Consider the following 108,870-nt stretch of genomic DNA (forward strand, 5'->3'; position numbering starts at 1 on the left):
TGCTCCCGGGAGGACCGCGCTGCAGGCCCCATCCTGGGGCCCAGCGCTTGACGGGCATCCATGCCCGTCACCTCCCTGCGCAAGCCCTGCGCTCGGCCTCCTGAAGTCGCAATCTGCGTCGCTTGAACTATCGCGCGCTTAGAAGCAGAAGCAGAAGCAGAAGCAGAAACAAGAGCGTGAGCGCGCGCGAGCGCTGGGCATCGTGGCAATGCCCGGGCGAACGCTGCGCGCGCTGCGCGGTCTGCATGTGCTGAGCGTAGCTTCATACCTTCGCAGGTGGGTTTGCCCCCGCGCTTGTGTCATCATGCTCCGACCGCCGGTGAGTCCTCCTAAAGCCTTCTATGAACAAACCATACGCATTGCTGCTTGCCTTCGCCCTGCTCCAGGGCTGCCAGAACCTGGCCCCGCAAAAGGCCGAGCCTCCCATCGCCGAAGCCGGCAAGGGCGAGGCGGAAAAGCCCGTGGTGTATGGCTCGTTCAAGCAGGACACGCTGTACAGCCTGCTGGTCGCGGAACTGGCTGGCCAGCGCAACCGCTTCGATATCGCCTTGGCCAACTACACCGACCAGGCAGCAAAAACCCAGGACCCCGGGGTTTCCGAGCGTGCCTACCGCATTGCCGAATACCTCGGCGCCGACGAGCCGGCGCTGGATAACGCGCTGGTCTGGGCCCGCAATGACCCGCAGAACCTCGACGCCCAGCGCGCCGCCGCCATCCAGCTAGCCCGCGCCGGCCGTTATGACGACGCCATGGCCTACATGGAAAAAGTGCTGCAGGGCCAAGGCGACACTCACTTCGACTTCCTCGCCTTGTCAGCCGCCGAAACCGACCAGAGCACCCGCGACGGCTTGCTGCAAAGCTTCGAGCGCCTGCTGGTGAAATACCCCGACAACGGCCAGCTGATATTCGGCAAGGCACTGCTGCTGAACCAGGACGGCAAGGCTGAAGAGGCGCTGGAGCTACTCGAATCGCACCCGACGCAAAACGGCGAAATTGCCCCGATCCTGCTGCGCGCCCGCCTGCTTCAGGCCCTGGACCGTGGCCCCGAGGCCCTGCCGCTGCTGCGCGGCGCGATCCGCGACAACCCGGATGACAAGCGCCTGCGCCTGACCTATGCCCGCACCCTGGTCGAACAGGACCGCATCGGCGATGCCAAGGGCGAGTTCCTCAGCCTGGTCCAGCAATACCCCGACGATGACGAGCTGCGTTACTCACTGGCCCTGGTGTGCCTGGAAAACAAAGACTGGGATGAAGCCGAAGGCTACCTGCAGGAGCTGGTCGAGCGCGACAGCAACGTCGACGCCGCACACCTGAACCTGGGCCGCATCCGCGAAGAACGCCACGACCCCGCTGGCGCCCTGCGCGAGTACGCCCTGGTCGGCCCTGGCCCCGATTACCTGCCGGCGCAGCTGCGCCAGGCCGACATCCTGATTGCCAACGGCCGCGGCACCGAGGCTTCACGCCTGCTCGCCGAGGCCCGCGAAGCCCAGCCGGACTACGCCATCCAGCTGTTCCTGATCGAATCGGAAAGTTACAGCAACAACAACAAGGACGCCCAGGCCAGCCAGGTGCTGCAGCAAGCCATCCAGCGCTACCCGGACGACCTCAACCTGCTGTACACGCGCGCCATGCTGGCCGAAAAGCGCGACGACCTTGGCCAACTGGAAAAGGACCTGCGCGCCATCATCGCCCGCGAGCCGGAAAATGCCATGGCCTTGAACGCCCTGGGCTACACCCTGGCCGACCGTACCACCCGCTACACCGAAGCCAAGGCGCTGATTGACAAGGCCCACCAGCTGACCCCGGACGACCCGGCGGTACTCGACAGCCTGGGCTGGGTCAATTACCGTCTGGGCAACCTCGACGAGGCTGAAACCTACCTGCGCCAAGCCTTTGCCAACTTCCCCGACCACGAAGTGGCCGCCCACCTGGGCGAAGTGCTGTGGGCTAATGGCAAGCGCCGCGAAGCCCGCCAGGTATGGGCCAAGGGCTTCGAAGCCCAGGCCGACAGCCCCATCCTGCGCAAAACCCTTTTGCGCCTGACCGGATCCGAGACCCTTTAACGCCATGTTCCTGCGCCATTGCATCACCTTCACCCTGATCGCCCTGCTGGCTGGCTGTGCCGGCTTCGGTAGCCGCGAGGCCCTGCAAGGGCACGGCGACCCGCAGCAGTGGCGCGCCCATAAAGCGCAGTTGAGCAGCCTTGATGGCTGGCAGATCAACGGCAAAGTCGGCATCCGCGCGCCGCGCGATTCAGGTAGCGGCACGCTCTTCTGGCTGCAGCGCCAGGACTATTACGACATTCGCCTGGCTGGCCCACTCGGCCGTGGTGCCGCACGACTGACCGGCCGCCCCGGTGGCGTTGTGCTCGAAGTGGCCAACCAGGGCCGCTTCGAGGCCACCAGCCCGGAAGCCCTGCTGGAAGAGCAGCTCGGCTGGCAGCTGCCAGTATCGCACCTGGTGTGGTGGGTCCGCGGCCTGCCCGCCCCCGACAGCAAGAGCAAGCTGACTCTGGACGGCGACAGCCGCCTGGCCAGCCTTGACCAGGATGGCTGGCAGGTGCAGTACCTGAGCTACACCGAACAGAATGGCTATTGGTTGCCCGAGCGCCTGAAACTGCACGGCAAGAATCTGGACGTGACCCTGGTGGTCAAGGACTGGCAGCCACGCCAGCTGGGGCACTGATTTCATGCACACGCTGACCCTGCCCGCCCCGGCCAAGCTCAACCTGTGGCTGCACATCATCGGGCGTCGCGCGGATGGCTATCACGAGCTGGAAACCGTATTCCAGTTTCTCGACCATGGCGACGAACTGAGTTTCGCCGTACGTGACGATGGCGTGATCCGCCTGCACACCGAGATCGAGGCAGTACCGCACGACAGCAACCTGATCGTGCGTGCTGCGCGCAAGCTGCAGGAACAGTCCGGCAGCCCATTGGGTGCCGATATCTGGCTGACCAAAGTGCTGCCCATGGGTGGCGGCATCGGCGGCGGCAGCTCGGACGCCGCAACCACCCTGCTGGCCCTCGCCCACCTGTGGCAACTGGACTGGGACGAAGACCGCCTGGCCGCACTGGGCCTGAGCCTGGGTGCCGACGTACCGGTATTCGTGCGCGGCCATGCGGCGTTCGCCCAGGGTGTGGGCGAACAGTTGACCCCGGTTGACCCTGTAGAGCCTTGGTATGTCGTGCTGGTGCCGCAAGTGTCTGTCAGCACAGTAGAAATTTTTTCACATCCGCAGTTGACACGTGATTCCCTCCCCCTTAATATGCGCCCCGTTCCCGAGGGAAACAGTCGAAATGACTGCCAACCGGTGGTAGAGCAGAGTTACCCAGAAGTTCGCAATGCGTTGAATTCACTGGGTAAATTCACTGAGGCTCGACTAACCGGCACTGGAAGTTGTGTGTTTGGGGCCTTCCCAAGCAAAGCCGAAGCTGATAAAGTTCTGGCCCTTCTTTCAGCGACCCAAACAGGGTTTGTGGCGAAAGGAAGCAATATTTCGATGTTGCATCGCAAGCTGCAAAGTCTGGTCAAGAAGTCGAGCGCATAAGCGTTCGCAGCAACAGATACAGGGGCGTCGCCAAGCGGTAAGGCAGCAGGTTTTGATCCTGCCATGCGTTGGTTCGAATCCAGCCGCCCCTGCCATTTTCCTTATACTCATCCAGGTATACCCTCAGCCTTCAGGTACTGCGCGTGTCCAAGATGATGGTCTTTACGGGGAACGCTAACCCCGATCTGGCTCGGCGTGTCGTACGTCAGCTGCATATCCCTCTCGGTGACGTCTCTGTCGGTAAGTTCTCCGACGGCGAAATCAGCACTGAGATCAATGAAAATGTTCGCGGTAAAGACGTTTTCATTATTCAGCCGACTTGTGCCCCGACCAACGATAACCTGATGGAACTGGTAGTGATGGCCGACGCCTTCCGCCGCTCCTCAGCATCCCGAATCACCGCCGTGATTCCTTACTTCGGATATGCCCGCCAGGACCGCCGTCCGCGTTCGGCACGTGTAGCCATCAGCGCCAAAGTTGTCGCTGACATGCTCACTGTCGTGGGTATCGACCGTGTTCTCACCGTCGACCTGCACGCTGACCAGATCCAAGGCTTCTTCGATATCCCCGTCGACAACATCTACGGCTCGCCCGTACTGGTAGACGATATCGAAGACCAGCGTTTCGAGAACCTGATGATCGTCTCCCCGGACATTGGTGGTGTCGTGCGTGCACGTGCAGTCGCCAAGTCCCTGGGTGTCGACCTGGGTATCATCGACAAACGCCGCGAAAAGGCTAACCACTCCGAGGTTATGCACATCATCGGCGACGTCGAAGGGCGCACCTGCATCCTGGTAGACGACATGGTCGACACCGCCGGCACCCTGTGCCACGCGGCCAAAGCCCTGAAAGAACACGGCGCTGCCAAGGTTTACGCCTACTGCACGCACCCTGTCCTGTCGGGCCGCGCGATCGAGAACATCGAGAAGTCGGTACTGGACGAGCTGGTGGTGACCAACACCGTTCCGCTGTCCGCCGCTGCTCAAGCCTGTGACCGTATCCGCCAGCTGGATATCGCACCGGTTGTCGCTGAAGCGGTACGCCGCATCAGCAATGAAGAATCGATCAGCGCGATGTTCCGCTAAGCGGAACGCGTGTTGATGTGAAGCGCCCCGCCCCAACATGTGTTGGGGCGGGGCTTTTTTGCCATCCCCGTTGGCGCTGGTCGCAAACGCTCTCGGGGGGCTATTTTGGAGAAACAAAATGACTGATTTTATCCTGAACGCCCAAGCGCGTACTGACCTGGGGAAAGGTGCGAGCCGCCGCCTGCGTCATGCGCTGAGCATCCCTGCCGTTGTCTACGGTGGTGACAAAGAAGCTCAATCCCTGACCATCCTGGCCAAGGAAATCACCAAGCTGTTCGAAGACGAAGCTGCCTTCAGCCACGTGATCGAGCTGAACGTTGACGGCGTCAAGCAAAACGTCATCGTCAAGGCCATGCAGCGTCACCCGGCCAAGCAGTTCATCATGCACGCTGACTTCATCCGCGTCGTTGCTGGCCAGAAGCTGACCGCTGTTGTTCCAGTGCACTTCATCAACGAAGAAGCACCGGTCAAGAAAGGCGGCGAGATCTCGCACGTTGAATCGCAGATCGAAGTTTCCTGCGAAGCCAAAGACCTGCCTGAGTTCATCGAAGTTGACCTGGCCAACGCTGAAATCGGCACCATCATCCACCTGTCGGACCTGAAAGCTCCGAAAGGCGTAGAGTTCGTAGCTCTGGCCCACGGTGATGACAAAGCTGTTGCCAACGTTCACGCTCCACGCGTTGCTCCAGAAGCAGAAGGCGCTGCCGAGTAATCCACTCGCACGCCGGCGTTGATCGGGTTACAGTGCCGCGCGCACTGTGACCCACCAACTCCAAGGAAGAGCCCCTGACGTGACCGCCATCCAGTTGATCGTTGGCCTGGGTAACCCCGGCCCCGAATACGAACAGACCCGGCATAACGCAGGGGCTCTTTTCGTTGAACGCATTGCCAGCGCCCAGCGTGTATCGCTGACTGCTGACAAAAAATATTTCGGCCTGACGGCTAAGTTCAGCCATCAGGGCAACGACGTTCGTTTGTTGATCCCCACCACCTACATGAACCGCAGCGGCCAGGCCGTGGCGGCCTTGGCCAATTTCTTCCGCATCAAGCCGGAAGCAATCCTGGTGGCGCACGACGAACTCGACCTGCCTCCGGGCGTTGCCAAGCTCAAGCGCGGCGGCGGCCATGGTGGGCATAACGGCCTGCGCGACATCATCGCGCAGCTCGGCAACCAGAACGACTTCCACCGCCTGCGGCTTGGCATTGGCCACCCGGGTGACGCCAAACTGGTATCCAACTTCGTCCTGGGCCGCGCGCCGCGCGCCGAGCAGGAGAAGCTCGACGCCAGCATCGATTTTGCCCTCGGCGTGCTGCCGGACGTGCTTGCCGGCGACTTTGCCAAGGCGATGCGCGAGCTGCACAGCCAGAAGGCCTGATTCCTTTAGAGAGGGGAATACCCATGGGTTTCAATTGCGGCATCGTCGGCCTGCCCAACGTCGGCAAGTCCACCCTGTTCAACGCCCTGACCAAGTCTGGCATCGCGGCGGAGAACTTCCCTTTCTGCACCATCGAGCCAAACAGCGGCATCGTGCCGATGCCTGATGCTCGTCTGGCTGCGCTGGCTGAAATCGTCAAGCCAAACCGCATCCTGCCGACCACCATGGAATTCGTCGATATCGCCGGCCTGGTTGCCGGTGCCTCGAAAGGCGAAGGCCTGGGCAACAAGTTCCTCGCCAACATCCGCGAGACCGACGCCATTGCCCACGTGGTGCGCTGCTTCGAAGACGAAAACGTGATCCACGTTTCCAACAGCGTCGACCCCAAGCGTGACATCGAGATCATCGACCTCGAACTGATCTTCGCCGACCTCGACAGCTGCGAAAAGCAACTGCAGAAAGTAGCCCGCAACGCCAAGGGCGGCGACAAGGAAGCCTTGGCGCAAAAGGCCATTCTGGAAAAGCTGATCCCGCACTTCACCGAAGGCAAGCCTGCACGCAGCCTGATGAAGAACATGGCTGACGACGAAAAAGCCGTCATCCGTGGCTTCCACCTGCTGACCAGCAAGCCGGTGATGTACATCGCCAACGTCGCCGAAGACGGCTTCGACAACAACCCGCACCTGGACGTGGTCAAGGCCATTGCCGAGGAAGAGGGCGCGGTCGTTGTACCGGTGTGCAACAAGATCGAAGCAGAAATCGCCGAGCTGGACGACGGCGAAGAGAAGGACATGTTCCTCGAGGCCCTGGGCCTGGAAGAGCCTGGCCTGAACCGCGTGATCCGCGCCGGTTACGAGCTGCTGAACCTGCAGACCTACTTCACTGCCGGCGTGCAGGAAGTACGTGCCTGGACCGTACGCGTCGGCGCCACTGCACCACAGGCTGCTGGTGTTATCCACACCGACTTCGAAAAAGGTTTCATCCGCGCTGAGGTGGTGGCCTATGACGACTTCATCCAGTTCAAGGGTGAAGGCGGTGCGAAGGAAGCCGGCAAGTGGCGCCTGGAAGGCAAGGATTACATCGTCAAGGATGGCGACGTGATGCACTTCCGCTTCAACGTCTGATTCAGCAGACGTTCACAGCGTCTCAAGAGACGACCCAGCCCTGAAACAGGCGAAATGTCTGTTCAGGACGGGTCACTCAACACGAAGAAGCCGCGCACCTGCGCGGCTTCTTCGTTTCTAGGGGCATAGCATCTAAGCTGAAACTCAGCACCCTCCTCCCCTGAGCCCGCACCATGCCCGAACCAACGCGCTTCGACTGGCAACGCTGGCTACCCGGCCTGGTGACCCTGCTCCACTATCAACGCGCCTGGTTAGCCAAGGACATCGCCGCCGGCCTGGTGCTGACCACCATGCTGGTACCGGTGGGCATTGCCTACGCCGAAGCGTCCGGCGTACCCGGAATCTACGGCCTGTACGCCACCATCATCCCGTTGCTGGTCTACGCCCTGTTCGGCCCCAGCCGAATCCTGGTGCTGGGCCCGGATTCGGCGCTGGCCGCGCCGATCCTGGCGGTGGTGGTGCAGCACGCCGCCAGCGACCCACAGCGGGCAATCGCCATCGCCAGCATGATGGCGCTGATCGCCGGGGCGTTCTGCGTGATTGCCGGGCTGCTGCGCCTGGGCTTCATCACCGAGTTGCTGTCCAAGCCGATCCGCTATGGCTACATGAACCGCATGCAACAGTGGGAGTTCTGGCTGTCGTTCACCTGCTTCGTCGGTGTGGCGGTGTTTGGGGCCATTCCCGGTATCTGCATTGCGGTGGCAATCGCGGTGATCGAGTTTCTGTGGGACGGCTGGCGGCCACACCATGCAGTGCTGGGCCGGGTGGATGGCACCCGGGGCTACCACGATGTGCAGCGTTATCCACAGGCTCGACGTATTCCGGGGCTGGTGCTGCTGCGTTGGGATGCGCCGCTGTTCTTTGCCAATGCCGAGCAGTTCCAAAGTACCGTGATGGCGGCCGTGGACGAGTCGCCGACGCCGGTGCAGCGGCTGATAATAGCGGTGGAACCAGTGACCAGTATCGACATCACCTCGGCAGACATGCTGGCCGAACTGGACCGGGCACTGGAGGCTCGAGGGGTGGAATTGCAGTTTGCCGAGATGAAGGACCCGGTGAAGGACAAGATGCGGCGGTTCGAGTTGTTTCAGCATATAGGGGAGACGGCCTTTCACCCCACGGTGGGTGCCGCTGTGGATGCTTATCTGGAAGAAAGTGGGGTTGATTGGCAGCCCTAGGTTCCTTGTACTGGCTGCTTCGCGGATTCCCCCCCTCCGAAAAACTCACGCCGACTCCGAAGGCGGTCCCACCACCGTCGCCTGCAGCAGGCTGCCGTCCTGTGGCATGAGCGCTAACCCTCGCAGCGCCCCACAGGGAGGGGTTCAAAAGCGTTCTTCGACGACCTTGAACGGGTAGGCCACGGCCTTGTACTTGCCGACCTTGCCGCGTTTGGGCAGCTTCACCACCCGGTCACGGGTGATGTCCTTGTACGGAATACGGCTGAGCAAATGGCTGATGATGTTCAGGCGGGCACGACGTTTGTCGTCCGAGTGCGCCATGAACCACGGCGCCCAGGCTGTATCCGAGGCCTGGAACATGTCGTCCCGTGCTTGGGTGTAGTCATCCCAACGGGTATACGATTTAAGGTCCATGGGCGAAAGCTTCCACAGCTTGCGACCATCGTTGATGCGATCCTCCAGGCGGCGGGTCTGCTCCTCGGCGCTGACCTCGAGCCAGTACTTGATGAGGATGATGCCCGACTCGACCATGACCTTTTCGAACACGGGCACCCCGGCGAGAAACTTGTCGACAAGGTTGCCGGAGCAAAAGCCCATGACCCGCTCAACCCCCGCACGGTTGTACCAGCTGCGATCGAAGATCACCACCTCGCCCGCGGCGGGCAAATGCCCCACGTAGCGCTGCAGGAACATCTGGGTTTTTTCCCGATCGGTCGGTGCCGGCAGCGCCACCACGCGAAACACCCGCGGGCTGACCCGCTCGGTAATGGCCTTGATGGTGCCGCCCTTGCCGGCGCCATCACGGCCTTCGAAGACAATGCATACCTTCAGCCCCTTGGCCACCACCCACTCCTGCAGCTTTACCAGCTCTACATGCAGATGCTTGAGCGCTTTTTCGTAGGCCTTGCCGCCCAGTTTTTCTGGCTGTTGCTGGGTGGATTTCTTCCTGGACGGCTTCGACATGACACTCTCCTGAGGGCGAATGAAGAGTCAGTATGGTCGATTCATACCGGTTTGCCGCTTCGCTTGCAGGTTGAGGCGGAGCTGCGGTGCAGCCCCGAGGAGGCGCTACTTGGCCAGCTTGTTGTAACTGGTCATCAGGTTGCGGTAGTCCGGTATATGGTTGGAGAACAGGGTACCCAAGCCCTCGACGTCGTTGCGCCAGTCGCGGTGCAGCTCGCAAGCCACGCCGAACCAGATCATCAGCTGCGCCCCGGCAGCCTCCATGCGCCGCCACGCCGAGTCACGGGTCAGCTCGTTGAAGGTGCCAGAGGCGTCGGTGACGACGAACACCTCAAAGCCCTCCTCCAGCGCCGACAGGGCCGGGAAGGCCACGCACACTTCAGTGACCACACCGGCAATCAGCAGCTGCTTCTTGCCGGTGGCTTTTACGGCTTTGACAAAGTCTTCGTTGTCCCAGGCATTGATGTTGCCGGGGCGCGCAATGTAGGGGGCGTCGGGGAACTGCTCTTTCAGTTCCGGCACCAGCGGGCCATTGGGGCCGGTCTCGAAGCTGGTGGTAAGGATGGTCGGCAGCTTGAAGTACTTGGCCAGGTCGGCCAGGGCCAGTACGTTGTTCTTGAAGCGGTCGGGGTCGATGTCCCTTACCAGCGAGAGCAGGCCGGCCTGGTGGTCGACCAGCAGTACGGCGGCGTTGTTCTTGTCCAGACGCTTGTATTGGAAGGTCACGGTGAACTCCTTGCTTCAGCGGGTTGGGAGTATCAGCGTAGGCAAGGATGAACGGTGGGACAGACCGTCAGTCGGTTCGCCTGTTGTTGCCTGTACTGGCCTCATCGCCGGCAAGCCAGCGCCCACAGAGTGGCGCACGGACAGAACCTGCGCCCCGCCATCACTTCACAAATTCCTGAACTGATTATTTGCCTTCAGCGATTTGTCCCCTCGCCAACCGCCACCAGAATCGCTTCACCATAATCACAAAAACCGTGAGGCCACTCCCGTGGACCAGACACTTCAGGTGCGCCAAGCCGCCGCCGACCTCGTTGCCGCGTTCGCCAGCAACGACACCGCCCGCTATTTCGCCTGTTTCAGCGAAGACGCGACGTTCCTTTTCCACACCTTGCCGCAACCGCTGCTGGCGCGCCGTGCCTACGAAGACCTCTGGGCCCAGTGGCAGGCCGAAGGGTTTGCAGTGCTCGCCTGCGAATCGGCCAATGCCCACGTGAGCCTGCAAGGCGATGTGGCGATCTTCATGCACGATGTGGCCACGCATATCCGCATCGCCGGTGAAGAACACCGCATGAGCGAGCGCGAGACTATCGTCTTCCGCCGCCAGGGTGACCAGTGGCTGGCCTGCCACGAGCACCTGTCGGTCGTCTCGCCGGCCTGATCACTTTTTTACGCGGCCCTGCCGCTCTGCCATCGCACCCACAAGAAGGCCCGCGCACTGCGCCGGCTACAACAACCGCGCTGGAGCATCACCATGAGCCACTCGACCGGTATCGAGACCAACGGCGTCGAACAGATCCCTGATGATCAACGCGACGCCTCCCCGCTGGACCTCTTCCGCCTGATCTTCGGCGGCGCCAATACCTTCGCCACCGCAGTGCTGGGCAGCTTCCCCGTGCTGTTCGGCCTGTCGTTCCAGGCAGGCGTTTGGGCCATTCTGCTCGGCGTTGGCGTGGGCGCCCTGATTCTTGCGCCGATGGGTTTGTTCGGCGCACTCAACGGTACCAACAACGCCGTGTCGTCGGGCGCGCACTTTGGTGTGCACGGGCGTATCGTCGGCTCGTTCCTGTCGCTGCTCACGGCCGTGGCGTTCTTCTCGCTGTCGGTGTGGAGCTCGGGCGACGCCCTGGTCGGCGGTGCCAAGCGCCTGGCCGGCCTGCCGGAAACCGACCTCACCCTGGGCCTGGCCTACGGCCTGTTCGCGGTGCTGGTGCTGGTGGTGTGCATCTTTGGCTTCCGCTTCATGCTGTGGGTGAACAAGATTGCCGTGTGGGCTTCAAGCCTGCTGTTCCTGCTGGGCATCGTGGCCTTTGCCGGGCCGTTCGATGCCGGCTACGCAGGCAGCGTCAACCTTGGCCAGGCAGGCTTCTGGGCGGCGTTCGTCGGTGCGGCGATCCTGGCCATGAGCAACCCGGTGTCGTTCGGCGCTTTCCTGGGCGACTGGTCGCGCTATATCCCGCGTGAAACACCCAAGGCGCGCATCATGCTGGCGGTGATAGCAGCCCAGGGCGCAACGCTGATTCCTTTCCTGTTCGGCCTTTGCACCGCCACCTTGGTAGCGACCCAGGCACCGGACTACATCGCCGCCAATAATTATGTGGGTGGCCTGTTGGCAGTGGCGCCAAGCTGGTTCTTCCTGCCGGTGTGCCTGATTGCGGTGATCGGCGGCATGTCCACCGGCACCACTGCGCTGTATGGCACCGGCCTGGACATGTCCAGCGTGTTCCCGCGCCTGCTCAGCCGCGCCGGCGCCACGCTGCTGATCGGTGTGCTGGCAATCGGCTTCATCTTTGTCGGCCGTTTCACTTTCAACCTGGTGCAAAGCGTGTCGACCTTCGCGGTACTCATCATCACCTGCACAAGCCCATGGATGGTGATCATGATCCTCGGCCTGATCACTCGCCGCGGTTTCTACCACGCCGATGACCTGCAGGTATTCACCCGCGGCCAGCGTGGTGGCCACTACTGGTTCCAGCATGGCTGGAACTGGCGCGGCATGGGGGCGTGGCTCCCCAGCGCGGCGGTCGGCCTGTGCTTCGTCAACCTGCCCGGGCAGTTCGTCGGCCCGCTGGGCGACCTGGCCGGCGGCATCGACCTGAGCCTGCCGGTCACCCTGGGGCTGGCTGGCGTGCTGTACCTGCTGCTGCTCAACCTGTTCCCTGAACCTGCGGGCGTGTATGGCCCCCAGGGCCCGCGCTGGGTGCGGTGCAAAAGCACCGCGCACACGCCTGTGACCACTGCCGAAATGGCCTGACTGGAAACCGACCATGACCAACTCCCACTACATCGCCGGCCGCTGGGTCGAAGGCCAAGGCAACGACTGCATCAGCGTCAATGACCCTGCGCTGGGGCAACCGTTCGCCGAGTTCATGGCTGCCAGCGTGGCCCAGGTCGACCAGGCCGTAGCCGCTGCCCGCAACGCCCTGCCCGCCTGGAAAAGCACCAGCGCCAGCGAACGTGCAGCTTTCCTGCGCGGCTTTGCCGAGCAGCTCGGGCAGCGCCGTGAAGCGCTGATCGCCTTGCAGATGCGCAACAACGGCAAGCCCCGTCACGAGGCGGAAATCGACCTGGATGACGCCATCGCCACCTTCTGCTACTACGCCGAGCTCGCAGAGCAGTTGCCTGCGAAGCATCGCGACGTCCCGCTGGCCGCCCCAGGCTTCACTGCGCGCACCCGCCTGGAGCCGGTGGGTGTGGTCGGCCTGATCGTACCGTGGAACTTCCCGCTGGTGACCAGCGCCTGGAAGCTCGCGCCGGCCTTGGCTGCCGGGTGCACCGTGGTGCTCAAGCCATCGGAGGTCACCCCGCTGATCGAGCAGGCCTACGGCCAGATTGCCGACGCTCTGGGCCTGCCGGCGGGGGTGCTGAACATTGTCAACGGCAAGGCCGAGACCGGTGCCGCGCTGAGCAATCACAATGGCCTGGACAAACTGTCGTTCACCGGCAGCAACAGCGTCGGCAGCCAGGTGATGCGCAGTGCGTCGGCACAGTGCCGGCCGGTGACGCTGGAGCTGGGCGGCAAGTCGGCGATCGTGGTGTTTGACGATTGCGATGTCGACCAGGCAGTGGAGTGGATTGTCGCCGGTATCAGCTGGAACGCGGGGCAGATGTGTTCGGCCACCTCGCGGCTGCTGGTGCAGGACGGTATTGCCGATGCACTGCTGCCACGCTTGCAGGCGGCACTGGAAAACCTGCGGATTGGCAACCCGCTGACCGAGGAGGTCGACATGGGCCCGCTGACCAGCCAGGCCCAGTGGCTGGAGGTGGCCAGCTACTTTGCCACGGCGCGCGAAGAAGGCTTGCAGTGCCTGGCCGGTGGCAAGGCGTTGGACCGCGACGGCTGGTTCGTCAGCCCTACGCTGTATACCGATGTGCCGAAACACAGCCGCCTGTGGACCGAAGAAATCTTTGGCCCGGTGCTGTGCGCACGCCGGTTTGCCAGTGAAGAGCAGGCGATTACCGAGGCCAATGACAGCCGCTTCGGGCTGGTGGCGACCGTGTGCTCTGCCGATTTGGACCGCGCCGAGCGTGTGGCCGATGCGCTGGAGGTTGGCCATGTGTGGATCAACTCGGTGCAGGCGGTGTTCGTCGAAACCTCGTGGGGCGGTACCAAGGGTAGCGGCATCGGCCGTGAGCTGGGGCCTTGGGGGTTGTCGGCCTACCAATCGGTCAAGCATGTGACGCGTTGCCTCGGCTGATATCGCAAGGGGCCGCGTTGCCGCCCATTCGCGGGTAAACCCGCTCCCACAAGTACGGTGCTGTCCTTGAAAATTGCACTGAACCTGTGGGAGCGGGTTCACCCGCGAAGAGGCCGGTACAGGTAGAACAAAACTCCGCCCTGCGTGACTTTCTCCGCCCGCTGCAAAGTCCCACTTCCTGGTACCCCAACAATCACAACACCAGGCCGGACCACCCATGCACCCTCAACGCACCGCCTTGCACAACGAACTGCACGCCCGCCCGTCGCTGTACTTCGACGGCCCGGCGCATGTCTTCCACCTGGCCTTTGCTCGGCGGTGATGCTGCCTGTGCAGCGCTGCTGCAACGCTGCTGCCCGGAGGCCCTGGACACCGCTGCCGCGCAAGGCATCACCTGCCTGGATGGCCACCCGTTCAAGTGGGAACGCCACACCGAGTTCTTCACCCTGACACTGATGGTGCCGTGCGCTGCCACCGACACCGAATGGCGGCCCCTGCCTCCCGTGCTGGCCGAAGCCATCGCCCCGCAGGTGGCGCAGGTGATCAACGCCGTGCAGGTGCTGGTGCGTGACGAACAGGGGCTTGACCTGCCTCGCTATGGTTTCAAAGATCCGTGCGGCTCGTGCGTTGGCGGGGGCGATGCGGTGGTGTGGAGCGATTTCCGCCTGACCGAAGATGGTACCAACCGTTTCCTGTTCATCAACCGCCGCCTCAGTGCCTACCGCCAGGGCCGCATGATCCGCCGTCTGCTGGAAATCGAGACGTACCGCATGATGGCCTCGCTGACCCTGGCCACGGCCAAGGCTCTGAGCCAAGAACTGGATACTTTCGACAAGACGTTGGTCAGCCTCTCGGAGCGCAGTGCCGGGGGGGACGGCCATGACTCCAAAGGGTTACTGGACGCCATTGCCCACTTGTCACGCCAGGTGGTCAGCCACACGGTAAAAACCCGCCACCGCTTCGGCGCCACCCAGGCCTATGCGCAACTGGTGTTCGAACGCCTGGGCGAGCTGCGGGAAAGCCATGTAGGCGACTGCCAGCGCCTGGGGGTGTTCATCGAGCGTCGGTTCAAGCCGACTGTGCGCTATTGCGCGGCGACCGAGCAGCGGCTGGAGCAATTGGCGAAAAACGTGGCAAACCTGGGCGACCTGTTGCAGGCGCGTGTTCAGGTAGAAATGGAAGAACAGAACGCCGAGATCCTGCGCAGCCTCAATGCCCGGGCCGATGCCCAGGTGAAGATCCAGCGGGCGGTAGAGGGGCTGTCGATCATTGCCATCACCTACTACCTGCTGAATTTGTTCAAGCTGCTGTATGGCGGGCTGAATGTGCTGGGGTTGGGGCTGACGGCGCGGGATGGACTGCTGGCCATGGCGCCTCCGGTGCTGCTGGTATTGTTGGTGATTCTGCTGAGGATCAAGCAGGCCAAGCAGCATTGAATTCGGGGGCGCTATGCGCCACTTTCGCGGCACAAGGCCGCTCCTACAAGGGATCGCGTGCCCTGATAGCGTTCGCATTCCCTGTAGGAGCGGCCTTGTGCCGCGAAAGGGCTGCGCAGCAGCCCCCGCTCTTTACACCGACTCGTCAGCGGGGCGCGTACCCTCCTGCACCAGCACCATGCTCTGCGGCGAAGACAGCGGAATGCCTTCATCACGCAGCCGCCCAAGAATGGTGAACAGCAAGTCGCTACGGGTGCCTGACACCTGCCGCGGCCCCGCCACGTAACCACTGACGCCAATCACCATGCCACTGGCAGTCAGGTCCTTGAACGACACCGAAGTGGCGGGCGCATCCAGAATCGCCTCATGCTCGTGGTACGCCGTCAACAACAGCTCGCGTACCCGGTTGGCGTCGGTCTCCAATGGCAGGGTCAAGGTAATGCCGACCACGCCCAGCGCATTGCCCATGGTCACGTTGCGCACGTTCTGCGAAATGAACTGGGAATTAGGCACGATCACCGTCGAGCGGTCGGACATCTGAATTTCGGTGGCGCGCACATTGATGCGGCGGATATCCCCCTCGACGCCCGCCAGGCTGACCCAGTCGCCCACCTTGACGGGGCGCTCGGTGAGCAGGATCAGGCCGGAGATGAAGTTCTGCACGATTTGCTGCAAGCCAAAACCGATACCCACCGACAGGGCACTGACCACCCAAGTCAGGCTGGTGAGGTTGATGCGCAGGGTCGACATTACCAGCATGGCCAGGAACAGGAAGCCCAGGTAGCCCACCAGGGTCACCAGCGAGGCACGCATGCCGGCGTCCATGTCGGTTTCCGGCAGCAGGCGGTCACTCAGCCAGCGCTTGACCACGCGAATGGCGAACAGGCCGCCGAAGAAGATCGCCAGGGCCAGCAGGATATCCTGCGGCACGATGTTGAGGTTGCCAAGCAGCTTGCCGCCGGTGCCGTCCCAGTCGCCCAGGCTCATCAGCAGCTCGCTGGGGCTGGTGCCCGACGGCATCAGCACCAGCAACAGCGCCAGGAACAGGATGACGGTACGGCCGATGCCGGCCAGGACAGTGCTGGCCTGTGCCTGGTGGCGAGGCGCCAGGCCCAGGGTCGAGGCCAGCGCCAGACCACCTGGCTGACGTGGCGACAGCAAGGTTTCGCACAGGTCACCGAAGAAGGTGGTCAGCAAGTAGGCACAGGTGACCACCAGGCTGACCCACAGCAATTTGGCGGTGAGGAAATAGGCGAGTGTCAGATAGCCGGTGAGCAGGGCCAGCAAGATCAGCGTCAGCCAGATCACCATCACGAACGGGATCAGCCCGGTCAGGCCGGTGGGGCGCTCCAGATCATGCTTGCGCAGGGTTCGGCGATAACCTAGCAATGCGCCGGCAAAGATAAGCGCCACCACCAGCGCGGTGAGGCCATTGACCGCCACAGTCAGTGCCAGGCTGGCGCCGATGACGCTGTTGATGCGCTCCATGGTCATCATGACCATCAGCGCCAACGCCAGTACCTTCGGGAACCAACCGAGCGCACTGGCCACTTCGTCATGGATCGGCGGCAGGCGCCAGGACGGGCGCTGCAGCATCAGCATGGCGCGGCCCAGGCCGGTGATGAAGGCGCTGAACACCACCAGGGTAAGGATGTGGTTGACCAGGCTTGCGATATCGGAGCCCAGCTGTGCGCTGCTCTCCAGGCCCCAGCGCAGCAGCGATACAGAGCCGGCAATGGTACCCAGGGTTGCCAGGCTGACGCCAAGCGCCAAGGCGCTGCGGCGCAAGCGGCCCTCGGGCAACCAGCCGACCATGGCACTGGCCAGCAGACGCTCGAGCACACGGCGCACCAAGGTCCAGACCAGAATCGCCGCCACCAGGCTGGTAATGAACAGCCAGCGGTTTTCGGCGCTGAGGGCACTGCCAATGGCATCGGCCGCCTCGCCGCGCAGGTCACGCACACGCGCCACGTCGTCCTGGGTAGGGCGGATGATGCTTTGCCAGAACGCCGGGCTTAGTGGCGAAGCCGCACGGCTGGTGATTTGCGAATTGAACTGGCTACGGCGCAGGTTGACGATTTGCGTGGAAAGGTCGCGAGCCGACTGATTCAGCTTGGTGGCCTGATCCTGCTGGGCTACCAGCGCCTTTTTTTCGGCCTCCAGCGCTTTGCGCTGCTGCGTGAGGGTGGCGGCCTCGTCCGGCTGGGCCGGGCCGATGACCTTCAGCTTGTCCTCGAGTTTTTCCAGGTCGGCGGTGCGCTGGGTACTCAATGCATCAGCCTGGCGCTGAACCTGCATCGCCGCCAGGCGCAATTGCGACAGCAGGTCGTCGTTGGCCTCGCTGGTGACGCCCTGGCGGATCAGGTCCAGCCGGTCGCTCAGCTGTTCGATGCTGGCGTTTTCATCCAGCGCTGGCGCATCGGCAGCCACCAGATTGGACAATGGCGTGGCCGGGGCCGACCAGGCCGGGCTGGCAATGGCCAGCATCAGGGCCAACAGGACCATCAGGCCTGGGCAAAAACGGGCAAGGCTGACACGCCTCATCGAAGTATCCTCTTTACAACTCGATTTGGCGGGGGATTCTACGCGGCTTCAGGCTATCAGGAGAGTGCCGTCTCTCGCGTGAGCAGTTGCTGTTTGCGCTCGACACCCCAACGGTAGCCACTGATATCGCCGTCCCGACGCACCACCCGATGGCAAGGGATGGCCACGGCGATGTGGTTGGCCGCACAGGCCATGGCCACCGCGCGCACCGCTTTGGGCGCACCGATTCGTTCGGCAATGTCGGTGTAGCTGACCCGGCTGCCGGCCGGCACCTCGCGCAGGGCCTGCCACACCCGCTCCTGAAACGCCGTACCTTGCACATCCAGTGGCAACGCCAGGCCCAGTGCCGGGGCTTCGACAAAGCCCACCACTTCGGCGACCAACTGTTCGTAGGCACTGTCGCCGCCGATCAGGCGGGCCTTGGGGAACTGGTCCTGCAGGTCGTACAACAGGGACTCGGGGTCGTCGCCCAGCAGAATCGCGCAAATGCCCTTCTCGCTCTGGGCCACCAGGATCGCCCCCAGCGAACACTGGCCGAGGGCGAAGTGGATGGTGGCCCCTGCGCCACCGGCACGGTACTGGCGGGGGAGCATGCCCAGGCGCTGATCGGCGCTTTCGTAGAAGCGGCTGTTGGAGTTGAAGCCGGCATCGTAGATGGCGTCGGTGACTGAACGCTGGCCATCTTCCAGGTGCTCACGCAGGCGCCGGGCACGAAAGGCAGTGGCATAGGCCTTGGGGGTAACGCCGGTTTCGGCCTTGAACAAGCGGTGCAGGTGGAAGGGGCTTACGGCCAGTTGCGCACTGAGCTGGTCGAGGCTGGGCGCAGGGTCGATGGTTTCGATCAGGCGGCAGGCGCGGGTGATCAGTTGGCTGTGGCGGGCGGCGCTGGCCTTGCTGATACAACGTTTGCAGGCACGATAGCCCGCGGCTTCGGCAGCAGCCGGGGAGTCGTAGAATTCGACATTGGTGCGCTTGGCCATGCGAGATTTGCAGCCGGGGTGGCAGTACACGCCCGTGGTACGTACGGCGTAGACGAAGTGGCCTGTGGCGGTGGAGTCGCGGGACGCCACGGCTTGCCAGCGTTGGTCGGGGGTGATGTAGAGATTCATGGGTTAGCATCCAGATAAGTTGTCGCCTGTACGGGCCTCTTCGCGGGCACGCCCGCTCCCACAGATCCTCTGCAGGGTTCGAGCCTGTGGGAGCGGGCATGCCCGCGAAGGGGCCCGTACAGGCGATGCAAAACTTCAGGCCCGCCACAGGTACCAGGCCGCCACGGTCCGAAACGGCCGCCAGCCGCCGCCCAGGGAGCGCATCTGCGCCGGTGTCGGCGCTTTGTCCAGGCCCTTTAGCCGTCGGTATCCCTCGCGAACGCCAAAATCGTCCACCGGCAGAATGTCCGAACGCTCCAGGCTATAAATCAGCAGCATCTCCACCGTCCATCGCCCTACCCCACGCAAGGCTACCAGGCGTTCGATCAGTGCTTCGTCGGCCATGGTCAATGCCTCTTCACGCGTCGGTACCAGGCCTTCCAGCCGCGCCTGGGCAATGCCCTGAATCGTCGCCAGCTTGCTCGCCGAAAAGCCGCAGGCACGCAGGATTTGCGGGCTGACCGTCAGCAATTGCTCTGCCGTCGGGAACGCACTCTCCGGGAACAACGCCAGCAACCGGCCAAGGATTGCTTCGGCAGCACGGGCATGCAGTTGCTGGTAGGCAATGGCCCGCACCAACGCCTCGTAAGGCTCCCGCCCCGGCGTGGCCTGGTGCAGGCAAGGCCCGGTCGCAGCAATGTGCCGCGACCAGTCCGGGTCGAGTGCTGCCAGGTATTCAGTGGCCTTGCGGTAGGCCTCGGGTGAAAGGTCGGCCAGTATCATGGCGCCTCCAACAGGTTGAATGCAGGGCCAGCTTAGCCCAACCATTCATCGGTTAAACGCCGGTTCTTGCGCGGCGAATTCCTGGCATACCATTGCCCTGTGCCGTTATCCCCGCATAGAATTGAGAACTATTCACAATCGCACAGTTCACAGGACCGGGCCCTCGTTACGATGCAGATCAACGACACGTTCAAGCCGACCGAGGTCGCTCTGCTCTATCAGGCCCACCATAGCTGGCTTCGCGGCTGGTTGCGCAACCGGGTGGGGTGCAGCGAGCATGCGGCCGACCTGGCCCAGGACACCTTCGTGCGGCTATTGCGGGCCCGCCAGGTTTCGCCGCTTAAAGAGCCACGCGCCTATCTCAGCAGCATCGCCCGTGGCCTGATGATCGACCAGTTCCGCCGTCGCGCACTGGAACACGCCTACCAGCAAAGTCTGGCCCACCTGCCCGAAGCCGAGGCACCCAGCGAAGAGCACCGGCTGGTCATTCTCGATGCCCTGGACCGCCTCGACCGTGCCCTGAACCAGCTGAAGCCGCGTGTTCGCCAGGCGTTTCTGCTGGCTCAACTGGACGGCTTGAGCATCGTGCAGATCGCCCAGCAGCTGGAAGTGTCGCGGGCCACCGTCGAGCGCGACCTGGCCAAAGCCTTGGGTGTCTGCTACCGGTTGCGTTACGCCGATGCATGAGCACGCCCCGGCACAGGCACAGGTCGACCAAGCCATCGACTGGCTGGTGAAGCTGCGCTTCGACCGCCCCACCCCCCGTACTGAGCAGCAATTCCAGCACTGGCTGGCCAGCCACCCGCACAACCCGCTGGCCTGGCAACGGGTCAGCCAACTGGGCGACGAACTGGCCGGGCTGCCCAAGGACCTGAGCCGGCGCACCCTGGACGGCAGCCAGCGCCAGCGCAGCAGCCGACGAGACCACCTCAAGCTACTGGCGCTGCTGGCCGTGGGCGGCAGCCTGGGCTGGGCCATGCGCGAACCTATGGGCCTGCCGCAACTGCTGGCCGACAGCAGCACCGCCACAGGTGAGCGGCGCCAGTGGCAAGCCAGCGATGGCAGCCACATACAGCTCAACACAGCCAGCGCTATCGACCTGCATTACAGCGCCGGGCAACGCCAGCTGGAACTGGTACGTGGCGAGGTCAGCCTGGACAGCAACCCCAACGACACTCGCCCGTTCCACATCGACACCCGCGTCGGGCCGCTGACCACCCTCAACGGCCAGGTGCTGCTGCGCGAAAACAGCCAGGGCCTGCTGCTGGCGGTGCGCCGTGGTGCAGTCACGCTGTTCCCCACATCGCCCTCGCCGCGGCAGGTGCATTCGGGCGAAACCGTGCAGGTGGGGGCCAATGGCAGTATTCACGCGGTGACGCTGCACAGCGACCCGTGGGGCTGGACCGACGGGGTGCTCAGTGTGCAGCAAATGCCACTGGCCGAGTTTGCCGCAGAGCTCGCCCGCTACCGTCCCGGCCTGTTGCGTTGCGCCCCTGAGGTGGCGAATTTGAAGGTGTCAGGTACCTATCAGTTGGGCGACACCCGTCAGATTTTGCAGCTGCTCACCCGCAGCCTGCCGGTGCGTATCGACTACCGCACGCGTTATTGGGTAAGCATCGGCGCGGCGTGAACGTCTGTCTGACCGGCTACCTCCTGCAGTTATCGGTCCGCCACTGGCCGCATCCGCCCATGCCGCCGGTATGACTGCCTGGCAAAGCACACGAACAGCCCGGCCATCAGCGCCAGCGCCATGGGCAGGCCATGCGGGGCCACATCCATCGCAGCGCCACTGACCAGCGGTCCGATCAGGCTACCCACCCCCCACAGCAAACCCACGCTGGCATTGGCAGTGACCAGGTCCTGGCCCTTGAAACGTTGCCCGATCAGCACCAGCGCCAGGGTATAGATGCCCCCCGCAACCGCTCCAAGCACCACCAGCAGCGGCCACAGCAGCCAGGTCATGTTCAGCAGCCACGGCAGGCCGATGCCAATCGACATCGCCACCAGCCCGCACGCCAGGTGCAGCCCGGTGCGCTCCACCCTGTCGGCCAACCAGCCCAGCGGCAGCTGGAACAGCATGTCGCCGGCAAACACCACTGTCACCATCAGCGCCGCCACGCCCACGGCAAAGCCATGGCTGGAGGCGTACACCGGCAACAGCGACAGCACCACCGCATCGAAGAACGAGAAGAACAGCACCGCCACACACAACGCCGGTGCCACGCGGAAGAACCCCGCCAGGCCGAAGCTCTTGTCGCCCTCTTCATGCTCGACATGGTCATTGGGTACGGTCAGCACGATGCACAGCAACGCCAGGCCATAGCAGGCGGTGACCACACCGGTGATCCACGGGCTGTTGGCGCCCAGCACCGCGAGCATGGCCGGGCCGAGTACCTGGAAGCCGGTAAAGCTGGTGGCATAAAGGGCCATGATCTTGCCGCGATTGTGATCAGGGCACAGTTCGTTGACCCACGACTCGCCGAGGATGATGGCGATGCCCATCCCCAGCCCCAGCCCCAGCCCCAGGCGCAGCAGCCCCAGCAGCCACAGCGAGGCGAAAGCCGACTCGAGCAAGGCGATGCTGACGGTGCACAGGCTGAAACTCAGCAGGTAGATGGTGCGCCGGGTGAGGTGGCGGCAGCAGGCGTCGACCAGGAACGCCGAGAGCATCATGCCCGCAGCGGGAATGGCCGAGATGATGCCGATTTCCAGGGTACTGGCCCCGGCCTCATGCAGGCGCAACGACACCAGTGGCAGGCTGGCCCCCAGGCTGAAGCCCACGACAGAAACGGCGAACAACAGGCCCGCCAGCAAACGCATGTTCATGTACCACTCCTTGCAAACCGAAAAGACGTGCAGACACAGGCGCGCACGCCGGGGCGGCGAGCGACGCAAAAGCGCAGATCAGTTCAGGCGAGGTGTGGCGAGAAGGTGAAGGCAAACAGCACGCTGCGGCGACGCTTGAGCACCGTGTCGCTCGGCCAGGCACGACGCAGGGCCTGGAGGGCAGGCTGGCGGGCATGTGGGAGGGACGGGTTACGGCGCATTGCTTTGGCTACTACGCAGGTGGTGGGTAAAAAGAGGCGGCACTCTAGCTACCTCAAGGGGGGGTAGTCAATCGGCCAGGGGCCTCTACGAGGCCCATTCGCAGCACAAGGCTGCTCCTACAACGAGCGCGTGCTGCCTGTAGGAGCAGCCTTGTGCTGCGAATGGGCTGCAAAGCAGCCCCCAGCAATTTCAGCGTTTACCTGTAGACGGCAAGAACACCGCCAGCAACCCGAACAACGGCAGGAACGAGCACAGCCCGTACACATACTCGATACCGCGCAGGTCCGCCACATACCCCAGCAGCGCCGCCCCAATGCCGCCAAAGCCGAACATCAGCCCGAAGAAAATGCCGGCGATCATGCCCACACTACCCGGCACCAGTTCCTGCGCATACACCACGATCGCGGAAAACGCCGAGGCCAGGATAAAGCCGATCACCACGCTCAGCACGGTGGTCCAGAACAGGTCCGCATACGGCAGCGCCAAGGTGAACGGCGTCACCCCCAGGATCGAGAACCAGATCACGGCCTTGCGCCCGATGCGGTCCCCGATCGGGCCGCCAAAGAACGTGCCCGCCGCCACTGCCCCCAGGAACAGGAACAGGTGCAACTGCGAGCTGGCCACCGACACATCGAACTTCTCGATCAGGTAGAAGGTGAAGTAGCTGGTGAAGCTGGCCATGTAGAAGTACTTGGAGAACACCAGCAGGCCCAGCACGATCAGCGCCGCGATCACCCGGTTGCGGGAAATGCCATGGGTGGCCTGCACCGCCTTGCGCGCCTTGGCCTGGTTGAGGTGCTCCTTGTACCAGCTGCGCAGCATCAGGGTTACACCGAGGAAGAACAAACCGGCCAGGCCGAACCAGGCCACGTGGGTCTGGCCGAACGGAATGACGATGGCCGCCGCCAGCAGTGGGCCCAGAGCAGAACCGGTGTTGCCACCAACCTGGAAAGTCGATTGGGCCAGGCCGAAGCGCCCGCCAGAGGCCAGGCGCGCAATACGCGAGGTTTCCGGGTGGAACGTCGACGAGCCGATCCCCACCAGCGCCGAGGCCAGCAGAATCATCGGGAAGCTGCCGACGAAGGCCAGCATCACGATGCCCACCAACGTGCACAAGGTGCCCAGCGGCAACAGGTTCGGCGTTGGCCGGCGGTCGGTAAAAAAGCCGACCCAGGGTTGCAGCAGCGAAGCGGTGATCTGGAACGTCAGGGTAATCAGGCCGATCTGGGCGAAGCTCAGGTCGTAATTGGCCTTGAGCATCGGGTAGATCGCCGGCAGCACCGACTGGATCAGGTCGTTGATCAAGTGCGCCAGGGCGCAGAAGCCGATGATGCGCATTACCAGCGGCGTCGCTTGGCTCGCCGCTGCGCTGGTGGACGCCGGGGAGGCGCTACTGGTGGCCATGTGCCTGAATCTCCGTCCGCAGTTTGGGATCCGATTATCGGGAAACAAATAGATACATAGCTACCTTTTTTATCCCTCTGTCGCAACGTACTTGAAAATGGTTCTCAATATAATTAGCATCCTCGACTTATATCCCTGTCATCGTTGGGCGAAACGGCCCCTATCGTGAGCAGACCGACCCCATGAGCCCGATGCCCGCCAAGCAGCTGCAGCCCGACCCACAGCAGGAAGCGCTGGAGTGGTTCTCGCTGTTGCGCCAGCCCGGTTGCGACGACACCCAGCGCCAGGCATTTGCAGCCTGGTGCCAGCTACCAGACAACGCCCATGCCTATGCCGAGCTGGAGACTTTCTGGCAACAGCTGCAACCCCCCCCCGCCCGCCCCCGCCCACGGCACGTAAATGAACGCCGCAGCCACCAGGGCAAATGGTTGGCGCTTGTGTTTCTGCTCGGGTTGGGCGCTGCGGCCTACCTCTACTGGCCGCTGATGCAGCGCCTGGCCAGCGAGCTGCACACCGATGTGGGCGAGCGGCGCAGCACACGCCTGGCTGATGGCACGACCCTGAACCTGGACAGCGCCAGCGCAATGAACGTCGACCTGCGCGGCCGCACCCGTCAGCTGCACCTGGTGCAGGGCCAGGTGTTCCTGGAAGTCGTGCTCGACGGGCGGGCCATGGAAGTGGAAGTGGGCAACGCCCGCATCCAGGTGTTCGGTACCCGCCTGCAGGTAGCCCGCCATGCCGGTCATGATGAACTTGTCGTACTCAGTGGCAAGGCCATGGTTATCCAAGGGGGTGAACAGCGCATGGTATCGGCCGGTGAGCAGGTCACCTTCGATGACACCCGCATTGGCCCGGTGCACAAAGCTGACCTGAAAACCGCTGACAGCTGGCGCACCGGCCGCCTGACAGCCACCGACATGCCTTTGGGGCAGGTGCTAAAGCGCCTTGCCGCCTACCAGGGGCAGCGGGTATGGATACTGGATGAACAAATGGCCCATCGGCGCGTGAGCGGCAATTTCAACCTCGACCGGCCTGGCGAAAGCTTGCAAACTCTGGCGGCGGCCCAGCATCTGCAGCTTCAAGGCGTGCTCGGGCACTGGCTTGTGGTGCGCTGAAACCACGCCCGGCGGCTAAGTTTTTGAAAGCGTGCAAATTTTTTTTGAAATGAGTGTTGACAGAGGGCCCGTTCAAGAGAATAATGCGCGCCATCGGCTACATAGCTCAGTTGGTTAGAGCATAGCATTCATAATGCTGGGGTCCGGGGTTCAAGTCCCTGTGTAGCCACCAAACAAGACGAAGGGCTTACCGCAAGGTAAGCCCTTTTTCTTTGCCTGCGAAAAAGCTGACACGCTTTCAGTTGGAGCAAGCAGTTACCCTCAACATGCAATCGCCCTTCAACGAATCCCCGTCACCGCCACCGCCAGCCCAAGGCCGATCAACGCCAGGCCGATGACTCGGTCCACCAGCGCTTGCCGGTCGATCATCGCCTTGCGCAAAACGGCACTTGAGAAAAACACCGCCACCAGACTGAACCACAACCAGTGGGCAAAGGACATGAATGCGCCGTAGGCGAAATCAAGTGCCAGGGGGCTGCCTGGTTGCACCACCTGGGTGAAAGCACTGATAACGAACAGCATGGTCTTGGGGTTCAGGGCATTGGTCAGAAAGCCAGTGCGCAGGGCTTGCAGCACGCTGGCGGTCGATTGACTGCCACCCTCGAGGTTGATGCGCTGAGTGTTGGTGAGCGACTTGTAGCCCAGGTAGATCAGGTACCCCGCCCCCAGCACTTTCATGGCCAGGAACAGCGCGGGGCTCTCGCTGATGATCACGGCAATGCCCAGCACCGTGTACAACACGAGCACCTGGACACCCAACGCGATACCCATCGCAGCGGCCAGCCCGGCCTTGCGGCCTTGTGCATAACTGCTACGGGTGACCATGGCGAAATCGGCGCCAGGGCTGATGACGGCGAGCAAGGTGAACAGGGCGACGGCGATGATTTCGGTCATGCTGATGGCTCTCGATAGGCTATGAAAATGCACAGGCCTGGGGATTATCGAGGGCTTATGAACCAGGAAAAATCGATTTATAGTGAGGCATATCTGATAGTTTTTTTCACAGAAAAATAACGCCTGTGCCGGCCTCTTCGCGGGCACGCCCGCTCCCACAGGGACCCCACCACACCTGAGAAAAGCACATTACCTGTGGGAGCGGGCATGCCCGCGAAGAGGCCGGCACAGGCCAAAAGGGATGCCATGAAACTGCCGCCGCTCAACGCCTTGCGCTACTTCGACATCGCCGCCCAGACCGAGAGCTTCGTGCGCGCCGCCGAGCACTTGCACGTCACCCACGGCGCGGTCAGCCGGCAAATACGCCTGCTTGAAGAAAGCCTTGGCGTGGAGCTGTTCGAGCGCCGTAACCGGGCCATCTTCCTCACCCCCGCCGGCCGTGCCCTGCAAGGCACCACCCAGGCGATTTTCGAACAGCTCGAAGGTGCCGTGCAGCGCTTGCAACAACAGGCCCGCGACAATGTGCTGGTGTTGTCCTGCGAGCCGACCATCGCCATGCGCTGGTTGATCCCGCGCCTGCCCCGCTTCCATGCCGAGCACCCCGACTTGCAGCTGCACCTGGTGGCCGCCGGCGGCCCACTGGACTTCGCCCGCAGCGGTGTCGACCTGGCCATCCGCCGCGATGATTTCCACTGGGACAACCAACTGTATAACCAGAAAATCTGTGATGAATGGATCGGCCCGGTGTGCCACCCCACCGCCTCCACTCAGCTCGACGGCCAACGCCTGCTGCACAGCGCCACCCGCCCTGGCGCCTGGCGCACCTGGCTGCGACACAGCGGCCAACAGGCGCGGCGTAACGAACGCAGCGACTACGAGCACTTCTACCTGTCTATCCAGGCCGCCAGCGCTGGCCTGGGCCTGGCCATGGCCTCAGCCCTGATGGTGCGCGACGAACTCGACAGCGGGCAGTTGCAGGCACCGTTCGGTTTTGTGCGTGATGGCTCGGCCTACCACCTGCTCAGCCCACAGCCTCTGAACGACAGCGGCAAGCGCCAACGCTTCACAGAGTGGGTAATGGGCGAATGCCAGCGTTGCCTGGCTCACTTGGGCTTGAGGCAGAACGACGACCCCGCGCTACCATCGCCGCCCCAGGTGCGATAGCCCGCGGTATCCAGATGGATCCGCCCGGACGGGTAGCGCCCCAGGCCCATGCTCCAGGCCTGGCCATGCTGCTGCCAGAAACGGCAGAGCGGATTGGGGTCGGTCCAGGCCGGCAGCAGGATATCGACGGCGAAGGCGCGGGTATGGGCGCTGTTGGCAGCACCGCCTGCGCACGTATTCAGACGAGGGTCGCGGTAGGCCGAAACCACCTCGAACTGGCGCAGGATGCCTTGGTCGTTCAGCATCTTGATCAGCGAAAGGGTGGAGCGCACAGCCGGCCAGTTGCCGGTAGGCGGTACGGCAAAAGGAGACGCTCTACACAGCTTCCAGTCCGAGGCCGAACGCAGCAGTTGATGGATAGGCACAACACCGTAAAGACGGGCATCCACCAGCATTTCACGGAAGGGACGGGTTTGATGGTCGTCGGCCCACTGGGCGAACATCCACAGGTCGCGTTCGTCGGCGTGGGCAGCACCCGCTATCAGCAGGCCTGCCGCCAGAAGCAGTTTTTTCATTCTTCATCCATCCCTGCATAGAGAACAAACAAAGCTACGCGGTGGATGGCACCGACTACGCGAGGTCAATCCTCAAGCAGGGTGCAAGCCATCACCAGGGCGTCTTCACGGCCGCCGGCAATCGGATAATAGTCGCGGCGGCGGCCGATTTCGTTGAAACCGTAGCGCTCGTACAAACGATAGGCCGACTGGTTGCTGGCGCGCACCTCAAGGAAACACTCGCGGCCATTGAGCTGGTAGGCCCTGGCCATCAGGTGCTCCAGCAAGCGCAGGCCCAGCCCGCGCCCCTGGTTTTCCGGTTTGACGGTGATGTTGAGCAGGTGCGCCTCGTCGATGATCACGTTGATCACCCCATGGCCAACCTGCTGCTGGCCATCGAACATCAGCCAGACTTCGTAGGACTTGAGCGCATCCTGAAAGATCCCGCGGGTCCAGGGGTGACTGAACGCGGCATATTCGATCTTAAGTACGGCTTCCAGATCCGCCTCGGTCATCGGGCGGAAACTGATCGATTCACTCATTCAACGCTCTTCCAGCGCGCCATCAGCTGGCGCATGGCTTTCCAGACCTCCGCCTTGCGCTGCGGCTCGTCCATCAACAGTTCAAGGCCCGGCAGCGCCCAGGCGTCGCCCAGGCCGTCCAGCTTGAGGGTTTGGTAATAGGCCGCAGCATCGGCGTTGCCGGCAAAGCGCAGTGCCGGCATGCCAATCAGCCACAGGCAGGTACTCGGTGCATCTTCCAGGCGCGCCTGGACAAAGCCCTGAACGAAATCGCGCGCGGCTTCGGGGCCCTGGTCCATGTTGCCGCGGACCAGCAACGGCCAGCGCACCGGCTCGCCGATGATCTGCGGGGCGTCTGGCAGGCCGGCGGCGCGCAGCATGTCCTTGAGCAGCAGGTAGGACGGGTCACGGCTCTGGAAAGGCTGGCCGGTGGCCAGTTCCACCAGCAGCAGGCAGCTGCCAGCGCGCAACAACTGCAACGAGAAGCGCGGTGGCGGCACAGGGGCCGGGCGTGGTGGTACGGGCTGCTCTTCGGCCTCCACGGGCTTGGCGGCAGGCTTGGGCACGCTGCCTGGGCGCGGGATCTCGATTTTCGGCCGCTCACCGGAACGGGCCTGAGGAATCGCGGGCGCTTCGTTTGCAGCCGGTGCCGGCATGACCTCGAAATCGATGTCCTCGACCTGCGCCACCGGCATTAGCAGCTCGGGGCGCGACGGTGCGGCGAACGGCAGTTCGGCGCGCGGCAGCCAATGCACCACTTGCATGGCGGAAAGGTAGGCGCGGCGACGGGGTTCGGTCAGCAAGGGGCGGGTATCCGAGGGGCTCAAGGCAGTTGGGCATTCTAACGTGTACGCCGTGGTTTTTGCAGCGCCTATCAGACCGAGCGCCACCACAAAAACAACGCCATACACACACAAGCAAAAAGGTTATCCCCCATTACAGACCAAGGGGTGAAAACCTCCCCCCCGTATGCAGTACAATCGCCCCCTTTTTCTTGGCAACGAGTCGAAGCCAATGATCGAACCCAAGCGCGTCCTGCGCGCCCTAGCCGAACACTGGGCCCTGATCGAGCCGCTGTGCGAGCGTTTCGACCAGGGCACCCTGAGCCTGGTAGAGCTGCGCCAGCATGTGGCCCGCCAGCAGCTCGAAAGCACGCCGCAGGACATCACCCAGCTACTCGACGTGTGGATCCGCCTGGATATCCTGGTCCCGGTGGCCAAAAGCCCGAACCGCTTCGAGCTCAACGCGCAGATCCACGACTTCCTTGCGTACCTGCGCCGCGAACACCGGCTGGGCCTGTGCCTGGAGATCGAAGCCTACCTGCGCCACCTTGAACGCCTGGCCGGCCATATCCAGGACGCCTTCGACAACCGCGACAGCGACGACCTGGCGCGCCAGCTGCGCCTGCTCGACATGCGCGTGCGCGATGTGCTGAAAAAGCTCGATAACGACGAACAGGCCCTGGTAGCCGTGGCCGAGCGGGCCAAGACCAGCAACCGGCAGATCCCGCTGCGCCAGCGTTACGCCGAAGTACTGGCCACCTGGGACGAATACGTCGAGCCGATGATCCAGCTGGTGAACGCTGACGGCGCCTTCGAACAAGGCGTGCGCAAGGTCGAGACCGTGCTGCTGAAGCTGCTGGGCGAACAGGCGCGCCTGGGCCACCTGGTCGACGACGACATGCTGCTGCGCACCCACGCACGCATCCTGGAAATGCAGACCAGCGCCCAGCTGACCCTGCGCCACGCCCGTGAACTGCTGCTGCCGCTGCGCGAAGAAGCCCGCCGTCACAACGCCGTGACCCGTGGCGCCGCGCTGGCCCTGTCGGTGATCCGGCGCAAGGGCATCGACGCCGTGCCGCAGGCGGCCATGCCGATGTTCACCCGCCCGCAGAGCACTTTCCTCGGCAGTGCCAGCCAGGTCGAAGCCTATGTGTACGCCCTGGCGCGCTTCGAGCCCAAGCCGGCGCGCTTCCCCAAGGCCCACAAGACCCAGTCCGGCGACTTGCCCCGTGCACCGCGCACGGTCAAGGAAATGGCCGAACGCTGCGAACAGGCCCTGCCGCTGCCCGACCTGATGGTCTGGCTGCTGGAACAGGAACCCGAAGGCGCCACCGACGAACTGCTGTACTGGTTCTCGCGCCTGTCGCGGGAAAAGCGCTTCAAGCGCGAACGCCTGGAACGCCGCGAGTACACCACCCAGGAACACTTGGTCAGCCTGCGCTCGTTCGCCCTGACCTCCAGCCGCGAAGACGCCACCAGCGCGCCTACCGAACCCAACGCGAGCCCAGCCCATGCATCTTGATCTTTCCGAACTGTCCCAGCTCGCGCCGATCTTCCGCGAGCTGTTCAAAGGCTTCCACGTCAGCCGCCGCGACCCCGAGCTGTACGCCCAGCTGTCGAACTTCCAGGACCAGTACCGCACCCTGTTCAAGGCCCTGGGCTTCGAGCTGGTGTGCGACACCCGCGGCTTTTATTACTTCGTGCCGGACATGACCGCCGCGCAGGTCAACAAGACCGCGCAGCGCCTGTCGCTGTTCACCTTCATCCTGGTTGAGCACCTGGCCGACCAGGGCCGTGACCCGATGGCGGTGCTCGACGGCGGCAGCATCGGTCGCGACGAACTGCCCTCGCTGCTGGACAAGTACCGCGACCTGTTCCTGCAGGCCGAAGTGCAGACCGTAGACGAGCTGGAAGAAAAAATCCTGCGCCGCATGACCCAGCTCGGCTTCGCCCATGAAGAAGGCGGCATCTACCGCTTCCTGCCGCCGATGCACCGCTTCCTCGATGTGTGCCTTTCGGTCCAGCAGGACCGCGACCTGGCCGCCACCCTGCACAGCGTCCTGCCGCTGCCGACCCCGGTGCTGGTCGAGGAAGAAAGCCCCGAAGAACTCAACCGCACCGACGACCCGCTCGACCTCACGCCTTTCGAGGGCGAGGAAAGCGAAGAGGACGCCCTGGCCCGGGCCATCCGCGAAGAGCAACAGGAGATTGACGCATGAGCCAGGAACGCTACGGCATCCGCCGCTTCGCACTGCTCAACACCGCTGGCTACAGCCTTGGGCTGTTCCCGCTGGAGCACCCGCTGTCGGTATACGGTGCCAACAACCTGGGTAAGTCGGCGTCGATCAACGCCCTGCAGTTCCCGATCCTGGCGCGTATGTCGGACATGAGCTTCGGCAAGTACAGCCTCGAGCAGTCACGCCGCTTCTACTTCGCCAGCGATACCTCGTACATTCTCTGCGAGCTGAGCCTGCCCCACGGCCCGCACGTGATCGGCGTGGTTGGCCGCGGCCCGGGCGGCGGCTTCGGTCACCAGTTCTTTGCCTACAAAGGTGAACTGGACCTGGCCCACTACCAGAAAAACGACACCTGCCTGCGCCAGAAAGAGCTGTTCACCAACCTGGAACGGCTGGGCATCAAGGCCTACGAGCTGAAGCCGGACGAACTGCGCCGCCTGCTGGTTGGCGGCCACACCTCGGTGCCGCTGGACCTGACCATGATCCCGCTGCGCTCCACCAGCGAGCAAAGCCTGAAAACCTTCCGCGCGCTGTTCATCAACCTGCTGCACATGCGCGAAATCACCGCAGCCAAGCTCAAGCAGCTGTTCCTTGACGCCTTCGAGCACAGCCTGCGTTCGGGCAGCGTCGACTATATCGCCGCGTGTGAGGAAGCCTTCCGCGACGTGCGCCGCATGGAACAGGACTACAACGCCCTGGTGGCTGCCGGCCCCCTGGTCGAGGCCCTGGCCGGTGGTGTGGCCCAGCGCGACATACTGCGCGGCAAGCTGCACCGCATTTCGCCGGTGCTCGATACCCTGCTGGGCACCTGGCAGGAATACGCCATGGCGCGCAAGGAAGAGCTGGTTATCCAGTCCGAGCACTACCGCGGCGAGCAGGACCGCCTGCAGAACGACCAGCGCGGTGGCACTCAGGAGCTGATGCGCCTGGAGCGCGAAATCACCGGTATCCAGCGCTGGCTGGGCGAGCTGTCGGTGCTCAAGCACCGCTTTGCCTTGGTCGATGACGTCAAGGTGCTGGAACAGCAACTGCTGGCGGCCAAGGATGCCCACGACGAACTGGCCGGCGCCCTGGCACAGTCGCGCCAGTTTTCCGCCGAAGACCTGGATGAGCGTGTACGCGACCTGGAAAAACGCCTGAAGCAGGTCAAGCAGCAGCTGGACCACGCTGACAACAACAGCTACGCCCGCCTGCGCGAGGAGTTCTCGCAACAGGACGTCGACCGCCTGATGCGCCTGTTCAACGGTGCGCTGTTCAGCCTGCCGCTGGGCGACCGTGGCATCGAACTGGACGACAGCGACCTGTGGGTAAAATCGCTGGAAGCGGTACTGGACGGCTTCAAGGGCGAACGCTTCGAAGCGCCGGGGCTGTCCATCGACCTCACCCACATCGATCCACCCGCGCTGCAGGCCCTGGCCGACCGCGCCGCCCTGCGCGACCAGAAAGAGCGCCTGGAAAAAGAGCTGAAACAGCTCAAGACCCAGCAGGCGGTCACCGCCGACCGCTCCGCCTCCAAGGCGCAAACCGAAACCCTTTACCAGCAAGTGCTGGACGCGCAGAAGGCGCTGGAAGATTTCCGCCGCAGCGAAACCCTGGCCGCCGAAGAGCCCGAGAAGCTGGAGCAGCTGTCGCAACTGGAAGCCGCCCAGGACGAACTCAAGCGCTCCAGTGATGCCTTCACCGAGCGCGTCCAGCAGCTGTCGGCCAAGCTGCAGCTGGTCGGCCGACAGATCGGCGACCTCGAGTCCAAGCAGCGCACCCTGGAAGACGCCCTGCGTCGTCGCCAGCTGCTACCGGCCGACCTGCCCTACGGCACACCCTTCATGGAAGCCATCGACGACTCGATGGACAACCTGCTGCCGCTGCTCAACGACTACCAGGACAGCTGGCAGAGCCTGCAGCGGGTAGACAACCAGATCGAGGCGCTTTACGCCCAGGTACGCCTCAAAGGCGTGGCCAAGTTCGACAGTGAAGACGACATGGAGCGCCGCCTGCAACTGCTGGTGAACGCCTATGCGCACCGCACCGAAGAAGCCCTGACCTTGGCCAAGGCACGCCGCGCGGCGGTCACCGACATCGCCCGGACCCTGCGCAACATCCGCAGCGACTATGACAGCCTCGAGCATCAGCTGGCCCTGTTCAACCGCGAGATCAACAAGCGTCAGGTCTCCAACCTGGAAAGCTTCCGCGTGGTGCTGGCGCCGAACAAGGAAGCGCTCAAGCACATCGACCAGATCATCCACAGCGCCGGCCAGTACGAAGAAGGCGAAACCCTGTCGGTGTTCGACCTGACCCAAAGCGCCGATCAGGACAACAAGAATGAAGAGGCCAAGGAGTACCTGGCACGCCTGGTGGCGGCCAACCACAACCAGCTGGGCCTGAAAGACCTGTTCGAGCTGGCGTTCGAAATCACCAAGGTCAACGGCCAGCCGATCATCCACGCCGACATCGACGGCGCTGCCTCCAACGGCACCACCATGACCATCAAGGCGCTGACCAACATGTACTTGTTGCTGCACCTGATGGACCGCGACCTGGCCGGGCGCATCCGCCTGCCCTACTACCTGGACGAAGCAGCAGACATCGACGAACGCAACCAGGCGGCACTGCTGGAGACCAGCTTGCAGCTGGGCTTCGTACCGATTCTGGCGAGTGTGAAGCCACAGGTATCGGCGCACGTGGCGATCGACCTGGAGGGCGGCAGCGGGCCGAACGGCATCTACATCGACGAGGCGGACTGGAAGTTCATCAGCCGGCTGGATGAGGTGAAGGCGGTTGTGCGTGAGGATCAGGCCGAGGAACTGGCCTGACATCGGGATAATGGGGCCGCTTTGCTGCCTGCCTTCAATCACTTACGAGGCGGACTGGAAGTTCATCAGCCGGCGGGATGAGGTGAAGGCGGCTGTGCGTGAGGATCAGGCCGAGGAACTGGCCTGACATCGGGATATTGGGGCCGCTTTGCGGCCCATTCGCGGGGCAAGCCCGCTGCCACAGGTACTGCACAGAGCTTGAACCTTGTGCAGTACCTGTGGGAGCGGGCTTGCCCCGCGAATGGAGGCCGCAGGCCTCCCGGCAATCTACCAGGCTATCAATGCGCCCAAGGCAGGATCGGAGTCGCGGTCACCGCGTTCTGCGGGCTGCCTTCAATCACTTACGAGGCGGACTGGAAGTTCATCAGCCGGCTGGATGAGGTGAAGGCGGTTGTGCGTGAGGATCAGGCCGAGGAACTGGCCTGACATCGGGATAATGGGGCCGCTTTGCGGCCCATTCGCGGGGCAAGCCCGCTCCCACAGGTACTGCACAGAGCTTGAACCTTGTGCAGTACCTGTGGGAGCGGGCTTGCCCCGCGAATGGAGGCCGCAGGTCTCCCGGCAATCTACCAGGCTATCAATGCGCCCAAGGCAGGATCGGAATTGCGGTCACCGCGTTCTGCGGGCTGCCTTCGATCATGCGGTCGCTGTACACCAGGTACACCAGCGTGTTGCGCTTCTTGTCGAGAAAGCGCACCACCTGCATGGTCTTGAACACCAGCGAGGTGCGTTCCTTGAACACTTCCTCGCCATCTTTCAACTCCCCCTTGAAGTTGATCGGCCCGACCTGACGGCAGGCAATCGACGCCTCCGCACGGTCCTCCGCCAGCCCCAAGCCACCCTTCATGCCGCCAGTCTTGGCCCGGGACAGGTAGCAAGTCACGCCCTCGACCTTGGGGTCGTCAAACGCTTCGACCACGATGCGGTCGTTCGGCCCCAGGAACTTGAAGACAGTGGACACCTGGCCGACTTCTTCGGCCCCAGCCAGCATTGGCAGCGCCAGCGCCGCCACGGCAATCACCCGCTTGAACATGCTCATACCAGCACCAGATTGTCGCGGTGCACCAACTCGGGCTCCGCACTATAGCCAAGGATGGACTCGATGGTATCGGACGACTGACCAATGATCTTCTGCGCCTCCAGGGCGCTGTAGTTGGCCAGCCCGCGTGCCACTTCAACACCGTCCGGGCCAACACACACCACCATCTCGCCACGGCGGAAGCTGCCCTGCACGGTCTTCACGCCAACCGGCAGCAGGCTCTTGTTGGCCTGGCGCAGTGCCTGCACGGCACCGGCATCCAGCACCAGGGTGCCACGGGTCTGCAGGTGGCCGGCCAGCCACTGTTTCCGCGCGGCCAGCATGCCACGCTCGGGCGACAGCAAGGTACCCAGGCGCTCGCCTGCCTTGAGGCGGTCCAGCACGCGTTCGATGCGGCCACCGATGATGATGGTGTGGGCACCGGAACGGGCGGCCAGGCGCGCGGCGCGCAGCTTGGTCTGCATGCCGCCACGGCCCAGGGCACCACCGGTACCACCGGCCACGGCATCCAGCGTCGGGTCGTCGGCACGGGCTTCGTAGATCAGCTGGGCTTCGGGGTTGTTGCGCGGGTCGGCGTCAAACATGCCATCGCGGTCGGTGAGGATCACCAGCAGGTCGGCCTCGACCAGGTTGGCCACCAGCGCCGCGAGGGTGTCGTTGTCGCCGAAGCGGATTTCGTCGGTGACCACGGTGTCGTTCTCGTTGATCACCGGCACCACGCCCAGGTCGACCAGGGTGCGCAAGGTGCTGCGGGCGTTCAGGTAACGCTTGCGGTCGGACAGGTCGTCATGGGTCAGCAGGATTTGCGCGGTGTGCTTGCCATGCTCGCCGAAGCTCGACTCCCAGGCCTGCACCAAACGCATCTGGCCAAGCGCGGCAGCCGCCTGCAGCTCGTTCATCGCGCTCGGTCGCGTGGTCCAGCCCAGCTGGCTCATGCCGGCAGCCACGGCCCCGGATGAGACCAGTACCAACTCCACACCTGCCTCACGCAGCGCGACCATCTGCTCGACCCAAACGGCCATGGCGCCGCGGTCGAGGCCTTTGCCATCGGCGGTCAGTAGAGCACTGCCAATCTTCACGACCCAGCGCTTGGCGCCCGTCACCTTGCTTCGCATCTTCTTCCAACCTATGTCGAATCTGTAGATACCGTGGATACAAAAACGCCGCTCCAGAGAGCGGCGTTTAGTGTACTGCAACCGGTCAGTCGCGCACGTAAATGATTTCCGGACCGTCTTCGTCGTCCTCGAAATCATCATCCCAACCGTCATCGTCGCCGATGTCGTGCACGCTCTTGACGCCAGTACGGCGCAAGGTACGCGCGTCGTCCAGGGCCTGCAGCTGGGCGCGGGCTTCGTCTTCGATGCGCTGGTCGAGGTCGGCCAGTTCTTCGGCGTAAGCCGGGTCGTTGGCCAGGCGGTCGGCGCGGTCTTCGAGGTAGCGCATCAGGTCGTGGCTGAGCTTGTCGGTACCCTGCTTGGAGATAGCCGAGATCACGTAGACCGGGCCTTCCCACTCCAGGCGGTCGATCACCTCCTGAACACGCGCATCGCGCTCGTCGTCCATGACCATGTCCGACTTGTTCAGTACCAGCCAACGCTCACGCTCGGCCAGCGACGGGCTGAAGCGGGTCAGCTCGTTGACGATCACTTCGGCAGCATCGGCCGGGCTGCTTTCGTCCAGCGGCGCAATGTCCACCAGGTGCAACAGCACACGGGTACGCGCCAGGTGCTTGAGGAAGCGGATACCCAGGCCGGCACCTTCGGACGCGCCTTCGATCAGGCCGGGGATGTCGGCAATGACAAAGCTCTTCCAGCGGTCGACGCTGACCACGCCCAGGTTTGGCACCAGGGTGGTGAACGGGTAGTCGGCCACTTTCGGCTTGGCGGCCGATACCGAGCGGATGAAGGTACTCTTGCCGGCGTTCGGCAGGCCCAGCAGACCAACGTCGGCCAGCACTTTCATTTCCATCTTCAGGTCGCGCTGGTCACCCGGCTTGCCTGGCGTGGTCTGGCGGGGTGCACGGTTGGTGCTGGACTTGAAACGGGTGTTGCCCAAGCCGTGCCAGCCGCCCTGGGCGACCATCAGCTTCTGGCCAGGGGTGACCAGGTCACCGATCACTTCCTGGGTGGAAGCATCAATCACGGTAGTACCGACCGGCACGCGCAGGAACAGGTCTTCACCCTTCTTGCCGGTGCAGTCGGTGCTGCCGCCATTGGAACCGCGCTGGGCTTCGTGGTGACGGGTGTAGCGATAGTCGACCAGGGTGTTCAGGTTTTCGTCGGCGACCATGTACACCGAGCCGCCGTCACCGCCGTCACCGCCGTTAGGGCCACCGTTCTCGATGAATTTTTCGCGACGGAAGCTCATGCAACCGTTGCCGCCGTCACCGGCCTTGACCCGAATGGATACTTCGTCAACAAACTTCATTAAAACCGCCTCTCGTCGGTAGACGAGTTGAATGACTCAAAAACATGAGGCTCTTGCAAAAATGAGCGCGGCGGCCCCGTACGACCGTAGAAACCAACGCCGGCAACCCAGACAAACAGCTTTGCAAGAGGCTCACCACAAACGAAAAAGCCCCGTCGCATGACGGGGCTTCTGGAGCGACGTCGCGATTAAGCGGCGACGATGCTCACGTAACGGCGCATGAACTCGCCTTTCTTCTCGAACTTGATCACGCCTTCGATCTTGGCGAACAAGGTGTGGTCCTTGCCCATGCCAACGCCGTAGCCAGCGTGGAATTCGGTGCCGCGCTGACGGACGATGATGTTGCCTGGCTTGATAACCTGGCCGCCATACATCTTCACGCCAAGGCGTTTAGATTCTGAGTCGCGACCGTTACGAGTACTACCACCAGCCTTCTTGTGAGCCATGGTTCAATTCTCCAAATAAATTCAGGGGATCTAGGGGATTAAGCCTGGATGCCGGTGATTTTGATCTCGGTGAACCACTGGCGGTGGCCCATACGCTTCATGTGGTGCTTACGACGACGGAACTTGATGATGCGAACCTTGTCGTGGCGGCCTTGCGAAACGACTTCGGCCACTACTTTAGCGCCAGCAACAACTGGAGCACCGATGGTGACTTCTTCACCGTTGGCGACCAGCAGAACGCGATCGAAAGTCACGGATTCGCCAGTGGCGACTTCCAGTTTTTCGATCTTGAGGAATTCACCTTCAGCGACTTTGTACTGCTTGCCGCCGGTAACGATTACTGCGTAAGACATGGTATTTCTCCGATAATCCTGCTCACCCAGCGCTTTATATGATGAGTATTGGCTGGCATGGCTGCACAAGGCTGGAACGGCCCGGCGCAATTGCGTAAGGCAGGTGCTGCCCAGGAAGTTAGGGTGCGCGATTGTACGCAACCCTGGTTTTGCTTGCAAGTGCCGCCCCCGGCCCGCTGGCACCGCGCCTTGACACACCGGTACCCGCGACCTAGCATGCCGCGCAACCTCACTGGAGCAGCCGATGCAACCCCAAACCTTCTACCGTGCGGTGGCTGATGATTTCAGCGCCGTCGACGAGATCATCAAGAAGCAGCTGACCTCGCGCGTGCCGCTGGTATCGAAGATCGGCGACTATATCACGTCCGCCGGTGGCAAGCGCCTGCGTCCCCTGCTGGTACTGCTGTGTGGCAAGGCCCTGGGCCGCGAAGGCGACGACCTGCGTCTGCTGGCCGCCACCATCGAATTCCTGCACACCGCCACCCTGCTGCACGACGACGTGGTCGACATGTCGGGCATGCGCCGTGGCCGCTCCACCGCCAACGCCCTGTGGGGCAACGCGCCGAGCGTGCTGGTGGGCGACTTCCTTTATTCGCGCTCGTTCGAAATGATGGTCGAACTGGGCTCGATGCCGGTCATGCAGATCCTGTCCAAGGCCACCCGCGTGATCGCCGAAGGTGAAGTGCTGCAGTTGTCGCGGGTACGCGATGCCAGCACCACCGAGGAAATCTACATGGAGGTCATCCGCGGCAAGACCGCGATGCTGTTCGAAGCCTCGACCCACAGCGCCGCCGCGCTGGCCGAAGCCACCGACGAGCAGCGCGAAGCCCTGCGCACCTTCGGTGACCACCTGGGCGTGGCCTTCCAGCTGGTCGACGACCTGCTGGACTACAAGGGCGACTCGCAAACCCTGGGCAAGAACGTCGGTGACGACCTGGCCGAGGGCAAGCCTACCCTGCCGCTGATCTACACCATGCGCGAAGGCACTGCCGAGCAGGCTGCGCTGGTACGCCAGGCGATCCAGAAAGGTGGCCTTGAGGATCTGGAGCAGATTCGCGTGGCGGTCGAAGCGTCGGGCGCACTGCAGTACACCGCCGAACTGGCGCGCGACTATGTGAAGCGCGCCATTGCCTGCCTCGAAGTGCTGCCAGCCAGTGAATACCGGGATGCCCTGGTTGAGCTGAGCGAGTTTGCGGTCGCGCGCACTCACTGACAGGCCGAGTCGTCTTCATTCGCGGGCAAGCCCGCTCCTACAGGATTCGCCTGTAAGAGCGGGCTTGCCCGCGATGCTTTTTGTCCGGACATAATCACTTCTGGGAAAATACCTTTTACAATGTGGGTTTTTAACCGCCCGTCTGTTTGTTTGAGGAACCGAAGTGAGCACTTTGCCACCCTGCCCAAAATGCAATTCCGAGTACACCTATGAGGATGGCACTCAACTGATCTGCCCTGAATGCGCTCACGAGTGGTCAGCCAGTGGCGACGCCGAAGCGGCCAGCGACGAGGCAGTGAAGAAAGACTCGGTCGGCAACATCTTGCAGGACGGCGACACCGTCACCGTGATCAAGGACCTCAAGGTCAAGGGTTCGTCTTTGGTGGTGAAGGTTGGCACAAAGGTCAAGAACATCCGCCTGTGCGACGGCGACCACGATATCGACTGCAAGATCGACGGCATCGGCGCCATGAAGCTGAAGTCCGAGTTCGTTCGCAAAGTCTGATTACACAAAAAAAGGCCAATAGGCGCTTGCTATTCTAATAATAAGAATTATTCTCATTGGAACTGGTATCCAAGGAGAATAGCCATGACTTATCTGATTGACGCCTGGCTTGACCGCCCTCACCCCTACCTGCGCATTCTTCACCGCGAAACCGGCGAAGTGTGCGCGGTGCTTGAAGAAGAAGCACTCGACGAACTGCGTGACCAGGGCGACCTGGACATGAGCGGGCTGAATTCGAGTGAACCTGGGGTGCTCAAGGAGCTGGTGCGCAACCTGTTTCTGTTCTGCTATGCGCGGGCATTGCGCCCGATGGGAACAGACTGGAACTGACAGATATGGCGAGGGCTTCGCCCTCGTTCGCGGCACAACGCCGCTCCTACAGGGGTACGCATTTTCCCATGGACATGCATACCCCTGTAGGAGCGGCCTTGTGCCGCGAATGGGCCGCAACGCGGCCCCAGCGGTGTTACAGAACGTCGAGCAGCTCGACGTCGAACACCAGCACGCTGTGCGGCGGGATGCTGCCAACGCCTTGGGCGCCGTAGGCCAGCTCGCTTGGCACGTACAGGCGCCATTTGCTGCCAGCGTTCATCAGCTGCAGGGCTTCGGTCCAGCCAGCAATCACGCCACCCACCGGGAATTCAGCCGGCTGGCCACGCTCGTAGGAGCTGTCGAACACGGTACCGTCGATCAGGGTGCCGTGGTAGTGCGTACGCACGTTGTCTTCGCGGGTCGGCTTGGCGCCTTCGCCTGCGGTCAGGACTTCAAACTGCAGGCCAGAGGCCAACGTGGTGATACCATCACGCTTGGCGTTTTCAGCCAGGAATTCCTTGCCAGCGCCAGCTGCGGCTTCAGCCTTGGCAGCCGCTTCGGCTTGCATGATGTCGCGGATCACTTTGAAGCTGGCCGACAGGTCGGCTTCGCTGACACGGCTGTCGGCGCCATTGAAGGCGTCGGTCAGGCCGGCCAGGATGGCTTCCAGGCTTACACCTGGTGGCGGGTTGTCGCGCAGCTGGCCGCCCAGCTGACGGCCGATACCGTAGCTGACGCGCGTTTCGTCGGTAGACAGATTGAGTTCGGACATTGTCGTGCTCCACTGCAGGGCGCAGTGCAGCCGCGCCCTTGATGAAAAGGGCGAGCAGCCTAGCACACTGGGCAGCTGCGAGCAGCTACCACGCCGAACGCTGGGAAATCGGCACCTTGAGGTCTTCTTCCGGGTGTGAACCCATGCCGCACATTTCGTCCTGCACCGACCAGTGCACCAGGTTCATCGAGACCAGGGGAATGGTTTGCAGCAGCTTGCGGGCATCTTCCACCGAGTGTACGCGCAAGCGCTCGCCACGGGTGTCAGACAAGGGATGGGCGTGCCCTTTGAGCCGGGCTTCAATGAGATAATCGCCGCCTTCGATGGCGATCAGGTTCACTTCGTCGACATGGCCAGCCCTGGCCTCGAGATTAAGCTGATGCAGGTTCATGTAAGCACCTCGCGATGAGAACCAGGCATGAGCGCTCATTTTTTGTACAGGCGGGCTGAAAGCACAAGCCAGAAACGACACCGCCCGTCCGTTTTGCAACAGACGGGCGGTGCATGCAGCAACCGGACTCAGTGCTTGGTCAGCTTGTCCAGGTAGCCCATGCAGAATGCCGAAACCACAAAGGTCATGTGGATGATCACGTACCACATCAGGTAGTCGGTGGAAATGTTCTGCGCATCCATGAACACCCGCAGCAGGTGAATGGAAGAAATCGCCACGATCGACGCAGCAACCTTCATCTTCAGTGACGAAGAATCCATCTTGCCCAGCCAGTTGAGCTTTTCCTTGCTCTCGTCGATGTCCAGTTGGGAGACGAAGTTTTCGTAGCCGGAAATCATCACCATCACCAGCAGGCCACCCACCAGCGACATATCGATCAGCGACAGGATCACCAGGATCAGGTCAGCTTCGCTCAGGGCGAATACGTTGGGCAGGACGTGGACCACTTCCTGGAAGAATTTCAGCGCCAGGGCCAGCAGGCCGAGTGACAGGCCGAAGTAGATCGGTGCGAGCAGCCAACGCGAGGCATACATCGCGTTTTCGAGAATACGTTCCATGGAGGGTTTTGGACTCGTCAGGTGACTAAAAAAACGACAGCGAGTATAGCCAGCCACCTGTTACAGCAAAAGCCCGGTGAATGCGGGCTGCTTTGCAGCCCATTCGCAGCACAAGGCTACTCCTACAAGCGACCGCGATCTCCTGTAGGAGCAGCCTTGTGCTGCGAATGGGGCGCAAAGCGGCCCCCCGGCATCAATCAGGTCTCAGGATGAAACTGATAATCCCCCAGATTTCGGCACCGCTCGCCATTGATCCGCCGCAACTGGGCCTGCAGGTGCAAACACCAGATCTGCGGGTCTTCGGATACCTGGTAGCCATGCAAGGTCAGGCTGTCGACAATGGCGTTGAGCACCGATTCGGCCACCAACGGCCCATGAAACGGCCCTTGAGCCTTGATCGCGGAAGGTTGCTCACCGGCCATGCCGGCGGCGAACAGTAACGTCCACATGCCGTTGTCACCGGCCAGTGGGCGGATGCTGCATTCGATGCGGGTCACCAGGCCCAGGCACTGGCGTGTGAGGCTGAGGTTGCGCATGGCCGCGTCCCCTCCAATAAGCCTTGTTCAGCCTGACCACCAGGCTGTTTCCATCCTGAACGCTGATACTGTCCTTAAGTTCCAGCATAGAATAACCGTATCGAAAGATGGAAAACCGGCGCTGAACGGTAGCACATCGCCGCCAGCGCCGATTTATTGACTCAGGCCGGCTTGGCCTGTGCAATTACCTCTTCGAGGCGTTCCTTTTCTGCCTTCTCGATGTCTTCCTCGCTGATCATTTCGGCAATTTCCCGCAGGCGTTCCACCACGCGGGCATTGACGCTCCCCTCGGCAAACTGGCCTTGCTCATCGAGCACCCCGGCCTCCTCGCCCACCAGCAGGCTCAGCGCCTCATCAGCCTGGCTGACTGCGTAGACGTGGAACATGCCATTCTCCACGGCCTGCAGCACGCGCTCGTCAAGCATCAGCGTGGCCACGTTGGCACGCGGAATGATCACCCCCTGCTCGCCGGTCAGGCCACGCGCCTCGCACAGGCGGAAGAAACCTTCGATCTTCTCGTTGACCCCACCCACGGCCTGCACTTCACCAAACTGGTTGATAGAACCGGTGATGGCGAAGCACTGCTTGAGCGGCGTGCGCGACAAGGCTGAAATCAGCGTGCAGGCTTCGCCCAGCGAGGCGCTGTCACCGTCTACATAACCGTAGGACTGCTCCAGGGCAATGCTCGCGGAAATCGCCAGCGGGAACTCCTGGGCATACCGGCTGCCCAGGTAACCGGTGAGGATCATCACACCCTTGGAGTGGATCGGCTGGCCAAGGTTGACCTCACGTTCGATGTCGACAATGCCGCTGCCGCCCGGGTACACAGTGGCAGAAATACGCGCCGGCATACCGAACGCCGAGTCGCCCACTTCCAGCACGGTCAGGCCGTTGCACTTGCCAATGGCCGCACCCTCGGTGTCGATCAGGATGATGCCGGCCAACATGTCGTCCAGCACCCGTTGCGAAACGCGCCCGGTGCGGGTGGCCTTGGCTTTGAGCGCACGTTCGATGTGCCCGGCGTCGGTCATTTCGTCACTGGCCAGCTGACGGATGAAATCGGCTTCGCTGACCAGCTGGAACAAGTCGCCGATGCGCGCCGACAGGCGTGACTGGTTCTCTGCCAGGCGGGCGCTGTAGGTGGCCAGGCGTGCGACCGCGTCACTGGTCAGCGGCGCCATGCCCTCCTCGTTGGTGCGGGTGCGCAACAGCTGGGCGAACTGCTCCAGGTTTTCGTCGACCATGGGCATGTCTTCGTCGAAGTCCACCAGCACGCGGAACATCTCCTGGAAGTCCGGGTCGTGGTCCTGCAGTGCGTAGTACAGCTGGCGGGAGCCGATAATCACCAGCTTCACGTTGAGCGGAATCATCTGCGGCTGAAGGCTGACGGTGGCAACACGGCCCAGCTCGCCGATCGGGGATTCCATCTTCAGCTTGCGCGACTGCAGGGCACGCTTGAGCGCATCCCACACGAACGGCTCGCCCAGCATCTTCTCCGCTTCAAGAATCAGGAAGCCGCCGTTGGCCCGGTGCAACGCGCCTGGGCGCAGCTGCCGGTACGAAGTGTACAGCGCGCCCTGGTCGGTGCTGTATTCGATACGGCCGAACAGGTTGTCGTAAGTCGGGTGCGGCTCGAACACGACCGGCGCGCCGCCGGCGGCATGGTGGCCGACCACCAGGCTTGGGGCGTACTGCTCTTCAAGCAGCTTGCGTGCGGCGGCGTCGGTCTTGCTGTCGTCGACCAGTTGCTCGACCACGGTGCGCAGCAGGTTCAGCTGCACCGACTGCAGGTAGGCGCACACCGCTGCGTTCTCGGCGTACTTTTCTGACAGCGGCGCCAGCAAAGGCTGCAACGCGAGGGTGATGGTTTCTTCGTTGAGCTGGCGCAGCTGGTTGTTCGACTCACGCTTCCATTGCGGCAGGCTGGCCAGCTCTTCGTTCAGCTGTTCCTCCAGCAAGGCAATGTCTTCGTGAAACTGCTCGCGCACCACTTCGGGCAACTGGGCGAACTCGGCTTCGTCCAGCGCCTTGCCATCGGCCATCGGCGTAAAGGCGACGTTGCTGGCATCGCGGTACAACGCCACGTCCTTTTCCAGCGAGGCCCGCTCGATCACATCCAGGGCGCGGTCATAGCGCTGGTTGAAGGCACGGTCGATGGCACCTTTTTTCTGCTGATACGACGGGTGCTCGAACACGGCCGGGAAGGTCGACAGCAGGTTGTCGATCAAACCGCCCATATCGCTGATGAACTCGGCGGCGCTTCCAGACGGCAACTCCAGCGCGCGTGGTTCCCGAGTGTCGTCGAAGTGGTTGACGTAAACCCAGTCGGCCGGGGTCTGCTGGCGCTTGCCCTCAGCCTTGAGGTAGCGCTTGACGAACGAGAAGCGCCCGGTGCCGGGCTCGCCCATCACATACACGTTGTAACCCGGGCGCGGCATGGCCACGCCGAACTGCAGGGCCTCGACAGCACGTTCCTGGCCCAGGACTCCGCGAAACGGCTCCAGATCGTCGGTGTGGGTAAAAGCAAACTGCTCGGGGGAGAAACGCCGGGTCAGGGCTTCAGGCGCGAGACGCAGGCGCGCAGCGACAGGATCGGGCATTGGGTTTCCTTACTTCGGCGGGCAGATGAGCAGCATTCTGGCGCTGCCCGCGCGCGCCTTGCAAGGCTCGACAGGACTTTATGTCGCAGCCGGTGCAGGTCATGTAGCAGCAAATTTTTCGCAATCAACAACGCAACCTTTAGATCGTGCCTAAACTCCAAGCTGCGCGGGTGGGTGAAAAGCTTTCCCGACCTGGCAACCGAGTTGCCAGAAACCCTGACCCTTGGTTAAGACAAAGAGAACAAATGCTATGAAACGGATTCTTCTGGGTACTCTGTTCACCGTGGTCTCGCTGAACGCCATGGCAGAAGCGCCAGGCGGCCCGAACTGCGGCTGGGGCAACATGCTGTTCGAAGGCCAGCGTGGCACGCCGGCACACTTCCTTGCTTCTACTACCAACGGCACCTCCGGTAACGCCACCTTCGGCATGACCTCCGGTACCAACGGCTGCTCTACCAAGGCTTCGCTGACCTACGGCGGCAAGTCCTGGTTTGCCATGAACGGCATGATGAACGAGCTGTCCGAAGACATGGCCATGGGCCAGGGCGAAGCGCTGACCACCTATGCCGTAGTGCTCGGCGTGGCCCCGGAAGACCGCGTCTACTTCAACTCGGTTACCCACCAGCACTTCAACCAGATCTTCAGCAGCGCCGATGTCACTGCCGAAACTGTCCACAGCAACACCCTGGCGGTTCTGAAGAGCGACCCACGCCTGGCCAAATACGCTACCGAGGCCTAAGCACTGCTGTTCCCGCCCCCACGGGGGCGGGTTTCGCCTTTTCGGCATCGTGAAGAAGTAGTTGCCCGATATGCTCAAACGCCTCGCTTCCCTGGCGCTGTGTGCCTGCGCCCCTGTTCATGCCGCGCCCGTGCTGGATCAAGGCCGTCTCCAGCAACTGGCCAATACCCCTTACTGGCTCGCCATTGGTCACTACGAAACCGCCAAGCTCGGCGGCTGGCGTAGCTATGTGGACGACGATGCGTTCTTCCTCGCCGCAGACGGTGCGCACCACCCGGATCAAGAACTCAAGGCTACGGTCGATGCGCTGTATGCCCCGGCCAGCCTAGGCGACAAGCACGCGCAGTGCGTGTTCCCCGCGCGCACCCGCTGGCTGCGCGAACAGCTCGACCTGCCAGGGTTGCCGCAGCCGGACTGCCAGGAATTCAAGACCTGGTACCAGTCGATCGACCCGCACAGCGCCGCGCTGATCTTCCCGGCGGCCTACCTGAACAGCCCGTCGTCGATGTTCGGCCACACCCTGCTGCGCATCGACCAGTCCAGCACCCGCAACGACGACACCACGCTGCTGAGCTACGCAATCAACTTCGGCGCCTACATCGAAGGCAGCGACAACAGCATCCTGTACGCCTGGAAGGGCCTGATGGGCGGCTACCCGGGGCTGTTCGCCCTGATGCCCTACCAGGAAAAACTGTCCGAATACCGCAGCCTCGAAAACCGCGACCTGTGGGAATACCAGCTGGACCTCACCCCCGAAGAAACCGGGCGCATGGTCGAGCATGTGTGGGAGTTGAAGCAGATCCAGTTCGACTATTTCTTCTTCGACGAAAACTGCTCGTATCGGTTACTGGAGCTGCTGCAAGTGGCTCGGCCGAGCCTGGACCTGACCTCGCAGTTCCCGCTGACCGCCATCCCCACCGATACGGTGAAGGCCGTGAAGCAGTCCGGCCTGGTCGCCAGCGAGGTTTACCGCCCCTCTCGCGAACGTGAGTTGCTCGCCCGGGCGGAGCCGCTTGATCACAATGAAAAGCATCAGGTGCTGGCCGTGAGTGCCAATACCGCACAGTTGCAGAGCCCCGAATTCAAGGCCCTGCCCCGTGAACGCCAGGCGTTGGTGCAGGACGCCGCATATCGCCTGGAGCGCTACCGGGCCAACGGCCAGGAGCGCGACCCCGGCCAAGCGAAGCGCAGCTTCGAACTGCTGCGCGCGATCAACAGCAACCCGCCGCCGCCCTTGCAGATCGAGCGCCCCGGCCTGCCCGAGGATGGCCATGACTCTCGCACCTGGCAGCTGGGCGTAGGCACCCGTGAAGACCGCGCTTACGCCGAGTACGGCCTGCGCATGGCCTACCACGACCTGAACGACAATGCCTATGGCTTCCCGCTGGGTGCGCAAATCGAGATCCTGCAGCTGAAGGTACGCCAGTACGAGGGTAATGACTGGCAGGTGCAGCGCCTGGACCTGGCCACCATTCGCTCGCTGACGCCCCGCAACGAACTGCTCAAACCCTGGTCGTGGCAAGTGGCCGGCGGCCTGGAGCGGGTGCCAGGCAAACATGATGACGAGGTGTTGGTCAGCCACGTGAACGGCGGCGCCGGCGGCACCTGGCAATTGGCCGACGGGTTGCTGGGTTTTGCTCTGGGTACGGTGCGGGTCGAGCATCACAACGACTTCGCCCAGTTCATCGCCCCGGCGGCAGGGTTCAATGGCGGCCTGCTGTGGCGCAACGGCTTGGGCAACATGACGCTGGAGGCCAAGGGTGATTACTTCACCAATGGCGAGGTGCGGCGCAAAGTGAGCCTGAACCAGCAGTGGGAAATCAGCCAGAACCTGGGGTTGAGGTTGAGTGCTTCGAGAGAGTTCAGCCACCTCGCTACTGCGCAGAACGAAGTCATGCTCGAATTGAAGTGGTACCACTACTGAGTGATCCAATCGACTCTTTGACACTGTTTTGACAGCTCCTCGACAAATGGCCACCTAGACTTTCCACCATCAACTGGAGGGTTTTGTGGTCATGTCGCGGTACTGGTTCGGCGTGTGCATTGCGTTGTTGCTGTCAGGTTGCGAAACCACCCACGAGCAGATGCTCACCCATGGTTATCCCCCTGCCTATGCCGATGGCTTTCAGGACGGTTGCAGCAGCGGCCGCCAGGCGGCCGGGCTGATGGTGGGCGGCTTCAGCAAAAACGTGCCGCGCTACCTGCACGAGCGCCAGTACGAAACCGGTTGGGACGACGGTTTCCGCCAGTGCCATGCCATGCAGAACAGTGAAGAACAGCGCGCGTACCACGAACGCTTCTGGGACCAGCGCGACCGCGAGTGGGAGCAGGAAAAGGACCGAGGCGCTGCCAAGGCTTATCGCCACAACTGAGTCGCAAACGGACATCCCTTGAAACCGACGGCCTGCCATGATGGTCTCCTGCACACAGGAGGCCCCGCATGAGCCGAGCATTCGTCAACGAAGACCAAGCTGCCGCCCAGGCCGACCAGCCGGTGGAGCGACGCGTCAGCGAACAACCCAACTACGTCACCGCCAACGGCCTGCACCTGCTGCAAACGCGCGTGGCCGGGCTGAATGCCTTGCGCAGCGAACTGCAGGCGCAGGGCGAGCGTGGCGACAAGCAGCGGCTGGCCGATACCGAGCGGGACCTGCGTTACTTCAGTGCACGGGTGCAGAGTGCCCAGGTGGTGCCGGCAGCCACTTCACGCAGCAAGGTGCAGATTGGTAGCCGCGTACGGTTTGTCGATGCGCAGGACCAGGAGCAGGTGGTGCAGCTGGTAGGCGAGGATGAAGCGGATGCTGGGCGGGGGCTGATCAACTGGGGTTCGCCGCTGGGACGGGCGTTGCTGGGCGCGCGGCCTGGGGATGAGGTGGTTTGGCGGCGGCCGGCGGGGGATCAGGTGATTGAAGTGGTCGAGATCGAAGGTGAGCCCTGAAGGGGCCGCTATGCGGCCCCAAAAAACTTCAGGTCAGACTACGCCTTGGGCCAGCATCGCATCAGCCACTTTCACAAAGCCTGCGATATTCGCACCTTTGACGTAGTTGATACGGCCATCCGCCTCTTCACCGTAGTGCACGCAAGCATGGTGAATCGACTGCATGATGTTGTGCAGCTTGCTGTCCACTTCACCGGCAGTCCACAGCAGGCGCATGGCGTTCTGCGACATCTCCAGGCCCGACACGGCCACGCCGCCGGCGTTGGAGGCTTTGCCCGGGGCATAGAGGATGCCGGCGTCCAGGAAGATATCCACAGCTTCGAGGGTGGTCGGCATGTTGGCACCTTCGGCCACACAGATGCAGCCATTGCGCAGCAGGGTGCGGGCGTCTTCGGCGCCCAGCTCGTTCTGTGTGGCGCACGGCAACGCGATGTCGCACTGCAGGCTCCACGGGGTCTGGCCCTTGCGGAACTCAAGGCCGAACTGCCCGGCCAGCTCGCTGATGCGGCCACGCTTGACGTTCTTCAGTTCCATCAACGCGTCCCACTGGGCATCGGTCAGGCCGGCTTCGGCATACAGCGTGCCTTCGGAGTCGGACAGCGAGATCACCTTGCCGCCCAGGTCCATCACTTTGCGCGCCGCATACTGGGCCACGTTGCCCGAACCGGAAACTGCCACGCGGCGGCCGTCGATACGCTTGCCTTGGCGCTTGAGCATTTCTTCGGCGAAATACACGCAGCCGTAGCCGGTGGCTTCCGGGCGGATGAGGCTGCCGCCGTACGTCATGCCTTTACCGGTCAACACCGAGGTGAACTGGTTGGCCAAGCGTTTGTACTGGCCAAACATGAAGCCGATTTCGCGGGCACCCACGCCAATGTCACCGGCCGGCACGTCGCAGTCAGCGCCAATGTGGCGGTACAGCTCGCTCATGAACGCCTGGCAGAAGCGCATCACTTCGGCGTCGCTCTTGCCTTTAGGGTCGAAGTCCGAGCCACCCTTGCCGCCGCCCATGGGCAGCGAGGTGAGGGAGTTCTTGAACACTTGCTCGAAGGCCAGGAACTTCAGCACGCTGAGATTCACCGACGGGTGGAAGCGCAGGCCGCCCTTGTAAGGACCGATGGCGCTGCTCATCTGGATGCGGTAGCCGCGGTTGACCTGCACCTTGCCCTGGTCATCGACCCAGGAAACGCGGAACAGCACCGCGCGCTCAGGCTCTACCATACGCTCGAGAATGCCCGATTGCAGGTAGTGAGGGTTGGCTTCAAGGAATGGCCACAGGGTGCGCAGCACCTCTTCCACCGCCTGGTGGAATTCCGGTTGGCCAGGGTCACGCTGCTGCAGGCGTGCAAGGAAATTGTCGACAGATTCGATCATGGTAGACATCTCACCAAGAGGATTAGACTTATTGGTTTTTTTTCGAATGTACCAAGAAGCAATCGCACTGGAATAGGGCGAAATGTCGTTTTTTTGAAATTATTTGGTGCGTTTTATATAAGTGTATACAAAGAGCGACCCCCATAAGCTGTTTACCCGCGTATGGCAGGCACAAAAATGGGGCCCCGAAGGGCCCCATTCTTGTGCATCAGAACGCCGGCTTACTGGGCCAGTTTCTTGTGCCGTACACGGTGCGGCTGGGCAGCAGCATCACCCAGGCGCTTCTTGCGGTCGGCTTCGTACTCGGTGTAGTTGCCTTCGAAGAACACCACGTTCGAGTCGTCTTCGTACGCCAGGATGTGAGTAGCCACACGGTCCAGGAACCAACGGTCGTGGGAAATCACGATCGCGGCGCCCGGGAAGTCCAGCAGGGCTTCTTCCAGCGAACGCAGGGTTTCGACGTCGAGGTCGTTGGACGGTTCGTCGAGCAGCAGGACGTTACCGCCCTCCTTCAGGGTCAGGGCCAGGTGCAGGCGACCGCGCTCACCACCGGACAGGTCCTTGACGAACTTCTGCTGGTCGCCACCCTTGAAGTTGAAGCGGCCAACGTAGGTACGCGACGGGATCTCGTAGTTGCCGATGCGGATCTGGTCGGAACCGTCGGAAATCTGCTGGAACACGGTCTTGGCGCCGTCCAGGTCTTCGCGGCTCTGGTCCACGCAGGCCAGTTGCACGGTTTCACCGATCTCGATGCTGCCCGAGTCCGGCTGCTCCTTGCCCATCAGCATGCGGAACAGGGTCGACTTACCAGCACCGTTACCGCCGATCACGCCGACGATGGCGCCTTTTGGCATGGAGAACGACAGGTTGTCGATCAGCACGCGGTCGCCGTAGCCTTTGGATACGTTCTTGAACTCGATGACCTTGTCGCCCAGGCGCGGGCCAGCCGGGATGTAGATCTCGTTGGTTTCGCTGCGTTTCTGGAATTCCTGCGACTGCATTTCTTCAAAGCGCTGCAGACGGGCCTTGGATTTGGACTGGCGAGCCTTGGCGCCTTTGCGCACCCACTCCAGTTCCTCTTTCATGGCCTTCTCGTGGGCGCTCTGCTGCTTGGATTCCTGCGCCAAGCGGTCCGACTTGGCTTCCAGCCAGCCCGAGTAGTTGCCTTCGTACGGAATACCGGCGCCGCGGTCCAGTTCCAGGATCCAGCCAGCAACGTTGTCGAGGAAGTAACGGTCGTGGGTAATGGCTACCACGGTGCCCGGGAAGTCGTGCAGGAAGCGCTCAAGCCACGCCACCGAATCGGCATCCAGGTGGTTGGTCGGTTCGTCGAGCAGCAGCATGTCGGGGGCCGACAGCAGCAGGCGGCACAGGGCCACACGGCGCTTTTCACCACCGGACAGGTGTTCGATTTTTGCGTCCCAGGCCGGCAGGCGCAGGGCGTCGGCGGCCACGTCCAGCTGGCGCTCCAGGTTGTGGCCGTCAGCGGCCTGCAGGATGGCTTCCAGCTTGGCCTGCTCGGCGGCCAGCTTGTCGAAGTCGGCATCCGGGTCGGCGTAAGCGGCGTAGACCTCGTCCAGACGGGCCTGGGCGTCCTTGATCACGCTGACCGCTTCCTCGACCACTTCGCGCACGGTCTTGGTCGGGTCCAGTTGTGGCTCCTGCGGCAGGTAGCCAACGTTGATGTCGGGCATCGGACGGGCTTCGCCGTCGAATTCCTTGTCGACGCCCGCCATGATCCGCAGCAGGGTCGATTTACCGGCGCCGTTCAAGCCGAGCACGCCAATCTTGGCGCCTGGGAAGAACGACAGGGAAATGTTCTTGAGAATTTCCCGCTTCGGCGGCACGACCTTGCTCAGCCGATGCATGGTGTAGACGTATTGAGCCAAAACCAAGCCCTCTAATTCAGATAGGTAAAGACATCGACGATCGCCCAGGCAGCATGGCCAGGGGGATGCGTGTTCGGGTGTCATTGGACAAAGACGACCATTCTACGCCAACGCGCGGCGTTGCATAGGAGGGGCCGTGGGTGGGGTGGGATCGGTGTTGTCCCTGGGGGGCATTTGTTGGCTTTGCCGGCCTCTTCGCGGCTAAAGCCGCTCCCACAGGTACTGCATTGCCCTTGAAGGCAGTGATATCCCTGTGGGAGCGGCTTTAGCCGCGAAGAGGCCGGCACAGCAGCCGAGATGGCTCAGACGTGGCGCTGTTTGGCCTTGCCCCGCGGCAACCGGCAACGGTCGCCCTGCTCGGCCAGGCGCGCGGCCCAGGCGGACTTCACGCTGAAGCCGCCGCTGCGGGCAGGTTGCTGCTCGGCCACATGAGCCGGCCTGGCAGCCGCAGGCGCAGTGCCGACCACCTTGGCAGCAGCCTTGGCCGTAGCCACTGCCGGCGCTGGCGCTGCTGCCGCTTTGGCGGTCTTGCGCAGTTCAGCCAGCGATGGCGCTTTGCTCTTGGCGCTGGCGCCAGCGTCAGGTTTGACCAGCGAGCGCTGGCAAGACTTGCAGGATACGTCCTCGGTCACGGCAGTGCTGACAAGGGTCTGACTGCTGCGCCCGCAGGCGGAATCGAGGCCATTGGAGGAAAAGTGAGTAACCAAAACCGAACATCTCCGATGCGTTGTCATGTGAAGCGGCGGCTATTCTCGCACAGGTTGCAGGGGCTTGCCGAACCACCGGGCAGGCACCATCGGTCAACATGGCTGGCACTTTGCCATAATCCTAGGCATGCTAGCCGGTTTCGGGTGTCCGGCTTATAGTGCGCCACCGTGCATGATCCTTCCCTGCCATCGCCAGCCCAATCGCAGGATCAACGCTTGACCAACCTTACTCATCCGTCGACATTGCGTACCGCGCCACAGGCGCCCGCCGCTACCCTGCGCGGGTCGGTCAAGGGTGCGCTGGCGATGCTTGCCCTGATCCTGCTGGGCCTGCTGCTGTGGCAGCTTTTCGCCCAGTTCAACCACACCCAGGCCGACCTGCGCAAACAAAGCCTGGATGCCACTGCAGAACTGGCCGACCACCTGAGCCTGAACATGGCGTTCAAGGCGCAGCAGGCGGTGAATGTGCTGCAGCCTTACGTAAATGCGCCGCAGCCTGCCGCCCTGCCGAGCCTTCTGCATACCCTGCGCGAGCGCCTGCCTGCGCTGCAGAGCGTGGCCTGGCTGGACAACGCAGGGCAACTGCGCGCCGACAGCCTGCCCGGCAGCCCCGACCGCCAGTTGCTCGGCGAGTTGCTCACGCTGAACCTGGGCCGCCCGTACTTCTTCACCAATTCAGCCGACAACCGTACCCTCTATCTGCTGCTGCGCCAGTCCCCCGAGCAGGACCGTGGCTACTGGCTGCTGCGCCTGTCGCCAGACTATTACAGCACCCTCACCACCCACCTTGATGGCGCCGGCCACCCCCTGTGGCTGCTGGAAAACAGCCGCAGCGGCGAGGTACTGCAGCGCCACGCGCCAACCGACACCGGCAGCGAGCCGCTGCAGAGCGTGATGCTGGCCTTTATAGACAACAGCACCTGGCAACTGCGCGGCCTGTTCGACGCGCAACTGACCCAGCAGAAACTGCTGCCTGCACTGATCGGCAAGTGCCTGCTGGTGCTGTTCTGCGCCCTGCTGCCGGTGCTGGCCCTGATCAACATGCGCCGCCGCCAGCGCGCGCTGCAGGAGGACCGCCGGCGTTACCAGGAAATTTTCGAAGGCACCGGCGTGGCCTTGTGTGTGCTCGATCTGTCCAGCCTGCCTGGCCAGCTCGACCGCTACCACCTGCGCAACCGCGCCGCGCTCAAGCACAGCCTGGCGCTGGACCCAAACCTGCGTCGCTCGCTGCTGCTGGAACTGAAAATCACCGAGGTCAACCAGGTCGCGCGCCAGCTGCTGAACATCGACTGCCACGCAGGAGCCTGGCAGCGGCTGATCGACGGCACTGGCGATGGCCGCGACAGCATCGGCATGCAACTGATCGACGCGCTGATCGAACAACGCCCGCTGCTGGAGCTGGAAGTACGCCTGCCGGCGCCGCTGGGCGGCGAGTTGCATCTGTGGCTGATGGCACGCCTGCCGCAGCAGCGCCGCGACTACCAGGCGGTCATTCTCAGCATCAGCGACATCACCAGCCGCAAGCAGGTGGAACTGTCGCTGCTGGAGCGTGAAAGCTTCTGGTCGGATGTGGTGCGCACCGTCCCCGACCAGTTGTACGTGCAGGACGTGCACAGCCAGCGGATGATCTTCAGCAATCGCCACCTTGGCCAGACCCTGGGTTACGACCGTACCGAGCTTGCGCAAATGGGCGACCGCTTCTGGGAGTTGCTGCTGCACCCCGAAGACGCCGCGCACTATCAGGCCTTGCGCCAGCAACAGCGTGACAGCGGCCATGACCAACCGCTGCACTGCCAGTTACGCTTCCGCCACCATGATGGCGGCTGGCGCTGCTATGACATCCGCGAGCAGGTGCTGACCCGTGATGCCGAAGGCCTGGTAACGCGCATCATCGGCGTGGGCAAGGACGTGACCGTGCAGATCGAGGCCAGCCAGTCGCTGCGCGACAGCGAACAGCGCTACCGGATGCTCGCCGAAAGCATCAGCGACGTGATCTTCTCCACCGACAGCCTGCTCAGGCTCAACTATGTCAGCCCTTCGGTGCAGAGCGTGCTGGGCTACCGGGCTGACTGGATTTTCGCCAACGGCTGGCAGTCGATCGTCGCCAACCCGGCCCAGCTCACCGGCATCTACAGCCTGATGGAACGCGTGAGCAAGGCCATGGGCGACCCGGTTCAACTGGCCCAGCTGCGCAGCCAGCTGCCGACCCAGCTGTTCGTGTTCGACTGCCTGCGCGGCGATGGTCGCAAGATCCCCATCGAACTGCGCCTGGTGCTGGTGTGGGACGATGACCAGCGCTTCGAAGGCGTGCTTGGGGTGGGCCGTGACATCAGCCAGCAACGGCGTGCCGAAAAAGACCTGCGCATGGCCGCAACGGTATTCGAGCATTCCACTTCGGCCATCCTCATCACCGACCCGGCCGGCTATATCGTGCAGGCCAACGAGGCGTTCAGCCGCGTCAGTGGTTATGCCGTCAGTGAAGTGCTCGACCAGTTACCGGGCATGCTCACCGTCGACGAACAGCAGGAAGGGCACCTGCGCTATGTGGTCAAGCAACTGCACCAGCGCGGCAGCTGGGAGGGCGAGGTGTGGCTCAAGCGCCGTGACGGCGACCACTACCCGGCATGGGTCGGCATTACTGCGGTACTGGACGACGAGGGCGACCTGGCCAGCTACGTGTGCTTCTTCACCGACATCAGCGAGCGCAAGGCCAGCGAACAGCGCATTCACCGCCTGGCCTACTACGACGCCCTCACCCACCTGCCCAACCGCACGCTGTTCCAGGACCGCCTGTACAACGCCCTGCAGCAGGCGGAGCGGCAGAAGGCCTGGGTGGTACTGATGTTCCTCGACCTGGACCGTTTCAAGCCGATCAACGACTCCCTCGGCCATGCCGCGGGCGATCGCATGCTCAAGGACATGGCCCTGCGCCTGCTGGCCTGCGTGGATGACGACGACACTGTGGCGCGCATGGGCGGCGACGAATTTACCCTGTTACTGCAACCGCGCCCCAGCCGCGAGCTGGCACTGAACCGCGCCATCCACGTGGCCGAGAACATCCTCGGCAGCCTGGTGCGGCCATTCGTGCTGGAAAACCGCGAGTTCTTCGTCACTGCCAGTATCGGCATCGCCCTCAGCCCGCAGGATGGCAGCGAGCTGAGCCAGCTGATGAAAAACGCCGACACCGCCATGTACCACGCCAAGGAACGCGGCAAGAACAACTTCCAGTTCTACCAGGCCGAGATGAACGCCAGCGCCCTGGAGCGGCTGGAGCTGGAAAGCGACCTGCGCCACGCCATGGAGCAGAACGAATTCATCCTCTACTACCAGCCGCAGTTCAGTGGCGACGGCAAACGCCTGACCGGCGCCGAAGCACTGCTGCGCTGGCGCCACCCAACCCGTGGCCTGGTACCGCCAGGCGACTTTATCCCGGTGATCGAGGAACTGGGCCTGGTCGTGGACGTGGGCGACTGGGTCCTGCGCGAGGCTAGCCGCCAACTCAAGGCCTGGCACAAGGCCAAGGTGCGGGTGCCGAAAGTGTCGGTGAACATTTCGGCGCGGCAGTTCTCCGACGGCCAGCTGGGCACGCGGATTGCCAACATTCTTGAAGAAAGCGGCCTGCCGCCGGCCTGCCTGGAGCTGGAGCTGACCGAAAGCATTCTGATGCGCGAGGTGAGCGAGGCGCTGCAGATTCTTGCCAGCCTGAAAAACCTGGGCCTGAGCATTGCGGTGGACGACTTCGGCACCGGCTACTCATCGCTCAACTACCTCAAGCAGTTCCCCATCGACGTGCTCAAGATCGACCGCACCTTCGTCGACGGCCTGCCCGAGGGCGAGCAGGACGCGCAGATTGCCCGGGCAATCATCGCCATGGCCCACAGCCTCAACCTGGCGGTAATCGCCGAGGGCGTGGAAACCCACGAGCAGCTGGAGTTCCTGCGCGAACATGGCTGCGACGAAGTGCAGGGCTACCTGTTCGGCCGGCCGATGCCGGCACACCAGTTCGAGGCGCAGTTCTCCAACGAAACGCTGTTCATGTTCCATTGATGCGGTACCTGCACTGGCCTCATCGCCGGCAAGCCAGCGCCCACAAGTGATGCATCAGCCTCAAGGCCAGCGCAAATCCTGTGGGGACCGGCTTGCCGGCGATGGGGCCATAAGCGCCCCAAAAAACGGACCTGAAAGTCAACTCGGACGCCCGCCCAGCCCAGACACGGCGCGGGATGCAACATGAGCCCCATTGGTCCGCGACTTGATGCCACTTCATATGCCAGCCGCGAATCAATCGGTTAGAATGCCCCCCCAAACTACCCCGATCCTTGAGGACCGCCATGTTCAGCCGTGATTTGACCATTGCCAAGTACGACGCCGAGCTCTTCGAAGCCATGCAGCAAGAAGCCCTGCGCCAGGAAGAGCATATCGAGCTGATCGCTTCGGAAAACTACACCAGCCCGGCAGTCATGGAAGCTCAGGGCTCGGTCCTGACCAACAAGTACGCCGAAGGCTACCCAGGCAAGCGTTACTACGGTGGTTGCGAATACGTCGACATCGTCGAGCAACTGGCCATCGACCGTGCCAAGGAACTGTTCGGCGCCGATTACGCCAACGTCCAGCCGCACGCTGGTTCCCAGGCCAACGCAGCTGTCTACCTGGCCCTGCTGTCGGCCGGTGACACCATTCTGGGCATGAGCCTGGCCCACGGTGGCCACCTGACCCACGGTGCTTCGGTAAGCTCGTCGGGCAAGCTGTACAACGCCATCCAGTACGGCATCGACGGCAACGGGCTGATCGACTACGACGAAGTCGAGCGCCTGGCGGTCGAGCACAAGCCGAAAATGATCGTTGCCGGCTTCTCGGCCTACTCGCAGGTTCTGGACTTCGCCCGCTTCCGCGCCATCGCCGACAAGGTCGGTGCTTACCTGTTCGTCGACATGGCCCACGTTGCCGGCCTGGTTGCCGCTGGCGTGTACCCGAACCCTGTTCCGTTCGCCGACGTGGTCACCACCACCACCCACAAGACCCTGCGCGGTCCACGTGGCGGCCTGATCCTGGCCCGTGCCAACGCCGACATCGAGAAGAAGCTGAACTCGGCTGTATTCCCGGGCGCCCAAGGCGGCCCGCTGGAGCACGTGATCGCCGCCAAGGCCATCTGCTTCAAGGAAGCCCTGCAGCCTGAGTTCAAGGCTTACCAGCAACAGGTCGTGAAAAACGCCCAGGCCATGGCCAGCGTGTTCATCGAGCGTGGTTTCGACGTGGTGTCCGGTGGCACCCAGAACCACCTGTTCCTGCTGTCGCTGATCAAGCAGGAAATCTCCGGCAAGGACGCTGACGCCGCCTTGGGCAAAGCCTTCATTACCGTCAACAAGAACTCGGTACCGAACGACCCACGTTCGCCGTTCGTCACCTCGGGCCTGCGTTTCGGCACCCCAGCCGTCACTACCCGTGGTTTCAAGGAAGCCGAGTGCAAGGAACTGGCTGGCTGGATCTGCGACATCCTGGCTGACCTGAACAACGAAGCGGTGATCGACGCCGTACGTGAGAAGGTCAAGGCCATCTGCAAGAAGCTGCCGGTATACGGCAACTGATTGGCATTAGCCTGATGTGAAAAGCCCGGCCTCTGTGCCGGGCTTTTTCATGTCTATCGGAAACAGGGCCAAATGGGCATCCCGCTGAGGCTGCCCTAGCCTGCGGTCTCCTTACTACGCCCACCTGGAGCCCGCAATGGCCGATCATCAAGCGCTGTCCTTCACCGCTACCTTGTTAGTCAACGGTCACCCCCTGACCATCCTGAGCGAAGCCACCGAAGGCACCATCAGGGTTGCCCACCCCGACACTAACCTGGGGTTGATGGACGTGACCCATGCACTGGGCGTGCTAAGCACACCCGATGACGCTTGGGACGATGCCCGAGAAGCAGGGCATGTCGATTTTCACGTCACAGGCGACGTGGCGCCCGTGCTGTTCTACTTCCGTCACACCCCTGAAGGCTACCGCCTGTACATCAGGGGCGGCGAGCATGACGGCCAAGGCGTGTTCAAAAGCAAATATGGCGTTGCCATGGTCAGCCCTATTGAGGGCAGCGACCCGACCCCGTGGCAGATGCGCAATCCCCACACCCAGCACCCCCTCGACCTTGCAGGCATGGCTGTCGACTTTTCCATCATCAACCTGGCGTGCGCTGCGTCCGGGCAAAGCTTGGCCACCCATTTGATTGCCAATGGCGAAGGGGGCTATCTGATCACCCTGCGTTCCAAGCCTGCCACCAGCTTACGGCTGAACATTACCGAGCGCGGAGTGGACTGGGCGCGACGCTGAGTCGCTTGCCCCACATGCGCAAACAGTGCCGGGGCTTTCACATCAGGGAACGATCACCCGCTGCGGCGGTGTGGGAGGCGACTCTTAAGATCGCCTCTTTCCACAGCAAGGGTCATCACCATGTATAGCAACCGGCAACAATCATTCATCGCCCAGCTCAGTGCCCCAGGTGCGCACCTGAACTTCCTGGATGTGCTGCTGGGGCAGCCAGCCAGAATCCTGCTCGCAGGTAGCGGTGGTGGTGTTTTCAGTGGCAGGTTCAGCGAGCGGGATGACTCGCACCTGTTAGGCCACCTGCCCGTTGAAAACGCGCCGCCCCCTCCGACGCTGTACTTTCGCCACTCCGAAGAAGGTTACTACTTGTATGTAAGAACGCCTGGCAACCATTTCGGCAAAGGCATCAGCCGAGGCAGGCATGGGGAAATCGGTGCCTACCCAACCCAAACTCTCGCCCCCGCCTGCTTCGAGCTGCTCGGCCCTAACGGCGCGCTGATACTCTCGGACATTCCTGTGAACGCCTTCCACTGCGTGTTACGTGAGCGTGCCTCCGGTATGTGCCTGCATCGCCACAAGCGTTTCGACGCTGCGCACACCTATGTATTTGCCAAGCGCGATGAGAGGATGCGCCTGACCCTCAACATTCTGGAGCGTAACGCCGCATGGTTGAGCGACCCGGATGAGATATAGGTAGCTGGGGGGCCAAGGCCGCAAGAGCAATGATTCAGGCGAGCACCCAATGCCGCCAACGATTACCCTGTGCTCTTTAGCTTTTGAGCACAGGCCTCCTCTTGACCAGAGAACAACTCGAAACCCATCAGACCCTGATCTACTTCGCCGCAGTGTTTGCCGCCATCGCCTTCGGCTTGCTGGCCAGTGACAGCGCCCGCCACCTGGAGGCACTGGTCACCCCCGCCATCGCCGTGCTGATGTACGCAATGTTCCTGCAGATCCCTTTTCTCGACCTGCGCCAGGGCCTGGGCAACCGCCGGTTCATCGCTGCCCTGCTGGTCGCCAACTTCATCCTCGTGCCGCTACTGGTCTGGGGCATCACCCGCGGGCTGGTCGAACACCCGGCGTTGCTCATCGGCGCCCTGCTGGTACTGCTCACACCCTGCATCGACTACGTGGTGGTGTTCACCCACATCGGCAAAGGCGACTCGCGCCTGACTTTGGCCGCCACCCCCGTGCTGCTGCTGGTGCAACTGGTGCTGCTGCCGGTGTATCTGGCCTTGATGCTGGGCGACAGCAGCCAGGTGGCCATCTCCATCACCCCGTTCGTGGAAGCCTTCGTGCTACTGATCGTGATGCCAATGGCCCTTGCGGTGCTGACCAGCGCCGGTGCCCGCCACTCGCGTAAAGTCGCAACCTGGAATGACGCCTGGGCGTGGTTACCCGTACCGGCGATGGCCTTGGTACTGATGGTTGTGATCGCTTCGCAAATTGCCGTGGTGCTACGTGATTTCGACCGCTTGCTGCCGGTGATCCCGGTGTACATCGGTTTCATGCTGCTGGCGCCAGCCCTCGGGTTCGTTTCGGCCCGTCTGCTGCGCCTGCCAGCCACCGAGGCGCGTTCGGTGATGTTCAGCGCATCGACCCGCAATTCGCTGGTGGTGTTGCCGCTGGCACTGGCCTTGCCCGAGCATTTGCGCACCCTGGCAGCAGCTGCCGTGATCACGCAGACGCTGGTGGAGCTGGTGTGCGAGCTGGGTTACGTGCGGGCCATACCTCGCCTGACCCGCACGTAAGGGGCTCAACTGACCACGTGCAGGTAGTGCAGGTGGCGCTCGTACTGGTCCAGGATGTCGCCAATCACATCTTCGCGGCTCCAGCCCATCACGTCGTAGTCCTGCCCGCCCTCACGCAGATACACCTCGGCGCGGAAATACTTGCGAGCATCGTTGTTATCGTCAGATTCGCGAAGGACGAAGCTGGGGGTATTGTACGCACGCGGCCGAACTTCATATTTGAAGCGACCCTCGCCCGCGTGGGAAAGCTCGAGCGTGACCCGGCCATCGTCGCGTTCCTCAACCGTAACCTCGTAACCTTGCTTGCGCAGCTCCTGGGCCACTTCGTCGCAGGCAGGCTTGACCACATCATTGATAAAGCGGGTAACGTGGGCCCTGCGCGGCATCATGGCGATGTTGCGCAGGCGCCGTTGCCAGCCACCGTGATTCTGCCGGTGCTGGCGCTGGCCAGGCAGCGACTGGGTGCGCAGGCCGCGACGGGTGGCATCCAGGCCCAAGGCCTTGAACAGGCCCCAGATCGCCACCAGCAGGATGACCGCGAATGGCAAGGCACTGGCGATGGTGGCTGCCTGCAGCGCTTTCAGGCCGTTGGCCAGCAACAAGGCAATGGCAACTGCGCCCATGGTCACCGACCAGAACACCCGCTGCCACAGCGGCGAGTGGCCTTTGCCCGAGGAGGCAAGCATGTCTACCACCAGCGCCCCGGAGTCCGCGGAGGTGACAAAGAACACCACCACCATCAGCACCGCCACTAACGATACCGTTGTCGACCACGGGAAGTGTTCGAGAAACGCGAATAACGCAAGCGAACTGTCCTGATCGACAACCGCCGCCAGCTCCCTCACACCCCCGTGCAGGATCATGTGAATGGCGGTGTCGCCGAACACAGTCATCCACAGCAGGGTAAAACCCGCCGGTACGAACAACACGCCGCAGACGAATTCGCGAATGGTGCGACCACGGGAAATACGCGCGATAAACAGCCCTACGAAAGGCGACCAGGACAGCCACCAGCCCCAGTACAGCAGGGTCCAGCCACCGATCCAGTCGGTGGGTTCGTAGGCGAACAGGTTGAATGTCTTGTTGACGATATCGGACAGGTACGCGCCGGTGTTCTGAACATAGGCCTGCAGCAGGAACACGGTCGGGCCAACGACCAGCACGAACAGCATCAATATCACTGCCAGGCCAAGGTTGAGCTCGGAGAGAATGCGAATGCCTTTATCCAGCCCGCTGGCCACCGACAGCGTGGCAAGGGCACAGGTGGCGGCGATGAGAACGACTTGCACAGTGGTGCTGACGGGCAAACCGAACAGCTGGTGCAGGCCGCTGTTGATCTGCAGCACGCCGTAGCCAAGCGAAGTGGCCACGCCAAATACCGTCCCCAGAATGGCAAAGATATCCACAGCGTGCCCGATCGGGCCGTAGATGCGCTCGCCAATCAAAGGATACAGCGCCGAACGCAGCGTCAATGGCAGCCCGTTGCGGAAACTGAAGTAAGCCAGGATCAGCGCGACGATGGCGTAGATGGCCCAGGCATGCAGGCCCCAGTGGAAGAACGTGATGTTCATGGCTTCACGTGCTGCCGCGATGGTATTTGGCTCACCGACCGGGGGGTTGATGAAATGCATCACAGGCTCGGCTACGCCGAAGAACATCAGGCCAATACCCATGCCTGCCGAGAACAGCATGGCGAACCAGCTCTTGTTGGGGTAGTCCGGCTCGCTGTGGTCCGGGCCCAGCTTGATATCGCCGTAGCGGCTGACCGCCAGGAACACCACGCTGATCAGTACCAATGCCACGGTAAGGATGTAGAACCAGCTGGCGTTGGTGATGATCCATTGCTGCACGTCTTCGAACACACGCTGAGCGTGCTCCTGGAAAACCGTGGCGTACAGCACCAACAGCAGCACCAGAATGGCACTGGTAAAGAAAACGGGAGGGTTGATGGTGCTCCTGCGTTTTTGCTCTGCATTCATAGGCAGTATGACTCCTGGTGTTCAGCGCTGCGCATCAGGTGAGAGCGGTCAAGACTCGACCACCCTCGCCGCGTGGTGAATGAGAGATGCCCAAACCTTAGCGTCAGTTCAGGCATTTCCCAAAAATTACCGCTGCGCTTTCCTGCCAGACCCGCGCTGAAACATCAGCCCAGGTTACGTTTGAGCTCGGCAATGTGCTCCGGGCCGATACCACAGCAGCCGCCTACCAGACTGGCGCCGCGCTCACGCCAGTCGGTGGCCCAGGCCAGGTAACCAGGTGGATCGAGGTCTTCGCGCAGCTCATCCAGGCCATCGTTGGCGGTGGCTTCCTTGGGCTGTGGCGGGAAGGCGTTGGCATAGGCACCGATTGCGATGTCGGCGTTGTGCTGCTGGGTGAGCTCGCGGGCGACATCGATTGCAGCACCAATCACTTCCGGCTGGCTGCAGTTGAACAGCACCGCCGCAGCACCCAGGCCGATCACGGCCTCGATGGCATCGGCTACCGGCTCGCCGGAGCGCAGCCGAGGCACAGCGTCCACCTCTTCATCCTGCAAGGTGAACGACACCCAGAACGGCCGGCCGTCTTCAGGCAAGTGCTGATGAATGGCCCGCACTTCGGCAATCGAGCTTTGGGTTTCTGCCAGCCACAAGTCCACATGAGGGGCCAGGCCTTGGAGCAGGGGGAGCAATACCTCGGCCACGCGCTCAGGCTGGAACAGGTCCGGGCGGTAAGAACCGAAAAGCGGTGGCAAGGAACCTGCCACCCTTACCGGGTGCGCGCCGGTATCGGCCGCATGCCGCGCGAGCTGGCCGGCGATATTGGCCAGTTGCTGCCCTTCCTTGGCAAAGCGCTCCTCGCCGATGTGAAAGGGCACTACCGCGTAACTGTTGCTGGTGATGACTTGTGCACCGGCGGCGATAAACGCTGCGTGCACGCCAACCACCGCCTCCGGCGCCTCGCTCAGCGCCAGTGCCGACCACTCGGGCTGGCGGAACGGCGCCCCACTGCGCTGCAGTTCACGGCCCATGCCGCCGTCGAGAATGACCATCGCTCGCTCTTTCATATAACTTCTCTGCAGGTTCTTATGAATAAAATTCATTAGTTCATGAACGTTTATAACTATTAAATACCCTATCACTCCTTTGCCCAACATATCAGGTATGTACATGCGATTTTCTACCGTGCTCGGTGCGGGCCTCGTGCTGCTCGCCACTGCTTCCCAGGCCTTTGCTGGCGCCACGCTGGAGCGGGTTGAATCGCGCAAGGAACTGGTCAACGTGCTGATGGAAAGCTACCCGCCGTTCTCCTTCCTCAATGACCAGAACCAGCTGGACGGTTTCGATGTGGACGTGGCCAAGGCCGTGGCTGACAAGCTGGGCGTCAAGCTGCGCCTGGAAACCCCGTCCTGGGACGTGATCGCCGCTGGCCGCTGGAGCGGCCGCTACGACATCTGCATCTGCTCGATGACCCCGAGCAAGGCCCGCGCCGAAGTGTTCGACTTCCCGGTGGAGTACTACGCCTCACCGGCGGTGATCGTGGTCAATGCCAAGGATGAGCGCATCCACGGCGCCAAGGACCTGGAGGGCCGCAAGGTGGGCCTGACCAGTGCATCGAGCTACGAGAGCTACCTGAACAAGAATCTGGTCATTGAAGGCGACGAAGACAAGAAGCTCGAATACCCCTTCGACTTTGTGCAGATAGCGCCCTACGACACCGACAACGTCGCCTTCCAGGACCTGGGCCTGGGGGCTGGGGTGCGCCTGGATGCCATCCTCACCAACCTGGTGACCGCGCAGCCGCGCCTGAGCCAGGACAAGCGCTTCAAGCTGGCCGGCGCACCGCTGTATGAGGAGCCGAACTCGGTAGCCATCGAAAAAGGCGACCCTGAGTGGGACGCCAAGGTGCGCCAGGTATTTGCCGAGCTGAAGGCTGATGGCACCCTGGCCAAGCTGTCGCAAAAATGGATTGGCGCCGATATCAGCAAATGAGCAGCTTCCCCCCCTCCCCCAAGCCCGTGGTCAAGCCGGCGGGCGCCGGCCTGTTCAGCTTCCGTACCCGGTTACTGCTGACCTGGCTGGCGCTGTTCGGCCTGTTTGTGGCGTTTTTCCTCAGCTTTGACCTGAAGTTCGCGATCATTCTGGAGAAGTTTCCGAACCTCGCCGGCTTCAAGCTGGGGCCTAACGGCTTTCTCCAGGGCGCGGCGCTCACCTTGTTCCTGTGCCTGTGCTCAATGGTGGTCTCGGTGCTGCTGGGCTTTGCCGCCGCGCTGGCGCGGTTGTCGAACAGCGCTGTGCTGGTGGGTGTTGCCAGCTTCTACACCTCGTTCTTCCGCGGCACACCGCTGCTGATCCAGATCTTGCTGATCTACCTGGGCCTCCCGCAACTGGGCCTGGTCCCGGGCGCCATCAGTGCCGGCATCATCGCGTTGTCGCTGAACTATGGGGCCTACCTGAGCGAGATTTTCCGTGCCGGGATCCTCGGCGTCGCGCGCGGGCAACGTGAAGCGGCGCTGGCCCTGGGCATGCGCACGCGGCAGATCTTCTGCCACGTCATCCTGCCCCAGGCCATGCGGGTGATCATTCCGCCCACGGCCAACCAGTTCATCTCGATGCTCAAGGACTCCTCGCTGATTTCGGTGATGGGCGTGTGGGAGGTCATGTTCCTTGCGCAATCCTACGGGCGGTCGAGCTATCGTTACCTGGAGATGCTGACCACGGCGGCGGTGATCTACTGGGTGCTGTCGATCCTGCTGGAGCTGGTGCAGGCACGGCTGGAGCGGCATTTCGGCAAGGCTTACCAGCGGTAGCGCCAGCGTTTGCCGCGCAGGGGCTGCCAGGCAGCCCCTCACGGCCATCGCTCAAAGCGTCTTCATCTCGGCAATATCCCGCGCCACCTGATCCGCAGAATGGTCGAACATCGCCTGTTCCTGCGCATCCAGTGGCAACTCGATCACCCGCGCCAGCCCTTGGTCTGACAATACACAGGGCACACCCATGGCAATATCCGTGCGCCCGTACTCGCCCTCCAGAATCGCCACAGCCGGCAAAATACGGTTTCGCCCATTGGCGATGGCATCCACCATCTGCGCAATGGCCACGCCCGGCGCATCGCAGGCGCTGCCCAGCTTCTTCAGGCCCAGAATCTCGCCGCCGCCCTTGCGCGTGCGCTCCACGATCCGCTCTATCTGGTCATCGGACAGGAAGTGCGACAGCGGCACCGAGCCGATCTGGCAGTAGCGCATCAGCGGCACCATGCTGTCGCCATGCCCGCCGAGCACCAGCGCCGTGATATCCCGAGCGGAAAACCCGGTCTGCTCGGCAATGAAGCACTTCATGCGCGCGGTATCCAGCACCCCTGCCTGGCCAAATACCTTGTCGCGCCCAAGGCCGCTGAGGCTCCAGGCCCGATAAGTCAGCACATCGACCGGGTTGGACACCACCAGCACCGTGGCTGTCGGCGCATGGTGTTGGATGTCGGCCATGATGCTATCGAGAATGGGCAGGTTGATACTCAGCACATCCTGGCGCGACTGCCCGGGCTTGCGCGGCACGCCTGCGGTAATCACCACCAGCTCGGAACCGTCGAGCATTTCGGCTTGGGCACCACCGTAGACCCGGGTATCGGAACCAGACTCCACAGCGGCCTGCCACACATCCAGCGCCTTGCCCTGCGCCAGCTCGCCCTGTACATCCATCAACACCAGTTCACGGCACAACTCATCCCGGGCGATGATCTGCGCCGCCGCCTCGCCGACCAGGCCGGCACCCACGATTGTTAGCTTGTTCACCTGACACCTCCCAGCGGCGCGCGCCACCAGGAACACGCCTGCGTATACAGGGAAGTATTGACCGCTGAAGCGAAAAGACCACCCAAGGTGATGCCTGGCTTAATCCATGAAGCAGCGCCCCACACGATGCGCGAGTAGAGCCCGGCTCCCGCCGCTGCGCGGAACCAGTTCCGGATGGGTGTGCCATTCAGGTCAGCTTAGCCTGTCCGTCTTGCTCACCAACCGGAAACGCACCATGACCGATCACAAGAAACTTTCTTTCACCGCAACCCTGCAAATTGCCGGCTGCCCCCTGAATACCCTGGACAGCATGTGCACAGGGCCAATTATTCTCAGCAGTCCCATCAACAATTTGAATCCTGTCATGGATGGCGGCCGTGCCATTGGCATGTTCAATTGCTCAGACGAAGACTGGCACCTAGGTAGGGACAGCGGGCTGATTACCTTTGACAGGGGTGCCAGTGCGCAATCGCTGGTGCTGTATTTCCGCCATTTTGATGGCGGCTATCGGCTTTACCTACGCAGCGGCGAGCATCTGGGCGAAGGCGTATTCACCAATGCCAATGGCGTGGTAGATGTCCAGCCCATAAAAGCCAGCGATCCTTCCCTATGGAAAATTGTCGATGCCCAAACCGGTCAACCTTTCGACCTGACGCAGTGCGAAGGCCCTGATTGTGATATCAAGCTTACAAGCGCCGACGGGCACCCAGTCGAATCTCATTACCTCTACCCGGTCGGCGCCTTCCTGGCTTGTTACCCCGCTGCACATCAAGGTGACCTGAGGTTGATCATTCAGGAGCGGGAAGTCGACTGGCTCAATGCAGACTGATCTATACCTGCGCACCAAACACCGGGCGTACGAGCAACTGCCCTGCTCAACAGCTAGCCGGCGGCGCACTGCGCAGGAAGCGCCAAACAGCAAAGCCCCACCCTGACCAGCCGGGGCCTGACCACTCTGCTCCATGGCGGGCCTCCGATTGGACGGAGACGAAGCGGGATTGGCTGACATTGAAGTCGCTAATGACCGCACAAAAAAAGCGCCTGCGATGAAGACTGGGGGCTGATGCGCCTTTCGATTCCGACCGGCCAAGGTCGCGTCGCTGATTCGGCGACTGAGGGTCTTTATTGCTGGGTGGCTGTTTTCGCAAGTTTTCGAGGGTACGAATGTACTGCGTATTTCGTAGAAAATTGCTCGCCACAAGCAACGCACACACTCCAGGCCATATGCGGTCCGTGTAGGAGCTGGCTTGCCTGCGATGGGCTGCGCAGCAGCCCCATACCCCGGCCTGGCAGGAATAACCCACCATCGGCCTGAACAGAAGGAGCCAGCTGCAACCCCCACATCTGGCCCCCACTCATCAACGACCTCCTCTAACCCTCCAACTCATGGCCGTTGCCCTCCATCACCTTCCCACACTGCTCACTGGCCAACCGGCTGATGATCCGAATCGCCTGATGGATACCGGCCGTGTTGCGAAAGCTCAATTGCGGGTTGTGTTCGCATTCCAGCATTTCATCGTGCTGGACCAGGGCCTCGCCTAGTAGCTCGAGGGTCCAGGCGTAGCTTTGGATGGTGGAAAGGCGCTCTTGGTCAGTCATGGCGTACCTCCGAATGACCGGGGACGGAGTGGGATTGGCTGGGGGGGAAGTAGCTGATGGCCGTCGAAGAACGACGGTGGAGAACGAATGCGAGGGTCCTGCTTGGACTTGAGGTAAGCATGCATGAGGCTCCAAGTTTTAGTTGGAGCTGCCACGATCCTTCCTACGGGATTGGGTGGCAGCTGTGTGCGGGGTAGGAATACCGGGGAAACTTGGAAACCCGGCCAGGCCGAGGCCTGCCCACACACAGCCGCCATGACACAGCACGGCAGACACAAAAAAGCGCCAGCTGTGGTGCAGGGGCGCCTAGTGCATGCGCCAAGTTTACCAACGGGTTCCTACGCCCGGTCACGGGATTTACCGTGACGCAGAGATTTAGCCTCACATTGCTTGGCGGGGCAAGTATGGAAGTTGTAGGAAAGGTCTCTGAATAATGTACGAACGGCGCCGAAGCAGCTGTCTTCGCGTCGGTGATAAATCCTTATAGGAAAATGAGATGAGACTTTATTTGCATCCCACATCAATCTCACTTTTCCTGACTGCTTTTCCGTGCCCGTTGCGATGGCGGCCTCGACACTGCCTTCTTCGCTTTGACTGCTGCAGGGCTTTTCCCTCTTTTCGGTCCGGCCACCACGTGGGAACCAGCCAGCGGCGCGGCCACAGCGATTGGCCCACCCGCCTGCAACTGGCCAGCATTGTTGCCGACGAGCGTTGCAGTGGGCTTATCTTTAGCCGTCATCACCATACCCATCCGCACGCCAAAGAGGCGCAGCACGGCATCCAAAGTGCTGAGCTTCGGATTCGACTTCCCGCTTTCCAATTCATACAGGCTTTTCGTGGACATCTTGCACATGGCCGCGAAGGTCTCTTGGTCAAGCCCGGTGACTTCGAGCCGCAGACGGCGGATGGATGCCCCAATGGGGTCCAGCCCCGCCGCGTTGCGCTTGACGATATCCTCTACGAGCTGGGCGCGCTCTTCAAGCTGTAGTTTTTTCATCGCAGTCCCCACCCCACGAGTCGCTTATCCAGATTATTCACGGCGTACTCAAGAAGTTCGTTCGTCCTGTCCACGACCTCAGCTTGCGCGAAAGCCTAGTTCCGACTTGGCTGAAGGCCTGCCAACGACTCCTTGATGCGCAGATGCCCAATAGGGGCCGGCATGAAGCGTTCTAGAAGACACAGAAACCGGCATTACTTTGCTGATTATCAGCTTCAGAACGGGTAAAACCGGCACCACACTGCCGATTATGGATTCACAGCGCGCGGAAAAGTGCTAGAGGTAGTTGCTGCACCCTGGGGAGCAGGAGCTGCCTGTGGTTTGGCCTTTGGGTTATAAAACCATGTTTAGTTGCGTTGGGTCAGGTGGTGGATGGCACGGGCTTCGCTGTCGAGGCCGGAATACCAAAGGCAAAACGCGCCAGACAGAAACCACAAAGCCCGCGCCTGGCGGGCTTTGTGGTGCGTTTCATAGACAGTCATAGACTGCTGGAAACGGTTTACTGGTGCCGGAGACAGACGGACGGTTGTTGGCCGTAAGGGCCCGGTTTTCGCGGGGCTGGAATTTGGTGGATTTTTTGATGTACCTCATAGGGTATCTACTAACAAATCAGCTAGTTATGGCTTTCTGTGGAATCGAATCGGGACCTGCGGAGGCTCCTCCCACCCCTTCAAGTGGTACGTAAGGAACGGCAGAAACGACCCAACGCGGCCCTTGGTGGAGGGCGGCGATCGGCCATAAGCTGTCATTCAGGACGGAAACGCTAAACCTCAACTGAACGTAGACACACTGCCGACTACTTCGTACCCTCAGGGCTGGTCCGTCGGCTTTGCTCGTTTAGCTTGATCACCCGGCAGACACCAGCATTTTGCCACGGAGGGAAAAATGAAGTTCTACGCAAACAAACTGAATGGAAAATTTCTCAGAAATGCGCTTCCCGACGAAAGTGTTAAAATTGATTGGGTTCGCGCAGCTATTGCTTACGGGAGTGATGAAACTACTCTCGTGGAAAATTGTGTGGAGCACGGGCGTAGACTTGACATATGGATGCGATACGACCATACGGTTCCGGTAGATCCTCGCCTCCTTAGATTCTTGCTTCGAAACAGCGGGAACAATATATTCTGCTTTCTTATTCCGGATGTCCTTCACGCTAAGGTAATTTGGTGGAAGAACTATGGCGTATATGTTGGCTCCGCAAATCTTACTGACCGTGCCTGGGTCACCAATATTGAGTTTGGAGTTTTTATCCCAGAGCAGGACCTAGAGGCCAATGGACAAATAACTGATATAGAGGGATTCTTTGAATCCTTGATCTCCTGCGATGCGGCACAACAGTTGACGGACGAAATAATCCAGGAACAAGAGAGGATTCTTAGACTCAGAGAAAAAGACCTGCAAAAAATTGAGCGCGGGTCGGAGAGTTTGAGGAGCATCAAGAGGTGGGAAGGCCCGGCTTTTACGAGCTCCGATAAAGCGTTTGATATTCGCAAGGAATCTTTCATTAAGGAATGGCGCAACGGCCTCTCCGTTTTGCGAGATATTGCGCATAAAGCCCCAAATTATCGCCCAAGATGGCTCAATCAAGATGTGCCTGCGGCTTGGCAAGCGGACCAGTTTCTACACGCCTTCTACTACAATAAAGTGGTTGATGGAGTTCGTCACCCATTTGATGAGCACTATCAGAAAAATAGGAAAGATCCAACCGCAAGCATGCTGGCTGCGCTGAAGTGGTGGTCTGGACTGGACGCGCCTCCATCCAGTGAAGACGTGAATTGTCACGTCCGAGCCCCTGTCATACGTCGTTATCTAGATAAGAACAAGGTAAGGTTTCTTTCACTAGAGGAGTTCTATGAGGTTCTGCAGGCCAACCACTCGACCGTAGACCACGTGCGTCGTATGAGGCTTGAGGAGTTAGGTCTGAGGGAAGTGCAGGACGTTACTGAGGCGCAGCGTGTTAAGGCATTCGCCAAGGCACTATTTAGACAGCAAAATGAAAGGGGTGAAACAGTCTTAGACATCTTAGCCTTTGTGCTTGATGGCGGTTCTCCAAGTGACATTCCGGCAAGGCTGTTTGAGGTAGTGCATAGCTCAGCAAGAAGATTCCCTCATTTTGGGAACAATCAAATCGCAGAACTTGCAGGATGGGCTCGTCCCGAGTTGTGCCCGCCACGTAACGGCAGAACCAGTAAGGGGTTAAGGGCGCTAGGCTACGACGTTCACGTGTACTAAAGGTTTCAACATGCTGCGTATGGTAAAGCTAAACAATCCGATGCAGGCGCTACGGCCCTATCCGTGCGACAGCCAGCTCATTCTGCGCACTCGATTACCCGAGTTATTCACTCATAGCTACGGAGCAGCGTGCCGCTGCTGGCGCAATTGAAAAGCTGGATGGAAAAGACCCAGCCCCAAATGACCTCGCAGAACGCACTCGGCAAAGCGGTGAACTACTTGGCGGGCAACTGGAGCAAACTCGAACGGTATGTCGAGGAAGGCTTCCTACCCATGGATAACAATGCTGCCGAACGCGCCGTCCGTCCCTTCGTGATCGGCAGGAAGAACTGGTTGTTCAGTGACACACCGAAAGGCGCGGTAGCCAGCGCACAACTGTACAGCCTGGTTGAAACCGCCAAAGCCAACGGCCAAGAGCCCTATGTGTGGCTGCGCCATGCACTGGAGCAACTGCCGCATGCTTCGACGGTGGGTGATTACGAAGCGCTGTTGCCGTGGAACTGCAAGCCGGTAATGCCACGGTAAACTGAGGCCTCACCCTGCGGTAGATGGGGTTTATGGATCGCTTACGTCTATACGAACCACTCGAATCGTTAATGCCCTACGGGTGCTACGCCCGCTTGACCACGACAGAATTGAGGGTGTAGTGGCGTAATGATGTTGTGATAGCCTAATCGAGCATCACCTCCTGACGTTCGTTGGCGCTGGGCAGGCTCAAAATTTTATGTTTCATCAGCGGCAGGTGCTTAGCGACCTGCTCGACTGGTCGAGGACATGAATACGCAGATCACTGGCCACGTGCATGGCTCCAACTCGCCGTCTGAATGCGGCGGAGGTTGCTGCAAAAGCTGTTCTGGTCGGCAGCGCTGGGATCTGTCACGCTTTGAACCGACGAAGCAGTCTGTAACATGAAGCTCTCGTTGAAGTGCCCTGTGAAAGAAAAACCGCCCTACTAAGGCGTCTTTTTGTTTTCAAGTACTATCGTTGGATTGGTCAGGCGGTTTTCTTTTTGTTGGCCTTACGCATAGCCTTTTTCTGCTGATTGTAATAATCAAGCACCGGGCTTCTAAATTTCGCTTTCGTCATCAGTGTGAACGAGCTGTTCACATCCTGAATCCCTGAGGCTTTTTTCAACATGTCCTTTGTATAGCGTAATTGCAGATAAAAACTTTCGATCTTCTCTCCCTTTTCGGCCTCATCAACCATGTCCTGTACGTCCTCGACACCCATGAGTAGAGTTACACATTGAATTGTAACTTCCTCATCTAGATAAAGACTGTGCTCATCGCACCACTGGACAATGTCTACGATAGCCCCATTGACCAAATCAAATCGCTCTTCAAAACAAAGCGATGAGTCCTTGATGGCTTTAGTGCCTGCTGCACCGCCTGCGTTGACGAGCTGAAACAGAACTTCATAAATTTCAAGTCGCTTTTCAAAAGTCTTTTGAGCATAGCTCTCTATGCGGTTTCTCCGGCGAATCCATTCATTTGCAATGATCCCGAGGATCACGCCTAAAATCCCAAGCAGCGCGCTGTCCACTTACCAATCACCATTGATAAAAAATCAAACCAGTACTGTTATTCTAAGTCAATGACCCTATCAATCTAGATCTACCAATCTTTCAGAGGCCTCATCCTTCGCTTGGCGGAGTTGAAATTTCCATTCGGCAGCCTCTTCATCGGTACAGACACCGACTTCTGGCAGATCGGCCAAGAAGCCTGACGCGTATCCGAAATGCTCGGCTAGCTCCCCATTAGTCTGGCTGCGTCTGGTGTCAGAAATCAGCGTCTGCGCGTGCTGGCGCATTCCGGTTTTCTCTTCGTACGTGTAGGACGACATCTGTTTCCCTCAGTGATGGTTGCCGCAGTTCGCATTGAGCCACTGCCAGAAAAATAGTAAATTCAACAAAAATCCCAGGAAAAAAACTTATCCTCATCCCGCCGACGCGCTTTACGTCGCAAAAAAGGGACAGATATTTTTACCGTAGGCTCGAAAGAACGTCACAACCTTCGAGAGAGCGATTCGAGTGCCGCATCTTGACGCGGCACATGCCCAAAGTTTATGTTTCATCAGCGAACATCACAAAAAAATAAATCTGCCCCTTTGAGTCCGATGCAGCCAAGGGCACTAGCCGGATATATGGACAGCTTTGAAGACTATACATTTATGCGGGCCATCATATTTTGATAGTAGTCTCTCAACTCTGGAAGCGAGTTCAACTCACCTTTACTCAGAGCTTGAGCCATCATGTTGTCTGCAAAGTGCCTAGGGATGTTTTTTTGGCCAGTAATTAACTTGTAGTAGTCGCAAAATACCGAATAGCAGAACATAGACACCATCTTTCCATAGCAATCATTGTAAGCTGATATACGATTATGACCGGAGTACCTTAGCGGGACGGTTCGACGAAGTTTGATGTCCTGTATGAGAGCCTTAAATTTATCTTTTTTGACCTTATAGCCTGAAGGCGAAGAGGTGTCTATTAAACCCCAGTATTGCTCTCTGTCCACGCCCTTGATGCGTTTCAGCCCGCATAGTAAATCGACAAAAACTACTCTATTTATGCTTTTTAGGAAAAGATCAAATTTAAACCTGATTTCCTCTGAGAATTTAGCGGGGATCGTGCCGCTAGGATGCACTGATCCCAAAATGGATATGAGGAACTCTGGTCGGCATGCGTCGTTCTCCCAACTGTATCCATAAGTGTAGAGGACCCTTGGGTGATTAATTATTTCACCTCTATAGCAATCGTAGTCGCGATCGAATACGGCAATAGAATTTTTTATCGAATTAGTTTGAATTTTCTCTGCATAAGGGCGCACAAAATCTTTTGAACCAAGTGACTTAATCTTGATTGCAGTTCCTGGTAGGAATTTTGAGAACACACTACGCCAGAAAATAGAGTCGATAGACCATACTTCATCAATTGTTGCATCGTCGGAATGTTCATTTTTTTTTGTTTTTTTCGGGTCACCACCTTCCGAGTAAACTATATACTCAACACCAAAGAAGGCATGGAAATTTGAGAGCCCTGAGTTGGTCCGCACAAAAGTCATTTTATGCAGCGCTCCATATTTATCAAATTCCCCTGGTGTTCACCTACAACGTCAGGGGAGTGGGTAGCAAATATAATCTGTGCGGACGGATTTAGGCTTTTTATGTTCTTTGCAAGAGTTTCTTGCCATGCTACGTGTAACGAAATCTCTGGCTCGTCTGCCATGTATATAAAGGTGTTGCCTTCTTGCAGTAATGCTTCGCCAAGAATAATTAGTATCTGCTTTTCGCCAGATGACAACTGATTTGGCTTTAGGGTTTTCCCAGAGCTCGTGGTTATAACTATTTCATTTCTTTCATTTATATGTAGAGTTTTCCGCTGCATAAGCTCATTTAGCAGACTAATAAATAAGTCTCTAGGCGCGAGAAGCTTTCTTTTGTTTGATGTAATGTCCTCCCAAAAATCTACTGTACTCTCTATCCTATGCAAAGAGAATAAAGCCATTATTTCTGTGCTAGTAGGGGCCTCGCTGGCCTCCATCTTTTTTCTAAGTCGATCAAGAACCCCGAAGTGAGATTGAATTTTCTTTGTGTAGTTTTTCTTATCAACGCGAAACTCAGAAAATATTTGTACAAGAGCAGCTTTTTCACTCTCAAGCTTTGTCGCAATTGGAATGGGAAATTGTTTATCCTCATCAATGACAAGTAACGATAGAAATACTTGTTCTTGAAAGTTTTCGTTTAGTACGTTTATTTTTTTGCTCAGCGCTGATAAATACCTGACTAGTCTATTGGAAAAGTCTTCGAGCCTTGAGTCCAATGGATCTGAGGAGTTTTCGTTCGCAATTGTATTTATGCGCTGGACTGAGAGCCAGGTCAGTGAAACCATCTCTTTTAGATGTGTGGTCAGAGTTTTTCCGGCAGCTGCCTTGCCGGCTAATTGCATTCTGAGGAAATAGTTTCTTCTGAGCGCGTTATCATAACCATCATTTTCTGTTAGGACGTATGCGTACGGCTTCTCAGAAGAGGTTTCAAATATTTTGTAGTCACAATGGAAGAATGGTGCATCTCTGTTTCGAGTTACCTCGATGTAGGGTTTTTTTCTTGAGCCCGGATCTTTTAGTGCAATCTTTATGTAATCAAAATCAAGAGTTGCCAAGTAACTTTGATCGGCAAACAGCACCCCTGCGATCAATTTTAAAGTTGTAGATTTCCCTGAACCATTAGGTCCAATTATAAAATTGTAGGAGTCATTGGTTTTGATCGAAACCTCATGATCTCCCCAGAAACCCTTTATGTATACACTTTCGATGATGTTCATAGCATCCTACTAAATTTCACCATTGAAGAATTCTCCTAGCCGCAATGATGGCACATTGATCTCGCAACTGAACAGCCCATAGGGTTTCAAAATCACACCACTCTCATAGCAGCCTATTTCGATTCAGCACCCTTCATTGACCATGTGTTGAGCCCCCACGTCATCCCGCCAAGAATGCTGAGTGTTATCAGGGATCAAGGCCCCTGCGACCTGTGGGGAATGTCCACTACGCGGGACTGGCGGCTCCTTACGTCCGGGAGCAAGGGCATCTCATGATCTGGCCTCCTGAACACCGTTACCGGTGGGCGGGTGGAGGCAGCACTGGCTGACGAGATCAGCGCCTGAAGATCCTGAGCCAGGTGCAAGCAGCAATGCGATGACCGGGGCATGCCTGACTGTCAGTCAGGTGCAGTCCATTCCCTGGTCTGCGGCACCATCATCTACCTGGCTGTTGCTGGTGACATCGGCGTTTGTCACGCCGATTGTCACGAGGGGGAGTGCCGCAAAGCCATGTGCGATCAGGGCTGCAGCAGTGGTAGAAGTGCCCGTCTCTTTCCAGAGAAAGAGACGGGCGCAGGTTGGCGCACGATTCGGCCAAGCGGATAGGTTGCTGCAGGGCCGCAAAGTAAAGAGGGAACGTCTGACGCACGAAAGCGGTGTACTGAAATAGGCGTCCATCACCTGGGTAGTGAACGTGCGAGCTAACGGCTTGGGGAGTACACCAAAAATCATTGCCGGGGGCTTTCAGGGCTCGTACGACAGGGTCGCAGACGAAAATTGTATTGGCACTGTTTTTATACGTGCGTACGGCAGGTCAGTATCTCGGTGCATGGCACGGTCTTCAGCCGTATTCGCGGGTCAGCCCTAACACCAGTCAGTTAACGTTTTCTGGCTTAATTGGGGCTGCTTTGCAGCCCTTCGCGGGCTTGCCCGCTCCCACAGGGATCGCGCTAGCTTTTAGAAATTGAGCAAGACAGTTGGCTCAAACAGGTACGGGGCAATGCTCCGGGTAGCGATACCTGTTCGACTGTCCGGCTGCGCATGCTTTGTAAAGCTGTTCCGAAGTATCTTGAAAGGATTTCGTGGAGAGAGGGAACTGTGTTGCAGGGCACAGTTCAGCGGTGGAACAAGAAATTGCCGGGCCGCCTTGCGGCTCTTTCGCGACACACAGGACGTGGGATATTCGAGCATCGTGCTTACATTCGGGCCTTAATGTTCACGAAATGAGACAAATTCAAGCTGAATTAGTGCCGACCTTGCGATTATTCAAGGCCTGTCGAGTGGCTCTGGAATGAACCCCTGCTCCCTCAGTGCCTTGATGACCCCGCGCACCAGATAATTGTTGGAAAAGCCAAGGGTGTATTGCCTCGAACCTGGGTTGATTGGCAGAAGCATGCCTTGCTCTACCAGGTTCTTGATCTGATAAGTCCGTTGGTTAGCCGTGAGCGCGGGGAGTGCCTGAGCAATGTCACTCGATTTCACGACCTTCATCTTTATGACGCTGACCAGAATCTGTTCCTCGGTCGCGGTAATCCACTCCCGACTGCGTGCAAAACTCACCGCCGGCAGCAGAATGCACTTCGTGAGGTAGCCATAGTCGGTGAGCTTGTCCACCTTCTCCAATTCGTCGCGGATACCCTGCAGCACATAGGTACACCATGCCTCCAGCCCTGCTGTGGTGCCAGTATCGGCAAGCCCCAGCATGGTGTAGTACTTGTCCCGGTCATTGCAGAACACCGCTGTGGGGTTGAGTACCCGACCACCCGTGTTCACGTTGAAGCCGTACTTCATCAACAGCGCATAGGTCAGCAGCCTTACCACCCGCCCATTTCCATTGCCGAATGGGTGAATCCAACCGAAACGGTGGTGCGCCAGGGCGACCTTCATCAGCGCGTATTTAGGGGAATCGTCGCGATTGATGAAACTGACCAACTCCTGCATGTACTGCGCCACCAGCACACCGTCCGGAGGCACATGCTCCGCCTGGGCGATCCTGACCGCCCCTTCCCGGTAGGCGCCTGGCGTTCTATCGCCTTCACGCCGTAACCCCAGTACGGTCATCGCGTGCAATTCTCGGATCGTATGCTCTGTCAGGTCTGCACCGGGCGTGATCACCTCTTCGATGTAATCCATCGCCTTCTCGATGTTGGCAATTTCCAGCAACTGATCGGTGCTCTCGGCCTTCCCTTCGACCTTGCTGTCGATGTAGTCGGCCAGTGTGGTGTGGTTGCCCTCGATTCGAGCAGAGCCCAGGCTCTCCAGCGTGTGGAACAGCGCCTTCAACTGAAAGAACACCTGAGGTGGGGTGTCCCCTTCCAGCCTCAGCCTGCGCAGAAATTCGAGCTCGGCCAGAACGTCAACCAGCGGCGAGTCGAAGGATGGGTTCAGTAGCTGCAGGTCGTGGTGAGAAAACGAGGGCATCTCAAAATTATCTCTAAACGGCAAAATCATTATCTAGAAAAAATTCGGCTCTAACCCCGTAAACACTGGCAAGAACCTGATCGACAGCTAACCATTATCTAAAAATACGCGCAACCCTAAGTGGAAAACTGCGGACCATAAAGTCAAAAACACGCAGATCCGTGGGGAAAAAAGCGGGAACAAAAAAGCCCGCACAAGGCGGGCTTCTATTGGTGCCAGGTAGCGAGAAATCGCCATAGGCCAACTGATTCTGGTGCCGGAGACAGGAATCGAACCTGCGACCTTCGCGTTACGAGTGCGCTGCTCTACCGACTGAGCTACACCGGCGTGTAGCGCAACGTACCACTGCTCACACCCGCAACGCAAACCCCTGTTTCCGCTAGTTTATTGCCCTGCCCTCAAGCCCCCTTGCACCCCTTGGGCGCCAGGTCTTCCTCGATGTCGGTGGTGCACGCCCAGCCGCTGGCGGAACGCGTCAGGGTCAGTGCCTTGCCCAGCACGTTTGCCGGCGCATCCACCAGCGTGCAGGCAATGCTGCCGCTGCCATCTGCGGCCTTGCCGCTGGCGGTAATCGCACAATGCGCCGTTGCCGGCTGGCCACCCAGTTCGGCCACGCCCACTACGTCTTTCCCGTCATTCAACCGCAGGTCCATCGCCGTCTTCAGCGCGCTGATTTCCAGCAGCCCGGCCGCGGCCTTGGAGCGTGCCTGGTGGTTGGTGTACATCGGTAAGGCGATGGTCGCCAGAATGCCGATGATCGCGACAACGATCATCAGTTCGATCAGGGTGATACCGCGTTGCCCTTTCATGAACATCTTTCCTTTTTGATTCGCTTACACATTGAGGTGGGTTGCGCCCCAACCGGCAGCGGCGCAGTAGGCCTGAACAGACACCTTTTGTCACCCCTGCCCGCTTGGGCGTCATCTTCGCTGAACTACTCTAGTGAGCATCATGGACGCGCGCCCTGGCATGGACGCGGCAAGCTGTTTCCAGGCTTGTCGCTGGGGCAGAAAAAGGACCTTTGCATGGCTTCGACTTCACTGCTTTACCGCTGGCACGGCACCGACGCCAACGGCACGCCGGTCAGCGGCCAAACGCCTGGGCGCAGCCCGGCTTATGTACGTGCCGGGCTGATTCGCCAGGGCATCACGGTGGCCAGTTTGCGGCCAGTCAGCGGGCTGACATTCAGTTTGCCGAAGCGGCGGGCGAAGGCGGACCCGGCGGGTTTCAGCCGGCAGTTGGCGACCTTGCTCAAGGCAGGGGTGCCGCTGCTGCAGGCATTCGAAGTGATGGGGCGCAGTGGTTGCGATGCGGCACAGGCGGCGTTGCTGGATCGATTGAAACAGGATGTGGCCTCGGGCCTTGGGCTGGCAGATGCGTTGCAGCGCCACCCGGCGTGGTTTGATGCGCTGTACTGCAACCTGGTGCGTGTAGGTGAGCAGTCCGGCACGCTTGACCGGCAGCTGGAGCAACTGGCGGGCATGCTGGAACAGCGCCGGGCGTTGCACAAGAAGGTGCGCAAGGCGATGGTCTATCCGCTGCTGCTGTTGCTGACCGGGCTGGGGGTGTCGGCGATCTTGTTGCTGGAGGTGATCCCGAAGTTCGAGAGCATGTTCTCGGGCATGGGCGCGGCGTTGCCAGCATTTACCCAGTGGGTGATCGACTTGTCCACGGGGCTGAGCCGGTTCGCGCCGCTGTTGCTGGTGCTGGGGGTGGTGCTGGGTTTGGCCGTGCGCCAGCTGTACCGCCAGCATGCGCCAGCGCGCCTGTGGATATCTGGGCGGGTGCTGGGCTTGCCGGTGTTCGGCAAGTTGCTGAGGGAGGCGGCGCTGGCGCGGTTTGCGCGTAGCCTGGCAACGTCGTACGGCGCCGGGGTGCCGTTGCTGGATGCGCTGGGCACGGTGGCCAGGGTGACCGGGGGCGAGCTGCATGAGCAGGCGGTGCTGCGGCTGCGCCAGGGCATGGCCAATGGGCAAGGGCTGAACCAGGCGATGGCAGGCGAGATGCTGTTTCCACCGTTGCTGGTGCAGCTGACGGCCATCGGTGAGTCCAGTGGCACGCTGGACCAGATGCTGGAAAAAGCCGCCAGCCATTACGAGGAACAGGTCAGCCAGGCGCTGGACCAGTTGACCAGCCTGCTGGAGCCGGCCATCGTGCTGATCCTGGGCCTGTTGGTGGGTGGCCTGGTGGTGGCGATGTACCTGCCGATCTTCCAGTTGGGTAGCTTGATCTGAACATGACTCTATGGACTTTGCTGGCTGAGCAGCCGGCGTACTTCCTTACCCTGGCGACGGTGCTCGGCTTGCTGGTGGGCAGTTTTCTCAACGTGCTGGTATATCGCCTGCCGATCATGCTGGGGCGACAATGGCAGCGTGAGGCGCAAGAAGTATTGGGGCTGCCGCTTGCGCGACACGAACGCTTCGACCTGTGCCTGCCGGCATCCCGCTGCCCGCATTGCGCGCATCAGATTCGCGCGTGGGAGAACATTCCGGTACTCAGCTACCTGGCCTTGCGCGGGCGTTGCTCAGCCTGCAAGGCCCGTATCAGCCCGCGCTACCCGCTGGTCGAGATAGCCAGCGCGCTGCTGTCGCTGGTGGTGGCTTGGCGTTTTGGTGCTTCGGCCGAGGCGTTGCTGGCACTGCCGCTCACTTGGTGCCTGCTGGCCCTGAGCCTGATCGATGCGGACCACCAATTGCTGCCGGATGTGCTGGTGCTGCCGATGCTGTGGCTTGGGCTGATCGTGAACGCCTTCGGCCTGTATGTGCCACTGGCTGACGCGTTGTGGGGCGCGGTGGCCGGGTACCTCAGCCTGTGGACGGTGTACTGGGTGTTCAAGCTGGTCACCGGCAAGGAAGGCATGGGCTATGGCGACTTCAAGCTGATGGCGCTGATCGGGGCCTGGGGCGGCTGGCAGGTGCTGCCGTTGACGCTGCTGCTGTCGTCGGTGGTGGGGGCGCTGGTAGGCGTGTGCCTGCTGCGTTTGCGCCGGCATGCGCTGGGTACGGCGATCCCCTTTGGCCCTTATCTGGCGATTGCGGGGTGGATTGCTGTGCTCTGGGGTGATGAAATATACGCCTCTTACATGCAACTGCTTGGATACTGATGGCCACTGCAGCCTTTACCCCCTGGATTCTCGGCCTGACCGGCGGCATTGGTAGCGGCAAGAGCGCCGCTGCCGAGCGTTTTGTCGAACTTGGCGTGCACCTGGTCGATGCCGACCAGGCGGCGCGCTGGGTTGTCGAACCTGGCCGCCCGGCCCTGGCCAGCATCGTCGAGCGCTTCGGCCCGGGTGTGTTGCAGGCTGACGGCCAGCTTGATCGCGCCGCCCTGCGCCAGCTGATCTTCGCCGACCCGGCGCAGCGCAAATGGCTGGAGCAACTGCTGCACCCGCTGATCGGGCAGGAGATTTTCAGCTACCTGGCCAAGGCGCAGTCGCCGTATGCGGTGTATGTGTCGCCGTTGCTGATCGAATCGGGGCAGTACCACAAGACCCAGCGCGTGCTGGTGATCGATGCGCCGCAGGAACTGCAAATAGCGCGTACCTTGGCGCGGGACAACACCAGTGCCGAACAGGTGCAGGCGATTCTGCAGGCCCAACTGGCCCGTGAGGAACGCCTGCGCCATGCCGATGATGTGGTGGTCAACGACGGCGACCTGGCCGCGCTGCATGAGCAGATTGACCGCCTGCACCACTTTTACCTGACTTTGAAAGGAGGCCAGCCATGAGCCAGCCATTGACCGTCGATTGCCCGACCTGTGGCGCACCTGTGGAATGGAACGAGAAAAGTGCGTTCCGGCCGTTTTGTTCGGACCGTTGCAAGCTGATCGACCTGGGGGCCTGGGCGGCCGAAGAGCACAAGATTCCGGGGGCAGAAGAGTCCGAGGATGAGCTGTATTCGGGAGACCTGGAGCCGCGGCATTGAGCTGATCCACACATACAACGTGGGCCCACAACCCGCGCGGTACCTGTGGGAGCGGGTTTACCCGCGAAGAGGCCGGCACAGCCACCATACATTCACGGCTCATCTTCCTTCCAGGGCGCCTGCAGGTACCGCGTGCGGTTGAAGGTTTCCAGCCACTCCGGGCAAAACACCACCAGCGCACTGATCACCATGCCGTTGATGAACGCCTCGGGGAACATCATCAGCCACAGATAGCCGACAAAGTCGCTGAGCCACTCCGGCAGGGCAAAACGCCCGTCCAGCCACAACAAGCCTAGCGCTGCGGGCACGCAAACCAGCACGGTCAGTGCTGCCGGGAAGAACCCCGAACAGAAGATATAAACGAACAGGTTTCGCGGCTGTGCACGCTCGACCAGTATCGCGCACACCTCGGTAATCAGCACCGGCAAGCCAACCAGCAACAAGCCATTCACCCCCAGCGCCGCCAGGTCCTGGCGCCCCAGCGCCAGCAAGCCGAGCTGGGCCATGAACCCGCCCAGCACCGCCAGCGGCCAGTCCAGCAACAGGGTGACCGCCGTCATGCCAATGAAGTGGTACGACACCCCGGTATCGAAATCGCGCCTCACCAACCACAGCGCAAACAGGCAGAACACCGTGCCAAACAGCAAATGCTGGCGGCGCCGGTCGGTGAACAGTTCAACCCAGCGAACCCGGCTTACCGCCCAGATCAGCAATGGCACATAACCCAGCCAGCCAAGGCTTAACGTGGTACCGGACAACACCTGCGCGCTGATCACCTGAACAATACCCATTGCAGCCATGTGGATAAAACCGAGTCTACACCCATTCTCCCTTTCCTTCGGCTGCGGTAGGCTGGCGGCCTCGTTCGATGCAGGAAGCATTGGTCATGCCGGAAGGACTCAACCCTGCCCTGCTGCTGGCAGCGGCACTCAACGCCATCATCGGCGTACTTCATCTCGTCATCATCGCCGTAGGCCCGCCTTGGTACCGTTTGTTCGGGGCTGGCGAGCGTATGGCGGTGGCAGCCGAAAAGGGTCGCTGGTACCCGGGGCTGATCACCGCCGCCATCGCCTGCGTGTTACTGGCCTGGTCGGCTTATGCGCTGTCGGCGGCCGGGGCAATCGGCAGGCTGCCGTTGCTGCTGCCAATCCTCTGCCTGATCACCCTGGTGTACCTGCTACGCGGCGTGCTGGGGCCAAGATTGCTGGCGGGCACCGGGCGTTCGCAGCGTTTTATCGTAGTCAGTTCGCTGATCTGCCTGGGCTTCGGCCTGGTCCACCTGGTCGGGCTCGTGCAGCAGTGGCCAGTATTGAGCTGATTCCCACGCTTAAACAGCATCTTACCGTCATCGATTAGCGGCTAAGCTTGTCTGCATGGATGACTCAGACTACCTGCGCCTGCTTACCATCCAGGCCGAACAAGCTAACGCCTTTCTCTCCAACGCCCGCAAGTGGGAGCGGGAGCGTTGGGTGTGCCAGCGACTGTTGCAGGGGTTGAATATCCCCTACCGCAGCGAAGACTTCACCCCGGCCGGGCAAGAGCCGCCCGATGTGCTGTTCCGCGACGCGGCCTTCGAGGTGTTTTTTGTGCTCGACGAGGGGCGTCGGCTGAACGATGAGTGGCGCGAAGAGCTGCAGCGCCGGCGCAGTGCGTTTTCCCTGGCACAGCTGGTGCGCCGTGAAGCGCGCCCGCGGCGCATCAGTGCCACCGAGCTGCTGGGGCGCCTGGCGCCGACCTTGCGCAAGAAGGCGCACAACTACCGGGAACGCGGGCTGGAGCTGAACGAGCTGGACATCATCGCCTTCGCCAGCCTCAAGCGCGAAGTGCTCGACCTGAACACCCACTTCCCGCCGCCCACCGAATACCTGCGCCAGGGCTGGCGCTCGCTGTCGCTGGTGGGGCCGACCTTTGCCCGGGTGCTGTTCGCCCACCCCGATGCACCAGACTTCCTGCGCGGCAACCTGGGCCGCAGCATTGTCTTCGACGTGGGCATCAGTCTTTGATCCAGTGCAGCGAGTGTTTGCGATGGCGTACACTCGGCGCCAGGGATAGAAAGCATTATCATTTGTTTCAAGCGCCTGCACGAACGCTGTAGCGTTTGCGCAGTCACAGACGTCTACCTGACGAGGCCCACCATGACCAGCCGCCTGAACCCGGAAGATCAGCGTCGTGTCGATGAGTATCTGCGAGCCCCCCAGCATCAAGTCGAGCGCAGGCCTTTCCGGCCGTGGCTGCTCCTTGTGCTAGTGGTAGCCGTGACCATCGGGTTGGGTCTCATCAGCCGCCTGCTGAGTGGACTGGTGCTATGAGCTGCCTCGCGCTCGCCCTCCCCTCGTGCAGTTTGCGGCCGGCCCCCCGGGCCACGAATTCCGTAAACCTTATGAGATATCCCCATGACTCATCGCATCGTGATTGTCGGCGGTGGCGCCGGCGGCCTGGAACTGGCGACCCGCCTGGGTAAAAGCCTGGGCAAGCGCAAGCAAGCCGAGATCACCCTGGTCGACACCAACCTGACGCACATCTGGAAGCCACTGCTGCACGAAGTGGCCGCCGGCTCGCTGAACTCCTCGGAAGACGAACTCAACTACGTGGCGCAGGCCAAGTGGAACCACTTCAACTTCCAGCTGGGGCGTATGAGCGGCCTGGACCGCGAGGGCAAGCAGATTCAACTGGCCGCCACCCTCGATGATGAGGGCCGCGAACTGCTGCCTGCGCGCACCCTGGGCTATGACACCCTGGTCATTGCCGTGGGTTCCAATACCAACGACTTCGGCACCTTGGGCGCGGCGCAGCATTGCCTGTTCCTCGACACGCGCAAGCAGGCCGAGCGTTTCCACCAGCAATTGCTCAACCACTACCTGCGCGCCCACGCCGGCGACGTGGCCAGCGAGCAGATCAGCGTAGCCATCGTCGGCGCCGGTGCCACCGGCGTGGAGCTGGCGGCCGAACTGCACCATGCCGCCCACGAACTGGCGGCCTATGGCCTGGACCGCATCCAGCCAAAGGACATGCACATCACCCTCATCGAGGCAGGCCCGCGCGTGCTGCCGGCGCTGCCAGAGCGCATCAGCGTGCCGGTGCACAAGACCCTGGAAAAGCTCGGGGTGAAGGTGTTGACCAACGCTGCCGTCAGTGAAGTGACCGAGGACGGCCTGAAGACCAAGGACGGCGAAGTGATCCAGGCCAGCCTGAAAGTGTGGGCGGCCGGTATCCGTGCGCCTGGCTTCCTCAAAGACATCGATGGCCTGGAAACCAACCGTATCAACCAACTGGTGGTGCGCCCTACCCTGCAGACTACCCGCGACGACAACATCTTCGCCTTCGGCGACTGCGCCGCCTGCCCGCAACCGGGCAGCGACCGCAACGTGCCGCCCCGGGCCCAGGCCGCGCACCAACAGGCGTCGATGCTCGCGCAGAGCCTGAAGGCGCGGCTGGAGAACAAGGCGCTGCCGACTTACGAGTACAAAGACTACGGCTCGCTGGTGTCGCTGTCGCGCTTCTCGGCGGTGGGCAACCTGATGGGTAACCTGATGGGCAGCGTAAAGCTGGAAGGCTGGCTGGCGCGGATGTTCTACGTGTCGCTGTACCGCATGCACCAGATGGCGTTGTACGGGTTCTTCCGCACGGCGTTGATGATGCTGGGTAGCAAGATTGGCCGGGGTACCGAGCCGCGCCTGAAGCTGCACTGACAGGCACCCGCTCCTGCAGGCCATGCGCTGACCTGTAGGAGCAGCCTTGTGCTGCGAAGAGGCCATTACCCGCAGAGAAAATCTTTTGCCGTACCGGCCCTTTCGCAGCACAAGGCTGCTCCCACAAGGGCCCGTGTTGCGGTAAGAGGTGGGTTAAATCTGAGCAAAAGAAAAAGGGCATCTCTTTCGAGATGCCCTTTATTCATGGTGGGTCGTGTAGGATTCGAACCTACGACCAATTGGTTAAAAGCCAACTGCTCTACCAACTGAGCTAACGACCCAAAAATGGTCGGGGTGAGGGGATTCGAACTCCTGACATCCTGCTCCCAAAGCAGGCGCGCTACCGGACTGCGCTACACCCCGGGTCTTTCAAAAAAAAGGGCATCTCTTTGAGATGCCCTTCTTTACATGGTGGGTCGTGTAGGATTCGAACCTACGACCAATTGGTTAAAAGCCAACTGCTCTACCAACTGAGCTAACGACCCGGAAAATGGTCGGGGTGAGGGGATTCGAACTCCTGACATCCTGCTCCCAAAGCAGGCGCGCTACCGGACTGCGCTACACCCCGAGATTGGCTCCGCGACCTGGACTCGAACCAGGGACCCAATGATTAACAGTCATTTGCTCTACCGACTGAGCTATCGCGGAACTAAATTTCGGTACAACTACCGATTACTACTCCGAAGACTGTGTTAGCTTCGGACTCTTTAGCTTCTTAGCTTTCGCTTTGTCGCTGCTGAGGCCGGCTATTCTACATTCTTCGTTTTGCTTGTCAACCACTTTTTTTCATTCAACTTACTGATTTGTAAGTTGTTTTGCGGTCACCGATGTTGCTGGTGATTCGCTTAGTGCCTGACAACGCGGCGTATATTAGGGTCACCCGAATCTTGATGCAAGCAAAAATTTCAAAAATTTCAGCAAGTTAACCTGAATTCCCCGAAAGCCCCGGTTTTACTGGGCTGCACCGGCCTCTTCGCGGGTAAACCCGCTCCCACAGGGGCCCCACAGCGGTGTGGGAAAGCAAAAAAAAGCCCCGCAGAAGCGGGGCTCATGGTGCAACGCATTAGCCAAAGACGATTTCGTCGCCTTCCACCGTGGCGGTAATCGACGTACCCGGCACAAACTGGCCTGCCAGGATCAGCTGCGCCAGCGGGTTTTCGATCCAGCGCTGGATAGCCCGCTTCAGCGGCCGTGCGCCGTACACCGGGTCGTAACCCACGGCAATCAGCTTGTCCAACGCCTCCGGGCTCAGGCTCAGCGACAGTTCGCGCTCCAGCAGACGGCTGCGCAGGCGGCCCAGCTGGATCTCGGTAATGCCGGCAATCTGCTCGCGGCCCAGTGGCTCGAACACCACCACTTCGTCGATACGGTTGATGAACTCCGGACGGAAGTGCGCGCCCACTGCATCCATCACCGCCGCACGCTGTGCCTCGCGGTCGCCTACCAGTTCCTGGATCTGCGCCGAGCCCAGGTTGGAAGTCATCACGATCACCGTGTTGCGGAAGTCCACGGTGCGCCCGTGGCTGTCGGTCAGGCGGCCGTCTTCCAGCACCTGCAGCAGCACGTTGAACACATCCGGGTGGGCTTTCTCCACCTCATCCAGCAGCACCACCGAGTATGGCTTGCGCCGTACGGCCTCGGTCAGGTAACCGCCCTCTTCATACCCTACATACCCTGGTGGTGCACCGATCAGGCGAGCCACGGAGTGTTTCTCCATGAACTCGGACATGTCGATGCGTACCATCGCCTCTTCGGTGTCGAACAGGAACTCGGCCAGCGCCTTGCACAGCTCGGTCTTGCCCACACCGGTGGGGCCAAGGAACAGGAACGAACCGCTTGGCCGGCTCGGGTCAGACAGCCCCGCACGCGAGCGACGTACTGCGTTGGCGACGGCGGTCACCGCTTCGTCCTGGCCAATCACACGCTGGTGCAGCAATGCTTCCATTTTCAGCAGCTTATCGCGCTCACCTTCGAGCATCTTCGACACGGGAATACCGGTCCACTTCGACACCACCTCGGCAATTTCTTCCTCGGTCACCTTGTTGCGCAGCAACTGGTTCTCGGTCTTGCCGTGCTGGTCGACCATCTGCAGGCTGCGCTCCAAGTCGGGGATCACCCCGTACTGCAGCTCGGCCATGCGGCTCAGGTCGCCTTTACGACGGGCGGCTTCCAGCTCTTGGCGGGCCTGCTCGATCTTTTGCTGGATCTGCGCCGAGCCCTGCACTTCCGCCTTCTCCGATGCCCAGATTTCTTCCAGGTCGGAATATTCACGCTCCAGCCGCTCGATTTCTTCGGTCAGCTTCTCAAGGCGTTTTTTCGCGGCTTCGTCTTCTTCCTTCTTCAGCGCCTGCGATTCCACCTTCAGCTGGATCAGGCGGCGATCAAGGCGATCGAGCACTTCCGGCTTGGAGTCGATCTCCATGCGGATACGGCTGGCCGCTTCGTCGATCAGGTCAATAGCCTTGTCCGGCAGCTGGCGGTCGGTGATGTAGCGGTGGCTGAGCTTGGCCGCAGCGATAATGGCACCGTCGGTGATGGCCACTTTGTGGTGCACTTCATAGCGCTCTTTCAGACCACGCAGGATAGCGATGGTATCTTCCTCGCTCGGCTCCTCCACCAGCACCTTCTGGAAGCGGCGCTCCAGGGCGGCGTCCTTCTCGATGAACTGGCGGTACTCGTTCAGCGTGGTGGCACCGACGCAGTGCAATTCGCCACGGGCCAAGGCAGGCTTGAGCATGTTGCCCGCGTCCATGGCGCCCTCGCCTTTGCCGGCGCCGACCATGGTGTGCAGTTCGTCGATGAACAGGATGATCTGGCCTTCCTGCTTGGACAGCTCGTTCAGCAGGGATTTCAGGCGCTCTTCGAACTCGCCACGGTATTTGGCACCGGCAATCAGCGCCCCCATGTCCAGCGCCAGCAGGCGCTTGCCCTTGAGGCCGTCAGGCACTTCACCATTGATGATGCGCTGGGCCAGGCCTTCGGCGATGGCGGTTTTACCCACACCAGGCTCACCGATCAGCACCGGGTTGTTCTTGGTACGGCGTTGCAGCACCTGCACGGTACGGCGGATTTCATCGTCACGGCCGATTACCGGGTCCAGCTTGCCTTCTTCGGCGCGCTTGGTCAGGTCGACGGTGTACTTGTCCAGCGCCTGGCGCGACTCTTCGGCGTTGGCGTCATTGACTGCGGCACCACCGCGCAGGTTGTTGATGGCATTTTCCAGAGCCTTTTTGCTCACGCCCTGGCTCAGCAGCAGCTTGCCGAGCTTGCTGTTCTCGTCCATGGCGGCCAGCAGCACCAGTTCGCTGGAAATGAACTGGTCGCCTTTCTGCTGGGCCAGGCGGTCGGCCTGGTTGAGCAGGCGCGCCAGGTCCTGCGACATGTTCACGTCGCCGGTCGGGTTCTGGATTTTTGGTAGCTGGTCGAGTTCTTTCACCAGCGCCTGGCGCAGGCTGTTGATGTCGAAGCCAACCTGCATCAGCAGCGGCTTGATCGAACCGCCCTGCTGTTCGAGCAGTGCCTGCATCAGGTGCACGGGCTCGATGGCTGGGTGGTCCATGCCAACGGCCAGGGATTGAGCATCGGATATTGCGAGTTGCAGCTTGCTGGTCAAACGGTCTATTCGCATGGTGTACCTTCCTTTAAAGGGCAGGTCGGAGCGATGGACAGCGCCTGTTTATGAAGAAACCTGCCTGAGATGAACTTATAGATAAGGCTGATTCTGGAAGATTCAAGCGTAGCGGGGTTGACCGAAGTCAACCTGTTGAATTAACGGTGGCCATTCGCGGGCATGCCCGCTCCCACAGGTACACCAACAGTTTCAAAAGGTGTGGATTCCTGTGGGAGCGGGCGAGCCCGCGAAGAGGCCAGTACAGGCTAGCGGGGTTGCAGCCACACCAGTGATGCGAAGCGCCCACCCTGCGGGGTACGGCGATAGGAGAAGAACCGCGCATCACTGACCGTGCACAGGCCGCCGCCATACACGGCAGTTACGCCACGGGCAGCCAGACGAATGCGCGCCAGCTCGTAGATATCCGCCATCAGCTTGCCTGGCCGTTCGCCCTCGACGAATGCCCGAGCAGCTTGCGGGTGCACGGCGGTAAAGGCATCACGCACTTCCAGCCCCACTTCGAAAGCCTGTGGGCCAATGGCTGGCCCCAGCCACACCAGCACTTCTTCAGGCGGCAGTGCCAGGCGGTCCAGGGTGGCTTCCAGCACGCCGCCCGCCAACCCGCGCCAGCCAGCATGCGCCGCCGCCACGCGAGTACCGGCCCGGTCGCAGAAAAGCGCGGGCAGGCAATCGGCGGTCATCACGGTACAGGCAATACCAGGCTGGTCGGTCCAGCTGGCGTCGGCTTCGGCCACCACGGCAGGGTCGGCATCCGCCACCACCAGCCCATGCACCTGCTTCAGCCAGGCAGGGCGGATGGCGAACGCGTCGCTCAGGCGGCGGCGGTTCTCGGCAACGGCAGCAGGGTCATCCCCTACGTGGTCGCCAAGGTTGAAAGTTTCGTAGGGCGGCAGGCTGATGCCGCCCTGACGGGTGGTGACACAGGCGCGAACCGAGGCCGGGGCGGGCCAGTCGGGAAACAACAGCGACTGCGTCAGGCCACTCATCCGATAAAGCTCTCGCGGTCCTGGTTGAGCAGCGACAGCAACCACACGAAATCATCGGGCAGTGGCGATTCCCACTTCATGATTTCACCGGTAATCGGGTGGGCCAAGGCCAGGAAACGCGCGTGCAGCGCCTGGCGCGGGAAGGTCTTGACCGCCTCGACCATGGTTGGGCTGGCAGCCGGCGGAATGCGGAAGCGCCCACCGTACGTCTGGTCGCCGACCAGCGGGAAACCAACATGGGCCATGTGCACACGAATCTGGTGAGTACGGCCGGTTTCCAGCTTGACCCGCACGTGGGTGTGCGAGCGGAAGCGCTTGAGCACGCGGTAGTGGCTGACCGCCGGCTTGCCGCCGTCGGTGACTGCCATGCGCTGGCGCATGCCGCCGTGGCGGCCGATCGGGGCATCGATCTTGCCACCGGAAGTGACCACGCCGATCACGATGCATTCATAAATGCGGCTGACCTTGCGCGCCTGCATCTGCTCGACCAGCCTGGTCTGCGCCTGCAAGGTCTTGGCCACCACCATCAAGCCGGTGGTGTCTTTATCCAGCCGGTGAACGATGCCGGCGCGCGGTACATTGACGATGTCTGGCACGTGGTGCAGCAGCGCATTGAGCAGCGTACCACTGGCATGACCGGCAGCCGGATGCACGACCAGCCCGGCAGGCTTGTTGATTACCATGATATGGTCGTCTTCGTAGACGATATCCAGTTCGATATCTTCTGGGATCCACTCGCCCTGGGCCTCTTGTTCGGCCTGCAGTGCTAGCAGCGAGCCACCATAGACGGTGTCTCGAGGGCGCACAACGGCGCCATCGACCGTCAGGCGGCCCTCTTTGATCCACGAAGTAAGCCGCGAACGCGAGTACTCAGCGAACAATTGGGCGGCGACCTGGTCGAGGCGTTGGCCGCCCAGTTCGGACGGTACCTCTGCGCTAAGTTGAATGATCTCGGACATGCTCGATTCGGCGGGCGCACAGCCTTTGGTTTCGGCTGCGAGCTTGTGGTTAAATACGGCTTCTTTTGTCCCGGGGTTGGCCGGGGCGCTCATCATAACAGGACGGCACCGCCCAAGACAGCGGCCGTCAAAGGGACGCAAGCCGCCATGCAAGTGAAACACCTGCTGCTGATCGCCATCCTCGGGCTTACCGCGGCCTGTTCCTCTAATAAAGAGGTCATTGACGAGAACCTCAGCGAAGCCGAGCTGTACCAGCAGGCGCAAGCTGATCTGGACAACTCCAGCTACACCAGCGCCGTAAACAAGCTCAAGGCCCTGGAATCGCGCTACCCGTTCGGCCGCTATGCCGATCAGGCGCAGCTCGAGCTGATCTACGCCAACTACAAGAACTCCGAGCCCGAGGCTGCCAAGTCGGCCGCCGAGCGCTTCATTCGTCTGCACCCGCAGCACCCGAACGTCGACTACGCCTACTACCTGAAAGGTCTGACCTCGTTCGACCAGGACCGTGGCCTGCTGGCCCGTTTCCTGCCGCTGGACATGACCAAGCGTGACCCGGGTGCCGCCCGCGACTCGTACAACGAGTTCGCCCAGCTGACCAGCCGCTTCCCCAACAGCCGCTACTCGCCCGACGCCAAGCAGCGCATGATCTACCTGCGCAACCTGCTGGCTTCGTATGAAATCCACGTGGCCGACTACTACCTGAGCCGCCAGGCTTATGTGGCCGCCGCCAACCGTGGCCGCTACGTGGTAGAAAACTTCCAGGAAACCCCATCGGTCGGCGACGGCTTGGCAGTAATGGTCGAGTCGTACCAGAAGATGCACCTGGACGAACTGGCCGCCAGCAGCCTGGAAACCCTCAAGCTCAACTACCCTGACCACCCGAGCCTGGCCGATGGCGAGTTCCAGCCCAAGCAGACCGAGTCTGACGGGCGCGGCTGGCTGTCCAAGGCCACCCTGGGCCTGATCGAAACCGATACGCCGCTGCCGCCGGGCGAAACCCGCGCGAACCAGGACGTGGTCAAGCAGTTCCAGGACGCGCGTGACGAGATGCCGCAAGAGCTGCTGCCGAAAGACGAAAACGGCGACCCGATCGTGCCGGAAGGCCCGAAACAAGCAGAAAAAGACCGCTCCTGGTTCAGCTACATGACCTTTGGTCTGTTCGACTGATACACAGCGGTACATGAAAGGGAGGCCTTGGGCCTCCCTTTTTTATTAGCCGCATCCTAGACTGTCAGCTTCTTCAACCGACAAGCTGGACACCATGGTTCGCCTACTTTTCTGGATCGCCCTGATCGCCGCCGCGTTCTGGCTGTGGCGCAAGTTCAAAGTCAGCCAACAGTCGCACCCCGAGGCGAAACTGGATGCGCCACTGCAGATGGTGCGCTGCGCCCATTGCGGCGTACACCTGCCCAACGACCGGGCGCTGCAGCAGGGCAAAGAGTGGTATTGCAGCCAGGCGCATCTGCAACAGGGGCCTGGCCGACAGGGCTGAACACAACACCTGTAGAAGATTGCCCAGCCCCTTGGGCTGCGCTGTCACGCAGAAAACAGTGTTCACTGTGGGGGCGGGCTTGCCCCGCGAATGGGGCCACGCGGTGCCTGACACCGGCCTCGCCGGTGTTCGCGGGAAAACCCCGCTTCCACAGGGTTTTCATGGTCTTCAAGGGCTGTGCTTGACCGCAGAAGCCCTCAGCCCAACCGCGTTGCCGGTGCATACGGCGCCGGGTCGATGATTGGCTCGGCACCGGTCAGCAAGTCGCTAAACAACTGGCACGACGCTGGCGCCAGCACCAACCCGTTGCGATAGTGCCCGCAGTTCAGCCACAACCCCTCGTGCCCTGGCACCGGCCCAATGTAGGGAATGCCCTCTGGCGAGCCTGGCCGCAGCCCGGCCCAGTGCCCCACCACCGTGGCCCCTTCGAGCCCAGGCAGCAACTCCACCGCCGATGCCTTCAGGCTTTCCAGCGCATCTTCGGTCGGGGTCTTGTCATACCCGGCATGCTCCAGCGTGCTACCCACCAGAATGTGCCCATCCCGCCGCGGGATCGCATAGCGCCCCTTGGCCAGCACCATGCTCGGCAAAAAGTCCTCAGCGCATTTAAACAGGATCATCTGGCCCTTCACCGGCTCTACCGGCAGCTCAAGGCCCAGGGTACGCAACAGGTCGCCACTCCAGGCCCCGGCACTGAGCACCACCTCATCCGCCGCCAGCACACCTTCAGCGGTCTGCACCCCGGTCACGCGCCCGCCCTGCTGAACGAAGCCGGTGATCTGGCAATTTTCGCGCAAGGTGACGTTGGGCAGCGCCAACAGCGCCGCCTTCAGCGATTTCACCAGGCGCGGGTTGCGCACGTTGGCCACGCCAGCCATGTAGATCGCGCGCTTGAAACCCGGGCCCAGCACCCGCACTGCGTCGTAGGCCACCGTGATATCCACGGCACTCAGCGGCCGCTGCTCACGCTCGGCCCAGGCCAGCGCTTCGGCTTCGTCATCCAGGTCGAGCCAGTACAGTCCCGTGGTGTGCACTTCGGGATCGACACCGGTGCTGGCGAACAAACGCTCGCCCAGCTGCGGATAATAGTCCTGCGACCAGTGCGCCAGGGCGGTCACAGCCGGGCTGTAGCGCCAAGGGTACAGCGGCGAAACGATGCCACCACCGGCCCACGACGACTCACGCCCGACCTCACCCCGGTCACATACCACCACCTGCCCGACCTTGGCCGCCAGGTTGAACGCCGTCAGCAGGCCGATCACCCCGCCGCCGACCACCACTACTTGCTTGCTCATCTGTCGATCCAACACCTGAAGTAAAACCGCGATGCACTGGGCATCATTCAACCTTCAGCTTCCCCAGCAGTGCTCGCTGCCGCCAACGGCACCCGGATTGCGCTGCGCGCCGGCCTGATCGAGCTGGAAGTCGCCACAGCGATCCTGCGCCATCAGCCCATTGGGCAGCCGCCGTGCGCGCAGCGTGAAGGTGTCGCTGTCGCGCTGGGCCTGCAGGCTGTAATAGCGGGTACCGTCGGGCAAGGCCGGGTCACCCTCGGCATATTGGCCGGTGCGCACGCGGTGGCGCTCCAGGCGCAGGGCGGCATCATGCAGCAGGCCAACCACTTCGCTGCGTGCGGCTCGCCGAAGCTGGTCGCTGTAACTGGGGTAGGCAATGGCTGCCAGAATGCCGGTCACGGCCAGCACAATCAACAACTCGATCAGGCTCAAGCCTTGCTGCATGTCAGTCTCCTCTCAGTCTTTGCCGCCAGCTGATACGCCGGGTGGTGTCGCCAGCCATGGCATAGACGGCTTCCAGCACATGCCGTGACTGGGTTTGCTTGCTGACTCCAGTTATGCGGAACAGGGTAACCAGCTGCTCGTCTGGCAGGTGCGCAGCGCGAGTGCTCGTGCCCAGGTTCTGTATATGGAAGTAACCGTTGTGGGTGCCCTGCCACTGCCCTGCCAGATCGTGCGGTCGGGCTGGTGGCAGGCACGCGCCACAAGGGTCAGGAGGTGCCCGCTCAAGTTCGTGTTTCCCTGCCTGCAGCGCAGCCTCGGCTTCTTCGAACGCTCGCAGACCATCGCTCAGGTATCCCGTCATTCGCGTTTCCACCAGGGCGTCGCGCAGGGCAGATGCTGCAAGCAGACCCAGCAGCATGCTCAGGACCAGGGCCAACAGAAGAACCACACCACGCTGGCGGCTCATGAAGCGGGTACCGGGTTGCGGAGTGCCACGCTCAGCGAGTGATGCTGCTCAAGCTGCAAGCTGGGTTCATACAATGTGAGTAGAAGATCGACCCGCTCACCAGGTACATACCCCACTCGCAGCTCCCGTACATGATCGACCAGTGGCTGATTAATGTGACCCCGCTTGAAGAAAAGCGTGGTGCCACTGTGCACATAGTGATGGCGACTGACGGGCACAGCCATCAGCTTTTCATCGCCTTGTACTCGATGCTTATGAACCCTCACTTCGTCGATACAGTTCGTCACCACGGTCCACTCCGGGTCGCCCGCATACCCTGGCAGCTCGGCGACAACCAGGCTCAAGCTTGACCTATCGGCCTGCAGTGGCCGGGCAAAGGCAGGCTGCGCAGCCACGTCCAGGAAGTCGCCAGGTTTGAGGCGCATACAGCCGAACATTCCGGCCATGCGCACGTCCTGCGCCATGCGCAACAATGCCTGCCGCGCCTCATCATTCATGCGCACCGCGGTACTTTGCAGGCGCCAGGCCTGGTGAGCTGATGTAAAGACCTGGCTAACCGCCGCCAGTAATACCAAGCCGATACCTAGCCCCAGCATCAACTCAAGCAAACCAAAACCACTTTGGGCGCGCCTCATCGACGCCCCCGTTCACGCTCACTGTGCGTCGCCATTACCGCCTGCCCATCACGGCGCGCGCTGTCCGCAGCCTGCAATGCCTGCAACTGTATCGCTGCCGCTGCGAACATGCCCACGGCCACCACCACGACTGCCAACAACACTTCCAGCAGCGTCATGCCCCGATGCTTTGTGTGCATCCCTGCACTCCTGCGAATTTTCCTGCAACAGCCCTGAACCTGGCCGACTAGACCGCTTGGCCGGCCAACGTGAAGCTATAGCCAAGCACTTTCACGGAGGAATGCACGGTGAAGCAACGAGGCGTAACACTGATACAAATGTTGTCGGCCTTGGCAGTGACCGTTTTGCTGACACAGCTCGGTATGCCGGCCTACGCCAGGATGAGCGACGACCTACACCGGGCAGCCGCTGCCCGTGATTTGGCACAGGCACTGCGCAGCGCACGCAGCCACGCCATGCTGCAAAGCCAGCCGGTGCTGGTGCAGGCGCTGGACGGTAATTGGGGGAACGGTTGGCAGGTAATGCTGGAGCATAACCAGCAGCTGTTGCGCGAGCAGCGCCTTTCGAGGCCGCTCAAGATTACGAGCAATCGCGGGGAGCGGTTCAAGTTCAGTGCGTTGGGGGTTCCAATGACGCTGAACAACAGCTGGTTGGGAACAACGCTGGAAGTGTGTGAACGCTCATCTGCCAGCAGCCGATACCAAGTGGTGCTGGCATCGAGCGGCAGAGTCAGATTGCTTGCAGAGGACCGAAACAATACTCGCTGTGCAAGCACATAGCCTTGAGCCGAGCTTGCCGGCCCTATCGCCGGCAAGCCAGATCCCACTGGATACCACTGCCTTCAAGGCTTGTGCAGTACCTGTGGGAGCTGGCTTGCCAGCGATGAGGCCAGTACAGGCTTCAGTCAGATCAGCGAGCGAACCCGCAGCTCTTTTGGCATCGAGAAGGTGATGTTCTCTTCACGCCCGTCCAGCTCTTCAGCGCCGGTAGCGCCCCAGGCCTTGAGCTGCTCGATCACGCCACGCACCAGCACTTCGGGGGCCGAAGCGCCAGCGGTTATGCCAATGCGTGCTGCCTGTTCAAACCAGCCCTGCTGCAGGTCCTCGGCACCGTCGATCAGGTAAGCCGGGGTGCCCATGCGCTCGGCCAGCTCACGCAGGCGGTTGGAGTTGGAGCTGTTCGGGCTGCCGACCACCAGCACCACGTCGCACTCACCGGCCAACTGCTTGACGGCGTCCTGGCGGTTCTGGGTGGCGTAGCAGATATCGTCCTTGCGCGGGCCACCGATGTTCGGGAAGCGCGCACGCAGGGCGTCGATGACGCGGCTGGTGTCGTCCATCGACAACGTGGTCTGGGTTACGAAGGCCAGGTGATCAGGGTCGCGCACCTGCAATCTGGCAACATCTTCCTCGTCCTCGACAAGGTAGATGGCGCCACCATTGCTGGCGTCGTACTGGCCCATGGTGCCTTCGACTTCCGGGTGCCCTTCATGGCCGATGAGAATGCACTCTCGGCCGTCACGGCTGTACTTCGCCACCTCGATGTGCACCTTGGTGACCAGCGGGCAGGTGGCATCGAACACTTTCAGGCCACGGCCAGCGGCTTCCTGGCGCACGGCCTGGGACACACCATGGGCGCTGAAGATGACGATGACATCGTCCGGCACCTGGTCCAGCTCTTCGACGAAGATGGCACCGCGATTGCGCAGGTCTTCCACCACGAACTTGTTGTGCACCACTTCGTGACGCACGTAGATCGGCGGGCCGAAGACTTCCAGCGCACGGTTGACGATCTCGATCGCCCGGTCGACCCCCGCGCAGAAGCCGCGAGGGTTGGCGAGTTTGATTTGCATGCTCGGCTCCAGGCTTACAGGGCCTTCACCTCGAGGATCTCCACCTCGAAGGTCAGGGTCTTGCCAGCCAGTGGGTGATTGAAGTCGATGGTCACCTGGTCGTCATCGAACGCTTTGACCACGCCCGGCAGCTCGGCGTTGGCGGCATCGTTGAAGATGATCAGCAGCCCTTCGGACAGCTCCATGCCCTCGAAGTTGGACCGCGGCATGACTTGCACGTTTTGCGGGTTGGGCTGGCCGAAGGCGTTCTCTGGGGCCACTACCAGAGTACGCTTGTCACCGGCCTTGAAGCCAAACAGCGCGCTCTCGAAGCCCGGCAACAAGTTGCCATCGCCCACCTTGAAGGTGGCCGGGGCTTTGTCGAACGTGCTGTCGACGGTGTCGCCGTTTTCCAGGTGCAGCGCGAAGTGCAGGGTGACTTCGGTGTTCTGGCCGATACGGGTGTCAGTCATGGACCGGATCCTCGGACTTCTTGCTCTTGAACATATCCAGCGCCAGCATCACCGCACCAACGGTGATGGCGCTGTCGGCCACGTTGAAGGCCGGGAAGTAATGGCGGTTCTGCCAGTGCACCAGGATGAAGTCGACCACATGGCCCAGCACGATGCGATCGTACAGGTTGCCAATGGCACCACCCAGCACCAGCGCCAGCGCCACGGCCAGCCAGGTCTCGTTGCGCCCCAGGCGCTTGAGCCACACCACCAGTACGGCACTGACCACCACCGCGATCAGGGCGAACAACCAGCGCTGCCAGCCAGCGCCATCAGCAAGGAAGCTGAAAGCGGCGCCGGTGTTATAGGCCAGGGTCCAGCTGAAGTAGTCAGGAATCACCACAATTTGCTGGTACATGGTCAGGGCGTTGTTGAAATACAGCTTGGTGGCCTGGTCGAGGACCAGCACCAGCAAGCTCAGCCAAAGCCATGCAAGGCGCCCGAAGCGCCCCACTGCCGGGTTAGGCATAGTGACGCACCTCGCCCGAGCCGGTCAGGTTGTCGACGCAACGGCTGCAGATTTCCGGGTGCTCCGGGTGGTTGCCGACGTCGGCGCGGAAGTGCCAGCAACGGCCGCACTTGGCGTGGCCGGACTTGACCACTTTCAGCTTGAGGCCTTCGACTTCGGTGGCCACGGCGTCTGCCGGTGCCTGCACGAACGGCACCACGCTGGCGGCCGAGGTGATCAGCACGAAGCGCAGCTCGTCGCCCAGCTTGCCCAGGTCGGCGCTCAGGCCTTCGTCGGCGTACAGGGTGACTTCGGCCTGCAGGTTGCCGCCAATGACCTTGGCGGTGCGCTGGTTTTCCAGCTCCTTGTTGACCGATGCCTTCACCGCCATCACGCGGTCCCAGTAGGCGCGGTCCAGCTCGGTGCCTTCCGGCAGCTCGCTCAGGCCCTGGTACCAGCCGTTGAGCATCACCGACTCGTTGCGCTCGCCCGGCAGGTATTGCCAGATTTCGTCGGCGGTAAACGCCAGGATTGGCGCAATCCAGCGCACCAGCGCTTCGCTGATGTGGTACAGCGCAGTCTGGCAGGAACGGCGGGCAACACTGTTGGCGCCGGTGGTGTACTGGCGGTCCTTGATGATGTCGAGGTAGAAGCCGCCCAGCTCCTGTACGCAGAAGTTGTGCACCTTGGAGTAGACGTTCCAGAAACGGTACTCGCTGTAGTGCTCTTCCAGCTCGCGCTGCAGCAGCAGGGTGCGGTCCACGGCCCAGCGGTCAAGTGCCAGCATGTCTTCAGGGGCCAGCAGGTCGCGGGCCGGGTCGAAACCGGACAGGTTGGACAGCAGGAAGCGTGCGGTATTGCGGATACGGCGGTAGGCGTCGGCGCTGCGCTGCAGGATCTGCTCGGAAACCGCCATTTCACCGGAATAGTCGGTGGCCGAAACCCACAGGCGCAGGATGTCGGCACCCAGGGTGTTGTTGACCTTCTCCGGCTCGATGGTGTTGCCCAGCGACTTGGACATCTTGCGGCCGTTTTCGTCCACGGTGAAACCGTGGGTCAGCAGCTCGCGATACGGCGCGTGGTTGTCGATGGCGCAACCGGTGAGCAGCGACGAGTGGAACCAGCCACGGTGCTGGTCGGAGCCTTCCAGGTACAGGTCGGCAACGGGGCCGGTGGCGTGGCCGATGTCGTGCGAGCCACGCAGCACGTGCCAGTGGGTGGTGCCGGAGTCGAACCACACGTCCAGGGTATCGGTGATCTTGTCATACTGAGCCGCTTCTTCACCCAGCAGTTCGACGGCATCCAGCTTGAACCAGGCCTCGATACCTTCTTGCTCGACGCGCTTGGCCACCGCTTCCATCAGCTCGACGGTACGTGGGTGCAGCTCGCCGGTCTGCTTGTGCAGGAAGAACGGGATCGGCACACCCCAGTTACGTTGACGCGAGATGCACCAGTCCGGACGGTTGGCGATCATCGAATGCAGGCGCGCCTGGCCCCAGGCCGGCACGAATTTGGTCTCTTCGATGGCCTTGAGGGCGCGCTCACGCAGCGGCTCGCCGGTGCTCGGCTGCTTGTCCATGCCCACGAACCACTGCGCGGTGGCGCGGTAGATCAGCGGGGTCTTGTGGCGCCAGCAGTGCATGTAGCTGTGGCTGATGGTTTCGGTGTGCATCAGCGCACCGACTTCGCTCAGCTTCTCGACGATGGCCGGGTTGGCCTTCCAGATGAACTGGCCGCCGAAGAATGGCAGCGACTCGACATACACGCCATTGCTCTGCACCGGAGTGAGGATGTCATCGTTGACCATGCCATAGCGCTTGCAGGTGACGAAGTCGTCTTCGCCGTAGGCCGGCGAGGAGTGCACAACGCCGGTACCGGCGCCCAGCTCGACGTAGTCGGCCAGGTAGACTGGCGACAGGCGGTCGTAGAACGGGTGCCGGAAGTTGATCAGCTCCAGTGCCGAACCTTGGGCTGTGGCGATGACCGAGCCTTCCAGGTTGTAGCGCTTGAGGCACGACTCGACCAGCTCTTCAGCCAGCACCAGCAGACGCTCACCGGTGTCGACCAGGGCGTACTTGAACTCCGGGTGGATGTTCAGCGCCTGGTTGGCCGGGATGGTCCAGGGGGTGGTGGTCCAGATCACGATGGCGGCTGGCTTGGTCAGCGCATCCAGCCCAAAGGCGGCAGCCAGCTTGGCCTCGTCGGCAACCGGGAAGGCCACGTCGATGGTCTGGGATTTCTTGTCGGCGTACTCGACTTCGGCCTCCGCCAGCGCCGAACCGCAGTCGAAGCACCAGTTCACAGGCTTGAGGCCCTTGAACACGAAGCCCTGCTTGACCATCTCGGCCAGGGCGCGGATTTCACCGGCCTCGTTGGCGAAGTTCATGGTCTTGTAGGGGTTGTCCCAGTCACCCAGCACACCCAGGCGAATGAACTCGGTCTTCTGCCCTTCGATCTGCTCGGCGGCGTACTCGCGGCACAGCTCACGGGTGCGATCGGCAGACAGGTGCTTGCCGTGGGTCACCTCGACCTTGTGTTCGATCGGCAGGCCATGGCAGTCCCAGCCCGGGACATACGGTGCATCGTAGCCGGCCAGGGTCTTGGAGCGGACGATCATGTCCTTGAGGATTTTGTTCAGCGCATGACCGATGTGAATTTTGCCGTTGGCATAGGGCGGGCCGTCGTGCAGGACGAACTTGGGACGATCCTTGCCAATTTCGCGCAGCTTCTGGTACAGGCCAATGCTGTCCCAGCGCTGCAGGATCTGCGGTTCGCGCTGAGGCAGGCCGGCCTTCATGGGGAAGGCGGTGTCCGGAAGGTTAAGCGTGGCTTTGTAGTCGGTCATTTCAGGCTCTTCGTTAGCGGTTGAGCGTGCCAATGTGCACGTGCGGCGGCGATATCCGCATCGATCGCCGACTTCAGCGCCTCCAGGGAGGCGAATCGCTGCTCTTCACGCAGCTTGTGGTGGAACTCCACCGTCAGACGCCGGCCATACAGGTCGCCGGCAAAATCCAGAAGATGAATTTCCAGGTGCGGGCGCCCATCACCGGCAACGGTGGGACGCACGCCAATATTGCCCACACCCGGCCAGGCCTTGCCGTCGATTTCGATGCTGGCCAGGTAGACCCCGGACAGCGGCACGCGGCGGCGCTTGAGCTGGATGTTGGCGGTAGGTGTACCGAGCTGGCGGGCCAGCTTCTGGCCATGCAGCACGCGGCCGGTGATGCTGTACGGGCGGCCCAGCAGGTGCTCGGCCAGCTCGAAATTGCCTTCGGACAAGGCCTTGCGCACTTCGGTGCTGCTGACGCGCAGACCGTCCTGGATCACCGTATTGGCGGCCTCGACGGTGAAGCCGTACTGCTTGCCGGCTTCGATCAGGAAGGCGAAGTCGCCGGCGCGGTCGCAGCCAAAGCGGAAGTCATCACCCACTTCTAGGTGGCGCACGCCCAGGCCGTCGACCAGGATGGCCTTGACGAAAGCGTCGGCGCTGAGCTGGCTCAGGCGCTGGTTGAACGCCAGGCACAGCACCCGGTCGATGCCCTCGGCGGCCAGCAGTTCGACCTTGTCACGCAGACGGGCCAGGCGCGCCGGCGCGGTATCGGGGGCAAAGTACTCGCGTGGTTGAGGTTCGAAAATCACCACGCAGGTCGGCAGGCCCAAGGCCTGGCCGCGCTCGCGCAGGCGCGCCAGGATTGCCTGGTGGCCGCGGTGAACCCCGTCGAAGTTGCCAATGGTGGCGACACAGCCCCGGTGCTCGGGGCGCAGGTTGTGAAGACCTCGAACCAGCTGCATAACGCGCTTCTTGCTCATAAAGTGGCCGATTATAACCACACCCGGGCGCCGGTGACAGGCAGCAACGCCCAAGGGCGGCGTGGAATGCGAAAAACCGACGCCTGACCCACCTGAAGCCTCAGTGCAAGGCCTTGCGGGCGAAATGCCGGGGCCGGAAGCCGCACAGGTACAGGCAGCCGAAATACGTCACGACACCAGCCAGGATCAGTGCGCCAAGCCTCATGAAGCGCTCAAGCATGATGCCCTGCTCCCAGGCCGGCATATAGTGCATGCCCGCCAACAGGACCGCCGACATCAACGCCACTGCCAGAACAAGCTTGAGCAGAAACACTGCCCAGCCTGGCTGAGGCTCGAACAACTGCTGACTGCGCAGCTTCCAGAACAGCAAGCCGGCATTCAGGCACGCACCGAGACTGATCGCCAGCGCCAGGCCGGCATGCGCAAGCGGGCCGACCAGGGCGAGGTTGAACAGCTGGGTACAGAACAGGGTGAAAATCGCGATCTTCACCGGTGTGCGGATATTCTGCTGCGCATAGAAGCCGGGTGCCAGTACCTTGACCAGAATGATCGCCAGCAAGCCTACGGAATAGGCCATTAGCGCCCGCTGGGTCATGGCCGCATCAAACGCGCTGAACTTGCCATATTGAAAGAGCGCAACGGTCAGCGGCTCGGCAAGAATGGCCAACGCCAGGGTGCACGGCAGCACCAGCAGGAAGCACAGGCGCAGGCCCCAGTCGAGGATCCGCGAGTATTCCTCGCGGTCCTTGTTGGCGTAGGTCTTGGCCAGGGTCGGCAGCAGGATGGTGCCCAGGGCCACGCCCAGCACGCCCGACGGCAGCTCCATGAGGCGGTCGGCGTAATACATCCACGACACCGAGCCGGCCACCAGGAAGGAGGCAAAGATGGTGTTGATGATCAGCGAGATCTGGCTCACCGATACCCCAAGAATCGCCGGCAGCATTTGCTTCAGCACCCGCCACACTCCCGCGTCCTTGAGATTCAGACGCGGCAGCACGAGCATGCCGATTTTCTTCAATGCCGGCAGCTGGTACAACAACTGCGCCAGGCCACCCGCCAGCACACCCCAGGCCAGGGCCATGATTGGCGGGTTGAAGTACGGCGTCAGCAGCACGGCAAAGGCGATCATCGCCACGTTCAGCAGGGTCGGGGTGAAGGCCGGTACCGAAAAACGGTTCCAGGTATTGAGGATTGCGCCGGCCAGGGAAGAAAGCGAAATCAGCAATATATAAGGAAAGGTCACCCGCAACAGGGCGGTGGTCAGCTCGTACTTTTCCGCGTTGTCGACAAAACCGGGGGCTGTTGCCCATACCACCCATGGCGCCGCCAGGATGCCGATGGCAGTCACCAGGGCGAGGACCAGGGTCAGCAGGCCGCTGACGTAGGCGATGAAGGTACGCGTCGCTTCCTCGCCCTGCTGGGTCTTGTACTCGGCCAGGATCGGCACAAAGGCTTGGGAAAACGCACCCTCGGCGAAAATGCGCCGCAGCAGGTTGGGCAATTTGAACGCGATAAAGAAGGCGTCAGTGGCAACACCGGCACCAAAGATGCGAGCCAGGATGGTGTCACGCACGAAGCCCAGCACCCGGGAAACCATGGTGATCGAGCTTACTGCAGCCAGGGATTTGAGCAGGTTCATCGAAAAGATTCACGCCAAGGGCAGAGGACGCTGCCAGACAGCGTCCGAATGTGCGATACTCCCGCGCCTTCGCAGGGGAGCCAAAAATTCCCGAGTGTACAGGTCGCGCAGCAGAAAGGAATCTTTCCCTCTTGTTGGCGCACCGCTCGGCGGAACCTTGCAGGTGGCCTTGACAATCGATCTACTGATCGGCATGATTCGCGGCCTATTTTGTTTGCTATTTACCTAAAGTCTTTCGAGGAGCTCGACGGTGGCCAACACACCTTCCGCCAAGAAACGTGCAAAACAGGCTGAGAAGCGTCGCAGCCACAACGCCAGCCTGCGTTCCATGGTCCGCACCTACATCAAGAATGTAGTTAAAGCCATTGACGCAAAAGACGCCGACAAAGCGCAAGCCGCTTACGTTCTGGCTGTACCTGTAATCGACCGTATGGCCGACAAAGGTATCATCCACAAGAACAAAGCTGCTCGTCACAAAGGCCGTCTGAATGGCCACATCAAGGCGCTGAAAGAAGCTGCAGCTGCCTAAGCGACGCGCTATTCGAAAAACCGACCCTAGGGTCGGTTTTTTGTTGCCTGCGATTTATGCTTGCGGGCACGGCTCCATGTGGAGCTCGGTCTCTGCAGGAGCGGCCTTGCGTCGCGAAAGGGCTGCGGAGCAGCCCCGGCAATCTCAGCTTCTGCGCTGAGACCGAGGGGCCGCTACGCGCCCCTTTCGCGACACAAGGCCGCTCCCACAAAAAAGCAGGGCCGCAGTTGGCGACCCTGCTTTTACATTACTTGGCTATCTGAATCTTCGGCGCCCACTGCAGCCATTCATCCTCGGCCTTGTCGAACAAGGCAAAGGTCTGCTGCGGCCGGGCCGGGTTGCCCATCTGCTCGCCATCCGGCGTCGCAAAAGCGATACCGCCATCGATCAGGGTTTCCACCGACTCGGTACGCACCGTAGCCCCCTTGAACAGCCCCCAGTCGAAACCGAAGCCACTGCTGTTCCAGAAGCGGCTACCACTGCGTACCAATGCCGCATAGCGTGGCTCGATGAGGATATGGATCAGCACGCGGTCAGCGCTCTGCCCCAACTCGAAGCCTGTCACCTTGCCGACCGCCACCTCACGGTATGTCACTGGCACACCCGGCTTGATCGATCCACGGCGCGGGGCGCTGAGGGTCAAGGGCAAGCCGACCTCCGGCCCCGTCACTTGCGGGGCATCGGCCAAAGCGATGAAATCGCGCTGAGGGCCACGGTCCTTGGTTGCTGGCTGTACCTCCAGGTACTGCCCGCCGATCAGGGTGTCGAGGTTCTCGGTGCGCACCAGGCCCAATGCCGGCTTGACCACCCAGAACTGCGTACCGGCACGGGCAATACGGTCCGCCGCTTCGGTGATACGTGCCCGCAGCAGCACTGCCTGCAAGTCATTGGTCAGGTCAACGCTTTCGATACTGCCCACATCCAGGCCACGGAAGCGGATCGGCGTACCCGGCTTCAGGCCATCTGCACGGTCTACACGGACGGTGATCAAAGTACCCGCGCGGTTTACCGCCTCCTGGCTGTCATGCAGGCGGAAGCGTGGAATGCGGCGTTTCAGCGCCACATCCGGGCGCGGCGTGTCGAACGCAATACCGCCGGCCATCAGCGTTTGCAGCGACTCACTCTTGATCTTGATGCCCGAGAGGCCGCCCGTCAGGGTGATGCCACTGACGTTCCAGAAGCGCGACGAACCGTTAACCAGTTTTTCGTATTCCTTTTCAATATGCACACCGATCAGGATGCGGTTGCTGTTACGCGCAAACTGATAGCTCTGCACGCTACCCACCTTGACCTGGCGGTACATCACCGGGCTGCCGATCTCCAGCGACCCCAAGGTATCGGCAAACAACACCATGTGCAGCCCCGGCGCCTTGAGGTCGAGCGGCGGCGCCTTGGCGCGGGCCTCGAACTCACGCTCGGGCCGCTCACCCTTCTCCCCCGGGCGTATGGCGATGTAGTTGCCTTTGACCAGCGCTTCCAGGCCAGTGATACCTGCAAGGGAAATGGACGGTTTGACCACCCAGAACTGTGTGCCCTCGACCAGGTAGTCTTCGGTCAGCGGGTCCAGCGTCAGCTCGGCCGATGCGCTGGACAGGTTGTCTTCCATTTTCAGGGCTTTCAGCGAGCCCACCTGGATGCCCTTGTACATGACCGGCGTGCGGCCTGCCTGCAGGCCCTCGTAATCGCTCAGCTTCACCTTGACCCGGATACCTGCCTGGGCTGCATCGAAGTCTTCGTACAGACGGAACGGCAGGCTCGGATCGGTGGGCGGGCTGTCCTTGCGGTACTCCGGCGTAGCAAATGCGATACCACCGGCCACGATGCTCGACAGAGACTCGCTGCGCACCTTCACACCCGACAGCGACGCATCAATACTGACGCCGCTGGCGTTCCAGAAACGCGTGTGCTTGCGCACCAGGCTGGCGTAGGCAGGCTCGATGAACACCTTGACCTCGACGGTGCTCTGGTCCTCGGACAGGCGATAGCTCTTCACCCGACCCACCTGGATCTGCTTGTAGAATATCGGGCTGTCACGGTTGAGCGAGCCGAGCCTTTCGGCTTTGAGGGTCAAATGCAGGCCTGGCTCCGAATCCGAGAGCGGCGGCGCCACCTTCAACGCGGTAAAGCGCTTGGTACGCTCCCCCTCGCCCGGGCTGACGGCGATGTAGTTACCCGACACCAGGGTTTCAAGGCCGGTGATACCCGCCAGACTCACACTCGGTTTCACCAGCCAGAAGCGTGTGCCCTTGGTCAGGTGAGGCTCGGCGGCCTTGTTCATCTCGATGGTGGCGATCACCCCCTGGTTGTCGCCCTCGGCATCGAGTACCAGGCTCTTCACTTTGCCTACCGGCATGCCCTTGTAGATGACTTCGGTCTTGTTGGCGACGATACCTTCACCCGACTCGAAGCGGACTTCAATTTCCACGCCGGCCGCGCTGTAGGCCTGCCATGCGAGCCAGCCCCCGATCATCAGGGCGATCAAGGGCAGGATCCAGATGGCCGACCAGTTTGAGGCTGGGCGGGTTTTAGCCGTTGGCAGGTCACTCATGGTCGTCATCCGACTCCGTGTTATCCCAAATCAGTCGGGGATCGAAAGTTAAAGCGGCAAGCATTGTCAGGATCACCACAGTTGCGAAGGCGACAGCGCCCAGGTTGGCTTCGACACTGGCGATTCGGCCGAAATTCACCACTGCCACCAGAATGGCGATGACGAAGATATCGAGCATGGACCAGCGCCCAATGAATTCAATGAAGCGATACATCATTATCCGTTGCCGAGCCGAAAGCGGCTGGTGACGCTGAACGGAGTACAACAGCAAGCCAATGCCCACCAGCTTGAACGTGGGCACCAGGATACTGGCAATGAACACCACGGCGGCAATGGGCACCATACCGTGCTTGAGCAGGGTGATGACGCCGGACATGATCGTGTCCGGGCTGCCCTGCCCGAGTGTACTCACGGTCATGATAGGGAGCAGGTTGGCCGGGATGTACAGGATCGACGCAGCAACCAGCAGCGCCCAGGTGCGCACGATACTGTTAGGGCGGCGAGCATGCACAATGGCGCCGCAGCGCGTGCAGTGCTGCGAAGTGCTATCTGGCACTTGCTTGTTCAGTTCATGACATTCATTGCAGACAAGAATGCCTGCATCAATCGCCCGCATGCAGGTCCTCCCCCGATAGCGCACTCCAGATCTGGTGCGCAGACATCACCACTTCAAGCCACACCTGGACCAATAACAGACTGATAAAACAGAACAACCCCAGGCCCACGGTCAGTTCGGCCAGGTCCACCAGCTTGACGATGGCCACCAGCACCCCCATGAAATAGACCTCGAGCATGCCCCAGTCACGCAAGTGGTGATAGATGCGATAGAACAGCAGGCCGAAGTTACGGCCCATGTTCAAGCGAATACTCAGTAATACCGCCAGCTGGCAGAGCAGTTTTGCCAGGGGGATGGCCATGCTGCAGAGGAACACGACCACCGCTACACCACGCATCTGCGAATTGTACAGGCCGAGTACGCCGCTCCAGACAGTATCGTCCGAGGTCTGGCCAAGCAGGTGCAGCTGCATGATCGGTAGAAAATTGGCAGGTACGAACAGTAACAACGCGGTCAGTACCAGAGCCAGGCTGCGGTTGACTACATTATGCCGATGGGCATAGAGCTCGTAGCCGCAACGTGGGCATTGGGCTTTTTCATCGGGCTTGAGCACAGGCTTACGGAGCAGCAGGTCGCATTCGTGGCAGGCGACAAGCTCGTCCAGCGGCAATTGGGCCAAGGCTTCGTGTTCGTCAGGGTTGGGCATATGGCGCTTCTGGAAAGGTGCGTGGGCCTATTCTAGTGTTCTGGCTCAAATTGTGGGAGGCGACTTACCACAGACCCCTGTAGGAGCAGCCTTGTGCTGCGAAGAGGCCATTGCAGCCGAAGATAATCTTTAGCCTTACCGGCCTCTTCGCAGCACAAGGCTGCTCCTACAGGGGTTCGGGCAGGGCAGAATTTTTTGCCCACAAAGACAAAACCCCTACCTGCATGCGCAGATAGGGGTTTTGCGAAATGAATCTTGACGATGACCTACTCTCACATGGGGAAACCCCACACTACCATCGGCGATGCATCGTTTCACTGCTGAGTTCGGGATGGGATCAGGTGGTTCCAATGCTCTATGGTCGTCAAGAAATTCTGTAGCCAGAATGTCCAGATGGACAGCCCAGCGAATCCGGATATGTGATGTTTGTGGTTCGTTGCGAACTTTCGGTTCGTATCATCTTCACCACCGCAATCTGCGTCAGCAAATTGCTTGGGTGTTA

The 108,870-nt window shown here is 61.2% G+C and carries 101 protein-coding genes, 8 tRNA genes, 1 rRNA gene and 2 pseudogenes; 51 read left to right on the forward strand and 61 right to left on the reverse strand.

Features of this window, described 5'->3' with window-relative positions; all coding sequences use genetic code 11:
* Positions 1-341 precede the first annotated feature (341 nt).
* From LU684_RS24335 to LU684_RS24375, 9 genes are all read left to right on the forward strand, one after another.
* Positions 342-2,063, forward strand: a complete 1,722-nt coding sequence (locus LU684_RS24335) for a tetratricopeptide repeat protein (RefSeq protein WP_016484864.1) — start codon at positions 342-344, stop codon at positions 2,061-2,063.
* Positions 2,064-2,067: 4 nt separating this feature from the next.
* On the forward strand, positions 2,068-2,685 hold the full coding sequence (lolB, locus tag LU684_RS24340; RefSeq protein WP_016484863.1) for a lipoprotein insertase outer membrane protein LolB: 618 nt from the start codon (positions 2,068-2,070) through the stop codon (positions 2,683-2,685).
* 4 nt (positions 2,686-2,689) lie between these two features.
* Positions 2,690-3,550 (forward strand): 4-(cytidine 5'-diphospho)-2-C-methyl-D-erythritol kinase, encoded by an 861-nt coding sequence (gene ispE / locus LU684_RS24345; protein ID WP_232895142.1) that lies wholly within the window; start codon positions 2,690-2,692, stop codon positions 3,548-3,550.
* Between the two features lie 20 nt (positions 3,551-3,570).
* Positions 3,571-3,645: transfer RNA gene (locus LU684_RS24350), tRNA-Gln, on the forward strand.
* Positions 3,646-3,693: 48 nt separating this feature from the next.
* Entirely contained in the window at positions 3,694-4,635 is a 942-nt protein-coding gene (locus LU684_RS24355; protein WP_003247410.1) for a ribose-phosphate pyrophosphokinase, read from the forward strand.
* A 118-nt stretch (positions 4,636-4,753) separates the two neighbouring features.
* Positions 4,754-5,347, forward strand: a complete 594-nt coding sequence (locus LU684_RS24360) for a 50S ribosomal protein L25/general stress protein Ctc (protein ID WP_016484861.1) — start codon at positions 4,754-4,756, stop codon at positions 5,345-5,347.
* A 79-nt stretch (positions 5,348-5,426) separates the two neighbouring features.
* The gene (gene pth, locus LU684_RS24365) at positions 5,427-6,011 is read left to right on the forward strand and encodes an aminoacyl-tRNA hydrolase (RefSeq protein WP_009686183.1); all 585 of its coding nucleotides are present in this window, start codon (positions 5,427-5,429) and stop codon (positions 6,009-6,011) included.
* A gap of 23 nt (positions 6,012-6,034) precedes the next feature.
* Entirely contained in the window at positions 6,035-7,135 is a 1,101-nt protein-coding gene (gene ychF, locus LU684_RS24370) for a redox-regulated ATPase YchF (RefSeq protein WP_016484859.1), read from the forward strand.
* Positions 7,136-7,308: 173 nt separating this feature from the next.
* Entirely contained in the window at positions 7,309-8,313 is a 1,005-nt protein-coding gene (locus LU684_RS24375; RefSeq protein WP_102667907.1) for a SulP family inorganic anion transporter, read from the forward strand.
* A gap of 144 nt (positions 8,314-8,457) precedes the next feature.
* Here LU684_RS24375 and ppk2 read toward each other — a convergent pair whose 3' ends face one another.
* Together ppk2 and ycaC are read right to left on the reverse strand one after the other, a co-directional pair.
* On the reverse strand, positions 8,458-9,276 hold the full coding sequence (gene ppk2 / locus LU684_RS24380; protein ID WP_023048692.1) for a polyphosphate kinase 2: 819 nt from the start codon (positions 9,274-9,276) through the stop codon (positions 8,458-8,460).
* A gap of 105 nt (positions 9,277-9,381) precedes the next feature.
* A complete protein-coding gene (ycaC, locus tag LU684_RS24385) occupies positions 9,382-10,002 on the reverse strand; it encodes an isochorismate family cysteine hydrolase YcaC (RefSeq protein ID WP_232895144.1) in 621 nt (206 codons plus the stop codon).
* A 268-nt stretch (positions 10,003-10,270) separates the two neighbouring features.
* Here ycaC and LU684_RS24390 point away from each other — a divergent pair, with 268 nt between their 5' ends.
* The 4 genes and pseudogenes from LU684_RS24390 (at position 10,271) to LU684_RS24405 (ending at position 15,133) form a co-directional block, all read left to right on the forward strand.
* Positions 10,271-10,660: a YybH family protein gene (locus LU684_RS24390; protein WP_232895146.1), complete on the forward strand. Its 390-nt coding sequence runs from the start codon at positions 10,271-10,273 to the stop codon at positions 10,658-10,660.
* 93 nt (positions 10,661-10,753) lie between these two features.
* Positions 10,754-12,253, forward strand: a complete 1,500-nt coding sequence (locus LU684_RS24395) for a purine-cytosine permease family protein (protein WP_016484854.1) — start codon at positions 10,754-10,756, stop codon at positions 12,251-12,253.
* Between the two features lie 13 nt (positions 12,254-12,266).
* Positions 12,267-13,697 carry an aldehyde dehydrogenase family protein gene (locus LU684_RS24400; RefSeq protein ID WP_232895147.1) on the forward strand — a complete coding sequence of 477 codons (1,431 nt, stop codon included), beginning with the start codon at positions 12,267-12,269 and terminating at the stop codon, positions 13,695-13,697.
* A gap of 217 nt (positions 13,698-13,914) precedes the next feature.
* A pseudogene (locus LU684_RS24405) lies at positions 13,915-15,133 on the forward strand (DUF3422 domain-containing protein).
* A 132-nt stretch (positions 15,134-15,265) separates the two neighbouring features.
* Here LU684_RS24405 and LU684_RS24410 read toward each other — a convergent pair.
* From LU684_RS24410 to LU684_RS24420, 3 genes are all read right to left on the reverse strand, one after another.
* Positions 15,266-17,677 carry a DUF3772 domain-containing protein gene (locus LU684_RS24410; protein ID WP_016484851.1) on the reverse strand — a complete coding sequence of 804 codons (2,412 nt, stop codon included), beginning with the start codon at positions 17,675-17,677 and terminating at the stop codon, positions 15,266-15,268.
* A 56-nt stretch (positions 17,678-17,733) separates the two neighbouring features.
* Positions 17,734-18,786, reverse strand: coding sequence for a bifunctional DNA-binding transcriptional regulator/O6-methylguanine-DNA methyltransferase Ada (gene ada, locus LU684_RS24415; RefSeq protein WP_232895148.1), 1,053 nt, complete (start codon positions 18,784-18,786; stop codon positions 17,734-17,736).
* Positions 18,787-18,921: 135 nt separating this feature from the next.
* Positions 18,922-19,548 (reverse strand): DNA-3-methyladenine glycosylase family protein, encoded by a 627-nt coding sequence (locus LU684_RS24420; RefSeq protein WP_016484849.1) that lies wholly within the window; start codon positions 19,546-19,548, stop codon positions 18,922-18,924.
* A 171-nt stretch (positions 19,549-19,719) separates the two neighbouring features.
* On the opposite strand from LU684_RS24420, the gene LU684_RS24425 reads away from it, so the two are divergent.
* Both LU684_RS24425 and LU684_RS24430 read left to right on the forward strand, forming a co-directional pair.
* Positions 19,720-20,235: a sigma-70 family RNA polymerase sigma factor gene (locus LU684_RS24425; RefSeq protein WP_016484848.1), complete on the forward strand. Its 516-nt coding sequence runs from the start codon at positions 19,720-19,722 to the stop codon at positions 20,233-20,235.
* Positions 20,228-21,178 (forward strand): FecR domain-containing protein, encoded by a 951-nt coding sequence (locus LU684_RS24430; protein WP_191087257.1) that lies wholly within the window; start codon positions 20,228-20,230, stop codon positions 21,176-21,178. The genes LU684_RS24425 and LU684_RS24430 overlap by 8 nt, the downstream gene beginning before the upstream one ends.
* A 29-nt stretch (positions 21,179-21,207) precedes the next feature.
* Here LU684_RS24430 and LU684_RS24435 read toward each other — a convergent pair whose 3' ends face one another.
* From LU684_RS24435 to LU684_RS24445, 3 genes are all read right to left on the reverse strand, one after another.
* A complete protein-coding gene (locus LU684_RS24435; RefSeq protein WP_232895149.1) occupies positions 21,208-22,374 on the reverse strand; it encodes an MFS transporter in 1,167 nt (388 codons plus the stop codon).
* Positions 22,375-22,457: 83 nt separating this feature from the next.
* On the reverse strand, positions 22,458-22,595 hold the full coding sequence (locus LU684_RS24440) for a hypothetical protein (protein WP_016484845.1): 138 nt from the start codon (positions 22,593-22,595) through the stop codon (positions 22,458-22,460).
* A 190-nt stretch (positions 22,596-22,785) separates the two neighbouring features.
* On the reverse strand, positions 22,786-24,000 hold the full coding sequence (locus LU684_RS24445; RefSeq protein WP_016484844.1) for an MFS transporter: 1,215 nt from the start codon (positions 23,998-24,000) through the stop codon (positions 22,786-22,788).
* 191 nt (positions 24,001-24,191) lie between these two features.
* Between LU684_RS24445 and LU684_RS24450 the strand changes: the two genes are divergently transcribed.
* Both LU684_RS24450 and LU684_RS24455 read left to right on the forward strand, forming a co-directional pair.
* Positions 24,192-25,115: a FecR family protein gene (locus tag LU684_RS24450; RefSeq protein ID WP_016484843.1), complete on the forward strand. Its 924-nt coding sequence runs from the start codon at positions 24,192-24,194 to the stop codon at positions 25,113-25,115.
* A gap of 95 nt (positions 25,116-25,210) precedes the next feature.
* Positions 25,211-25,287, forward strand: a tRNA-Met gene (locus LU684_RS24455).
* A 107-nt stretch (positions 25,288-25,394) separates the two neighbouring features.
* On the opposite strand, the gene LU684_RS24460 is transcribed toward LU684_RS24455, so the two are convergent.
* Positions 25,395-26,009, reverse strand: coding sequence for a LysE family translocator (locus tag LU684_RS24460; protein ID WP_232895150.1), 615 nt, complete (start codon positions 26,007-26,009; stop codon positions 25,395-25,397).
* A 246-nt stretch (positions 26,010-26,255) separates the two neighbouring features.
* Between LU684_RS24460 and LU684_RS24465 the strand changes: the two genes are divergently transcribed.
* Complete coding sequence (locus LU684_RS24465) at positions 26,256-27,173, forward strand: LysR substrate-binding domain-containing protein (protein ID WP_210668835.1); 918 nt, start codon at positions 26,256-26,258, stop codon at positions 27,171-27,173.
* Here LU684_RS24465 and LU684_RS24470 read toward each other — a convergent pair.
* The 3 genes from LU684_RS24470 to LU684_RS24480 form a co-directional block, all read right to left on the reverse strand.
* A complete protein-coding gene (locus tag LU684_RS24470) occupies positions 27,113-27,688 on the reverse strand; it encodes a D-Ala-D-Ala carboxypeptidase family metallohydrolase (protein WP_232895151.1) in 576 nt (191 codons plus the stop codon). The two genes, LU684_RS24465 and LU684_RS24470, sit on opposite strands and share 61 nt — an antisense overlap.
* A 65-nt stretch (positions 27,689-27,753) precedes the next feature.
* Positions 27,754-28,209, reverse strand: a complete 456-nt coding sequence (rimI, locus tag LU684_RS24475) for a ribosomal protein S18-alanine N-acetyltransferase (RefSeq protein WP_016484839.1) — start codon at positions 28,207-28,209, stop codon at positions 27,754-27,756.
* Complete coding sequence (locus tag LU684_RS24480) at positions 28,206-28,991, reverse strand: energy transducer TonB (protein WP_232895152.1); 786 nt, start codon at positions 28,989-28,991, stop codon at positions 28,206-28,208. The genes rimI and LU684_RS24480 overlap by 4 nt, the downstream gene beginning before the upstream one ends.
* 211 nt (positions 28,992-29,202) lie before the next feature.
* Here LU684_RS24480 and mksB point away from each other — a divergent pair, with 211 nt between their 5' ends.
* The 4 genes from mksB (at position 29,203) to LU684_RS24500 (ending at position 34,443) form a co-directional block, all read left to right on the forward strand.
* A complete protein-coding gene (gene mksB / locus LU684_RS24485; protein WP_016484837.1) occupies positions 29,203-30,492 on the forward strand; it encodes an Mks condensin complex protein MksB in 1,290 nt (429 codons plus the stop codon).
* Entirely contained in the window at positions 30,482-31,189 is a 708-nt protein-coding gene (gene mksE, locus LU684_RS24490) for an Mks condensin complex protein MksE (RefSeq protein WP_016484836.1), read from the forward strand. Before mksB ends, mksE begins: the two co-directional genes overlap by 11 nt.
* Positions 31,186-34,017 carry an Mks condensin complex protein MksF gene (gene mksF / locus LU684_RS24495; RefSeq protein WP_095115877.1) on the forward strand — a complete coding sequence of 944 codons (2,832 nt, stop codon included), beginning with the start codon at positions 31,186-31,188 and terminating at the stop codon, positions 34,015-34,017. The genes mksE and mksF overlap by 4 nt, the downstream gene beginning before the upstream one ends.
* A 198-nt stretch (positions 34,018-34,215) precedes the next feature.
* Positions 34,216-34,443: a hypothetical protein gene (locus LU684_RS24500; RefSeq protein ID WP_232895153.1), complete on the forward strand. Its 228-nt coding sequence runs from the start codon at positions 34,216-34,218 to the stop codon at positions 34,441-34,443.
* A 151-nt stretch (positions 34,444-34,594) separates the two neighbouring features.
* Here LU684_RS24500 and LU684_RS24505 read toward each other — a convergent pair whose 3' ends face one another.
* The 5 genes from LU684_RS24505 to rplU all read right to left on the reverse strand — a co-directional run bounded on the left by LU684_RS24505 (position 34,595) and on the right by rplU (position 38,282).
* On the reverse strand, positions 34,595-35,056 hold the full coding sequence (locus tag LU684_RS24505) for a CreA family protein (protein WP_019470641.1): 462 nt from the start codon (positions 35,054-35,056) through the stop codon (positions 34,595-34,597).
* Positions 35,053-36,171, reverse strand: a complete 1,119-nt coding sequence (gene proB, locus LU684_RS24510) for a glutamate 5-kinase (RefSeq protein WP_016484833.1) — start codon at positions 36,169-36,171, stop codon at positions 35,053-35,055. The genes LU684_RS24505 and proB overlap by 4 nt, the downstream gene beginning before the upstream one ends.
* An 85-nt stretch (positions 36,172-36,256) precedes the next feature.
* On the reverse strand, positions 36,257-37,483 hold the full coding sequence (cgtA, locus tag LU684_RS24515; RefSeq protein ID WP_016484832.1) for an Obg family GTPase CgtA: 1,227 nt from the start codon (positions 37,481-37,483) through the stop codon (positions 36,257-36,259).
* Positions 37,484-37,671: 188 nt separating this feature from the next.
* Positions 37,672-37,929 (reverse strand): 50S ribosomal protein L27, encoded by a 258-nt coding sequence (gene rpmA / locus LU684_RS24520; RefSeq protein WP_003247464.1) that lies wholly within the window; start codon positions 37,927-37,929, stop codon positions 37,672-37,674.
* 38 nt (positions 37,930-37,967) lie between these two features.
* A complete protein-coding gene (rplU, locus tag LU684_RS24525) occupies positions 37,968-38,282 on the reverse strand; it encodes a 50S ribosomal protein L21 (protein WP_003247466.1) in 315 nt (104 codons plus the stop codon).
* 244 nt (positions 38,283-38,526) lie between these two features.
* On the opposite strand from rplU, the gene LU684_RS24530 reads away from it, so the two are divergent.
* From LU684_RS24530 to LU684_RS24540, 3 genes are all read left to right on the forward strand, one after another.
* Complete coding sequence (locus tag LU684_RS24530; protein WP_023048269.1) at positions 38,527-39,495, forward strand: polyprenyl synthetase family protein; 969 nt, start codon at positions 38,527-38,529, stop codon at positions 39,493-39,495.
* A 163-nt stretch (positions 39,496-39,658) separates the two neighbouring features.
* Complete coding sequence (locus LU684_RS24535) at positions 39,659-40,000, forward strand: zinc ribbon domain-containing protein YjdM (protein ID WP_016484830.1); 342 nt, start codon at positions 39,659-39,661, stop codon at positions 39,998-40,000.
* An 84-nt stretch (positions 40,001-40,084) separates the two neighbouring features.
* Positions 40,085-40,330 carry a PA4570 family protein gene (locus LU684_RS24540; RefSeq protein WP_016484829.1) on the forward strand — a complete coding sequence of 82 codons (246 nt, stop codon included), beginning with the start codon at positions 40,085-40,087 and terminating at the stop codon, positions 40,328-40,330.
* Between the two features lie 136 nt (positions 40,331-40,466).
* Here the strand turns inward: LU684_RS24540 and LU684_RS24545 are convergent, their stop codons facing one another.
* From LU684_RS24545 to LU684_RS24565, 5 genes are all read right to left on the reverse strand, one after another.
* Positions 40,467-41,084 carry an FKBP-type peptidyl-prolyl cis-trans isomerase gene (locus LU684_RS24545; RefSeq protein ID WP_016484828.1) on the reverse strand — a complete coding sequence of 206 codons (618 nt, stop codon included), beginning with the start codon at positions 41,082-41,084 and terminating at the stop codon, positions 40,467-40,469.
* 85 nt (positions 41,085-41,169) lie between these two features.
* The gene (locus LU684_RS24550; RefSeq protein ID WP_016484827.1) at positions 41,170-41,475 is read right to left on the reverse strand and encodes a DUF6482 family protein; all 306 of its coding nucleotides are present in this window, start codon (positions 41,473-41,475) and stop codon (positions 41,170-41,172) included.
* 128 nt (positions 41,476-41,603) lie between these two features.
* Positions 41,604-42,092, reverse strand: coding sequence for a TIGR00645 family protein (locus LU684_RS24555; RefSeq protein ID WP_003247486.1), 489 nt, complete (start codon positions 42,090-42,092; stop codon positions 41,604-41,606).
* A 197-nt stretch (positions 42,093-42,289) separates the two neighbouring features.
* Positions 42,290-42,628, reverse strand: coding sequence for a PA4575 family protein (locus tag LU684_RS24560; RefSeq protein ID WP_016484826.1), 339 nt, complete (start codon positions 42,626-42,628; stop codon positions 42,290-42,292).
* A 161-nt stretch (positions 42,629-42,789) separates the two neighbouring features.
* Positions 42,790-45,228 carry a Lon protease family protein gene (locus LU684_RS24565; RefSeq protein WP_232895154.1) on the reverse strand — a complete coding sequence of 813 codons (2,439 nt, stop codon included), beginning with the start codon at positions 45,226-45,228 and terminating at the stop codon, positions 42,790-42,792.
* A gap of 250 nt (positions 45,229-45,478) precedes the next feature.
* On the opposite strand from LU684_RS24565, the gene LU684_RS24570 reads away from it, so the two are divergent.
* From LU684_RS24570 to LU684_RS24585, 4 genes are all read left to right on the forward strand, one after another.
* A complete protein-coding gene (locus tag LU684_RS24570) occupies positions 45,479-45,967 on the forward strand; it encodes a DUF3015 domain-containing protein (protein WP_016484824.1) in 489 nt (162 codons plus the stop codon).
* 70 nt (positions 45,968-46,037) lie between these two features.
* Positions 46,038-47,891, forward strand: a complete 1,854-nt coding sequence (locus LU684_RS24575; RefSeq protein WP_016484823.1) for an Lnb N-terminal periplasmic domain-containing protein — start codon at positions 46,038-46,040, stop codon at positions 47,889-47,891.
* Positions 47,892-47,982: 91 nt separating this feature from the next.
* On the forward strand, positions 47,983-48,339 hold the full coding sequence (locus LU684_RS24580) for a hypothetical protein (RefSeq protein WP_016484822.1): 357 nt from the start codon (positions 47,983-47,985) through the stop codon (positions 48,337-48,339).
* A 68-nt stretch (positions 48,340-48,407) separates the two neighbouring features.
* The gene (locus tag LU684_RS24585; protein ID WP_016484821.1) at positions 48,408-48,905 is read left to right on the forward strand and encodes a GreA/GreB family elongation factor; all 498 of its coding nucleotides are present in this window, start codon (positions 48,408-48,410) and stop codon (positions 48,903-48,905) included.
* Between the two features lie 33 nt (positions 48,906-48,938).
* Here the strand turns inward: LU684_RS24585 and gdhA are convergent, their stop codons facing one another.
* The 3 genes from gdhA to LU684_RS24600 form a co-directional block, all read right to left on the reverse strand.
* Entirely contained in the window at positions 48,939-50,279 is a 1,341-nt protein-coding gene (gene gdhA, locus LU684_RS24590) for an NADP-specific glutamate dehydrogenase (RefSeq protein ID WP_016484820.1), read from the reverse strand.
* A 221-nt stretch (positions 50,280-50,500) separates the two neighbouring features.
* Positions 50,501-52,168 carry an energy-dependent translational throttle protein EttA gene (gene ettA / locus LU684_RS24595; protein WP_016484819.1) on the reverse strand — a complete coding sequence of 556 codons (1,668 nt, stop codon included), beginning with the start codon at positions 52,166-52,168 and terminating at the stop codon, positions 50,501-50,503.
* A gap of 302 nt (positions 52,169-52,470) precedes the next feature.
* Positions 52,471-52,875: a hypothetical protein gene (locus LU684_RS24600; RefSeq protein ID WP_016484818.1), complete on the reverse strand. Its 405-nt coding sequence runs from the start codon at positions 52,873-52,875 to the stop codon at positions 52,471-52,473.
* Positions 52,876-53,091: 216 nt separating this feature from the next.
* On the opposite strand from LU684_RS24600, the gene LU684_RS24605 reads away from it, so the two are divergent.
* The 5 genes from LU684_RS24605 (at position 53,092) to LU684_RS24625 (ending at position 60,935) form a co-directional block, all read left to right on the forward strand.
* Positions 53,092-56,922, forward strand: coding sequence for a sensor domain-containing protein (locus LU684_RS24605; protein ID WP_016484817.1), 3,831 nt, complete (start codon positions 53,092-53,094; stop codon positions 56,920-56,922).
* 284 nt (positions 56,923-57,206) lie between these two features.
* Positions 57,207-58,460, forward strand: a complete 1,254-nt coding sequence (gene glyA / locus LU684_RS24610) for a serine hydroxymethyltransferase (protein WP_012270418.1) — start codon at positions 57,207-57,209, stop codon at positions 58,458-58,460.
* 136 nt (positions 58,461-58,596) lie between these two features.
* A complete protein-coding gene (locus LU684_RS24615; protein WP_016484816.1) occupies positions 58,597-59,190 on the forward strand; it encodes a hypothetical protein in 594 nt (197 codons plus the stop codon).
* A 120-nt stretch (positions 59,191-59,310) separates the two neighbouring features.
* A complete protein-coding gene (locus tag LU684_RS24620) occupies positions 59,311-59,877 on the forward strand; it encodes a hypothetical protein (RefSeq protein WP_232895155.1) in 567 nt (188 codons plus the stop codon).
* A 101-nt stretch (positions 59,878-59,978) separates the two neighbouring features.
* Complete coding sequence (locus tag LU684_RS24625) at positions 59,979-60,935, forward strand: arsenic resistance protein (protein WP_060519443.1); 957 nt, start codon at positions 59,979-59,981, stop codon at positions 60,933-60,935.
* A 5-nt stretch (positions 60,936-60,940) separates the two neighbouring features.
* On the opposite strand, the gene LU684_RS24630 is transcribed toward LU684_RS24625, so the two are convergent.
* Entirely contained in the window at positions 60,941-62,914 is a 1,974-nt protein-coding gene (locus LU684_RS24630) for a BCCT family transporter (protein ID WP_060519445.1), read from the reverse strand.
* Between the two features lie 164 nt (positions 62,915-63,078).
* Entirely contained in the window at positions 63,079-63,963 is an 885-nt protein-coding gene (locus tag LU684_RS24635; protein ID WP_016484812.1) for a homocysteine S-methyltransferase family protein, read from the reverse strand.
* A 118-nt stretch (positions 63,964-64,081) separates the two neighbouring features.
* On the opposite strand from LU684_RS24635, the gene LU684_RS24640 reads away from it, so the two are divergent.
* Together LU684_RS24640 and LU684_RS24645 are read left to right on the forward strand one after the other, a co-directional pair.
* Entirely contained in the window at positions 64,082-64,903 is an 822-nt protein-coding gene (locus LU684_RS24640) for an ABC transporter substrate-binding protein (protein WP_023047457.1), read from the forward strand.
* Positions 64,900-65,721, forward strand: coding sequence for an amino acid ABC transporter permease (locus LU684_RS24645; protein WP_095115885.1), 822 nt, complete (start codon positions 64,900-64,902; stop codon positions 65,719-65,721). Before LU684_RS24640 ends, LU684_RS24645 begins: the two co-directional genes overlap by 4 nt.
* 51 nt (positions 65,722-65,772) lie before the next feature.
* Here the strand turns inward: LU684_RS24645 and LU684_RS24650 are convergent, their stop codons facing one another.
* Positions 65,773-66,702, reverse strand: a complete 930-nt coding sequence (locus LU684_RS24650; RefSeq protein ID WP_016484809.1) for a malate dehydrogenase — start codon at positions 66,700-66,702, stop codon at positions 65,773-65,775.
* Between the two features lie 235 nt (positions 66,703-66,937).
* On the opposite strand from LU684_RS24650, the gene LU684_RS24655 reads away from it, so the two are divergent.
* Positions 66,938-67,531, forward strand: coding sequence for a hypothetical protein (locus tag LU684_RS24655; protein WP_023047454.1), 594 nt, complete (start codon positions 66,938-66,940; stop codon positions 67,529-67,531).
* Between the two features lie 542 nt (positions 67,532-68,073).
* Here LU684_RS24655 and LU684_RS24660 read toward each other — a convergent pair.
* Together LU684_RS24660 and LU684_RS24665 are read right to left on the reverse strand one after the other, a co-directional pair.
* Positions 68,074-68,301 (reverse strand): hypothetical protein, encoded by a 228-nt coding sequence (locus LU684_RS24660; protein ID WP_024717660.1) that lies wholly within the window; start codon positions 68,299-68,301, stop codon positions 68,074-68,076.
* Between the two features lie 526 nt (positions 68,302-68,827).
* Positions 68,828-69,298, reverse strand: coding sequence for a helix-turn-helix domain-containing protein (locus tag LU684_RS24665; RefSeq protein ID WP_232895156.1), 471 nt, complete (start codon positions 69,296-69,298; stop codon positions 68,828-68,830).
* Positions 69,299-70,183: 885 nt separating this feature from the next.
* Here LU684_RS24665 and LU684_RS24670 point away from each other — a divergent pair.
* Both LU684_RS24670 and LU684_RS24675 read left to right on the forward strand, forming a co-directional pair.
* A complete protein-coding gene (locus tag LU684_RS24670; RefSeq protein ID WP_232895157.1) occupies positions 70,184-71,530 on the forward strand; it encodes a phospholipase D family protein in 1,347 nt (448 codons plus the stop codon).
* 126 nt (positions 71,531-71,656) lie between these two features.
* Positions 71,657-72,055, forward strand: a pseudogene (locus LU684_RS24675) (IS66 family transposase); the annotation flags it as partial.
* A gap of 468 nt (positions 72,056-72,523) precedes the next feature.
* Here the strand turns inward: LU684_RS24675 and LU684_RS24680 are convergent.
* From LU684_RS24680 to LU684_RS24710, 7 genes are all read right to left on the reverse strand, one after another.
* The gene (locus tag LU684_RS24680; protein WP_232895158.1) at positions 72,524-73,072 is read right to left on the reverse strand and encodes a hypothetical protein; all 549 of its coding nucleotides are present in this window, start codon (positions 73,070-73,072) and stop codon (positions 72,524-72,526) included.
* Between the two features lie 60 nt (positions 73,073-73,132).
* Positions 73,133-73,372: a hypothetical protein gene (locus LU684_RS24685; RefSeq protein ID WP_232895159.1), complete on the reverse strand. Its 240-nt coding sequence runs from the start codon at positions 73,370-73,372 to the stop codon at positions 73,133-73,135.
* A 317-nt stretch (positions 73,373-73,689) separates the two neighbouring features.
* Positions 73,690-74,589 (reverse strand): DUF4435 domain-containing protein, encoded by a 900-nt coding sequence (locus LU684_RS24690; protein ID WP_232895160.1) that lies wholly within the window; start codon positions 74,587-74,589, stop codon positions 73,690-73,692.
* A complete protein-coding gene (locus tag LU684_RS24695) occupies positions 74,586-75,848 on the reverse strand; it encodes an AAA family ATPase (RefSeq protein ID WP_232895161.1) in 1,263 nt (420 codons plus the stop codon). Before LU684_RS24695 ends, LU684_RS24690 begins: the two co-directional genes overlap by 4 nt.
* 1,266 nt (positions 75,849-77,114) lie before the next feature.
* Positions 77,115-78,269 carry a Fic family protein gene (locus tag LU684_RS24700; protein ID WP_232895162.1) on the reverse strand — a complete coding sequence of 385 codons (1,155 nt, stop codon included), beginning with the start codon at positions 78,267-78,269 and terminating at the stop codon, positions 77,115-77,117.
* A 251-nt stretch (positions 78,270-78,520) separates the two neighbouring features.
* A tRNA-Thr gene (locus LU684_RS24705) sits at positions 78,521-78,596 on the reverse strand.
* Between the two features lie 71 nt (positions 78,597-78,667).
* Positions 78,668-79,078 (reverse strand): pilin, encoded by a 411-nt coding sequence (locus LU684_RS24710; RefSeq protein WP_232895163.1) that lies wholly within the window; start codon positions 79,076-79,078, stop codon positions 78,668-78,670.
* Between the two features lie 216 nt (positions 79,079-79,294).
* On the opposite strand from LU684_RS24710, the gene LU684_RS24715 reads away from it, so the two are divergent.
* Genes LU684_RS24715 through yacG form a run of 4 tightly spaced genes read left to right on the forward strand, consistent with a single transcriptional unit; the run spans position 79,295 to position 82,192 of the window.
* A complete protein-coding gene (locus LU684_RS24715) occupies positions 79,295-80,503 on the forward strand; it encodes a type II secretion system F family protein (RefSeq protein ID WP_232895164.1) in 1,209 nt (402 codons plus the stop codon).
* 2 nt (positions 80,504-80,505) lie between these two features.
* A complete protein-coding gene (locus LU684_RS24720) occupies positions 80,506-81,372 on the forward strand; it encodes a prepilin peptidase (RefSeq protein WP_102667853.1) in 867 nt (288 codons plus the stop codon).
* The gene (gene coaE, locus LU684_RS24725) at positions 81,372-81,995 is read left to right on the forward strand and encodes a dephospho-CoA kinase (RefSeq protein WP_016484798.1); all 624 of its coding nucleotides are present in this window, start codon (positions 81,372-81,374) and stop codon (positions 81,993-81,995) included. Before LU684_RS24720 ends, coaE begins: the two co-directional genes overlap by 1 nt.
* Entirely contained in the window at positions 81,992-82,192 is a 201-nt protein-coding gene (yacG, locus tag LU684_RS24730) for a DNA gyrase inhibitor YacG (RefSeq protein ID WP_016484797.1), read from the forward strand. Before coaE ends, yacG begins: the two co-directional genes overlap by 4 nt.
* Before the next feature lie 92 nt (positions 82,193-82,284).
* On the opposite strand, the gene LU684_RS24735 is transcribed toward yacG, so the two are convergent.
* A complete protein-coding gene (locus tag LU684_RS24735) occupies positions 82,285-82,992 on the reverse strand; it encodes an energy-coupling factor ABC transporter permease (protein ID WP_016484796.1) in 708 nt (235 codons plus the stop codon).
* Positions 82,993-83,078: 86 nt separating this feature from the next.
* Here LU684_RS24735 and LU684_RS24740 point away from each other — a divergent pair, with 86 nt between their 5' ends.
* The 4 genes from LU684_RS24740 to LU684_RS24755 all read left to right on the forward strand — a co-directional run bounded on the left by LU684_RS24740 (position 83,079) and on the right by LU684_RS24755 (position 85,881).
* The gene (locus tag LU684_RS24740; RefSeq protein WP_016484795.1) at positions 83,079-83,510 is read left to right on the forward strand and encodes a hypothetical protein; all 432 of its coding nucleotides are present in this window, start codon (positions 83,079-83,081) and stop codon (positions 83,508-83,510) included.
* Between the two features lie 55 nt (positions 83,511-83,565).
* Complete coding sequence (locus LU684_RS24745) at positions 83,566-84,195, forward strand: DUF1780 domain-containing protein (protein ID WP_013970766.1); 630 nt, start codon at positions 83,566-83,568, stop codon at positions 84,193-84,195.
* Positions 84,196-84,327: 132 nt separating this feature from the next.
* Positions 84,328-84,501 carry a DUF3094 family protein gene (locus LU684_RS24750; protein ID WP_013970765.1) on the forward strand — a complete coding sequence of 58 codons (174 nt, stop codon included), beginning with the start codon at positions 84,328-84,330 and terminating at the stop codon, positions 84,499-84,501.
* Positions 84,502-84,585: 84 nt separating this feature from the next.
* The gene (locus tag LU684_RS24755) at positions 84,586-85,881 is read left to right on the forward strand and encodes an NAD(P)/FAD-dependent oxidoreductase (protein ID WP_016484794.1); all 1,296 of its coding nucleotides are present in this window, start codon (positions 84,586-84,588) and stop codon (positions 85,879-85,881) included.
* Positions 85,882-86,086: 205 nt separating this feature from the next.
* Here LU684_RS24755 and LU684_RS24760 read toward each other — a convergent pair.
* From LU684_RS24760 to rluD, 8 genes are all read right to left on the reverse strand, one after another.
* Positions 86,087-86,162 (reverse strand) — tRNA-Lys (locus LU684_RS24760).
* Positions 86,163-86,167: 5 nt separating this feature from the next.
* Positions 86,168-86,244 (reverse strand) — tRNA-Pro (locus LU684_RS24765).
* A gap of 46 nt (positions 86,245-86,290) precedes the next feature.
* Positions 86,291-86,366, reverse strand: a tRNA-Lys gene (locus LU684_RS24770).
* A 6-nt stretch (positions 86,367-86,372) separates the two neighbouring features.
* A tRNA-Pro gene (locus LU684_RS24775) sits at positions 86,373-86,449 on the reverse strand.
* Between the two features lie 4 nt (positions 86,450-86,453).
* Positions 86,454-86,529: transfer RNA gene (locus LU684_RS24780), tRNA-Asn, on the reverse strand.
* A gap of 415 nt (positions 86,530-86,944) precedes the next feature.
* Positions 86,945-89,509: an ATP-dependent chaperone ClpB gene (clpB, locus tag LU684_RS24785; RefSeq protein ID WP_016484793.1), complete on the reverse strand. Its 2,565-nt coding sequence runs from the start codon at positions 89,507-89,509 to the stop codon at positions 86,945-86,947.
* Positions 89,510-89,757: 248 nt separating this feature from the next.
* Positions 89,758-90,498 carry a peptidoglycan editing factor PgeF gene (gene pgeF, locus LU684_RS24790; RefSeq protein WP_016484792.1) on the reverse strand — a complete coding sequence of 247 codons (741 nt, stop codon included), beginning with the start codon at positions 90,496-90,498 and terminating at the stop codon, positions 89,758-89,760.
* On the reverse strand, positions 90,495-91,457 hold the full coding sequence (gene rluD, locus LU684_RS24795) for a 23S rRNA pseudouridine(1911/1915/1917) synthase RluD (protein ID WP_024718082.1): 963 nt from the start codon (positions 91,455-91,457) through the stop codon (positions 90,495-90,497). Before rluD ends, pgeF begins: the two co-directional genes overlap by 4 nt.
* 147 nt (positions 91,458-91,604) lie before the next feature.
* On the opposite strand from rluD, the gene LU684_RS24800 reads away from it, so the two are divergent.
* Both LU684_RS24800 and LU684_RS24805 read left to right on the forward strand, forming a co-directional pair.
* Positions 91,605-92,624: an outer membrane protein assembly factor BamD gene (locus tag LU684_RS24800; RefSeq protein ID WP_016484790.1), complete on the forward strand. Its 1,020-nt coding sequence runs from the start codon at positions 91,605-91,607 to the stop codon at positions 92,622-92,624.
* Between the two features lie 94 nt (positions 92,625-92,718).
* Entirely contained in the window at positions 92,719-92,949 is a 231-nt protein-coding gene (locus LU684_RS24805) for a PP0621 family protein (protein ID WP_016484789.1), read from the forward strand.
* Positions 92,950-93,146: 197 nt separating this feature from the next.
* Here LU684_RS24805 and thiO read toward each other — a convergent pair whose 3' ends face one another.
* Genes thiO through LU684_RS24830 form a run of 5 tightly spaced genes read right to left on the reverse strand, consistent with a single transcriptional unit; the run spans position 93,147 to position 95,968 of the window.
* Entirely contained in the window at positions 93,147-94,244 is a 1,098-nt protein-coding gene (thiO, locus tag LU684_RS24810; RefSeq protein ID WP_232895166.1) for a glycine oxidase ThiO, read from the reverse strand.
* Between the two features lie 54 nt (positions 94,245-94,298).
* Complete coding sequence (locus LU684_RS24815; protein WP_060519473.1) at positions 94,299-94,688, reverse strand: type IV pilin protein; 390 nt, start codon at positions 94,686-94,688, stop codon at positions 94,299-94,301.
* 1 nt (position 94,689) lies between these two features.
* Positions 94,690-95,154, reverse strand: coding sequence for a hypothetical protein (locus LU684_RS24820; protein WP_070086706.1), 465 nt, complete (start codon positions 95,152-95,154; stop codon positions 94,690-94,692).
* Positions 95,151-95,789, reverse strand: coding sequence for a PilW family protein (locus LU684_RS24825; RefSeq protein ID WP_102667848.1), 639 nt, complete (start codon positions 95,787-95,789; stop codon positions 95,151-95,153). Before LU684_RS24825 ends, LU684_RS24820 begins: the two co-directional genes overlap by 4 nt.
* Complete coding sequence (locus tag LU684_RS24830; protein ID WP_016484784.1) at positions 95,786-95,968, reverse strand: prepilin-type N-terminal cleavage/methylation domain-containing protein; 183 nt, start codon at positions 95,966-95,968, stop codon at positions 95,786-95,788. Before LU684_RS24830 ends, LU684_RS24825 begins: the two co-directional genes overlap by 4 nt.
* 108 nt (positions 95,969-96,076) lie before the next feature.
* Between LU684_RS24830 and LU684_RS24835 the strand changes: the two genes are divergently transcribed.
* The gene (locus LU684_RS24835; RefSeq protein WP_016484783.1) at positions 96,077-96,568 is read left to right on the forward strand and encodes a GspH/FimT family pseudopilin; all 492 of its coding nucleotides are present in this window, start codon (positions 96,077-96,079) and stop codon (positions 96,566-96,568) included.
* A 125-nt stretch (positions 96,569-96,693) separates the two neighbouring features.
* Here the strand turns inward: LU684_RS24835 and ispH are convergent, their stop codons facing one another.
* The 6 genes from ispH to murJ all read right to left on the reverse strand — a co-directional run bounded on the left by ispH (position 96,694) and on the right by murJ (position 104,029).
* Positions 96,694-97,641: a 4-hydroxy-3-methylbut-2-enyl diphosphate reductase gene (ispH, locus tag LU684_RS24840; RefSeq protein ID WP_016484782.1), complete on the reverse strand. Its 948-nt coding sequence runs from the start codon at positions 97,639-97,641 to the stop codon at positions 96,694-96,696.
* A 14-nt stretch (positions 97,642-97,655) separates the two neighbouring features.
* Positions 97,656-98,093: an FKBP-type peptidyl-prolyl cis-trans isomerase gene (gene fkpB / locus LU684_RS24845; protein ID WP_016484781.1), complete on the reverse strand. Its 438-nt coding sequence runs from the start codon at positions 98,091-98,093 to the stop codon at positions 97,656-97,658.
* A complete protein-coding gene (lspA, locus tag LU684_RS24850; protein ID WP_016484780.1) occupies positions 98,086-98,601 on the reverse strand; it encodes a signal peptidase II in 516 nt (171 codons plus the stop codon). The genes fkpB and lspA overlap by 8 nt, the downstream gene beginning before the upstream one ends.
* The gene (gene ileS, locus LU684_RS24855) at positions 98,594-101,425 is read right to left on the reverse strand and encodes an isoleucine--tRNA ligase (RefSeq protein WP_023048223.1); all 2,832 of its coding nucleotides are present in this window, start codon (positions 101,423-101,425) and stop codon (positions 98,594-98,596) included. The genes lspA and ileS overlap by 8 nt, the downstream gene beginning before the upstream one ends.
* Positions 101,422-102,372, reverse strand: a complete 951-nt coding sequence (ribF, locus tag LU684_RS24860; protein WP_024718081.1) for a bifunctional riboflavin kinase/FAD synthetase — start codon at positions 102,370-102,372, stop codon at positions 101,422-101,424. Before ribF ends, ileS begins: the two co-directional genes overlap by 4 nt.
* A gap of 118 nt (positions 102,373-102,490) precedes the next feature.
* Positions 102,491-104,029 (reverse strand): murein biosynthesis integral membrane protein MurJ, encoded by a 1,539-nt coding sequence (murJ, locus tag LU684_RS24865; protein ID WP_016484777.1) that lies wholly within the window; start codon positions 104,027-104,029, stop codon positions 102,491-102,493.
* Between the two features lie 250 nt (positions 104,030-104,279).
* Here murJ and rpsT point away from each other — a divergent pair, with 250 nt between their 5' ends.
* Complete coding sequence (gene rpsT, locus LU684_RS24870; RefSeq protein ID WP_016484776.1) at positions 104,280-104,558, forward strand: 30S ribosomal protein S20; 279 nt, start codon at positions 104,280-104,282, stop codon at positions 104,556-104,558.
* Positions 104,559-104,805: 247 nt separating this feature from the next.
* Here the strand turns inward: rpsT and LU684_RS24875 are convergent, their stop codons facing one another.
* From LU684_RS24875 to rrf, 4 genes are all read right to left on the reverse strand, one after another.
* Positions 104,806-107,106, reverse strand: coding sequence for a PqiB family protein (locus LU684_RS24875; RefSeq protein WP_024718079.1), 2,301 nt, complete (start codon positions 107,104-107,106; stop codon positions 104,806-104,808).
* Positions 107,099-107,722, reverse strand: coding sequence for a paraquat-inducible protein A (locus LU684_RS24880; RefSeq protein WP_016484774.1), 624 nt, complete (start codon positions 107,720-107,722; stop codon positions 107,099-107,101). The genes LU684_RS24875 and LU684_RS24880 overlap by 8 nt, the downstream gene beginning before the upstream one ends.
* On the reverse strand, positions 107,709-108,368 hold the full coding sequence (locus tag LU684_RS24885) for a paraquat-inducible protein A (RefSeq protein WP_023048220.1): 660 nt from the start codon (positions 108,366-108,368) through the stop codon (positions 107,709-107,711). The genes LU684_RS24880 and LU684_RS24885 overlap by 14 nt, the downstream gene beginning before the upstream one ends.
* A gap of 253 nt (positions 108,369-108,621) precedes the next feature.
* Positions 108,622-108,737, reverse strand: a 5S ribosomal RNA gene (rrf, locus tag LU684_RS24890).
* Positions 108,738-108,870: the final 133 nt, after the last annotated feature.

The sequence above is a fragment of the Pseudomonas sp. NMI542_15 genome, assembly GCF_021283425.1.
Classification (GTDB): Bacteria; Pseudomonadota; Gammaproteobacteria; order Pseudomonadales; family Pseudomonadaceae; genus Aquipseudomonas; species Aquipseudomonas fortuita.

Bases quoted from the DNA above. Each gene is read 5' to 3' on its own strand.
- LU684_RS24335 (WP_016484864.1), top strand. From the start codon at position 342: ATGAACAAACCATACGCATTGCTGCTTGCCTTCGCCCTGCTCCAGGGC.
- lolB (WP_016484863.1), top strand. From the start codon at position 2,068: ATGTTCCTGCGCCATTGCATCACCTTCACCCTGATCGCCCTGCTGGCT.
- ispE (WP_232895142.1), top strand. From the start codon at position 2,690: ATGCACACGCTGACCCTGCCCGCCCCGGCCAAGCTCAACCTGTGGCTG.
- LU684_RS24360 (WP_016484861.1), top strand. From the start codon at position 4,754: ATGACTGATTTTATCCTGAACGCCCAAGCGCGTACTGACCTGGGGAAA.
- ychF (WP_016484859.1), top strand. From the start codon at position 6,035: ATGGGTTTCAATTGCGGCATCGTCGGCCTGCCCAACGTCGGCAAGTCC.
- LU684_RS24375 (WP_102667907.1), top strand. From the start codon at position 7,309: ATGCCCGAACCAACGCGCTTCGACTGGCAACGCTGGCTACCCGGCCTG.
- ppk2 (WP_023048692.1), bottom strand. From the start codon at position 9,276: ATGTCGAAGCCGTCCAGGAAGAAATCCACCCAGCAACAGCCAGAAAAA.
- LU684_RS24395 (WP_016484854.1), top strand. From the start codon at position 10,754: ATGAGCCACTCGACCGGTATCGAGACCAACGGCGTCGAACAGATCCCT.
- LU684_RS24400 (WP_232895147.1), top strand. From the start codon at position 12,267: ATGACCAACTCCCACTACATCGCCGGCCGCTGGGTCGAAGGCCAAGGC.
- LU684_RS24410 (WP_016484851.1), bottom strand. From the start codon at position 17,677: ATGAGGCGTGTCAGCCTTGCCCGTTTTTGCCCAGGCCTGATGGTCCTG.
- ada (WP_232895148.1), bottom strand. From the start codon at position 18,786: ATGAATCTCTACATCACCCCCGACCAACGCTGGCAAGCCGTGGCGTCC.
- LU684_RS24420 (WP_016484849.1), bottom strand. From the start codon at position 19,548: ATGATACTGGCCGACCTTTCACCCGAGGCCTACCGCAAGGCCACTGAA.
- LU684_RS24425 (WP_016484848.1), top strand. From the start codon at position 19,720: ATGCAGATCAACGACACGTTCAAGCCGACCGAGGTCGCTCTGCTCTAT.
- LU684_RS24430 (WP_191087257.1), top strand. From the start codon at position 20,228: ATGCATGAGCACGCCCCGGCACAGGCACAGGTCGACCAAGCCATCGAC.
- LU684_RS24435 (WP_232895149.1), bottom strand. From the start codon at position 22,374: ATGAACATGCGTTTGCTGGCGGGCCTGTTGTTCGCCGTTTCTGTCGTG.
- LU684_RS24440 (WP_016484845.1), bottom strand. From the start codon at position 22,595: ATGCGCCGTAACCCGTCCCTCCCACATGCCCGCCAGCCTGCCCTCCAG.
- LU684_RS24445 (WP_016484844.1), bottom strand. From the start codon at position 24,000: ATGGCCACCAGTAGCGCCTCCCCGGCGTCCACCAGCGCAGCGGCGAGC.
- LU684_RS24450 (WP_016484843.1), top strand. From the start codon at position 24,192: ATGCCCGCCAAGCAGCTGCAGCCCGACCCACAGCAGGAAGCGCTGGAG.
- LU684_RS24460 (WP_232895150.1), bottom strand. From the start codon at position 26,009: ATGACCGAAATCATCGCCGTCGCCCTGTTCACCTTGCTCGCCGTCATC.
- LU684_RS24465 (WP_210668835.1), top strand. From the start codon at position 26,256: ATGAAACTGCCGCCGCTCAACGCCTTGCGCTACTTCGACATCGCCGCC.
- LU684_RS24470 (WP_232895151.1), bottom strand. From the start codon at position 27,688: ATGAAAAAACTGCTTCTGGCGGCAGGCCTGCTGATAGCGGGTGCTGCC.
- rimI (WP_016484839.1), bottom strand. From the start codon at position 28,209: ATGAGTGAATCGATCAGTTTCCGCCCGATGACCGAGGCGGATCTGGAA.
- mksB (WP_016484837.1), top strand. From the start codon at position 29,203: ATGATCGAACCCAAGCGCGTCCTGCGCGCCCTAGCCGAACACTGGGCC.
- mksE (WP_016484836.1), top strand. From the start codon at position 30,482: ATGCATCTTGATCTTTCCGAACTGTCCCAGCTCGCGCCGATCTTCCGC.
- mksF (WP_095115877.1), top strand. From the start codon at position 31,186: ATGAGCCAGGAACGCTACGGCATCCGCCGCTTCGCACTGCTCAACACC.
- LU684_RS24505 (WP_019470641.1), bottom strand. From the start codon at position 35,056: ATGAGCATGTTCAAGCGGGTGATTGCCGTGGCGGCGCTGGCGCTGCCA.
- proB (WP_016484833.1), bottom strand. From the start codon at position 36,171: ATGCGAAGCAAGGTGACGGGCGCCAAGCGCTGGGTCGTGAAGATTGGC.
- cgtA (WP_016484832.1), bottom strand. From the start codon at position 37,483: ATGAAGTTTGTTGACGAAGTATCCATTCGGGTCAAGGCCGGTGACGGC.
- rpmA (WP_003247464.1), bottom strand. From the start codon at position 37,929: ATGGCTCACAAGAAGGCTGGTGGTAGTACTCGTAACGGTCGCGACTCA.
- rplU (WP_003247466.1), bottom strand. From the start codon at position 38,282: ATGTCTTACGCAGTAATCGTTACCGGCGGCAAGCAGTACAAAGTCGCT.
- LU684_RS24530 (WP_023048269.1), top strand. From the start codon at position 38,527: ATGCAACCCCAAACCTTCTACCGTGCGGTGGCTGATGATTTCAGCGCC.
- LU684_RS24540 (WP_016484829.1), top strand. From the start codon at position 40,085: ATGACTTATCTGATTGACGCCTGGCTTGACCGCCCTCACCCCTACCTG.
- LU684_RS24545 (WP_016484828.1), bottom strand. From the start codon at position 41,084: ATGTCCGAACTCAATCTGTCTACCGACGAAACGCGCGTCAGCTACGGT.
- LU684_RS24550 (WP_016484827.1), bottom strand. From the start codon at position 41,475: ATGAACCTGCATCAGCTTAATCTCGAGGCCAGGGCTGGCCATGTCGAC.
- LU684_RS24555 (WP_003247486.1), bottom strand. From the start codon at position 42,092: ATGGAACGTATTCTCGAAAACGCGATGTATGCCTCGCGTTGGCTGCTC.
- LU684_RS24560 (WP_016484826.1), bottom strand. From the start codon at position 42,628: ATGCGCAACCTCAGCCTCACACGCCAGTGCCTGGGCCTGGTGACCCGC.
- LU684_RS24565 (WP_232895154.1), bottom strand. From the start codon at position 45,228: ATGCCCGATCCTGTCGCTGCGCGCCTGCGTCTCGCGCCTGAAGCCCTG.
- LU684_RS24570 (WP_016484824.1), top strand. From the start codon at position 45,479: ATGAAACGGATTCTTCTGGGTACTCTGTTCACCGTGGTCTCGCTGAAC.
- LU684_RS24575 (WP_016484823.1), top strand. From the start codon at position 46,038: ATGCTCAAACGCCTCGCTTCCCTGGCGCTGTGTGCCTGCGCCCCTGTT.
- LU684_RS24580 (WP_016484822.1), top strand. From the start codon at position 47,983: ATGTCGCGGTACTGGTTCGGCGTGTGCATTGCGTTGTTGCTGTCAGGT.
- LU684_RS24585 (WP_016484821.1), top strand. From the start codon at position 48,408: ATGAGCCGAGCATTCGTCAACGAAGACCAAGCTGCCGCCCAGGCCGAC.
- gdhA (WP_016484820.1), bottom strand. From the start codon at position 50,279: ATGATCGAATCTGTCGACAATTTCCTTGCACGCCTGCAGCAGCGTGAC.
- glyA (WP_012270418.1), top strand. From the start codon at position 57,207: ATGTTCAGCCGTGATTTGACCATTGCCAAGTACGACGCCGAGCTCTTC.
- LU684_RS24615 (WP_016484816.1), top strand. From the start codon at position 58,597: ATGGCCGATCATCAAGCGCTGTCCTTCACCGCTACCTTGTTAGTCAAC.
- LU684_RS24620 (WP_232895155.1), top strand. From the start codon at position 59,311: ATGTATAGCAACCGGCAACAATCATTCATCGCCCAGCTCAGTGCCCCA.
- LU684_RS24630 (WP_060519445.1), bottom strand. From the start codon at position 62,914: ATGAATGCAGAGCAAAAACGCAGGAGCACCATCAACCCTCCCGTTTTC.
- LU684_RS24635 (WP_016484812.1), bottom strand. From the start codon at position 63,963: ATGGTCATTCTCGACGGCGGCATGGGCCGTGAACTGCAGCGCAGTGGG.
- LU684_RS24640 (WP_023047457.1), top strand. From the start codon at position 64,082: ATGCGATTTTCTACCGTGCTCGGTGCGGGCCTCGTGCTGCTCGCCACT.
- LU684_RS24645 (WP_095115885.1), top strand. From the start codon at position 64,900: ATGAGCAGCTTCCCCCCCTCCCCCAAGCCCGTGGTCAAGCCGGCGGGC.
- LU684_RS24655 (WP_023047454.1), top strand. From the start codon at position 66,938: ATGACCGATCACAAGAAACTTTCTTTCACCGCAACCCTGCAAATTGCC.
- LU684_RS24660 (WP_024717660.1), bottom strand. From the start codon at position 68,301: ATGACTGACCAAGAGCGCCTTTCCACCATCCAAAGCTACGCCTGGACC.
- LU684_RS24665 (WP_232895156.1), bottom strand. From the start codon at position 69,298: ATGAAAAAACTACAGCTTGAAGAGCGCGCCCAGCTCGTAGAGGATATC.
- LU684_RS24670 (WP_232895157.1), top strand. From the start codon at position 70,184: ATGAAGTTCTACGCAAACAAACTGAATGGAAAATTTCTCAGAAATGCG.
- LU684_RS24685 (WP_232895159.1), bottom strand. From the start codon at position 73,372: ATGTCGTCCTACACGTACGAAGAGAAAACCGGAATGCGCCAGCACGCG.
- LU684_RS24690 (WP_232895160.1), bottom strand. From the start codon at position 74,589: ATGACTTTTGTGCGGACCAACTCAGGGCTCTCAAATTTCCATGCCTTC.
- LU684_RS24695 (WP_232895161.1), bottom strand. From the start codon at position 75,848: ATGAACATCATCGAAAGTGTATACATAAAGGGTTTCTGGGGAGATCAT.
- LU684_RS24700 (WP_232895162.1), bottom strand. From the start codon at position 78,269: ATGCCCTCGTTTTCTCACCACGACCTGCAGCTACTGAACCCATCCTTC.
- LU684_RS24710 (WP_232895163.1), bottom strand. From the start codon at position 79,078: ATGAAAGGGCAACGCGGTATCACCCTGATCGAACTGATGATCGTTGTC.
- LU684_RS24715 (WP_232895164.1), top strand. From the start codon at position 79,295: ATGGCTTCGACTTCACTGCTTTACCGCTGGCACGGCACCGACGCCAAC.
- LU684_RS24720 (WP_102667853.1), top strand. From the start codon at position 80,506: ATGACTCTATGGACTTTGCTGGCTGAGCAGCCGGCGTACTTCCTTACC.
- coaE (WP_016484798.1), top strand. From the start codon at position 81,372: ATGGCCACTGCAGCCTTTACCCCCTGGATTCTCGGCCTGACCGGCGGC.
- yacG (WP_016484797.1), top strand. From the start codon at position 81,992: ATGAGCCAGCCATTGACCGTCGATTGCCCGACCTGTGGCGCACCTGTG.
- LU684_RS24735 (WP_016484796.1), bottom strand. From the start codon at position 82,992: ATGGCTGCAATGGGTATTGTTCAGGTGATCAGCGCGCAGGTGTTGTCC.
- LU684_RS24740 (WP_016484795.1), top strand. From the start codon at position 83,079: ATGCCGGAAGGACTCAACCCTGCCCTGCTGCTGGCAGCGGCACTCAAC.
- LU684_RS24745 (WP_013970766.1), top strand. From the start codon at position 83,566: ATGGATGACTCAGACTACCTGCGCCTGCTTACCATCCAGGCCGAACAA.
- LU684_RS24750 (WP_013970765.1), top strand. From the start codon at position 84,328: ATGACCAGCCGCCTGAACCCGGAAGATCAGCGTCGTGTCGATGAGTAT.
- LU684_RS24755 (WP_016484794.1), top strand. From the start codon at position 84,586: ATGACTCATCGCATCGTGATTGTCGGCGGTGGCGCCGGCGGCCTGGAA.
- clpB (WP_016484793.1), bottom strand. From the start codon at position 89,509: ATGCGAATAGACCGTTTGACCAGCAAGCTGCAACTCGCAATATCCGAT.
- pgeF (WP_016484792.1), bottom strand. From the start codon at position 90,498: ATGAGTGGCCTGACGCAGTCGCTGTTGTTTCCCGACTGGCCCGCCCCG.
- rluD (WP_024718082.1), bottom strand. From the start codon at position 91,457: ATGTCCGAGATCATTCAACTTAGCGCAGAGGTACCGTCCGAACTGGGC.
- LU684_RS24800 (WP_016484790.1), top strand. From the start codon at position 91,605: ATGCAAGTGAAACACCTGCTGCTGATCGCCATCCTCGGGCTTACCGCG.
- LU684_RS24805 (WP_016484789.1), top strand. From the start codon at position 92,719: ATGGTTCGCCTACTTTTCTGGATCGCCCTGATCGCCGCCGCGTTCTGG.
- thiO (WP_232895166.1), bottom strand. From the start codon at position 94,244: ATGAGCAAGCAAGTAGTGGTGGTCGGCGGCGGGGTGATCGGCCTGCTG.
- LU684_RS24815 (WP_060519473.1), bottom strand. From the start codon at position 94,688: ATGCAGCAAGGCTTGAGCCTGATCGAGTTGTTGATTGTGCTGGCCGTG.
- LU684_RS24820 (WP_070086706.1), bottom strand. From the start codon at position 95,154: ATGAGCCGCCAGCGTGGTGTGGTTCTTCTGTTGGCCCTGGTCCTGAGC.
- LU684_RS24825 (WP_102667848.1), bottom strand. From the start codon at position 95,789: ATGAGGCGCGCCCAAAGTGGTTTTGGTTTGCTTGAGTTGATGCTGGGG.
- LU684_RS24830 (WP_016484784.1), bottom strand. From the start codon at position 95,968: ATGCACACAAAGCATCGGGGCATGACGCTGCTGGAAGTGTTGTTGGCA.
- ispH (WP_016484782.1), bottom strand. From the start codon at position 97,641: ATGCAAATCAAACTCGCCAACCCTCGCGGCTTCTGCGCGGGGGTCGAC.
- fkpB (WP_016484781.1), bottom strand. From the start codon at position 98,093: ATGACTGACACCCGTATCGGCCAGAACACCGAAGTCACCCTGCACTTC.
- lspA (WP_016484780.1), bottom strand. From the start codon at position 98,601: ATGCCTAACCCGGCAGTGGGGCGCTTCGGGCGCCTTGCATGGCTTTGG.
- ileS (WP_023048223.1), bottom strand. From the start codon at position 101,425: ATGACCGACTACAAAGCCACGCTTAACCTTCCGGACACCGCCTTCCCC.
- ribF (WP_024718081.1), bottom strand. From the start codon at position 102,372: ATGCAGCTGGTTCGAGGTCTTCACAACCTGCGCCCCGAGCACCGGGGC.
- murJ (WP_016484777.1), bottom strand. From the start codon at position 104,029: ATGAACCTGCTCAAATCCCTGGCTGCAGTAAGCTCGATCACCATGGTT.
- LU684_RS24875 (WP_024718079.1), bottom strand. From the start codon at position 107,106: ATGAGTGACCTGCCAACGGCTAAAACCCGCCCAGCCTCAAACTGGTCG.
- LU684_RS24880 (WP_016484774.1), bottom strand. From the start codon at position 107,722: ATGCGGGCGATTGATGCAGGCATTCTTGTCTGCAATGAATGTCATGAA.
- LU684_RS24885 (WP_023048220.1), bottom strand. From the start codon at position 108,368: ATGCCCAACCCTGACGAACACGAAGCCTTGGCCCAATTGCCGCTGGAC.